Source organism: Streptomyces atroolivaceus, from assembly GCF_000717025.1.
Taxonomy (GTDB): domain Bacteria; phylum Actinomycetota; class Actinomycetes; order Streptomycetales; family Streptomycetaceae; genus Streptomyces; species Streptomyces atroolivaceus.
This window is the reverse complement of record NZ_JNXG01000008.1, coordinates 56,737-169,430: the sequence shown is the minus strand read 5'-3', so window position 1 is coordinate 169,430 and position 112,694 is coordinate 56,737. Positions and strand designations below refer to the sequence as shown.

Below are 112,694 nucleotides of genomic sequence, written 5' to 3'. Positions count from 1 at the left end.
CCGAAGAGGTGGCCCTGCCAGCTGATCCCGGAGTCGGTGGGCAGCACACCCCAGAGCAGGGAGCCGTAGACCGCGGCGATGATCACGCCGACGACGATGTCCAGCGGGCGCCGGTCCACGAACCCGCGCACCAGCAGGTAGCCGAAGAGGCCGAAGACCACACCGGACGCGCCGAGCGTCACCGTGTCGGGCGGCGCCGTGAGCCAGACGCCGAGGCCGGCGGTCACGATCACCACGAGGACCACCGCGGCGAACCTGCGTATCCCGCCGAGCGCGGCGATGAAGCCGAGGACGAGCAGCGGGACGGTGTTGGACGCCACGTGCTCCCAGCCGCTGTGCAGGAACGCGGACGGTACGACGTCGGCCAGCTCGGCGGGCTCGCGCGGGCTGACGCCGTAGGTGTCGAGGGCGTGGCCCGTCGCCACGTCGATGCCCTCCAGCAGCCAGAGCAGCGCTGTCCAGGCGAGCATGACCGCCCCGGCCGTGACGGCCCGTGCGGTGACACTCATGCGTGTGCCGGTCATGGTCACCCCCTGTCCATGGCTGTTGCCTCATCCGTTGCAACGTCCGGAGCCCCTGGCTCAGTTCCTGGGGGAGGGTGCCGGATAGGCTCGGCGGTGTGAGAGCCGGGACTTCGATGAGTCAGAAGCAGCGCAGGCCTTGGATTGTCGGGGTGTCGGGCGCATCGGGCACACCCTTCGCGGCCTCGGTGCTGCGCGGGCTGCTGGCCGCGGGGGAGAGCGTCGACCTGGTGGTCAGCCGCGCCTCGCGGCTGACGCTCCTCGACGAGACGGGGATCGCCTTCCGCGACGCCCACTGGCAGGAGGACCTGCGCGGCTGGCTGGCGCGGGGCGCGGACGGCAGGCCGGACACCTTCCGGCCGGACATCGAGGGCGTACGCCACTGGGCGGCCGGCGATCTGGCGGCCGGGCCGTCCTCGGGGTCGTACCCGGCGAAGGGGATGCTGATCGTCCCGGCGTCGACGGCGTGCGTGGCCGGAGTGGCGCTCGGACTCTCGAAGGACCTGCTGCAGCGGGCCGCGAGTGTGACGCTCAAGGAGCGGCGGAAGCTGGTCGTGGCCGTGCGGGAGACGCCGCTGAGCGGCCAGACGCTGAAGCAGATGGTCGCGCTCGACGAGGCGGGCGCCGTGGTGCTGCCCGCCTCTCCGGCGTTCTATGCGGGGGCGACGCACATCCAGGACCTCGTGGACTTCGTCGCCGGGCGGGTGCTGGACGCGGCGGGAGTGCCGCACCAGCTGTACCGCCGGTGGGAGGGGGAGCTCGGTGGCGCCTCCCGGGGCTGAACCGGTGGGGTCAGCGCTTCTTCCTGTTCACGCGCGGGGTGCGCGTGCGGTCGACCCGGTGGGCGGCGGCGGGCTGGTGGGCACGCGAGCGGTTGGCCAGGTCCTGCAGCTCGCGCATCCGGGCGTAGGCCATCTCGATCGAGTACACGGTGAAAGTCACTCCTGAAGATTCGAAAGCTTTTCTTGGACGATGAGGAAGATTTACAGGGCTTGACCCTGTTGTGCCTTGGATTCTACACGTAAACTCGCGGTACTGCTGAACAATGGAAGGTTTCAGTCATATGGACGCGGTGGACAGACAGCTCATCCAGGCCCTCAGAGAGAACGGCAGGGCCTCGTACGCCGAGCTAGGACGGCTCGTCGGGCTCTCCGGGCCCAGCGTCACCGACCGCATCAACCGGCTGGAAACCGCCGGGGTCATCACCGGCTACCGTGCGACCGTCGACGCCGCCTCGCTGGGGCTCGGGGTCACCGCGCTGATCGGCATCTCCCTCTCCGACGCGGCCGACCACGAGGACGTCGCGCACCGGCTGAAGGATCTCGCCGAGATCGAGGACTGCTGGTTCATCGCGGGTGACGACTCGTTCATGCTCAAGGTGCGGGTGGGCGACGTGGACGGCCTGGAGAAGACGATCCGCAGGCTCAGCGGCACGAAGGGCGTCTCCCGGACGCGTACGACGGTCGTGCTCTCCACCAAGTGGGAGAACCGGGTGGGGGAGCTCCCCGAGGAGGAGTGACGCGGAGCGGTGACGGGGGTCCCCCCGCCCGGCAGGCGGGGGAGTACCGTGGGCTGCCGGATCTGTCACATGGAGATATGGAGGCGCCCTGGTGGACGCGGGACTCAAGCGCGAGCTGGAGGAGAAGGTCCGGGCCGGCGAGCGGCTGACCCGCGAGGACGGGATCGCGCTCTACGAGTCCGACGACCTCGCCTGGCTCGGCGGACTGGCCCACGAGGTGCGTACGAGGAAGAACGGCGACGTCGTCCACTTCAACGTCAACCGTCACCTCAACATGACGAACGTGTGCACCGCGTCCTGCGCGTACTGCTCGTTCCAGCGCAAGCCGGGCGAGAAGGACGCGTACACGATGCGCATCGAGGAGGCCGTCCGCCTCGCGAAGGCGATGCAGGGCGAGAACCTCACCGAGCTGCACATCGTCAACGGGCTGCACCCGACCCTGCCGTGGCGCTACTACCCGCGCTCGCTCAGCGCGCTCAAGGAAGCGCTGCCGGAGGTGGCGCTCAAGGCGTTCACGGCGACGGAGATCCACCACTTCGAGACGATCTCCGGCCTCTCGGCCTCCGAGATCCTCGACGAGCTGATCGAGGCCGGTCTGGAGTCGCTGACCGGCGGCGGTGCGGAGATCTTCGACTGGGAGGTCCGCCAGCACATCGTCGACCACAACACCCACTGGGAGGACTGGTCGCGCATCCACCGTCTCGCGCACGAGAAGGGTCTCAAGACCCCCGCGACGATGCTGTACGGGCACATCGAGGAGCCCCGTCACCGCGTCGACCACGTGCTGCGGCTGCGGGAGATGCAGGACGAGACCGGCGGCTTCCAGGTCTTCATCCCGCTGCGTTACCAGCACGACTTCGTGGACATGAAGGACGGCAAGGTCCGCAACACCCTCCAGGCCCGGACGTCGATGGCGACGGGCGCGGAGGCGCTCAAGACCTTCGCGGTCTCGCGGCTGCTCTTCGACAACGTCCCGCACGTCAAGGTGTTCTGGGTGATGCACGGCGTGCAGACCGCCCAGCTCGCCCTCCAGCACGGTGCGGACGACATGGACGGCTCGGTCGTCGAGTACAAGATCACGCACGACGCCGACGACTACGGCACCCCGAACAAGCTCGGCCGTGAGGACTTGCTGGACCTCATCCGCGACGCGGGCTTCCGGCCCGTGGAGCGCAACACCCGGTACGAGATCCTCCGCGAGTACCCGGGCCCGGACGCGGACCGGCGTGAGTCGCCGCAGCCGATGCGCGTCTGAGGCCGTACGCACGCCCCGGCGACCCGCTCCCTGCGCGGGCCCCGGGCGTCCCGCCCTACGGAAGCCCCGGCCCGCCCGCCGGGGCTTTCTCGCGTGGTGGACCAGGTTGAAGGGTCTCGCTCGTAATGGTTAACCTGCTCTTATGGCGCTTACATTTGAAGTGGATCCCGCGTTCGACCGAGCTCTGCGGGACGGCATCACCGCGCTCTGGGTCGACGTCAGCAACGCCGGCGGAGCCGTCGGCTTCGTGCCGCCCGTCACCGACGAGGAGGTCCGGCCGGAGCTGGTCAAGCACCTCGCCGGCATGGCCGAGGGCCGCACCCACCTGGTCGTCGGGCGGGACGAGGACGGCACGGTGGCCGCCACCGCCTTCCTCACCCACAACACCCACCGGCTCATGCGGCACTGGATCGGCGCCTACACGGTGATGGTGCACCCGCGCCACCAGGGCAAGGGCTTCGGGCGCGCGCTCATGATGGCCACGGCCGACGCCGCCCAGGAGATCGAGGGCATCGACGCCATCAGGCTCACCTGCCGCGGGGGCACCGGGGCCGACCGCTTCTACGCCTCCTGCGGGTACAAGGAGGTGGGCCGGATCCCGAACGCCATCCGGGTCGCCGAGGACGACTACCGCGACGACATCATCATGCTGCTCCCGCTCTTCCGGTAGGAGCGCCATGGGCAACCCTGCGAACTGATCGAATTCGGGGCATGCTTCACTGGGCGGGCAGGATTCCACACTGCACGACCGCAGGAACGTCGGACGTAGAGAGAAGGCCAGCCGTGTCCGCTGCCAGGACGAGCGCAACGATCCGGTACACCGCCATGCGCCTGCTGATCTTCGTCGGCTGCTTCTTCGTCGCCGGTGTGGCGGTCCACTTCGGCGTGCTCCCCGCAGGCGTCGGCGGCTCCAACGTCGTCTGGGTCATCCTCCTCGGCCTGCTGCTCTCCGCGCCCCTCAGCTTCATCCTGCTGCGCAAGCAGCGCGACGAGATGTCCGAGCAGATCATCTCGTCGGTCGACCGGACCAAGGCCAGGCTCGAGGCGAACCGCACCCGCGAGGACAGTGCCGCCCGGTAGGTGCCGCGTAAGGTTCCTCACACCCGCACCCCCGACTGACGCAACCCCGGTACCGGAGCAACCGCTCCCGTGCCGGGGTTTCGGCGTGTCCGGCACGGCGCCGACAAAAATGATCAAGAAGTAGACCTTTGAGGTTCTCAAAGTTGCAGTGTTAACGTATTCGACATGATGACAGCAGCGCGTACCCGCCACGCCTTGGGCGTCCCGCTCGTGGTGCGCCTGCACGTCGATCTCTGCCGCTGTATGTCCGCGGTCTGTTGCCGCAACGTCTGAACCGGCATCATGCAGCGGCGCCGCCCCTGACGCGGGCGCCGCACCCCCGTCCCCCTGTTCGACCGCACGACCGTACGTCTGTCCTCGTACGTCCCGATGCGTCCCATCTGGAGTGTGTCCGTGTCCGCGAATACCGCGCCCACCGCCGAGACCGAAGCCGGTAAGCCGTCCGGTTCCGGCTTCCGCCTGCCCAGCATCCCGTTCTGGATGCAGATAGTCGCCGGTCTCGTCCTCGGCGTCCTGCTCGGCTGGCTCGCCCGCAGCCAGGACGTCAGCTGGCTCGTCACCACCCTCGACAAGGTCGGCGGCATCTTCGTCCAGCTGCTGAAGCTGGCCGTCGCGCCGCTCGTCTTCTTCGCGATCCTGGTGTCGATCACCAACCTGCGCAAGGTCAACAACGCCGCCAGGCTGGCCACCCGCACGCTGCTCTGGTTCATGATCACCTCGCTGATCGCCGTCGCCATCGGCCTCGCGATCGGCCTCCTCACCAACCCTGGTGCGGGCACCGGTCTCACGCCGAAGGACGGCGCCAAGCCCGAGAACTCCGGCTCGTGGATCGACTTCCTCACCGGCATCGTCCCCACCGACGTCATCACGCCGTTCACCGAGCTGAACGTCCTGCAGATCGTCTTCATGGCGGCCGTCGCCGGCATCGCCGCGCTCAAGCTCGGCGAGAGGGCCAAGCCGATCCTCGCCCTCAGCGAGTCGATCCTGGAACTCCTCCAGAAGGCCCTGTGGTGGGTCATCCGCCTCGCCCCCATCGGCACCGTCGGCCTCATCGGCTACGCGATCGCGACGTACGGCTGGGACCTGATCGGCAAGTACGCCACGTTCACCGCCGACGTCTACATCGGCTGCGCCATCGTGATGTTCGGCGTCTACCCGCTGCTGCTCGCCACGGTCGCCAAGGTCAGCCCGCTGCAGTTCTTCAAGGGCGCCTGGCCCGCGATCCAGCTGGCCTTCGTCTCCCGCTCCTCGGTCGGCACGATGCCGGTCACCCAGCAGGTCACCGAGCGCCTCGGCGTCCCGAAGAACTACGCGAGCTTCGCCGTGCCGTTCGGCGCCACGACGAAGATGGACGGCTGCGCCGCGATCTACCCGGCGCTGGCGGCGATCTTCATCGCGCAGATCTTCGACGTGCAGCTGGGCATCGGTGACTACATCCTGATCGCGTTCGTCTCGGTGATCGGCTCGGCGGCCACCGCCGGCCTCACCGGCGCCACGGTCATGCTGACCCTCACCCTGTCGACCCTGGGTCTCCCGCTGGAGGGCGTGGGCCTGCTGCTGGCCATCGACCCGATCCTGGACATGATGCGCACCGCCACGAACGTGGCGGGCCAGGCCCTGGTGCCCGTGATCGTCTCCGCGCGCGAGAAGATCCTCGACCACGACGCCTACAACTCGGCGTCGGCCTCCCCGGTCGAGGAGCGCGAGGCCGGGACCGAGGCGCGTGACGTGGAGACGAAGGGCGTTCCCGTCTCGGCGTGACCCTGCTGTGCACAGGCGCCCCCGGACTCCGTGTCCGGGGGCGCCGCCGTGTGTCCGGGGTGTCAGGGCCGCTGGAAGACGACCTCGGGGTTGCCCGGTGTGGGGCCGTCCAGCAGGGGCTGGTGCCGGCCGCGCAGGTGCTGGTCGAGGAAGGCGCCGACGTAGTCGCGGGTGATCGTGACCTGCCGGTCGGTGGTGAGCGTGACCGTGGGGTCCAGCGTCACTCCCATCCGGTCCTCCAGGACGGGCACGTCCGTGAAGCTGGAGTGGCCGGAGCCCTCGACGCCGATCCAGCGCTTCCAGCCGTCGAGCCGCTGCCAGCCCTGGTCCCAGGATTCGTCCTCGCCGCCTGGGGAGTGGAACGTGGTGCCCAGCATCATGAAGGGGCGCTCGTCCAGGCCGGACCGGGGGATCTGCTCGAAGAAGGTGCCGTCCATGTTCACCCCGGCGTCGACGCGGGCATCGGCGAGCATCGCGGAGGCCGCGCCGCTGCCGCCGATGGAGTGGCCGACGGCGGCGACCCGGCGGCGGTCGATCATGCGGGCGTCGTCCCAGGAGGGCCGGGGGCCGGTCAGCCGGTCGAGTACGAAGGAGAGGTCGGCGGCCCGTCCGGTGGAGACGGTGTTCAGCACTTTCCGTTCGGCCGCCTCGTCGGGCGCGGCGTCGACCGCGTCACAGGCCGCGCAGGGGAGAACCTGCCCGCCGGGGAAGGCCGCCCCGTGGGATTCGTAGGCGTGGTCGACGCTCGCCACGACGTAGCCGCGGCTCGCCAGGTCCTCCGCGAGGGAGGTCAGGAACGCCCGGGGGTGACCGAAGCCGGGGGAGAGCAGCACCAGGGGGAACCGGCCCCGGGCGGTGTCCGCACCGGTGCGTGCATGGGTACCGAGGGAACTGAGCGCGGCCGGGGCGTCGTCCCCCAGTCCGCGGCCGGCAAGGACGGCCTCGGCTTCCTCGATGCCCATGTACGGCGTGTGGCTCCCGCTGTCGGCCCTGGCCGGGTGGTGGACCGACACCATCAGTTCGCGGTCCCCGGATCCGGGGACCCAGGGGTCGGTGCGGTCGTGGTCGGTGAGGTGGAGGACGTCGACGCCCACGGCGTACGGGCCGGTCGGACGGGGCAGTTCGAGCGTGGTGGCGGCGGCCGGGGCGGGCGCGGGGCCGGATAAGGCCTGGGCTGTGACGGCGGGCGTGGCGAGCAGGGCCATGGCGGCGAGGGCGGCGACTGCCGTCCGTCTGCGGAGTCTGTTCGTCATGTCAGGGACACTAGGCGGCGGCCCGGGGTGAACGAATCGGCCCCAGGGTGTGATCCGGTGTGCGACCTGGGTTGTACGCGGTCCACCCAGGGGCTGGTGGGTGACTACCGGCCATCGTGGCCGGGCAGCCTCCCTTCCGTACGACGGCTGACAGGGCCGCGCCGTACTCTTACCGGGGAGTAGCGCAGCGGGGGCGGGAGGGATGTCTGACGTGAGTGCAGTGAAGAGCAAACGGATGCCGCGCGCGGTGCGTGAGCAGCAGATGATGGACGCGGCCGTGCGGACGTTCGCTCAGCGGGGTTACCGGGCCGCCTCGATGGACGAGATCGCGGAACTGGCCGGTGTGTCCAAGCCCCTGGTCTACCTGTACCTGAACTCCAAGGAGGAGCTCTTCACCGCGTGCATCCGCCGTGAGGCGAAAGCGCTGGTGGAGGCCGTGCAGGCAGGGGTGGAGCCAGGGATTCCGGCCGACGGGCAACTGTGGTCGGGGCTGCGGGCGTTCTTCACGCACACCGCGGACAACCCGGACGGCTGGGCGGTGCTGCACCAGCAGGCGAGCTCGCACGGGGAGCCGTTCGTCAGCGAGGTGGGGGCGCTGCGCAAGGAGATCGTTGCGTTCGTGACCGGTCTGATCGGCGCGGCGGCGCGTGAGGCGCACAGTGATCCCGCGCTGCCCGACCGGGATGTGGCGGGGCTCGCGCAGGCGCTGGTGGGGGCGGCGGAGGCGCTCGCCGGGTGGGCGAACGTCACTCCCGGCGTCTCGGCCAAGGAGGCCGCCACCACCCTGATGAACTTCTCGTGGGCGGGCCTGGAGAACCTCATGCACGGGCGCGGCTGGCAGTCCCGGGGGGACTGAGCGGCTCAGCCTTCCCGGGACACGCTGCCGGTGAGGTGGACCCGGCCGCCGCCGCGCACCTGGAAGGCGGCGCCGGCGGCGGCGTACGTGACGGTGGAGGGAAGCAGGACCGGCGCCCTGAAGTCCGCACGGACGGTCCGGATCCGGCCCGGTTCGCCCACTCCGCTCCCGGTCCCGGCCTCCGCCAGGCAGCGGGCGACGGTCCACATGCCGTGCGCGATGGGCCGGGGGAAGCCGAAGAGGCGTGCCGTCACGGGGTGGAGGTGGATGGGATTCCGGTCGCCCGAAGCGGCTCCGTACCGCCGTCCCAGGCCGGCGGGCAACCGCCACTCCGCCACGGCGGGCAGCTCCGGGGGTGCCTCGGGGGACGGGTCGGACGGCGCCGCCGCCCCGGTCGCGTGCCGTGACAGGTAACCGCTGCGTGACTCCCAGACGAGTTCGCCCCCGAGCCGCGCCTCGGTGACCATCGTGACCTCGGTGCCTCGCCGGTGAGGCGTCAGCGAGTGTGCGTACACAGTGAGTTCGAGCTCGTCGGTCGGGTGCAGCGCCCGGTGCCCGGTGATCTCGATCCAGGTGTGGACCAGTCCGAGTACCGGCAGCGGGAAGTCGCGGCCCGTCATCAGCCGCATGGCCGGCGGGAAGCCCAGCACATGCGGGTAGGTGAGCGGCACCGGGCCCGATTCGGCGAAGCCGCAGATCCTGCTGTAGGCGGCGAGGGGGCCGGGAGGGATGCGGCCGGGCGGGACCACCGCGCGGCGGGCGGGCAGCGTGGCGCCGGGGCGTCCGGCGCGCTTGAACGGTGAGGTGACGGCTCCGCGGACGAGGGAGAGGCTCAGGGCGGTCATGGATCACGCTCCCAGCAGGCTCTGGCCGCAGACCCGCACGACCTGGCCGTTGACCGCGCCGGAGGCGGGCTGGGCGAACCAGGCGGTCGTCTCGGCGACGTCGACGGGGAGGCCGCCCTGGGACAGGGAGTTCATCCGCCGCCCGGCCTCACGGATGAGGAGGGGCACCGCGGCCGTCATCCTCGTCTCGATGAAACCGGGCGCGACGGCGTTGACCGTGATGCCGTGCTCGGCGGCCGCCCGCGGGGCCAGGGAGCGGACCAGGCCGATGATGCCCGCCTTGCTGGCCGCGTAGTTGGTCTGGCCGTTGTTGCCCGCGATGCCGGCGATGGAGGCGGTGGCCACGATCCGGCCGCCACGGCGCACGGTGCCCGACTCGATGAGGGCGTCCGTGGTGCGCAGGACGCTGTCGAGGTTGACGTCGATGACCGAGGCCCAGCGGTCGGCCGGCATGTTGGCGAGCCGGCGGTCCCGGGTGATGCCCGCGTTGTGGACGAGGACGTCCAGGCCGTCGGGGACGGCCGCGGCGATCAGGTCGGCGGCGTCGGGCGCGGTGATGTCCAGCGGCAGGGCCTCCGCGCCGAGGCGGTCGGCGGTACGGACGAGCTCCTCCCGGGCCTGTGGCACGTCCAGGCAGATCACCCGGGCGCCGTCCCTGGCGAGCACCGAGGCGACGGAGGCGCCGATGCCGCGTGCGGCGCCGGTGACCACAGCGGTGCGCCCGTACAGCGGCGCCGCCCAGTCGGCCACCTCGCCGGGTGCGTCGGCGGTGAGTTCGACGACCTGGCCGCTGACGTACGCGGAGCGGGGGGAGAGCAGGAAGCGGAGCGTGGACTCGGCGGAGGCCGCGGTCGCCCCGGGGGCGAGCCGCAGCAACTGCGCGGTGGTGCCCCGGCCGATCTCCTTGCCGAGTGAGCGTACGAACCCTTCGAGTGCCTGCTGGGCAGCCGCCTGGTGATGGTCGTCGGGGGACGGCGTGGTGCCGAGGACGACGACGCGGCCGCCGCCGGCCAGGGACCGTACGACGGGGTGGAGAGCGGCGTGTACGCCGGCGAGTCCGGCGGCCGTGGTGACTCCGGTGGCGTCCAGGACGACGGCGGCCGGGCGTTCGGCGCTGTCGGTGACCTTCAGGCCGGATGTGGCGAGTACCGGGCCGAGCGTGCCGGAGTGTGCGGAGCTGCCTGCGGTGAGGTGGAGCAACGGCCCGTCGAGGGAGGGGGTTTCCAGCGTCCAGCGGCGCAGGGGGGCGGGCTGCGGCAGGCCGAGTCCGCGGGTCAGGAATCGGCCGGGGGCGGTGCCGGTGAAGTGCAGATAGCGGTCGGCCATTGTCTGGACTCCTGCTCGGTCGTAGATTTACTCCGGAGTAAGGTTACTCAAGGGTCAGGAGTTGTCGAGATGAGTTGGTCGAGTTGATTCCCCTCGCACTTCCGCAGCCGCGCCGGGTCGCGGTCATCGGTGGCAGTCGTATTCCCTTCGCCCGCTCCGACGGCCCGTACGCACGGGCGTCGAACCAGGACATGCTGACCGCCGCGCTGGACGGGCTCGTCGAGCGATTCGGCCTGCGAGGCCGGCAGGTCGGCGAGTTCGTCGCCGGCGCGGTCCTCAAGCACAGCCGGGACTTCAACCTGGCCCGCGAGACCGTCCTGGGCTCGGCCCTGGACCCGCGCACTCCCGCGTACGACATCCAGCAGGCCTGCGGCACCGGTCTGCAGGCCGTGATCGCAGCTGCCAACAAGATCGCGCTCGGTGCGGTCGACTCGGCGATCGCGGGCGGGGCGGACACCACGAGCGACGCGCCCCTCGGGGTCAACGACCGGTTGCGCAGAATCCTGCTGGAGGCGCGCCGCGCCAGGTCGGCGGGGGCCCGGATCAAGGCGCTGGCCGCCGTCCGTCCCGGCCATCTCGTCCCGGACATCCCGCGCAACGCCGAGCCCCGCACCGGCCTCTCGATGGGCGAGCACGCGGCGGTCACCGCCCGGAAGTGGGGGGTGACCCGCGAGGACCAGGACCTGCTGGCGGCCACCAGCCACCAGCGGCTCGCCGCGGCGTACGAACGCGGCCTGCTGGACGACCTCGTCGTCCCGTACCTCGGACTGGACCGCGACCAGAACCTGCGCCCCGGATCCACGGTGGAGAAACTCGCCACGCTCAAGCCGGTGTTCGGCGCGGACCACCCCGACGCGACGATGACCGCGGGCAACTCGACCCCGCTCACCGACGGTGCGGCCACCGTACTGCTGGCGAGCGAGGAGTGGGCCGAGGCGCACGGCCTGGAACCGCTGGCGTACCTGTCGCTGTACGAGACGGCCGCCGTGGACTACGTGAACGGGGAGGACGGGCTGCTGATGGCGCCCGCCTACGCCGTTCCGCGCCTGCTGGAACGTGCGGGGCTCACCGTCGGGGACTTCGACCTCTTCGAGATCCACGAGGCCTTCGCCTCCCAGGTGCTCGCCACCCTGGCGTCCTGGGAGAAGCAGGGGCTCGCCCCCGTCGACAGGGACAAGCTGAACGTGGCCGGATCGTCCCTCGCCACCGGTCACCCCTTCGCCGCGACGGGCGCCCGGATCGTGGCGACCCTCGCCGAGCTCCTCGCGGAGCGGGGCGGGCCCGGCCGGGGCCTGATCTCGGTCTGCGCCGCGGGCGGGCAGGGGGTGACCGCGATCCTGGAACGCCCCTGAGCCGGGCCGGTGACCTGGAGCGGGCCCCACACACCGGGCCGGCGACCGGGATCCCCGACCCTCACAGGATGTGCATGCCGGAGCGCCCCGGCCTCCACAGGTCCCCTGCATCCTGGAACGTCCCCGGCCCGCACCGGAAACCGCCCTGAGCCGCACCGCCGCCACCTGCACGTGAACGACCCCGCGCACCCAGCAGCCGCCACGGCGCCACGCCCCCGGACGGGCCCGGCGCCGGGCCCCCGAGTCGAGGAGCCGCCCGTGTCCACGCCCGCCACCGCCACGCCCACCGTCCCCGTCCTGGTCGAACCGACCGTGGTCAGGGCGGCCGACGGCACCGTACGGGAAGTCTCCGTGCCACCGCTCGCGCCGACCGTGCGAAGCGGCTCACTCGCCGACATCCCCTTCGACAACGCGCGGGAGGCCCCGTCCGAAGCGGTCCTCAGCCGCAAGCAGGCCGACGGCAGCTGGCAGGACGTGACCGCGGCGGAGTTCGCCGCGGAGGTCCTGGCCGTCGCCAAGGGCCTGATCGCGGAGGGACTCCAGAGCGGTGACCGGGTCGCGATCATGGCCCGTACGACCTACGAGTGGACGCTGCTCGACTTCGCGTCCTGGGCCGCCGGTCTGGTCACCGTGCCCGTCTACCCCACCTCGTCCGCCTTCCAGACGCGCTGGATCCTCCAGGACTCCGGAGCCGTCGCCTGTGCGGTGGAGACGACGGAGCAGGGCCGGCTGATCAGCCAGGAGCGGCAGCAGCTCGGGGACCTCACCCATCTCTGGCAGTTCGACACGGGTGCGACAGACCGGCTGAAGACGCTCGGCAAGGACGTGCCCGACGCGGCCGTCGCCGCACGTCGCGCCGCTCTGGAACCGGACAGCCCCGCCACGCTCATCTACACCTCGGGCACCACGGGCCGCCCCAAGGGCTGCGTCCTGACCCACGGCAACTTCTTCGCCGAGGTGGACAACGCCATCGAACTGCTCCACCCGGTCTTCAAGTCGGTTTCCAAGTACCCCGCCTCCACCCTGCTGTTCCTGCCCCTCTCCCATGTCTTCGGCCGGATGGTGGCGATCGGCTGCCTGCGCGCCCGGGTCCGGCTCGGGCACGCGCCGTCCATCCAGACCGACGACCTGCTCGCGGACCTGGCCGGCTTCAAGCCGTCGTTCCTCCTGGCCATCCCCTACGTCCTGGAGAAGGTCTACAACACCGGCCGGGCCACCGCCGAGAAGATGGGCCGCGCCTCCTCCTTCGACCGTGCGGCCCGAATCGCGCGGCGTTACGGCGAGGCGGTCGAGGCGGCGGAACACGGCACGGGTCCCGGCCCCGGCCTCGGGCTCCGCGCCGCGCGTGCCCTCTACGACCCGCTGGTCTACCGGCGCATCCGAGCCGCGCTGGGCGGCCACGTCCGGTACGCGATCTGCGGCGGCTCGCCCCTGGGGCGCAGGCTCGCCTCTTTCTACGCGGGGGCGGGCATGCAGATATTCGAGGGCTACGGCCTGACCGAGACCACCGCCGCCGCCACGGTCACCCCACCCCTCAAGCCCCGCCTGGGCACGGTCGGCTGGCCCATGCCGGGCACGGCCGTGCGGATCGCGGACGACGGAGAGGTCCTGCTCAGCGGTGGCCAGGTCTTCCGGGGCTACTGGGACGCCGAGCGCGGCGGGGCGACGCCGTACACGGAGGACGACTGGTTCCCCACGGGTGACCTCGGGGCTCTGGACGAGGACGGCTACCTCACGATCACCGGACGCAAGAAGGACATCATCATCACGTCCGGCGGCAAGAACGTCACCCCGGCTCCGCTGGAGGACTGGCTGCGCGCCCATCCGCTGGTCAGCCAGTGCATGGTGGTGGGGGACAACCGGTCGTTCATCAGCGCCCTGATCACCCTGGAGGCGGACGGTCTCGCCCACTGGCGCCGGATGCGGAAGAAGGAAGGCGTCCCCCTGCGCGAGCTCGTCAAGGACGAGGAACTGCTCAGCGCGCTGCAGCGTGCGGTCGACGAGGCCAACCGGCTCGTGTCGCGCGCCGAGTCCATCCGCAAGTTCACGGTGCTCCCGACGGACTTCACCGAGGAGAACGGCCACCTCACCCCGTCGCTGAAGCTGAAGCGGGACGCGATCCTGCGGGACTTCGACGCGGAGATCGAGGAGCTGTACCGCAAGCAGTAGCCGAGGGCCGCTTCGCGGACGGGGTTGCGGCTCCCGCCGGCGGGTGGGGCCGTCCTGCCCGTACGGCCCGGGCAGGACAGCCGTGCCCACGGCGGAGTCCTCCGGCGGATGTCCGGCAGGCGCGCGACGGACAAATTTTGAATCAGACCAAAACGGACAGGGGTGCGATTCCCGCACGAGAGTGTGTCCTCGTCCAGGGCATTGAATGAAAGGACACGCTCGCACGAAGCCTTGGATACGTTGCTTCAAGTGCCGTTCGGGTGCGATGAGTCAAGGGTGAGACATCGGAGTCTCGCTCTCCGGATATGGAAATCGCAGCGCATAGCGTCCTCTCCATGACTGAGCTGGACGCGCGGCCCCAGGCCGGAGACACGGTACGGGGAAGCGCCCCGGCCGACGGTGGCGTACGCGAGAAGGGTCTCGGCGGCAACTCCGTAGGTCTGACGGGAAGCGCCGTCCTCGGCATCTCCACCGTCGCCCCGGTGTACTGCCTGACCTCCACCCTCGGCTCCACCGCCGGCGAGGTCGGCGTGCAGATGCCCGCAGTGTTCCTGGCCGGGTTCCTGCCGATGCTGCTGGTCGCCTTCGCCTACCGGGAGCTCAACAAGGCCGTGCCGGACTGCGGCACCTCGTTCACCTGGACGGTCAAGGCCTTCGGGCCCCGCCTGGGGTGGATGTGCGGCTGGGGGCTCGTGATCGCCACGATCATCGTCCTGTCGAACCTGGCGGGTGTGGCCACCTCCTACTTCTGGCTGCTGGCCGGGGAGGTCTCCGGCAGCGAATCGGTCGCCGCCCTCGACGACAGCAAGCCGGTCCACATCCTCACGTGCCTCCTCCTGATCGCCGTGGCGACGGCGATCAGCTACCGGGGGATGACGGCCACCAAAGGCCTCCAGTACACCCTCGTCGCCCTCCAGCTCGTGGTCCTCGCGTTGTTCGTGGCGATGGCCCTGCGGAAGGCGGGCAGCGGTGACTTCGCCGTGACCTCGGCGGACTTCTCCTGGTCCTGGCTGAACCCGTTCGCCGTCCAGTCCTTCGCCGCCTTCACGGCGGGGCTCTCCCTCTCGATCTTCATGTTCTGGGGCTGGGACACCTGTCTCACAGCCAACGAGGAGACCACCGGGGCCGCGAAGACGCCCGGGCGCGCCGCCCTCATCGCGATGGTCGTCCTGGTCGGCTCCTACCTCGCCACCGGCATCGCCGCCCAGATGGCCGTCGGTACGGGCGCCTCGGGGCTCGGCCTCGCGAACCCGGACACCTCGGACAACGTCTTCGCCGCCCTGGCCGGCCCGGTCATGGGCCCCGGCCTCGGTGTCCTGCTCTTCCTGGCGGTGCTGGCGTCGGCCGCCGCGAGCCTGCAGACCACCTTCATCCCGGTGGCGCGCACGGTCCTGGCGATGGCGTCGTACGAGGCGCTTCCCGCCTCCTACGCCAAGGTCCACCCGCGCTTCAGGACCCCGGGGCGGGCCACGGTCGTGGCGGGCGTCGCGACCGGTGTGTTCTACACGGTGATGACCCTGGTCAGCGAACACGTCCTGGTCGACACGATCTACGCGCTCGGCCTGATGATCTGCTTCTACTACGCGCTGACGGCCTTCGCCTGCGCCTGGTACTTCCGCGCCGACCTCACCCGGTCCTCCCGCGACCTCGTCTTCAAGGGGCTGTTCCCCGTCGTCGGCGGCATCCTGCTCACGGCGGTCTTCGGCAAGACCCTGTACGACATGTGGGACCCGGCGTACGGCTCCGGGTCGTCCGTCCTCGGCGTCGGTTCCGTCTTCGTCATCGGTGTCGGGCTGCTGCTGCTCGGCGTGGTGCTGATGGAGACCGTGCGGCGCCGCAGCCCGGCGTTCTTCCGGGGCGAGGTGCTGACGAAGGAGACCCCGGCGTTCGTGGTGAACGACTGAGGGCGGACGACTGAGCGGCGGACGGCTGAGGGCGGACGGCCGAGCGGTGGACGGCCGAGCGGCGGACGGCTGACGGTCAGTCGGCGCGCCAGTAACCCAGCGCTTCGACCCGGTCCTTTGGGACGGCCAGCTCCTTGCGGACGTAGGAGGCCAGGGCGCGGGTCGTCACCGTGTCGCAGGCGATCCACACGTACGCGTCCGAGGGGTCGTCGCCGAGCAGGCCGGGCAGGGCCGCCTTCACCTCGGAGACCAGGTGCGCCCCCGCGTCGCGGCGCGGGACGGTGTGCAGGGTGTGGTGGGCCGCGTCCAGGCGGAACGGCAGCTTCTCGTCCGAGGCGTGGACGGTCTCGCACCAGATCGTCGCGGGGGTGCCGGGTAGCGCGTCCAGCAGCGAGTTGACGGCGGGGAGCGACGCGGCGTCCCCGACCAGGAAGAGCCGTTCCGGCCGTGGATCAGGCAGTGTGAAACGGGTGCCCTGGAGTGTCGCGTCCATCGTGTCGCCGGGCCGCGCGGCACGGGCCCAGTCGCTCGCGGTCCCGTCGTGGAGGGCGAATTCCAGGGTGAACGTCCCGGTGGCGGGGTCGGGGTCGACGAGGGTGTAGCCGCGCTGGTGCGGCTTGCCGTCCCGCTCGAACCAGAGTCTGACCCACATGGTCGGGTGCGCGCCGCCCGTCGCCGCGAGCAGTCCGCCGTCGGTCACCGTCACCCGCCGGAAGTCCTCGGTGACCTGTTCCGCTCCGGTGACGGTGAACGTGAAGTCCCGCCCACGGAGGAGCTTGAGGACGACGCCCTCCCAGCCATGGCCCATGACAACCCTCCCGCGACGACCGGCGACAAGTGACTTAGGCTAGCCTAAGTTTCCCGTTCCGGGGGTGGCGAGGCGGGAGTTGCCGCCGCGACGGAACGACGGGCGCCGCCCCGGTGGGTCCCCCGGCGCACTCCACCGCATACCTTGGAGCCGTCACGGACGACGACGGAGGTGCCTCGTATGCGGATCGCCACAACGATCTTCCTCACCGACGGGACGATCACCCCTGTCCGGCTCGCGCGCGAGCTGGAGCAGCGGGGGTTCGCCGGGCTGTACCTGCCCGAGCACACCCACATCCCGGTGAGCCGGGAGACGCCGTACCCGGCGGGCGGCGAGCTGCCGGCCGAGTACGGGCGCACCCTCGACCCCTTCGTGGCCCTGGGGCAGGCCGCCGCCGTCACCGAGCGGCTGTCCCTCGGTACCGGCATCACGCTGATCGCCCAGCACGACCCCATCGACCTGGCCAAGCAGGCCGCCACGCTCGACCACCTCTCCGGCGGCCGCCTCACGCTCGGCATCGGCTTCGGCTGGAACGTGGAGGAGGCCGCCGACCACGGGGTGGAGTGGTCGACCCGGCGTGCGCTCGGAAGCGACCGGCTGGCCCTGATGCGGGCCCTGTGGGCGGACGAACCGACGTCGTACGAGGGAGAGTTCGGCTCGGTCCGGGCGAGCCATGCCTATCCGAAGCCCGTGCAGAAGGCGCGTGGTCCGGTGAGCGGCCCGCGCACCCTGATCGGCGGGGCGGCCGGACCGAAGCTGTTCGCGCAGATCGCCAGGGACGCGGACGGATGGCTGCCGATCGGCGGTCGGGGCCTGTCGGAGTCCGTGCCGAAGCTGCGGGCGGCCTGGGAGGAGGCGGGGCGCGACCCGAAGCAGCTCCAGGTGGTCCCCTACGCCGTCCGGCCCTCTCCGGGAAAGCTGGCGCACTACGCGGACCTCGGCGTCGACGAGGTCGTCCTGCAGCTGCCCCCGGCCGGTGAGGCCGAGGTGCTGCGCGCACTGGACGCCTACGCGGCGTACCTGTGAGAAGCCTGTGGCCGTGAATCCGCCGGTGCGATCCGGCGGCGGAACCATGAACGCTAAAATCGCATCTATCACCTCCGGACATCGATGGTGCGGCCCGTGTGCGTGTGTGCCCGGCTGCCTGGGAGCAGGAGCACGATGAACAGGCCGTTGCGGCACATAGCGATCTTCTGTGGGCTGCTGATGCTGGCCCTGCTGATACGGGCCAACTGGCTCCAGTACGCCACGAGCCAGGAGCTCGCCACCCACGAGCACAACCGCCGGGTGAAGATCACCCAGTTCGCGACCCCGCGTGGCGACATCATCGTGGGCGGCAAGGCGATCACGGGGTCGAAGGAGGTCGAGGGGACCGACTTCAAGTACCAGCGCACGTTCAAGCAGGGCGCCATGTACGCCCCCGTCACCGGCTACGCCTCCCAGGCGCAGGGCATGTCCCTCCTGGAGAACACGTACGACACCATCCTCAGCGGCGAGGACGAGCGGTTCGCCTTCCGGCACGCCAAGGACATCCTCACCGGTGAGCCCCGGCGCGGCGGCGACGTGGTCACGACCATCGACCCCAAGGCCCAGGAAGCGGCCTACAAGGGCCTGACCGACCTCGACGCCCGGGGTGCGGTCGTCGCACTCGACCCGGCCACCGGCAAGGTCCTCGCCCTGGTCTCGACGCCCTCGTACGACCCCTCGGTCTTCGCCGGCAACTCCTTCAAGGAGGGCGACAAGTTCCAGGCGCTGGTCGACGACAAGGGCAAGCCGCTCGCCAACCGTCCGCTGCGCGAGACCTTCCCGCCCGGCTCCACCTTCAAGATCCTGACGGCCGCCGCAGCCCTGGAGCACGGCGTCGTCACGGACGTCAACGCCCCGACCGACGCCGTGTCGCCGTATCCGCTGCCCCTGTCGTCGAGCAAGATCAGCAGTGAGGCCGGCGACGCGACGTGCAACAAGGCGTCGATGAAGACGGCCATGCAGTACTCCTGCAACAACGTCTTCCTGGACGCCGCCCTCAAGGTGGGCGAGGAGGGGATGCGCGAGACGGCCGAGAAGTTCGGCTTCAACAAGGACGTCTACTCAGAGGAGTTCGGCGACATGCTCGCCACGAAGAGCCTCTACCCCTCGGAGCTCGACAAGCCGGGCACCGCCCTCACCGGCATGGGCCAGGGCAGCCTCACGAGCACCCCGATGCAGATGGCCATGGTGACGGCGGCCCTCGCCAACAACGGCAAGGTGATGCAGCCGTACATCGTCGAGAAGCTGCTGGGGCCGGATCTGTCCGTCCTGGAGGAGAACAGCCCGCAGGTGAAGAGCGAGGCGGTCTCCGAGGAGACGGCGAAGAAGGTCCAGGAGATGATGGAGTTCACCGCCAAGGAGGGCAGCGCCCAGCGCGCCCTGATCGACGGGGTGACCGTGGGCGGCAAGACGGGTACGGCACAGCGGGGTGACGACGTCAGCAAGGAGGTGCCGTACGGCTGGTTCGTCTCGTACGGCAAGAACCCCGACGGCCGTGCGGTCGCGGTGGCGGTCTTCATCGACCCGACGGCGATGGACATCTCCCGCTCCGACATCTCGGGTGGCCGCCTGGGCGCCCCGATCGCCCGCAGTGTGATGAAGGCGGCGCTGGGGAAGTAGACCTCCCTCTTCCGTCTTCCGTGAACGCCCGCCCGGCGACCGCCGGGCGGGCGTTCACGTCGTACGGCGGTGGGGTGTTCCGGCGCGGTGGCCGGTGGTCCGCCGGTCGTCGTGGCCGGCGGGAGCGCTGACCGCGCGGGCGGTCACGCGAAGAGCCGGGCCCTCCACCCCTGATGGAGGGCCCGGCCCGTTTCGCGGGAGTACCGAGCGGTGTACCGGTGGTCAGGACCGGGTCAGCGCCTGATCTCCTTGATCTTGAGCATCCGTGTGATGACCTTGTCGAGCTCGTCGTCCTCGAAGACGTTCTTCCAGTCGTCGCGGACGATCGACTCGCGCCCGTAGTCCATCGCGATCAGGCACGCGTCGGAGAACGGGTTCGAGCCCTTGAGGGTGTTGGCCAGCGCGACCTGCGTGTGGCCGAGCAGCATGGCGCGCGCCGCCTTCTCCGGGACGCCCACGGTGTGGACGGTCTCGTGGAGGGCCTCGGTCAGCAGGGCGCCCACCATGCAGGCGATCGTCTCGACGAGGGTCGGCTCCAGGACCGCGAGCTGCTTGACCGTGACCCAGTGGACGTCGATCACGGGCGCGTACATCACGCGGATGACCGACTCGGCCAGCTCCTGCTTGGCGGCGTCGCCGCCCTCGTACGCCGCGACGACCTCCTGCGGAGCGGCGATGCCGCCGAAGGTGTCCTGCCACTCCTCCTTGGTGGTGCGCTCCAGGAAGACGGACGGGTGGCAGGGGTGGGCGCAGGTGTAGTGGATGTCGTCCCGGGAGAAGAGCAGGCCGGCGTAGGCGGCGGCGGGGTCGAGGGTGAGGACGACGGTGCCCGGCCTCATCAGCGGCACCAGCTCCTCGGAGACCTTGCCGAGGACGACGTCGGGGACGGCGAGGATGACCACGTCGGCCCGGGCGGCGGCGTCGGCGGACTCGGTCAGCTCGCGGCCGAGGCCGCGGATCAGCTCCTGTCCCTTGGGGGACGCCTCGCTGAAGAGCACCCGGAAGTCGCTCTTGACCAGGTTGTCGGAGACGCGCCGACCCATCTTGCCTGCTGCCCCGATGACGGCGACGGTCTTGGATCCGGTGGCCATTACTTGCTCCTCAGAAGGGTGTTGATGCTGTGCCGGGTCCACTGGTCCTCCAGGCGGGCGGTTTCCCCGAAATCGCCCTGCCAGGGGAGCCAGTGCTCCACGATCTGGTTGATGCCACGCTCGTCGGGACCGACCTTGCGGATCATGTCGTCGTAGTCGAGGAGGCCTTCGCCGAGAAGGCAGCCGGCGAAGGTGAAGCCGACCCAGCCGTCACGGCGGGAGAACGAGAAGTCCTTGACGTGGATGTTCACCACGTAGGGGGCGGTGGCCTCGACGACGTCGGCCGGGCGCTCCAGCCGGGCGACGCTGTTGCCCGGGTCGAGGACGACGCCGAGGTGCGGGCTGTCCACACCGCGTACGACGGACAACAGGTCGTCGGTGGAGACCTGTTCGTAGGTCTCCAGACCGAGCGTGACGCCTGCCGCCGCGTATGCGGGGACGGTTTCGCGCAGGAGGGCGGTGGCCTCCGCGACGGCCGGCCGGTGGCCGGCGGTGTTCAGCATCGAGCGGACCAGGGTGACGCCCAGCCGCCGTGCGATGCGGAGGTAGGTGGCGAGGTGCTCCGTCCCCACGCCCCTGGTGCCCAGCTCCAGCGTGATGCCGTGGTCGGCCGCGGTCGCGCGCAGGGCGTCGAGCTGCCCGTCGTCGTACGTCTCGATCAGCGGGTAGTCGCAGATCTGGAAGACGTCGCCGCCCGTCTCCCGGGTGTGGGCGAGCATCTCGTCGAGGGTGAGGGGGCGCGGGGCCCTGGCCGAGATGCGCCAGAAGAAGGCGTAGGTGCTCAGGCCGTAGGACACGGTCGGGCTCCTTCCAGGGTCTCGTCGAGGATGCGTTCCACCGCTGCCGGGTCGTGGGCGAAGCGGCCGAGGAACAGTCCGTCGACGCCTGTGCCCAGCTCGGTCAGGAGCCCGGGGCCCGCGCTGCCGCCGTAGATCACGCGGCTGCCGGCCAGGGGCGGCTGCGTGGTGAGCCAGGCCGTGAGGGCCTCGCAGACCGTACGGATGTGCTCCGGGGAGGCGGGCCGGGGGGCGCCGATGGCCCACTGCGGTTCGTACGCGAGGACGACCGGGCCGAGGGGGCCCTCATGGGCCGCCGTGGCCAGGACGCGTTCCGCCTCGGCGACCGTGCGGGCGGCCGCCTCGGCGGGGGCCACCTGGCCGAGCTCGCCGACGCAGAGCACCGGGGTCAGTCCGTTGCGCAGGGCGGCGGCCGTCTTGGCGGCGACGACCGTGTCGCCCTCGCCGAAGAGCCGGCGGCGCTCGGCGTGGCCGACCTCGGCGTAGCGGGCGCCGATCTCGTGCAGGTGGGCGCCGCTGACCTCGCCGGTGTACGGACCGGAGTCCTCGGCCGCCAGGTCCTGCGCGCCGGTCCGCACCTCCGTACCGGCGAGGATGCCGGTGACCGGGACGAGCGCGGGGAAGGCGGGCAGCACGAACAGCTCGGCCGTGCCGCCGGTGACGGCCGGGTGCCGGGCTGCCAGGGAGGCGATGCTGCGGGCCCAGTTGAGGGTCTCGTGGTGGCCGAAGTACATCTTCAGGCTCACCCCGATCGTGACCTGGGGCCCCCGGGGGTTCTGCGCGGACATCAGGCTGCGGCTTCCTGCTGGGTCTCGTCGTCCTTGTTCTCGTAGTCGTCCATCAGCGCGACCTTGGCGGCGGACGCCGACGCCTCGTCGAAGCGGTACGTCAGCCACTCGGCGGCGAGCCGGCGTGCCAGCTCGATGCCCACGACGCGCTGGCCGAAGGTGAGGACCTGGGCGTTGTTGGAGAGGACGGCGCGCTCCACGGAGAAGGAGTCGTGGGCGGTGACGGCCCTGATCCCCTTGACCTTGTTGGCCGCGATCGCCACCCCGAGACCCGTGCCGCAGACCAGCAGGGCACGGTCGGCCTCGCCGCGGGCGACCATCTCGGCGGCGGCGATGGCGACCTTCGGGTAGGCGGTGTGCCCGTCCGCGTCGACCCCCACGTCGGTGACGGTGGCGACGAGGCCGCTGGCCTCCAGGTCCTTCCTGAGGGCTTCCTTGTAGGTGTGGCCGGCGTCGTCGGAGCCGACGACGATGCGGAGCTTCTCGGACATCAGTGGTTCTCCAGGGTGGGTACGAACACTCCGTGCACGGCACGGACGATCAGGGCGAGCGAGTGGGCTCCGGCGTCCGGGGTGCCGAGGCTCTTCTCGGCGTGCGGGCGGGCGCGGCCCATCCGGGGCAGCAGGTCCGCCGTGGCCTCGGCTGCGGCGGACGCGGAGTGCGCGGCCGTGTCCCAGGCGGTGGCCAGGGGCTGTCCCGCGTCGGTGGCGGCCGTGAGCGCGTAGGAGAAGGGGACGAGGACGTCGACCATGGTCTTGTCGCCGACCTCCGCCTTCCCCAGCTCCATCACGCCCGCCGCGGCCCGGGCGACTCCGGTGGCGACCACGGGGGCCGTGGGCCGCTCGGTGTCGCCGAGCGCGGTGCCGACGGCCCGGAGCATGACGCCCCACAGGGCACCGGAGGTGCCGCCGGCCCGGTCCGCCCAGGCGTCGGCGGCCCGGTGCAGAAGCGTTTCTGCACCGGCGCCGAGCGCTTCGGCGCGGGCTGCCGCCTCGTACGCCCCGGTGGAGCCGCGCTGCATGCCGATGCCGTGGTCGCCGTCACCGGCGACCGCGTCGATCCGGCCGAGCTCCCCGGCGTGGACGTCGACGGTGTCCTTGAGGACGCGCAGCGCGGCGAGGACCGTGCGGGCGGCCTCGCGGGAGACGTCGGTGGCGGGCGGGACGGTGTCCTCGGCCGCCTCCGCCGACGGGTCCGGGACGAACAGGTCCGCGGCCTCGACGGTGCCCTTGCGGTAGGCGGGTGCGTCCGCCGGGGCCGTCCACAGCGGCTCCAGCTCGTCGGTGAGCCAGCACAGGGTGAGCGAGACGCCGGCCATGTCGAAGCTGGTGACGAGTTCGCCGACCTCGGGGTCCACGGCTTCGACGCCGGCTTCGGCGAGGAGCTGGGCGACGCGGCGGTAGACGACGAACAACTCCTCGTACTTCACCGAGCCGAGGCCGTTGAGGATGACCGCGGCCCGCTGCCCGCGCGGCGAGTCCACCCCTTCGGGCAGCTCGCCGAGGACCGTGGAGACCAGGAGCTCGGCCGCCTCGTCGGCGGTCGGCACGGGCCGCTCGCCCATACCGGGCTCGCCGTGGATCCCGAGGCCCACGGCCATGCGGCCCTCGGGGACGGTGAAGAGCGGGTGGTCGGCGCCCGGCAGCGTGCAGCCGGAGAACGCGACACCGAAGGAGCGGGTACGGGCGTTCGCCAGCTCGGCGATCCTGGTCACCTCGTCCAGCGGCTGCCCGGCCTCGGCCGCCGCCGCTGCCGTCTTGAAGACGACCAGGTCCCCGGCCACCCCGCGGCGCTTGTGGGCCTCGTCGGGCGAGGCGCTGGACATGTCGTCCGTGACGCCGAGCGTGCGGGCGGGGATGCCCTCGGCGGTCAGCCGTTCGGCCGCCTGGCCGAAGTGCAGGACGTCGCCCGCGTAGTTGCCGTAGGCGAGGAGGACACCGCCGCCGGTCTCGGCGGCCCGCGCGACCTGGCGCACCTGGTGGGCGGAGGGGGAGGCGAAGACGTTGCCGACCGCCGCGCCGTGGGCAAGGCCCTGGCCGACCAGCCCGGAGAAGGCCGGGTAGTGGCCGGAGCCGCCGCCGACCACCACGGCGACCTGGCCGGGGGCGGTACGGGTGGCCCGGACCACTCCGCCGGGTACCTGGCGGACCCTGCGGGGGTGGGCGGCGGCGAAGCCTTCGAGCGCCTCGTCGGCGAAGGCGGCGGGGTCGTTGGACAGGCGGGTCATCAGCGAACCTCTGCGAGAGGCCGGCCGTGGTGCGCGTCCCGGCCCCTGGACCGGTTGGCGAGCCACAGCATCAGCGCGGCGGACATGAGCATGAAGGCCCCGACGAGAAACAGCGGCAGGTAGTAGGCACCGCTGAAGTCCTTCAGCCAGCCGGTCACGTAGCCCGCGGCGAAGCCGGCCACGTTGCCCGCGGTGTTGATCAGGGCGATACCGGCCGCGGCTGCCGCGCCGGTCAGGAACTGCGAGGGGATGGACCAGAAGACCGGCAGCGCGGCGAAGATCGCACAGGCGGTGATGGTGATGACGGCGACCGTGGCGGCCGGCGAGCCCATGTAGAGGGCGACGGGGATGGAGATCCCTCCGACGACGGCCGGGCCGGCGATGTGCCAGGTGCGGACGCCGTGCCGGGTGGCGTGGCGCGACCAGAAGTAGAGGACGATCGCGGCCGGGAGATACGGGATGGCCGTGATGAGGGCCTTGTCCATCACGCTGAACGTCGTGCCGAACTGTTCCTGGAAGCCGTTGATGATCGTCGGCAGGAAGAAGGCGAGGGCGTACAGGCCGTAGATAAAGCCGAAGTAGATGAGGGCGAGCGTCCAGACACGGCTGTTGGTGAAGGCGGCCTTCAGGGCCTCCTTGCCGTGGCCGGTCTTCTCGTCCGCACCGGTCTTGCCGGTGTTCTCGGCGGCGAGCTCCCTGGTCAGCCAGTCCCGTTCCTCGGGGGTCAGCCACTTCGCGTCGGCCGGCTTGTCGATCAGGTAGAACCAGGCGACGACACCCAGCAGGATCGCCGGGACGGCCACACCGAGGAACATCACGCGCCAGCCCTCGAGGCCGAAGAGCCCGTGCTGGTTGATGAACCAGCCGGCCAGCGGGGCGCCTATGACGGTGGTCAGCGGCTGAGCCAGGTAGAAGAGGCCGAGGACCTTCGTACGGTGCCGGGAGGGCACCCACTGGCTGAGGAAGAGGATGGCTCCGGGGAAGAAGCCGGCCTCGGCGACCCCGAGCAGGAAGCGGAGCGTGTAGAGCTGCTCGCTGTTCTGCACCCAGGTGAAGAGGAGGGCGACGACGCCCCAGGTCACCATGATCCTGGCCAGCCAGCGCCGGGCGCCGAACTTGTGCAGTGCCATGTTGCTGGGCACTTCGAGAATGATGTAGCCGATGAAGAAGACGCCGGAGGCGAAGCCGAACTGCGCCGCGGTGAGCGCGAGGTCCTGCCCCATGCCGTTGGGCTCCGCGAAGGAGACGGCCGTCCGGTCCAGGTAGTTCACGAAGAACATCAGGGCCACGAAGGGGACGAGCCGGACCGAGACCTTCTTGATCGCTGATCTCTCGATCGCTGAATGCGCAGTGGCGCCCATGGAGACTCCTCGCTTGCGGACCGCTTTGTCCGGTTCTGTGTCTACTCCGGCAGGCGAAGGCGAACCGTGGAAGGTTGTGTTTCCGGCCGGTGAACAACTCCAAGCTAGCTTCGGATCCTAAATTGGTCACCAATTTACCAAAGTGACGTAGGTCGCTCCCCTGAGCTCTTCTCCTGGACCGATGAGCGCGTTATCGTCCGCCCGCTCCGGGGTTCCGCACCCTCGTCTGATGTACTGGTCAGCGTGTCCACGCAGCCCGAAGCGCCCGATTTCACGTCACTTCTGCGCCCCGTCGTACGGGAGTCCTCGGTCAGTGAGGTGGCCAAGCGGCTCCTTGATCATCTGTCCGAGGGAAACCTGAAGCCGGGCACGCGCCTGCCCGCCGAGCGCCAGCTCGCCGACGCCCTCGGTGTCGCGCGCTCCAGCGTGCGCGGGGCGCTCTCCGCACTGGACGTCCTGGGCATCATCGAGATCAGGCCGGGCTCGGGCTCGTACGTCCGGGAGGGGACCTCGGAGTTCCTGCCGCGTGCCATCAACTGGGGCCTGATGCTCGGTCAGCGCCGCACCCAGGACCTGGTGGAGGTGCGCACCTTCATGGAGGGCATGTCGGCGCGGCTGGCCGCGGACCGGGCGTCGGAGGCGGACGTCGAGCGGCTGGAGAAGCACCTGGAGCGGATGCGGGAGGCGGGGACGGACGTCAAGGCGTTCATCGACGCCGATATCGCCTTCCATCTGGAGACCGCGAACATCGCCCGCAACACGGTGCTCAGCGACATCCTGCACTCCATCAGGGCGCTGCTCCAGGTGTGGATGGAGCGGGCGGGAGACATCGAGGGCACCGTCAGCGGGACGCTGCACGAGCACGGGGCCGTGCTCGACGCGATCCGGGCGGGGGACCCGGAGGGGGCCGACGCGGCGATGGCCGAGCACATGCGGCTGGCGAGCGACCGGCTGCGTCTCTCGCTGCGAGGGGACGACGAGTAGCGGCTCAGGCCCGCGACCGATCGGAAGGGGCGGACCGCTCGGACCCCTCGGACCGCTCGGGCAGGGTGGGCCGCTCGGACCGCTCGGACCCCTCGGGCAGGGTGGGCCGCTCGGGCAGGGTGGACTGCGCGGGGAGGGTGGACTGCGCGGGGAGGGTGGACTGTTCGCGTGGGGAGTGCTGCTCGCGAGAGGCATGCTGCTCGCGTGGGGCCGCGGGCGTCTTCCCCCGCCCGGCTCCGCCGAGCAGCGCCGGAAGTTCGGTCAGGGTGCTGACGCGCCAGTCCGCCGTCTCGATGACGTCCGGGTGGTCCGCCCACCAATGCCCGTACGGGCCGCGGCGGATGTGGGCCGCCCGGAGTCCGGAGGACTTCGCCGGGAAGAGGTCGTCGGCGGGGTGGTCGCCCACGTACAGGGTGGCCTCCGGTGAGGCGCCCGACACCTCCAGTACGCGGGTGAAGAAATCCCGGTCCGGTTTGGTGACGCCCCACTCCTCCGAGGTGACGACCAGGTCGGCCGGCAGGTCCATGGCCCGCAGCAGCTCTCCGGCCCGTGCCGTCCGGTCGCCCGCGACGACGACCCGAAAGCCGAGCGAGCGCAGTCCGGCCAGGGCGGGGCGGACGTCGGGGTAGAGGTCGGTCTCGTCCAGGTGCTCGCCCCGTCCGGCCGCCGCACGGGCGTGGTACGCCTCGCCGGGGTCCATGCCGGGCCGCAGGATGCGCAGGGCGTCGGCGCAGTCGCGGCCCTGCGTGACGGCGGCGCCGACCAGCGCGCTGACGGTGTGCGGCGGGACTCCGAGCCAGTCGGCCCACGAGGCCCAGTGGCGGTCGTCGCGGACGAGGGTTTCTCCGATGTCGAAGACGATCGTTTCCATCACCCGTCCGAGCCTATGGGGCAAGCGGGACATAACGGCCAAGGCGCCAGTGGTGGAGGGCTGGTTACGCCGGACAGAGTCCCTGGTCCGGCCCGGGTGGGGCGCTCGTATGCTCGGACCATGACCGATCCTCAGCGCCCCACGACCAACGCCATGCGGCGCGCCCTCCGGCGGGCCCGCGACGGCGTCGCCCTCGACGTGGCCGAGGCCGCCGTCCTGCTCCAGGCGCGGGGGGACGACCTGACCGATCTCACCGCCTCCGCCGCCCGGGTCAGGGACGCCGGACTCGATGCCGCCGGTCGGCCGGGAGTGATCACGTACTCCCGCAAGGTCTTCATCCCGCTGACCCGGCTCTGCCGCGACACCTGCCACTACTGCACCTTCGTCACCGTGCCCGGCAAGCTTCGCAAGGCGGGGCACGGGATGTTCCTGTCGCCGGACGAGGTCCTCGACATCGCCCGCAAGGGTGCCGAAATGGGCTGCAAGGAGGCCCTGTTCACGCTGGGCGACCGGCCCGAGGACCGCTGGCCCGAGGCCCGGGAGTGGCTGGAGGCGGAGGGCTACGACGACACCCTGGCCTATGTGCGGGCCATGGCGATCAGGGTGCTGGAGGAGACGGGGCTGCTGCCGCACCTGAACCCCGGGGTGATGACGTGGACGGACCTGCAGAGGCTGAAGCCCGTCGCCCCGTCCATGGGCATGATGCTGGAGACGACGGCGACCCGGCTGTGGTCCGAGAAGGGCGGCCCGCACCACGGGTCCCCGGACAAGGAGCCGGCCGTCCGGCTGCGGGTGCTGGAGGACGCGGGCCGGTCCAACGTGCCGTTCACCACCGGCATCCTGATCGGGATCGGCGAGTCCTACGAGGAGCGGGCCGACTCCCTCTTCGAGCTGCGCAGGACGGCCCGCGCCTACCACGGCATCCAGGAGGTCATCGTCCAGAACTTCCGCGCCAAGCCGGACACCGCGATGCGCGGGATGCCGGACGCGGAACTGGAGGAGCTGGCCGCCGCGATCGCCGTGGCCCGCCACATCCTCGGCCCCTCGGCCCGCATCCAGGCCCCGCCGAATCTCGTCGACGCCGAGTACGCCCTGCTGATCGGTGCGGGCATCGACGACTGGGGCGGTGTCTCGCCCCTCACCCCGGACCATGTGAACCCCGAGCGCCCTTGGCCGCACATCGACGAACTGGCCGCCCGTACGGCGGAGTCGGGCTTCCAGCTGCGCGAACGCCTCACCATCTACCCGGAGTTCATCCAGCGCGGCGAGCCGTGGCTCGACCCCCGGCTGCTGCCGCACGTGCGGGCGCTGGCGGACCCGGAGACGGGCCTCGCGAAGGAGGGGGCGATCCCGGCCGGACTGCCCTGGCAGGAACCCGACGCGGGCTTCGACGCCACCGGCCGCACCGACCTGCACCGGACCATCGACACCGAGGGCCGCACCGGTGACCGGCGCGACGACTTCGACGAGGTGTACGGCGACTGGGAGGCCCTGCGCGAGGCAGCCGCACCCGGGATGGTCCCCTCCCGGATCGACGCCGACGTGCGCCAGGCGCTGAGCCAGGCCGCCGACGACCCCACGAAACTCACCGACGACCAGGCCCTCGCCCTGCTCCACGCGGACGGACCGGCCCTGGACGAGCTGTGCCGGATCGCGGACACCCTGCGTCGCGACGTGGTCGGTGACGACGTCACCTACATCGTCACCAGGAACATCAACTTCACCAACGTCTGCTACACAGGCTGCCGTTTCTGCGCCTTCGCCCAGCGTCGTACGGACGCGGACGCCTACACCCTCTCCCTGGACCAGGTCGCCGACCGCGCGGCACAGGCCTGGGACGTCGGCGCCGTCGAGGTCTGCATGCAGGGCGGCATCCACCCGGACCTGCCCGGAACCGCGTACTTCGACATCGCCCGTGCGGTGAAGGAACGCGTCCCCGGCATGCACGTCCACGCCTTCTCGCCCATGGAGGTCGTCAACGGGGCCACCCGGACAGGCATGTCCATCCGGGACTGGCTGACCGCGGCCAAGGACGCGGGGCTCGACTCGATCCCCGGCACCGCGGCGGAGATCCTCGACGACGAGGTGCGCTGGATCCTCACCAAGGGGAAGCTGCCGACCGCCACCTGGCTGGAGGTCGTCAGGACGGCGCACGAGACGGGGCTGCGCTCCTCGTCCACGATGATGTACGGCCATGTCGACCAGCCCCGCCACTGGCTCGGCCACTTCAGGACGCTGGCCCGGCTCCAGCAGGAGACCGGCGGCTTCACGGAGTTCGTCACCCTGCCCTTCATCCACACCAACGCCCCGGTCTACCTGGCGGGCATCGCGCGCCCCGGCCCCACGGACCGCGACAACCGTGCCGTCACCGCGATGGCCCGCCTCCTGCTCCACCCGCACATCACCAACATCCAGACCAGCTGGGTGAAGCTCGGCGCGGAAGGTGCGGCCGAGATGCTCCGCTCGGGCGCCAACGACCTCGGCGGGACCCTGATGGAGGAGACCATCTCCCGTATGGCGGGCTCCAGTTACGGTTCGTACCGCTCGATCCAGGACCTCGTCGCCATCGCCGACCTCGCGGGCCGGCCGGCGAAGCCGCGCACGACGCTGTACGGCGAGGTGCCCGAGGAGCGCGTCACGTCCGCGGCGGCGTCGGACGGTCACCTGCCGGAGCTGCTGCCGGTGCTGGAGGGCTGAGGGGGCAGGGCGAGCGGCCCGGGCGGCCGGCGGATCCCGGGGACGGTACGACGTCGGCCGAGCGGAATCCGCTCGACCCGGGCGGCCCGGTGGAGGGATCCTGTGGGCATGGAGTTCCTCTGCTTCCACCGTGACCGGCCCGGCTCCCTGGCTCTGCGCGACGAGCTGATCGAAGACCACTGGTCCTACATGGACCGGTACGGGAAGGAGATGATCGCCCGGGGCCCGACCATGGCCGACGACGGTGAGACCCCCACCGGCAGTGTGCACATCCTCGGCCTGCCCGATCCCGCCGCGGCCCGGGCGTTCGCCTTCGACGAGCCGAACTACCAGGCCGGTGTGTACCGGGACGTGCTGCTGCGCCGGTGGCGCAACCTGCTGGGACGCACCATGTGGGACTTCCCCGGCGGGCCGGTCGAGGGCAGCCGGTACCTGGTGCTCGGCCTCGGCGCCGGGCATGCCGCCGACCTCACCCTGCCGCCGGCCCGGGACGAGCTGATCGCCTACGGGCCGCTGCTGTCCGACGACGGCGCCACCTGGCTGGGAACGGCGGCGCTGGTCCGGGCGCCGGACGCGGCCACGGCACGCGCCGTGCTGACACCGGACCGGTACGCCGGCATCGAGGTGCACAACTGGCAGTTCGGCGGGCGCTCCTGACCGGACGGCGTCCGGCCCCAGCCGGGGCCGGGCTCAGTCCCCGCTCGCGGTCTCTCCCGCAGCCGTGGCGATCACGTCGTCCAGTACCTCCCTGGAGCGGCGCAACTCGTCGATCTTCCGGTCGATGCGGTCGCGCTCCACGGACAGGTCGCCGACCAGGCGCGGGGTGGCGATCGCGGAGGGGCCGCCGTCCGCGTCCCGCACGCAGGGAAGCAGCTCGGCGATCTTCGCGCTGCACAGCCCGGCCGCGTAGAACTCCTGGATGCGGATCACGCGGTCGACCGCGCCCTCGGCGTAGTCGCGGTGGCCGCCGGGGGTACGGTCGGCTGTCAGCAGTCCCTGGGTCTCGTAGTAGCGCAGGGAGCGCTCGCTCACGCCCGTACGCCGGGCCAGCTCGCCGATCCGCATGAGATTCCGCCTCCTGGACTTGAACCTGACACCGGTGTCAATTCTTACCTTGCAGGCATGACGAACGCAGCCTCTTCCTCCCCGAAGCTCTTCGAGACCGTCGCACTCGGCCCCCTCACCCTTCCCCACCGCCTCGTGATGGCACCGCTGACCCGGAACCGGGCCACGCCCGAGGGCGTACCCACCCCGCTCATGGCCACCTACTACGCCCAGCGCGCCTCGGCCGGGCTGATCATCGCCGAGGCGTCCACGCCGAACGCCGTGGGGCAGACGTACCCGAACATCACGGCCATCCACAGCCCGGCCCACGTCGCCGGATGGCGCCGGGTCACCGACGCGGTCCGCGCGGAGGGCGGGCGGATGTTCCTCCAGATCCAGCACGGCGGGCGCGCCGGGCACCCCGACACCAGCGGGCTGACACCCGTCGCCCCTTCGCCTGTCGCGCTGCCCGAGACGATCCACACCCCGGCCGGGCGGGTGCCCTCGGTCGTCCCCCGTGAGATGACCACGGAGGACATCGCGTCCACCGTCGCGGACTTCGCCTCCGCCGCCCGCAACGCGATCGAGGCGGGCTTCGAGGGGGTCGAGGTGCACAGCGCGAACGGCCATCTGCTCCACCAGTTCCTGGCCCAGGGGACGAACCGGCGGACCGACGCCTACGGCGGTCCCGTGGACCACCGCATCCGCTTCGTCGTCGAGGTGACCGAGGCCGTGGCGGCGGCGATCGGCCCCGAGCGGGTCGGCCTGCGCGTCTCGCCGTGGAGCACGGTCAACGGCGTCGAGGAGGGCGACACCGAGGAGATCTATCCGGCGCTCCTCGGGGCCCTGGCGGAAAGTGGTCTGGCCTATCTGCACGTGGGGTACGCCGACCCGGAGGACCCCGTCTTCCAGCGCATCCGGAAGGACTGGCCCGGAACCCTGATCGCCAACCCGGTGCTGCCCAAGGACCGCATCCCGGACGACGGCGGCCTCGCCCACGCCGAGCGGCTGCTGACCGCCGGAGCCGACGTGATCGCGCTCGGCCGCCCCTTCCTGGCCAACCCCGACCTGATCCGCCGCATGCGCACGGGCACTCCCGTGAACCAGGTCCGGGACGCGTACCTGATGTACGTCGGCGGGGAGGCGGGCTACACGGACTACCCGGCCCTGCCGCCCGGCGCGTGAGAACCGGGGCGGGCCCGTCCTGCCCGCGGAAGCGCGGAGGGCGGGGTGAGGCCGGCACCGGCGGCGGAGTCCACGAGACGTGGATCACACCCGCCCGTGTCACATCCCGTCCCGCCCGTTCCGTCGAAGGGGTGTAACCGCACAACAGCAACGGCATGGGAGTACACGATGGATGCTCGTCTGAACATGTTCGCCAGCCCCTTCGCGGCCAAGTTCCTGAAGCACATCAACTCGGCGGGCAAGGTGGTCACGGACTCGGGACTGCCGGCCACGACCCAGGAACTGGTGAAGATCCGGGCCAGCCAGATCAACGGCTGCGGATTCTGCCTCGACATGCACACCAAGGAGGCCGCTGCGGCCGGTGAGACGGGGCTCCGGCTGAACCTGATCGCGGCCTGGCGGGAGGCCACCGTCTTCACCGACGCCGAGCGCGCCGCACTGGAGCTGGCGGAGCAGGGAACGCGCATCGCGGACGCCGCCGGGGGCGTCTCGGACGAGGCGTGGGCGAACGCTGCGAAGCACTACGACGAGGACCAGCTCGCCGCCCTGGTGGGTCTGATCGCCGTGATCAACGCCTACAACCGGATGAACGTCATGGTCCAGCAGCCTGCCGGTGACTACCAGCCGGGCATGTTCGGCTGAACGGGGCTGCCGCTGCCGGGCCAGGGGCGACGGCCTCGGCAGCGGCCCCTGCTGCCTGCCGCCGGGGGGTCAGCCCCGGCTCCTCGCGCGGCAGGCAGTTCACCGGATATGGGTCGGTCACGTGCCAGGAGGCGAAACTCCGTACATTCCGTTCCGTCCCTGAACCGCTGCTTCCCGTTCGATTACAGTGCTTGCGCAGTCGCACACGGAGGGTCGGGCGGAAGGGGCACGGTGAGCACAGGGACCACAGCTGTCTGGGGCCGTGTCCAGCAGCAGGACTTCCGGGGCCGGGTGCGCGGGGCCCTGCTCGGCGGTGCCATCGGGGACGCGCTCGGGGCGGGTGTCTCGGGGCTCACCCTGGAGGCCATACGCGCCGCCCACGGCGTGGACGGGGTGGCCGACTTCGTCCCCGTGCACGGAAGACGGGGGGCCGTCACCGCCGTCACCCAGCTCACCCTTTTCACCGTCGACGGGCTGATCCGCGCCCAGGTCCGTCGTGACACCGGCGCCTGGCACCCGCCCACGGACGTGCACCGCGCCCATCTGCGCTGGGCGGCCACCCAGAGCGCCTGGGGGCCCGACGAACGCCGCAAGGACAACGGCTGGCTGGCCAGGGAGGAGTGGCTGTACACCCGCCGCGCCCCCACCCGGGAGTGCCTCGTCGGCTTCGGCGACGCCACGATGGGCACGCTCGCCGTGCCCAAGAACCCCGCCGCGCGGGACTCGGCCGCGCTCACCCGCTCCACGCCCTTCGGGCTGCTCGTCGGCTGGGAGCCACAGCTCGTCCTCCAGCTGGCCGTCGAGTGCGCCGCCCACACCCACGGCCACGCCACCGCCCAGCTCGCGGCCGGAGCCCTCGCCGTCATGGTGCACGGACTGGCCCGCGGGGAGACCCTGGACGGTTCGGTGCAGCACGCGCTCGCCCTGCTCGCCGGGCGTCCGGGCAACGAGCAGGTCACCGAGGCGCTCCGGCAGGCCCTCGGCTCCGTACGGCAGGGGATCCCCGGGCCCGCCCTCATCGAGGCGCTCGGTGACACCGACTCCGCGGAGGAGGTGCTCGCTGTGGCGCTCTACTGCGCGCTGGTGGGCGAGGACGTACGTCACGGGCTGCGGCTCGCCGTGAACCACTCCGGGCCGTCCGCGGCCACAGGGGCCGTCTGCGGGGCCCTTCTCGGGGCGCTGCACGGCGAGACGGCGCTGCCGCCGGCCTGGCTGGCGGAACTGGAGGGGCGCTCGACGCTCCTCGAACTCTCCGACGACTTCGCGATGGAGATGACCCAGGGTCCCGCTCTGCACAGTCCGACCGCGGTGGCCCCGGGCTGGCTGGCCCGCTACCCGAGGGACTGAGCGGGAGCGTCCGGGAGGACAGGGATGGGCGGGCGCCGCCGCGCCCGCCCACCGTCCGAGTGCCCCGCGTGCGGGGCCGGTCAGTCCTTCACGCCCTCCGGGACGCCCGTGCTCTCCGGGCCGGGCTTCTGCAGGGGAACGGCCGCCGCCGCTCCGCCGGCCGGGCCCCCGTCGTCCGTGTTGATCGTCTCGATGAGGGCGTCGCGCTCCGGGGTGTCCTCGGGCTTGATGAAGCCGATGACGATGTAGAGCACGAGGGAGATCGCCAGCGGCAGGGCCACCTGGTACTGCAGCGCGACGTCCGTCTTCACCGAGCCGTCGAGGTTGTAGTTGGTGAAGAAGAAGGCGAGCAGTCCCGCCGCCCAGCTGGTGAGCGCCGCCGTCGGACCGGAGCGGCGGAACCTGCGCAGCAGGCCCAGCATGAACGGGATCGCGATCGGGCCCATCAGCCCTGCGACCCACTTGATGACGACCGAGATGATGTCCTTGAACGTCGGCGAGTTGATCTGGGTCGCCAGCGCCATGGACAGGCCGAGGAAGGCGAGCGTGGACAGCCGCGCGGCCATGAGTCCGCTGCGGTTGCTCCAGGTGCGGGCCGCCTTGGAGAAGACCGGCGCGATGTCCCGGGTGAAGACGGCCGCGATGGCGTTGGCGTCGGAGGAACACATGGCCATCGTGTGCGAGAAGAACCCGACGACGACCAGACCCAGCAGACCGTGCGGCATCAGCTGCTCGGTCATCAGGGCGTAACTGTCCGAGGCGTCGGGCTTCTGGGCCTCGACGAGCAGCGGGGCCACCCACATCGGGAAGAAGAGCACGACCGGCCAGACCAGCCACAGGACGGCGGACAGGTAGGCCGAACGGGTCGCGGAACGTGCGGAGTCCGTGGCCATGTAGCGCTGGGCCTGGTTCCACATGCCGCCGTTGTACTCGAAGGTCTTGATGAAGAGGTATGCCAGCAGGAAGGTCACCGTGTAGGGGCCGGCCGTCGGCTCCGTGTGGCCCTCGGGGAGCTTGTCCCAGACCGTCCACAGTGAGCTGAAGCCGCCGAGCTTGCTCATGACGATCACGAGCATGGCCACACCGGCGAAGAGCTGGATGATGAACTGCCCCAGCTCCGTGAGCGCGTCGGCCCACAGTCCGCCGACCGTGCAGTACACGGCCGTGACGATGCCGGTGATGAAGATGCCCTGGGTGAGGGTGGCCCCCGTGAAGACGGAGAGCAGAGTGGCGATGGCGGCCCACTTGGCACCGACGTCGACGATCTTCAGCAGCAGTCCGGACCAGGCGAGGGCCTGCTGGGTCGGGACGTTGTAGCGGTTCTTCAGGTACTCCAGCGGCGAGGCGACATGCAGCCGCGAGCGCAGCCGGTTGAGCCGGGGTGCGAAGAGCTTCGCGCCGATGCCGATGCCGATCGCGATCGGCAGCGACCAGGTCACGAAGGACGTGACGCCGTACTGATAGGCGATGCCCGCGTAGCCGGTGAACATCACCGCGCTGTAACCGGACATGTGGTGCGAGATGCCCGACAGCCACCACGGCATCTTGCCGCCGGCCGTGAAGAAGTCGCTGACGTTGTCCACGCGCTTGTGCGACCAGAGTCCGATCGCGACCATCACACCGAAGTAGCCGATGAGCACGGCCCAGTCGAGACTGTTCATGTGCCCCCTCCAGGGGTCCGCCTTGTGAACGGGAACGCACTTCGTCAGTACGGCCGTTCAGCGGGGCCCCGTGCGGGAACGGGGACTTCAGGGATTGAACCGCCTGTTCGGGTTCTCGGTCAAGGATTTCTCGGTCAGAGATGTGAACGCGAATCAGCAAGGCGAACGATTTTACAGTTTCTTGACCTTGCCAGGCGTTGTCGTGAACGTGACCACGGCCTCACCATGAGCGAGCACTTCGTCAGGCTGTGCAGAGATCGGCGTAACGCAGGGGCGTGAGAGCGCCCGAGAACGCCCGAGAACGCAGAACGACCGCACGGGATGCGGGTCCCGTGCGGCCGGAGAAAGGGGAAAGCTGCACGACGTGAGGCTTACGCACGGCGCCGGGCGCGCTGCCGGAGCCGACCGCTGAGGTCGTGATGGTGCGGTAGGTGGGCCGGCGGCGCGGAGTCCGGTGACGGGCCGAGCCCCCTCGGCCAGGACGGCGGACCAGTCGAGAGGGCTCTTCTGTGTTCGTGCGCGCGTGACCGGACTCGGTACGACGGGTGCGGACCGGCCTGTCGGTCAGGCGTTGATCGAACCCGACGCGACGTCGCGGACGAAGGTGTTCCACGCTCCGGGGACGAAGGAGAGCGAGGGACCTTCGGGGGCCTTCGAGTCACGCACGGCGATGGCCTGTGTGACGGGCGACTTCACTTCGACGCACGCCCCGTTGCCGCCGGAGTACGACGACTTCGTCCAGTTTTCCGTAGCACCCTGAAGAATAGCCATGTTCACTCCGGTTCAGAGAGTTGATGTGAGTGGCACCAACTTCGTTCCTGTTGGCGTGATCGACGCTACTCGCCAACATCGCTTGGTGGTGCAGCCGTTCACTCGACCGGATGGCATATTCCATGCGGGTCTTCCGCTTGCGGTGGGGGCGGTGTATCTTCCCGCCCCCACCGCAAGCGGAGGCTTTCAGCGTGTGTAGCTCTTGGCGATGTCGCTGATGAACTGGCGGGTCTGGTCCACGTTCAACGCCTGCGCCCGCAGGTGCTCGTACATGACGCTGTAGCGCTGCACGTCGTTCGCCTTCTCCAGGTACAGGTCGCTGGTGACCCCTTCGATGTACACGACGCTGGAGTCCGCGGCGTCGGGGAACTCCAGGATGGCGTACTGCCCGTTGATGCCGGGGTGCGCTCCCATGTCGAAGGGCAGTACCTGCACGGTCACATGGGGCAGCTGGGACTGCTCGACGAGGTGCTCCAGCTGTTCGAGCATGACCTGCTTGCCGCCGACGAGCCGGCGCAGGGCGGACTCGTCGATGACGGCCCAGAGGCGCAGGGGGTGCTCCGGGGCGTTGACGCGGTCCTGGCGGCGGGCCCGGACGTTCACCCGCTTCTCGATGTCGGACGGCGGCGCCTCGGGCAGTGCGCCGTTGATCAGGGCCTCCGCGTAACTCCGGGTCTGCAGCAGCCCCGGGACGACCTGGGGCTCGTACACCCGGAGGGACTCGGCATCGGTTTCCAGCCCGATGTACACGCTGTACGGGATGTCGCCGAACGCGTGCCACCAGCCCTGCTGGCGGGAGTCCTTCGCCATCTGCATCAGGGAGTCCACGACGCGGTGGTCCTCGACCTCGTACACCCCGCAGAGATCGCGTACGTCGCGCTGGCTGATGGAGCGGCGGCCGTTCTCCAGGCGGCTGATCTTCGACTGCGAGACCAGCAGCCGCTCGGCCACCTCCTCGGCCGTCATGCCCTTGATCTCACGGAGGCGGCGCAATTCCTGGCCCAACCGGCGTCGCCTGACGGTGGGATTGACGTTGGTCGGCACGGAAACGGCACCTCCGGCTATGCAGCTTTGTAGCTGTGCGTGTCTGCTGTTCAGCAGATTGCCACCCGGGCCCCCGGGCGCGCTGGGAAATGGCGACACGCAATGACCGCACGCAACAGCGCGGGGCAGCCGGTGGATCCGGCTGCCCCGCGCCTGGTGCGGCTCCCGAACCGGGTCATGGGGACGTCGGTGCGGCGGTATTCGGTGCTCCGCGCAACTGTCCGCGCGGTCGTGCTGTCAGTGGACGGAGGTGTGCGCCATGCTGCCGCGACGCGCTTGTGCTTGCGGCTGCAACGGCACGCCCGCCGTCTGCTGATTACGGCGTGGCTGGACCGCCACGCCGTTCTGGACGTCCATCACGGCATGCGCCACGAGGCCGCCCATCGGGTCGTGTCTGATCAGGTCCCGGAGCCGGGAGCGCGACGAGCGCCCCTCGTTCCCGGGGTACAGGTGCTTGCCGAGTCCGACCGCGTGGGCCAGCGCGGCGAGCGCCGCGGTCCGCGGGTCCGGCGGTACGCCGGTGCGGATCGCACTGTCCAGCCGGGCTCTGATGTCCCGGCTGATTGCCGTGTCCGTCGCCTGGTAGCGAGTCGTCGGCAGCACCCCGCACATCTGGCCCGCCACGGCATGAACCATGCCGCACCGCTCCAGATGAGCGAGATAGATCTGGCGAAGTCCCAGCCGGGGCCCGCCGATCCAGTGGACCGCCCGAACCGGGCTGCCACGACGGCGCAGCAGCTCCAGTGCGGAGTCCAGAGTCGGATCTCCTGTCGGCCGTGGCATCACCACGGCGATACGATCCCCGTCAGGGGCTATCCGTCCTGCCAGAGCCAGCTCTACTAGCTGTGCCCCGGCCAGGCCGAGGTCGAGCGACTGCGGCTGCGCTGTGGTACCCGTGGTCGGGTCCAGAGCGAGCAGCAGAAGCTCCTCCGGAATTGTTCTGCGGCTCCTGCCCATCCATGCCTCCCCGCGTGGATGAGTGACAGGGTGACCCCTCTCACATTGGTCTGTCGAGGGTGCCTGGGTGCTTTGTGAGGGAACCGTTAGGTATGTCGTTCTCGTCTAGCGGCTCGGTCAAGGGTTCACACAGGACACTGGTAGATGGTTCGGACAGTGCGGGCATGACCCCGCGGCTCATCAAGGAGGTATCGGTGGCGGGCGAGTCCCCCGACATGTCGGAGCAGCGGAAGTCGTCGGGGACGGCTGAGGGACGCGATCCGCGTCTCGCAGTGTTCCGGGAACCGGGCGCTGCGCCGGGCGCGAACACGGCGGGCGGGACGACGGGCGCCGCGACGGACAGCGAGACGGCGGTCTTCCGCCTGCCGCACTCCGGGAAGGCCGGCGCCCCGGCGGGCGGATCCGCGTCCTCGGAGGCCCCGGAGGGCCCTGAAGGCACCTCCGGGCCCCGCGGGGGCGCCGAGGGGGCCGGTGACGCGGAGGAGACGGCCGGGACGGCCACAGGGGCGTCTGAGGCGCCTTCGGGGGCGGAGGAGCCCGCCCCGGCCGCGACGGAGACGGAGACGGAAACGGATGCGGATGCGGATGCGGCCTCCGAGGCCGAGGCCGGGTCCGCTGCTGCGGCTGACGCGGATTCCGGCCGGCCCGAGGCCGGGGAGCAGCCCGAAGCCGGTGCCGGGGACGCCGAGGCCGCTCCGGAGGTGTCCGGATCCCGCTCCGACGCCGACGCGGATGCCGACGCGGATGCCGATGCCGAGGCGAACGCGGAAGCGACGCCGGCCGACACCCGGCTGCGTGCCGCCGTAGCGGCGTGGGTGGCGACCGACGAGGAAGCCGCAGTTCAGGGCGGCGCTGACGAGGGTGTGGGCAGGCCGTCCGATGGCGACGACGTGTCCGACGGCGACACCGACGACGCGGCGGCAGCCGCTGCCGACAGGAAGCCAGGCGACAGCGACCCTCCGAACGACGACAGCGACAGCGACGATCCCGTCGCCGACAGCGACGGCTCCGAGGCCGACAGCGACGATCCCGACGCTGGCAGCGATGCCGAGGCGCCGGCCGGCAGCGAGGCCGATGAGGCCGCCGACAGCGAGGTCGAGACGGTCGCCGGTACCGACGACGTACCCGCCGTCAGCGCCCCCGGCGGCGCTCCCCGCGTTCCGAAGACCCGCGAGGAGGCCGCCCCGGCCAAGGAGCCGGAGCCCGCACGCGACGGGCGGGGAATCGATCACCCGACGGCCGTCTTCAAGGCGCCCCGCGTCGGCCAGGTCGACCAGCCGACGACCGCGCTGAAGATCCCGCCGAAGGAGCGGGAGGCCGCGCGGAAGCCCGCCTCCTGGGCTGCCGGGGAAGCCTCCGGGGCCCCCGAGACGCCCGCCGAGCGGACCAGCAAGTTCGTCCCGCTGCGCTCGGACGACGTACGTCCCGCTGCCGTGGTCGGTCCCACGGTCACCCCGGACGTCGCGGCGAAGCCCGGCACCCCCGGGGCCCCAGGGGCGGGGCTCACCGAGGCCGAGCGGACCAGGCAGCAGCCCATGCCGCCCAAGCCGCCGCTCGACCTGCTGGCCGAGCTGACGAACACCCCGCCGCCCCCGGAGACCCCGGTCCGCACGGCGGTCCGGCGGGTCAAGATCTGGACGCCGCTGGTGCTCCTCCTCCTGGTCGCCTTTGCGATCGCACAGGCGGTGCGCCCGCTTCCCGAACCCGTCCTCGAGCTGACGGCGAAGCAGACGTACGACTTCGCGGGGAGCAAGCCCTCGCTGCCCTGGCCGGACGAGGGCCAGGGCTTCATGGCGGCCACGGGGCTCGGCACGGTCGACTCGTTCGGCGAACAGAAGGCGGTGCCGATCGGCAGCGTGGCCAAGGCGATGACCGCCTACGTCGTGCTCAAGGACCACCCGCTGAAGAGGGGCGAGGACGGGCCGGCCGTCAAGATCGACGCCAAGGCCGAGGAGGAGGGCAAGCTCGACTCGGTGGGCGAGTCGACCCTCAACACGGTCAAGGCCGGAGAGACGATCACGCAGCAGGACGCCCTGGCGGCCATCATGGTCCCTTCGGCGAACAACATCGCCAGGCTGCTCGCCCGCTGGGACGCCGGTTCCGAGGAGGCGTTCGTCAAGAAGATGAACGACACCGCCAAGGAACTCGGCATGGAGAACACCACCTACACCGACCCGTCCGGGCTGAACGCGACCACGGTGAGCTCCGCCGAGGACCAGGTGAAGCTGGGCGAGAAGCTGGTCGAGATCCCGGCGCTGATGGACATCACCAAGCTGCCGTCCTGGACGGACCCGTCGGGGCAGAGCCACCGGAACTACAACACCCTGGTTCCGTACGACGGCGCGCTCGGCATCAAGACGGGCTCCACCACCAAGGCCGGAGGCAACCTGCTCTTCGCGGCGCACAAGAAGGTCGGGGACACCGACCAGCTCATCGTCGGCGCGATCCTGGGGCAGCACAAGCCGCCGATCATCGACACGGTCAACGCGGTGAGCAAGGAGGCGATGACCGCCACGCAGGACCTCCTGGAGAGCCGGACCGTCGTGAAGAAGGGACAGGTCGTCGGCGTCGTCGACGACGGCTTCGGCCGCACGACCGACGTGGTCGTGGCCGAGGACGTCAAGGCGGTCGGCTGGCCGGGCCTCACGGTCAAGCTGGAACTGACCGACGACGGCAAGACGATTCCGAACGCGGCGGCGGCGGGCACGAGGGTCGGCACGATGACCGTCGGAGAAGGCGCGAGCCAGGTGGAGGTCGCGGTCACGCTGGGCACCGCACTGGCCGAGCCGTCCTTCGGCGACAAGCTCACCCGCATCACCTGACCGGCCCGGTACGGCCCCCTGCTCCGCAGCCGCGGGCAGGGGGCCGTCCGGTGACGGGGCAGCGGGCGGAAAATGCCGCGTGCTAGCGTCCCGAAAGGCAACGAGGGGGCGCCGGTACGCGTCCCTCCGAGTACGGATGAGGCCCGTGCAGCACATGGACGGTTCGGCAGGCCCGGGCAGGGACGGGGAGAGTCGCAGTGACCACCGCTGAGCCGACCAGGGCGGAGACCGGCCCGCCGCCCACCGAGAACCTCTCCATCCGGATCCCGGCCCAGGCCGGCGGAGGCAGCGACGGCGCCGACGACTCGATACGGAGCCGGATCCGGCGCCACCCGGTCCTGCTGACGACAGCGGTCGCCGCGGCCGTGCACCTGCTCTGGTTCTTCTTCTTCGCCAACAGCGGCGGCGACATCGCCGCCCAGGACGCCTGGGCCGAGTTCGTCGGCCGCCACCCCGGTACCGCGTACAACCTCTCCTGGTACGGCGGGATGCACCCGGTCTCGTACAGCGTGGTCTCGCCCTACCTGATGTCCGTGCTCGGTGTCCGTACGACGATGATGATCGCCGGCACGGTGTCCTCGGCGCTCACCGCCCTGATCCTGGTGCGGGTGCCCGCCGTCCGTAACCCCCTCGCGTGTGCGCTCGCCGGGGTCTTCGCGTACCTGTGCAACGCGCTCTCCGGCCGGGTGACGTTCGGGCTCGGCATGATGTTCGCGGTCGGTGCCGTGGCGGCCGTGTTCTGCTGGCCGCACCGCTGGCGTCGCAAGCGGTGGGCGAAGGCGGTGGTCGCGGCTCCCCTGGCGGGGCTCGCAACGGCGGGCAGCCCGGTCGCCGGTCTCTTCCTCGGCGTCGTCGCGGCGGCGCTGTTCCTGAACAAGCGGCGCCCCGGGGCGTACGCGATCGGCCTGCCGCCCGTCGTGGTGGTGGCCCTGTCCTCGTGGTGGTTCCCCTTCTCCGGTACGCAGCCGATGTCGTTGGGGACCCTGTCGCTGCCGTTCGTCTTCGCCGTCCTGGTGTTCTTCCTCGTGCCCCGGGACTGGCACACCGTCCGCACGGCCGCCGCCGTGTACGGGGCGGGGACGCTCCTCACGTACTTCATCGACTCGCAGATCGGGTCGAACGTGTCACGTATGGCGATGCTGTTCGCCGGGGTCGCGCTGCTGGCCGCACTGCCCTACACGACGCCGCGCACCCGCCGCTGGTACGCCCTGGTCGTCGCCTTCGCAGGACTGAACTTCTGGATCGGCTTCAAGGGCGTGGACGACATCGTGCGCACCGCCCCCACCGCCTCGTGGGCCCGTGAACTGGCTCCCCTGGTCAACCAGCTCCAGAAGGTGGGGGCGGAGCGGGGCCGGGTCGAGGTGGTGCCCGCCAGCAGCCACCGGGAGGCCTCGGCGCTCGATTCGTACGTCAACCTGGCCCGCGGCTGGAACCGGCAGGCCGACATGAAGCGCAACCCCCTCTTCTACGACGACACCCTCGACGCCGTGAACTACCACGAGTGGCTGAACCGTTGGGCCGTGCACTACGTGGTGCTGCCGGCCGGGAAGCTGGACGGCAGCGGAGCGGAGCAGGAAGCCGCGCTGATCGCGAAGGGCCAGCCGTACCTGCAGCCGGTCTGGAGCGACGCCAACTGGAAGCTGTTCAGGGTCCTGGACCCGGTGCCCCTCGCCGACCCGCCCGCGACGGTGGAGCGGGCCGACGACGACAAACTGACGATCCACGTGCGGACGGCGGGCCGCGTCCTGATCCGGATCCCGTACTCCCGGTGGCTCGCCGTCGTGGACGACGAGGGCAGGAGCGTGGAGCGGCCGCAGGAGACGGAAGCCTCCAAGAAGCGCTCGGAGGAGGACGGGAACGCCCCGAAGGACTTCACCAACGCCCACGGCTGCCTGATCAAGGTGGAGGAGGACGGGGACGGCGACGAGTGGACCGAACTCCTCGCCCCGCGCCCGGGTGTCTACCGCCTGGCGGCGCCCTACCAGCTGCAGCCCGGCACGCCGTGTCCCGAGGAACTGCGCCAATAGTGCGGGAACTCTCCCACCGGGCGGGCGGCACTGGCAAGGTGTGCTGCCATGAGGTGCCAACATTGCGGCGGCGAACACACAGGTCCGCTGCCGGGCATGGTCTGTCCCCGGTGCGGTTCCGTCGAACGCCCGCCCCGTGGGAGTGGTTCCTGGATCGCCCGGGAGACGTTGTCGGGCCGGGTCTCCACGCTGCCCCGGCGCCGGAAGGCCCTGCTGGCGGCGGGAGTCGTGGTGGCCGCGGGCAGCCTGGCCACCGCCGTGTCGCTGCTCGCCGCGGGGGCGGGCGGCGAGCGCCCGGAGTCCGCGGGCCGGGCCGGTGCCGTACCGGCACCGATCGGTGGCGGGGCCCCCACCCGGATCGGATCCGAGGACACCGAGCCGTCCGGTGACGGACCGCCGGGTCCGCCTGCCGACGCGGGCCGCTACCGCTTCACGGCGTGGGCCGGGCCCGGCTGCACCACGGGCGGCTATGTGGAGAACGGGCGCTTCGAGAACGGCGACGCGGGCTGGTACACCGTCGAGTCGGGCGGTTTCGTGGGGAGTTCGTGCGACGGCCGGTTCAGCGCCGTACCGATGTCGGGGAGTCCGGGCCAGGACCGGGGGAGCAGCGCCGTCTGGTCCTGGCGCCTGGGGGACGGCTTCCGCGAGTGCGCACTGACGGTGTTCGTGCCCAGCAGCGTCCGCGCGAGGGACGTGGCCGGTGACCCGTCCGTCTACCGGGTCCTCTCCGACCCGCACGACGCGGACTCGGCCTACACGGGTTTCACCGTGCGGCAGCCGGAGCACCGTGGCACCGCCGTGGACGTACGGACCTACCCGGTCAAGGGGGACACCTTCGCCGTGCAGCTGCTCGACCGCGGCCGGGACTGGGGCGACGCGGCTCTGGTGGGCGCGCACCACGCGGCGGCGCAGCTGAAGGCCTCCTGCCGCTGACCCGCCGGGGCCGGCTCCACGCCTCGCGCCGGGGCCGTCCGGCGGTGAAGGGTCACCGGACGAACGGGCTGTCCCGTTCCGCCAGGTGGGCGGCAGGACCGGCGGCCCTCAGCACCACATCCAGTGCCCGGTCCGGGTCGGAGGCGTAACAGCCGCTGGCCCAGGCGGCGTTGGCTTCGACGACCACCCACTGCCCCGCATCGGTGACTCCGACGTCGACGACGATCGCGGACGGCAGCGTGTGCCCGCAGGCGGCGAGCAGCTCGGCGCCGAACGCGCGCGCCGCGCCGGACAGCGGAGCCAGGTGCAGCCGTCCACGCGTCGCGTACCGGCTGCCGGTGCGGACCTGCCCGTCGAGCAGGTAGAGCCGGTACTCCGCCTCGAGGACCAGGACGTCGCTCACCAGCACCGTCGTCCTCGGATCGACCGCGTCCGGCCCCGGCAGCCGGGACCCGTCGGCGTAGATCAGAGCCGGAATGCTCTTGTCGTTGGGTGATTTGACGAAGGCCGGGCGGCGCAGCCCGTAGGCCTCACCGATGGGCACGGCGCGGATCTCGCGCCGGACGAACGCGTCGGGCAGCCGGGCCAGCCAGTCGGCGGGAGCTTCGAGGGGTGCGACGCCCAGCGCCGGGGCGACCGCATCGGCGAAGGAAGGGCCGGCGTGCAGATACGCGCCCCCGCCGCGCAGCCCCGCCGGAACCTCATGGTCCGGCAGCTGGACGGTCCGCATCCCCCGCTGCCGGGCGGTGTCGCGGAGGGTCCGGGCGGAAGCGGTGAGACGGGGCGGGAGTACGAGGGCCATGGGCACGGATCCTGCCGCAGCGAGGGGTGCGGGCCCACCGGATTTCGGTCGGCGGCCCTGCCGGCTCCGGCTCGCACGGCCCGGGCGCACGCCCACGAGAAGGCCGTCGCACCGGCGGGTCCGGCCGGCGGACCGCACCGTCCTCCCCCGCAGGGATCCGTACGCCGCCGTCCCGTCGCCGGTGAGCGCATACTGGCCTCATGGACGCGTCCACATGTGCCGCACCCCGCCTGCGGGAACGGCTCGGCAGCGCCGTCTTCGCCCGGGTGGCCGGTCCCGCAGGACCGGAGAACCGCGCCCGCATCCACGGGACACCCGGCCCGCGCTGGTTCGGCCCCGACCGGCCCATCCGTACCGTGCACGGCGATGCGTCCATGTTCATCGGCGGACTCCGGGCACTCCTGCTCCAGTCCCTGCACCCCCTCGCCATGGCTGCCGTGGAGGCCCATTCCGGTTACCGCGGCGACCCCTGGGGGCGGCTGCAGCGCACCAGTACCTTCCTCGCGGTGACGACGTACGGGACAGCGGAGCACGCACAGCAGGCGGTCGACCGGGTGCGGTCCGTGCACGGCCAGGTGCGCGGAACGACTCCGTCCGGAGAGCACTACGCCGCCGACGACCCGCACCTCCTCGGCTGGGTGCACGTGGCCGAGGTCGACAGCTTCCTGCTCGCCCACCGGCGCTTCGGAGCCGAACCGCTCGACGCCGCCGGGTACGACGGTTACGTCGCCGACGCGGCGCGTGTGGCGGAGGCACTCGGGGTCACCGATCCCCCGCGCAGCCGCAAGGAGCTCACCGCCCGCCTGGGGGCCTACCGCGGTGAACTGCGCCCGACGGAGGAAGCCCGTCAGGCGGCACGCTTCATCCTGCTGCACCCGCCGTTGCCCTGGGCCGCCCGCGTGCCCTACGCGGTCCTCGCCACGAACGCCGTCGCCGCCCTCCCCCGGTGGGCCCGTACGTCGCTGGAGCTGCCCCGGCTGCCGGGCGTGACCGAAGCCTGCGTGGCCCCGACCGGGCGCGCACTGACCGCCGCGATCCGCTGGGCGATGGCTCCGCCGCGCGACTCGCCGTGATCACAGGCGCCACGCCTTTTCCGGTGTACCCGGATCAGCGTCGGGAGACCGCGCCGTGCACGCCCCCGGCCGGGGCACCGAGCTGGTGCGTGCACGGGTCCGCCGTGCTGTACTGGCGACGTGGAGCGAAAGCACGCACTGTCATCGGTCACCCACCTGAGGCGACCCGGCGGGGTGGCTTCGGACGGTCCGGGTGACCGGCGGGCCGAGCAGGCGCGCACCCGGGTCAGGCTCATGATCGAGATCACGGCGCGGGCAGGGGCCTACCGCAAAGGACTGGTCGCGGCCGCCCGCCGCCTCAGCCCGGAGGAAGCGGCGATCCTCTCGGATCTGGAGCGCCACGGGCTGCAGGTGCCCCAGTTGCACGACGTGCTGTGCGGCGGCCATGTGCTGGTGGACGAACCGCGGCTGTACGAGGACTGGCGGTTCGCCGAGGTGAGTCACGAGCGCCTGTCGAGCCACCACCGTGACATCGACAAGGCGCTGTATCCCGACATCGGGATGCGCGGGTACGTGGTGCGGGAGAAGCTGCACGGGCGCACCGCACAGGGCACCTGGGTGCAGTTGGAGAAGACCCCGGCCGCTTTCGGCGGGCGGAAGCTGCCCAGTGTGAGCGACCTCCGCCACCTCATGGACTACGTCGTCTACCGGATCACGCGCAGCAATGTCGGGCCCTGGGGGCTGTCCCGGATGACCGAGCGGCGCCCGCTGTACCTGTCACCGTCCCTTGCCGTGCCGACGTCCCTGACGCCTCCGGTCGCGCGGGTGCTGACCCAGGCACTGCGCCGGATCGAGGAGAGCGACGACGCCACCGCCGTTTCCGCGGACCTGGCGGCCCGGTTCCCGCCCCCGGACCGGGAGGACCTGACGGGGGAGCTGGGACAGTCGCTGTCCGGCAGGGCGGGCCGAGGGCTGTTCGGCAACTCCGAGGTCTGGGTGACCGAGACCCTCTCACGAAGCGCCGCCGCGGTGCTCCGCGAGAGCCGCGTGCCGCCTGCGGTACCACTCCTGCAGCCGGGAGGGCGGTCATGAGCGACGACGATCAGCGCGACGTCCCCCCTGCGCCGCCGTCGGACGCGGGTGCGGCGACCGCCCCTCCGGGGCTGGTGTCGGCGGTGGTGAACCTGGTCGGCACAGGACCGGTGCTGCTCGGCGCGTACACCATCGCGGAGCTCACCGCCGTGGACGCGATCGTGGACTTCCTGGAGGCCAGGCCGTCGGACGACGTGATCGCCGAGGCCGTCCGCTCGCTGGCGGCCCGACAGTTGCTGCTGGCGGGTGACACGGGCGAGCAGGTTCAGGTGCAGGGAGACCTGGGTATCGCCGTGGCCTTCCAGCAAAGGGCCCGCACGGTGCTCGATGCCCGTACGACCGGGTCGGGTCCGGGTGAGCCGTGGCGGATCCTGTTGCTCCCCCAGCCCGAGCGGATCTGCCTCATGGTCCGCATCGACGCGCTCGGCGTCCACCAGTTGGGGCTGCACAAGCTCGACGAAGCGCTGACCACGCTCACCGAGTGGCTGCCGCGGGGCTCGCCGGCGGACCCTGACGAGTCAGTGGACACCGACGCCGTGCTCGCCGCCTCGGAGCGCTCCGCGCTGATCACCGTCACCGACTACACGGCGCGTGCATCGGCCGAGACGGCCGGCAGCAGCAGGGATCTGGTGCTGGCCCGCAGCGGCGAACGGCTGTACGTCCTCACCCGCGACCCGGGCGACCGGGAGAAGCTGGTGCCGGACCCCCAGGCGGGCAAGGGCAACGTCCGCGAACGGCTCGTCGGTCTGCTGACGCCACATGGACCGGGTGCTCAGGAGGCGGCCTGGCCGTGAGTGGCCGCCGGCGTCGATGTCAGCCGCAGATGTCAAAGGCCACACCTGAACGTTCAGGTGTGGCCTCTGTCCTTGTGCCCCCGGCAGGATTCGAACCTGCGACACCCGCTTTAGGAGAGCGGTGCTCTATCCCCTGAGCTACGAAGGCGGGGATCTGTCGGAATGTGTGGTGATGTTCCCGAAGGTGGACGAATCCATCCAGCTGGAATCCCGACAGTCTACCGGTGGTGCTGCTGATCAAGGCTGCGCCACCGCTGACAGTGTAGCGGGTGGCGTCGAGCCTCCTGCGGCGAGCGGGGTGAGCCTCGTACGGCGTGCGGGGAGGGCCGGGTTCCGGGGCGCCGGGCCGGGCCGGTTGACGAGGGCAGGGGGCGGGCATAGCGTCGCCGCGTTGCTGAGCCAGTACGTGGAGAGGCCTTTCGTGCCGCACACCGACCCCAGCCGTGCACCCGACCCGGAAGCCCTCGCCCGGATCGAGGCCGTGTTGACCGGCCCGGGGGCTCCGTTCGCCGTGGTGCGGGCGGAGCACGGGCCTCTCGTCTACGCGAACGGGCCGCGCACGCTGAGGGAGTTCGTGGAGACCACCTGGGCGTTCGGCGACCAGCCGTTCCTGATCTCGGGTGAACGCGTGGTCTCGTACGGGGAGTTCTTCGCGGCCGCCTCCTCGCTGGCCCGGCGGCTCACCGAGTCGTACGGGCTCCGCCCCGGTGAGCGGGCCGCGCTGGCGATGCGCAACCACCCCGAATGGCAGATCGCCTTCTGGGCGGTGCAGCTGGCCGGACTCGTCGCCGTGCCGCTCAACACCTGGTGGACCGAAGGCGAGTTCGGCTACGCCCTCGACGACTGCGAACCGACGGTGCTGCTGGTCGATGCGGAGCAGTTGCCGAAGGTGGCGGACCGTGGCCGGAAGGCGGGGGCGCGCTTCGTCGTCTTCCACGGCGAAGGTGCCTTGCCGGCCGGGGCCGAGTGGTACGCGGATCTGCCGGAGCCCGATCCGGCGGCGGCGCCGCCCGAGGTGGAGATCCGGCCCGAGGACGATGCCACGATCATCTACACCTCCGGCACCACCGGGCGGCCCAAGGGCGCCGTGGCCACCCATCTCGCGCAGGCGGGTGCGGCCCTCAACCCGCGTTACCAGGCGGCGGCCTCGGCGCTGGGCCGCGGGGTCGTCCCGGGTCAGGGGCCGGCGCCGGTCACCCTGATGACGTTCCCGTTCTTCCACGTCGCCGCGTTCACCAGCCTGTACGCGGCCATGGCGTCGGGCGGCACCCTCGTCCTGATGCCGAAGTGGGACGCAGGCGAGGCCCTGCGGCTGATCGGCAGGCACGGGGTCACCCACTACGCGGGTGTTCCGGCGACCGCGCTCCAGCTGCTCGCGGCGGCGGAGCGCGCGGGCGACGGTCTGGAGGGCCTGAAAGGGCTGAACACCGGCGGGGCGGCGGCCCCGCCGGACCTGGTCGCCCGGCTCACCGCACAGCACGGCGAGCGGATCGAACCGCGCAACGGCTACGGCCTGACGGAGACCAGCGGCGGTGTGCTCGCCAACTTCGGCGCCGCGTACCGGGCGTACCCGGACTCCGCCGGTACCCCGACACCGGTCACCGAGGTCCGGATCGCCGGTCCCGCGGGAGAGGCCCTCCCCGACGGCGAGACCGGAGAGCTGTGGCTGCGCGGCCAGTCCCTGGTCCGTGGCTACTGGCGCGACGAGGCGGCGACGGCCGAGGCGTTCACCGGGGGCTGGTTCCGTACGGGGGATCTCGCCGTCGTCCGGGACGGCCGGGTGGCCGTCGTCGACCGGATCAAGGACATGGTGATCCGGGGCGGCGAGAACGTGTACTGCGTGGAGGTCGAGGCCGCTCTGCACGACCATCCCGAGGTGGAGGACGCGGCGGTTCTCGGCGTCCCGCACCCGGTACTGGGCGAGGAGGTCGCGGCGGTCGTCCGGGTGCGCCCGGGTTCCGTCGTCACGGCGGAGGCGCTCCGCGCGCATGTGGGCCGGAACCTGGCCGCGTTCAAGGTCCCCGCCCACGTGCTGGTGACGCGGAAGCCGCTGCCCCGGAACGCGACGGGGAAGATCCTCAAGCGGGAGCTGCGCGGCGCGCTCCAGGAGTACGGACGCGAGGGCGAGGGCGAGGTCGAGGGCAAGGGCGAGGGCGAGGGCGAGGGCCTCAGGGCCGGGTGATCCGTACCCGGTGGTGCCCGTCGTCGTCCTTCTCCAGCACGGATATTCGTATGCCGTGGGTCCGGTCGGTGAACGTTTCGCCCGGCTGGAAGGCGGCGTCGGAGAGCTCGGCGTGGACGTTCGGCCGCCGCGTGCAGCCTCCGCTGTCCTCGGTGCTGTCCTCGACCGAGACCGGGCCCTGGCCGGTGTCCACGTCGGAGCTCACCTTGTAGATGAGGACCCCGGGCCGGCAGACCGCTTCGTCGTTCCCCTCCGCGGTCCGCACCTCGACCGCGTAGCCGGACTGCGCGCTCACCGGCACGAAGGCCAGCTTCGGGCCGCCTGGCGTGGCCAGTGGTTCGAGGACGTGTTCGCTGGTACCGGGCGTGGCGGCGCAGCTGATCTGTTCGCCGTCCAGCCAGCCGAGCTTCCACTTGTGCCAGCCCAGGAGGTCGTTGTTGGCCCCCCAGTCCTCGGACATGATGTCCCAGTGGCCCACTGAGCCGCCGCCCTCCATCGTGTAGAGATCGGGCAGCCCGAAGACGTGGCCGTTCTCGTGGGGGAGGACCCGGTAGCCGGTCTCCTCGTACGAGCCCGAGCCGTCGTCCTGGCGGCTGTAGACGAAGGACGTGTTGGCGAGCGGGACGCCGTCGGCGTGCGGGGCGTCGTCGTTGCCGGAGAAGGTCACCGAGAGGACCGTGTCCAGCGCGGAGGGGCCGGCGTTCGGGGTGACGAGCACGTTGACCAGGTCGTACTCCGAGAAGTCGACCTTCGGGTCTGCGACGGTCACCAGGTCTTCGACCATCTTGCGGTAGCCCGGTTCGTACGGGGCGCCGCGCTCTATCCCGTACTCGGAGAACGGCAGCGGCATCCGCAGCCAGTCGTCCACGGGTGCTTCGGGCCGGTAGGTGAGACGGCCGTAGGAGCTGGTGCGGAACCAGTCGGAGGTCTGCGGGAAGAATTCCGCGAGCCGGTCCGCCGCCGGTTCCGCCGCCCGCGCGTCGGGGAAGTCGATCATCAGGTTGAGGGCCCGGATCCGGCCGGTGGAGCGCGCGTAGCCGGGTGGTGTCGGCAGGCCCTCCGACATCTGTACGCCCATGGCCGTGGATATGCGGCACGGTGCGAGGCCGGTCCCGCGGGGCGCGGCCGCCGGTCCGGCCGAGGCGCGGCCGGCGGTGGGGAGGGTGGAGCTGGCCGACGCCGTCGTCGCGATGATCAGGGCTGTCGCTCCGGCGAGGGCGAGGAGCCGGGGGTGCCCGCGTATCCGGTGGCGGGGCTGCTGCATAGGGCGTCGCCTTCGGGTCCGCGGCAGCCGGCCGGCTCCGACTGCGCTCTGGCGATCAGCCTCTGCCGGGTCGTGGGGGACCGCTCGCTGGGTGCGCCGATGGAGGGGTTTTCGGCCGCATGCGGCATGTGTTCCAGGTCACAGGGGTGCGGGAAATAACCGGGGATCCTCTCCCCGTTTGTACTTGTGTTCCCACGAAACGGGGACACGTTCCCCGGTTCGCCGGAGAGCCGCCCGAACACCAGAGGAGAGGGTCGTAGCCGTGGAGTCCGTCGCCGGAACCGCCACCTGCGCGGCACAGCGCCGTGCGTCCCGTCCGCGGGCCGACGCGCTGCGCAACCGGGAGCGGATCGTGACGGCCGCGCGTGAGATGTTCGTCGAGTTCGGGCCGGATGTGCCGCTCGACGAGGTCGCGCGCAGGGCCGGAGTCGGCAACGCCACGCTCTACCGGAACTTCCCCGACCGGGCGGCTCTGGTCCATGAGGTCGTCCTCGCCGTCACCTCCCGCACCACCGACCGGCTGGAGGAGGCGGTCGCGGCCGAGTCCGACCCCTTCGCCGCGCTCAGCCGCTTCGTCCACGCGGCGGCCGACGAACGGATCGGGGCCCTGTGCCCGATGCTGTCCGGCGGCTTCGACAGCGACCATCCCGAACTGCTCACCGAGCGCCGGCGCCTCGAAGAGGCCGTCGAAGGGCTCGTGGAGCGTGCCATGTCCGCGGGGAGGCTGCGCACCGACATCGCCGTCGGTGACGTACTCGTCGCCCTCTCCCAGCTCACCCGGCCCCTGCCCGGCATCGCCTGCCTGGAGATAGACCGGTTCACCCACCGCCATCTGCAGCTCTTCCTGGACGGGCTGCAATCCCCGGCCCGGTCGGAACTGCCCGGATCGGCGGCGACCTTGGAGGACCTGCGCGGCGGACGCTGACGCCCGCGCACCGGAGAACCGACCCACAGACTTCCGCCCAGCACCAGCCCTGAAGCAGGGCCGGACCTGAAGCCAGGCCCGGCCCTCGGTACCGCCCGCCCTTTTCCGATGTCGTACGCGCGCCCGTTCGCGGCCCGTTCACGTCGTGATCCTTCATGTCCTTAGGTGGCTACTCCCATGTCGAAAACAGCCGGCACCCTTCCGGATCCCAGCCGCTGGAAAGCGCTGAGCTTCATCGCCCTCGCCCAGCTGATGGTCGTGCTCGACGCGACCATCGTGAACATCGCCCTGCCCTCCGCCCAGACCGACCTGGGCATTTCCGAGGGCAACAAGCAGTGGGTCATCACCGCCTACGCCCTGGCGTTCGGCGGGCTCCTGCTCTTCGGCGGACGCATCTCCGACCTCTGGGGCCGCAAGCGCACCTTCGTCGTGGGTCTGCTCGGCTTCGCCGCGGCCTCCGCGCTCGGCGGTGCGGCGCAGAACGAAGCGATGATGTTCGGCTCCCGTGCCCTGCAGGGTGTCTTCGGAGCACTGCTCGCGCCGGCGGCCCTTTCCCTGCTCGCGGTGATGTTCACGGACGCGAAGGAGCGAGCCAAGGCCTTCGGCATCTACGGAGCGATCGCCGGTGGCGGTGGCGCCGTCGGCCTCATTCTGGGCGGGTTCCTCACCGAGTACCTGAACTGGCGCTGGACCTTCTTCGTCAACATCCCGTTCGCGATCGTCGCCGCCGCCGGTGCCTACTTCGTCATCCGTGAGCCGGCCGGCGGCCGCAACCGCTCGCCGCTCGACATCCCCGGCGTCGTCCTGTCCACGCTGGGCCTGGTCGCGCTTGTCTACGGCTTCACCCGCGCGGAGTCGGCCGGATGGTCGGACGCGCTGACCATCGGCATGTTCTTCGCGGCCGCGGTGCTGCTCCTGGCCTTCGTGGTCACCGAGTCGCGCGTGAGGTCGCCGCTGCTTCCGCTGCGCGTCCTGATGGAGCGCAACCGTGGGGGCGTCTACCTCTCGCTGGGTCTCGCCATCATCGCGATGTTCGGGCTCTTCCTCTTCCTGACGTACTACCTGCAGGTGGTCAAGGGCTACACACCGGTCAAGACCGGCTTCGCCTTCATGCCGATGATCGTGGGCATGATCGTCGGATCCACGCAGATCGGGACCCGGCTGATGACCCGCGTCCCGCCGCGGCTGCTGATGGGCCCGGGCTTCCTGGTGGCGGCGGTCGGCATGCTGCTGCTGACCCAGCTGGACATCAACACGTCCTACGCGGCCGTCATCCTGCCGGGCCAGCTGCTGCTCGGCCTGGGTATGGGTACGGCGTTCATGCCGGCCATGTCGCTGGCCACGCACGGCATCGAGCCGCGTGACGCGGGTGTGGCCTCCGCGATGGTGAACACCTCGCAGCAGGTCGGCGGCGCCATCGGTACGGCGCTGCTCAACACGATCGCCGCGGGCGCCACCACCGCGTACATCGCCGATCACGCCGCCGGTGCGAGCGACCCGAAGCTGCTCGAGCTCCAGGCCATGGTCGCCGGATTCGCCGCCGCCATCTGGTGGGCGGTCGGCATCCTGGTCGCCGCTTCGGCGATCGCGGTGGTCCTGATCAACACCGGACGTCCGGGTTCCGGTGCGGTCGACGGCTCGGGGGAGCCGGCGGACGGCGTCGAGGACGAGTTCAGGATCCCGGTCGTCGCGCACTGACCGGGCGGGGCGCCGGACCGGGCAGCCGGTCCGGCGCCGAGCCGCCCGGCGTGACGCCTGACGGCTTTCGGTGCCGGCCCGGCATGTCTGCCCTGGCTCCGCTCAGCGGAGCCAGGGCAGATCCGCGTCCGCTCAGCGGAGCCAGGGCAGATCCGCGTCCGTGCCCTCCGGCTGCAGGCCGGTGGCGATGACGTGCATGATCTCGCCGAGGCTCTCCACCTGCTGGGGGCTGAGCCGGTCGAACATCGCCTGGCGCACGGCTTCGACGTGTCCCGGCGCTGACCGCGCCAGCATGTCGTAACCCTCGTCGGTGAGGACCGCGTTCTGGCCGCGCTTGTCGGAGGCGCAGTCCTCGCGGCGCACCCAGCCGTTCTTCTCCAGCCGGGCGACGGCGTGGGAGAGGCGGGAGCGGGTGATCTTGGCGTCCTTGGCCAGCTCCGTCATGCGCTTACGTCGCCGGGGGGCCTGGGAGAGGTGGACGAGCAGTCCGTAGTAGATGTGCGGCATGCCGGCATCGCGCTGCAACTGGCGGTCGAGGTGGTCCTCCATGAGCGTGGTGGCGTGGAGGTAGGCGCGCCACACGCCCTGTTCTTCGTCCGTGAGCCACCGGGGCCCGCCGGGGGATGCCGTGGTCATGTACTCCACTGTACGACCTTTTCTTGAAAGTTGAACTAGATAGAGCTAAGGTCTCTGGTAGTTGGAACTTGAAGATTCAAAGACTTGGTCCCGTAGAGCCGATCTGCCGAATCCCCGGTGCTTGCGCAGTTGCCCGTTCCCGGTACCTGTAGAGAACACACATACCTTGATCGGCAGAGGAATGGGAGTGTCATGACAACCACCGCGGAACGCATGCCCGCCCTCTACCTGTCCCACGGTGCCCCACCGCTCGCCGACGATCCGGTCTGGCCCGGGGAGCTCGCCGCCTGGTCGGCGGGGCTGCCGCGCCCCAAGGCGATCCTGATGGTCTCCGCGCACTGGGAGGAGGCCCCGCTCGCCCTCGGTGCCACCGAGCCCGTGCCGCTGGTCTACGACTTCTGGGGCTTTCCCCCGCACTACTACCAGGTGCGGTACGCCGCCCCGGGGGCCCCGAAGCTCGCGGACGACGTCCGCAAGCTGCTGCGCGGCGCCGGTACCCCGGTCCAGGACATCCCCACGCGCGGTCTCGACCACGGGGCGTACGTGCCGCTGGTCGAGATGTTCCCGGCCGCCGACATCCCTGTCCTCCAGATCTCCATGCCGACGCTCGACCCGCAGAGGCTGATGGCCATCGGGCGCAAGCTGGCCCCGCTGCGTGACGAGGGGGTGCTCATCGTCGGGAGCGGCTTCTTCACGCACAACCTGGCGGCGCTGCGGCACGCCGGCGGCGGCACCCCCGGATGGTCGGCGGAGTTCGACGACTGGGGGCACCGCGCGCTCCAGGAGCAGGACGTCGACTCCCTGCTGGACTTCGAGCACGCCTCACCGGCGGGCAGGCTGGCCCATCCCCGCACCGAGCACTTCGCGCCGCTGTTCGTCACGCTCGGGGCGGCCGAGGGGGAGCTCGGTCAGGGGCGCAGCGTCATCGACGGCTTCTGGATGGGTCTGGCGAAGCGCTCGGTGCAGTTCGGCTGAGCAGCGGCCTCTCGTACCAGGACACGTCCCAGTACCGGCTGAACTTCCGGCCCACCTCGGTGTAGGTGCCGACATGGCGGAAGCCGAAGGCCTCGTGCAGCCGGACCGACGGCTCGTTCGGCTGTGCGATCGCGGCGTAGGCGCGGTGCACGTCCTCGTCCGCCAGGGCCTCGAACAGCGCTCTGTAGAGCTGGGTGCCGACCCCGCGCCCCGTGGCGCCGGGGTCGAGGTACACGCTCACCTCGACCGAGGTGCCGTACGCCGCCTTCGGGCGGTACGGGCTGCTGGTGGCATAACCGAGGACATGCGGCGCGTTGTGCCGGGTATCCGGATCCAGAGCAACCAGCAGTCTGTGGGGACCGTCTTCCGGGTGGGAGCGCAACCAGGGCAGACGCTCCTCCGGAGTGAAGGCGGCCGTGTCGAATGTGAGCGCGGTCTCACGGACGTAATGGTTGTAGATGTCCGTGAGGGCCTGCAGGTCGGCTTCCACGCCCGGCTTGACCTGCACGTCTGTGGGTATCTGCGGCATCTGTCCTCCCCTGGGGGCCGACAGGGTACTGCATGATCTCGAAAGTGAATGGACGTCGTGGGAATTCTGTCCGGATTCCAGTCGTTGTTTCCATCGGATGCAGGGCACCCGGGAGGGTGTCGCGACCTACTCAGCAAGGGAGCACGCATGGCAACCCGTGCCGTCGCCCGTCGTTCGTCCGCCAGCACCGGCGGGACCGACCGGGCAAGCAGTGTTCGCGCCGTGGGCGGGGAGATCGCCGATCGCGACCTGGTCGGCATGTACCTGGACGAGATCGCTCGCACACCGCTGCTCGACGCCGCCAAGGAGGTCGAGCTCTCCCAGACGATCGAGGCGGGCGTCTTCGCCCAGCAGATCCTCGACGGCGTGGTGGAGAGCGAGGCCGGCGGAGCGAAGCGCGAGGAGCTCGAGGCGCTGGTCGCCGAGAGCGAGCGCGCCAAGGACGTGTTTATCCGCTCCAACCTCCGGCTCGTCGTTGCCGTGGCCAGGCGCTACCCGCGGGCGGGCCTGCCCCTGCTCGACCTGATCCAGGAGGGGAACGCGGGCCTGGTGCGCGCCGTCGAGAAGTTCGACTACGCCAAGGGCTTCAAGTTCTCGACGTACGCGACGTGGTGGATCCGGCAGGCCATCACCCGCTCCATCGCCGACCAGTCCCGCACGATCCGCCTCCCCGTGCACCTCGTCGAAGAGCTCGGCAGGATCCGGCGCGTGCAGCGCGAGTTCAACCGTGAGCACGGGCGTGATCCCGACCACGCGGAGATCGCCGCCGAGCTCGACTCCAACAGCGAGCGCGTCGGCAACGTCCTGGACTGGGCCCGTGACCCGGTCAGCCTGAACATGTCCGTGGACGACGACGGCGACACGCAGTTCGGGGACCTGCTGGAGGACACCTCCGCCGTGTCGCCCGAGCAGTCCGTGATGACGCTGCTGCGCAGCGAGGAGCTCGAGGACCTGATCGGCAAGCTCGACAACCGCACCGCCTCCATCATCAAGATGCGTTACGGGATCGAGGACGGCCGCGAGCGGACCCTCACCGAGGTGGGCAAGCAGCACGGTCTGACACGCGAGCGGATCCGCCAGATCGAGAAGCACGCGTTGCTCGAATTGAAGCGAATGGCTCACGACACGGGCTTTGACGCTGCGGCGTGAGCCATTAACCCGTAATCTCCCCATCAAGCCGGTTCGCACCGGCCCGACGACCGGTCTCCTTGCCGGTCCCCTGAGCTGAGTCCCGGCGCCCACCCCCCCCGGCGCCGGGGCTCATCCATGTCCGGCCCGCCGCGGCCCGACCGATGCCGCCCGGGAAAGGCGCGCGCCCAGGACTCCGAGGCGCTCCACCAGCTCCGGCGGGCCGTGCGCCTCGAACGCGCACTCCACCAGCGCGAGCCGCAGGGCCACCCATTCCAGCGAACTGTGGGAGCTCGTGCGGAGTCGGCAGCTGTGTGCGCCGCCCGGCTCCAGCGCGCCGAGCTCCGCGGGCAGCCGGGAGGCCACGAAGTCGGCCGACGCCTCGAACGTCACATCGATGTGCAGCTCCGGCTGGGCGCGGGACCTCGACCTGGAGAGGAGTTCCGCGCCGCTCTCGCTCCCGGCAGGCAGCTCGCGCGGGGTGAAGCGGGCGCCGGTGGCGAAGGGCTCACTCACCCGGTCCACCCGGAAGGTGCGCCAGTCCTCGCGGCCCAGGTCGTACGCGACGAGATACCAGCGGCTGCCCGTGCTCACCAGCCGGTACGGCTCGGCCTGCCGCTTCGACGCGGCACCGTCCCCCGCCCGGTAGCCGAAGCGCAGCCGTTCGCGCGCGGTGACCGCCGACGCGATCACCGTGAGCGTCCGCGGATCGATGGTCGCACCGTCGCCGCGGGTGAGGGGCACCGTGGCGTTCTGCAGGGACGAGACCCTGTGCCGCAGCCGTGACGGGAGGACCTGCTCCAGCTTCGCCAGGGCCCGTACGGACGCCTCGTCGACGCCCTCGATGGCATGCCCGGCTCCGGCCCGCAGCCCCACCGCGATGGCCACCGCCTCCTCGTCGTCCAGCAGGAGCGGCGGCATCGCGGCGCCCGCGACCAGACGGTAGCCGCCGACCGAACCGCGCGACGCCTCGACCGGATACCCGAGGTCGCGGAGCCGGTCGATGTCGCGGCGGATGGTGCGCGGGCTGACCTCCAGCCGGCCGGCGAGTTCGCTGCCCGGCCACTCACGCGGTGTCTGGAGGAGCGACAGCAGTTTCAGCAGTCGTGCCGGGGTGTCGGTCATGGGGACAGGATGCCCGTCCATCAGGTCATAACCTGACCTGATGGGCCCCTAGCTTTCTTCCATGACTTCTTCCGAATCTCTGCCGGCCACGGCAGCCGCCCGCACGGCGCCGACGGGGCCGGCTGCGTCGCAGGACCCGGCGGACCGGCGCCGCTGGTTCGCCCTCGCGATCGTGATGACCGCGGCCTTCATGGACCTGGTCGATGTCACGATCGTCAACATCGCCATCCCGAGCATCACGCGGGACATGCACGCCTCGTTCACCTCGATCCAGTGGATCACCGCCGGATACGCACTGGCCTTCGCGGCCGGTCTGATCACGGGCGGCCGGCTCGGTGACATCCACGGCCGCAAGCGGATCTTCCTCATAGGCATCGGCGGCTTCACGATCGCCTCCGCCCTCTGCGGCTTCGCCGTGAATCCGGAGATGCTGGTTGCCTCGCGCATCCTGCAGGGCGGCATGGCCGCACTGATGGTGCCGCAGGTGCTTTCGATCGTGCATGCCACCTTCCCGGCGCACGAACGAGGCAAGGTCTTCGGGCTGTTCGGCGCGATCGTGGGGCTCGGAGCGGTGTCCGGGCCCCTGCTGGGTGCCCTGCTCACCGAATGGAACCTCTTCGGTCTCGAGTGGCGGCCCATCTTCCTGATCAACCTGCCGGTCGGCATCGCGGGACTGGTGCTCGGCAGGAAGTTCATCAGCGAGTCCAAGGCACCGAAGGCACTCCGCCTGGACCTGACAGGTGTGGCCCTGGTGACTCTCGGCCTCCTCATGCTGCTCTACCCGCTGACCCGGGGACGCGAGCTGGGCTGGCCGCTGTGGGGGCACGTGTCGATGGCCGCCAGTCTCCTGGTCTTCGCGGCACTCGTCGCCTTCGAGCGACGGAAGGCGGACCGGGACGGCTCGCCGCTCATCGAGCTGTCGCTGTTCCGCTCGAAGAGCTTCGCCGCGGGCACCGCCGTGCAGCTGACCTTCGGTATCGCTCTCGGCATCTTCTTCCTGGTCTGGACGCTCTACATGCAGATGGGGCTGGGCTGGAGCGCCCTGAAGGCCGGCTCGACGGGCATCCCGTTCTCGATCGCCGTATCGGGCGCCGCAGGTGTCTCCGTGCAGAAACTCGTGCCTCGCTTCGGCCGCAAGGTGCTGCAGGCGGGCGCGCTGTTGATGATCACCGGACTGCTGCTCTACATCTGGGAGGCCGGACAGTACGGGCTCGCCATCACCCCCTGGCAGATGGCGCTTCCGCTGGTGGTCATGGGCGTGGGCATGGGGCTGATCGTCGCTCCGCTGACGGACGCGGTGCTCTCGGGCGTGCCGAGGGAGCACTCCGGATCGGCGTCCGGGCTCATCAACACCGTGCAGCAGATGGGCACGGCGCTGGGGCTCGGCCTCGTCTCGGTCGTCTTCTTCGGCTCGATCGGTGACCGGCTGCCGCCGGAAGCGGTGGGTGCGGCGTTCGCGGACGCCTTCCAGCAGTCGCTGTGGTGGGTGGCCGGGGTGCTCGCGGTGATCTTCCTCGTGATGTTCGCCCTGCCGGCCAGGCCCAAGGTGCATCTGGAGGCCGGCGGGGACGACATGGACCCCGCGCGCGCCCAGGGCGATGCGCTCCCGCAGGAACCCGCGCTGACGAGCTGAGGGCCGACGAGCTGGCGCCCGGCGAGCTGGCGCCCGACGAGCTGGCGCCCGGCGAGCTGGCGGCCGGGCGGTCCCCGTACGGCGGCCAGGCCGGTCAGCAGATCCGGGTGCGGTTCTCCATGGCCAGGCGCGCGGCCTGCTCGTCGTCGTACACCTCGCACATGTGGCGGCCGTCGGGTGTGGCCGTGTGCTCGACCTCCCAGAGGCTGGTCTCGCTGCCGTCCAGGAGGAGGAAGGCGTGCTCGTAGAGCGTGAAACCGGCATCCCGTCCGTCGACGCGGTACTGGCGGCCGAAGACCTGGGTGATGTGGTGGGCGAAGGCAGCCCGGAGCAGTCCGGCCGTCCCGATGCCGGGACGGTCGCCGTTCTCCGCGCGGCGCAGGACGCGGCGGGCGTGGTCCGCGGAATTGTCCGGGGCGTACATGCGGGGCAGGGGAGCCGGGGGGACGCTCATGAGCAGGGTGAACGCCTCCACGTCCTCCCGGAGGCCCTCGTCACCGAGGGCTGGGGTGTCCCAGAAGCTGCCGGCCAGGCGCGCGGCGGCGACCTGCGCGTCGCCCTCGTCGTCGTACAGCTCGTGGCGGCGCGGGGCGGGGATGTCCCTGCCGCCGCCGTGCACCAGCTCCCACAGGGTGACCGTGGTGCCGTCGGAGAGCAGGTAGGTGTGCCGATAGGTCTCGCGGTGCAGGACGGCGCTGTGGTGGGACGAATGCAGGGCGCTGCTGTGCGCCAGCGCCGTCCCGAGCCGGTCGACCGTGGTGTCGGACAGTTCGAAGGAGTTGAGGGCGCATCGCAGGAGTCGCTCGAGGTGCTGCTCGGTTGTCTCGTACGGATCGCTCAAGGTGCTGTCTCCAGGCCGTCGCCGCGTGTTACCCGATGCGTGCATAACGTAGTCCCTGGGTCTGACATCGTGACCGGGGTTCGCGAAAAACGTACCGCGCACGTGGAAAGTTCCCGGCCTGTTCGGGATGGCACGCAAGAGGTTCCCGGCCTGTTCACGATGTGCCGTAGAGCTCGCTGTACGAGGGGAACGTGCCTCCGGGACCGTCGGCACCCCGGGCCGCCCTGACGGCCTTCACGATGGCCCGGGTCAGGGCGTCCGCCGCCGCCGCCAGGATGTCGTTGAGTGCTGCGGTGGGCTCCGGGGGCAGCGGCAGCCGGCCGGTGGAGAGGGCGAAGACGGTGTCCCCGTCGGTCAGCAGGTGGACCGGCCGGACGGCGCGCGCCAGCCCGTCGTGCGCCGTGCCTGCGAGCTTCTGCGCCTGGGCACGGGAGAGGGCGGCGTCGGTGGCCACGACGGCGATCGTGGTGTTGAAGACGCCGCTCCCCCGGGGGCCGTTCGCACGGGAGCGGTCCGGCGGTGAGCCGTCCGCCGGTCCGCCGTCCCCCTCCGCGCCGTCTCCCCGGGCCGCGTCCCGGATCTCCGCCAGCCGCCGGCGCGCGGCTTCGTGCACCGAGGGTGCCGGGTGCACGGGCGGCTCCCCCGAGCCGTACTCCCCGTACAGCACCCCGGTCCGCGGATCGACGACGGAACCCGCCGCGTTGACGACAGCCAGCGCGGCGACCGTGGTCCCGGAGGCCAGCCGCACACTGGCCGTGCCGACGCCGCCCTTGACCTGTCCGGCCACGGCTCCCGTACCGGCGCCCACCGAGCCTTCGGGGACCCGCGCGCCCGGCCCGGAAGCGGCGGCGGCCTCCACGGCGGCACGCCCGGTCGAGGCGTCGGGGCGGGCCCTCCACCCCCCGCCGCGGCCCAGATCGAAGAGGCAGGCCGCAGGCACCACCGGGACCACCTGGGAGGGGTCCGGGCCGACACGGACACCCCGCCCCTGCTCCTCGAGCCAGGCCATCACGCCGGAAGCGGCGTCGAGCCCGTACGCGCTGCCGCCGGTCAGCACGACGGCGTCGATCCGCTGCACCAGATTGCGCGGATCGAGGGCGTCGGTCTCCCTGGTGCCGGGGCCGCCCCCGCGTACGTCGACGGCCGCCGTCGCCCCGCCCTCGGGGGCGAGGACGACGGTGGTCCCGCTCAACGCGTCGTCACCCGGCACCCGGGCATGCCCGACGCGGATCCCGGCCACGTCCGTCAGCGCGTCCAGCGGGCCCGGGCCGGGCAGTTCCTCGGTCATGACGAGCTCCTCGTGGGTGCGGTGCCGTGTACCGGCGAACGTACAGGTGACGGCCGGGGGAGCGGAGGCGTGCGCGCACCCGCCGGTGCGCGGGCCACCTGGGCGACGCGACCACACCATCGGGGTACATAACGGGACCGAACGCCTGTTGCGGACCTACGGTGGCCCGGTGACCGAGCCACCAGAACCCGCCGCAGCCGAGCAGTCAGATTCCGGTGCCCGCACAGGCACGTCCGGCGGGAAGGACGGCCGGCGACACGGCCCGGGGCCCGGTTCCGGAACCGGGCCCTCCGGAACCGGGGTCTCCGCCTTCGCGAGGGCCGCCCGGCGCCTCCCCCGATCCGTCTCCGGCCGCGCGACCCTGGCCGGCGCCGTCGTCTCCGGCCTGCTCGTCCTCGCGATCGTCTTCGGCAGCCGCCTGCTGCACGACTTCGACTCGGCGCTGCTCCCCTATGCCGTCGCCACCGTCTTCCTCGCGTTCGGCGTCGCCTACCGCTACACGGTCTGGGTCTCGGCCCCCGGCGCCCTACGGCTCTTCAAGAACGGCTGGCGGAGCCTGTTCTCGAAGGAGAACTTCCGCAAGGCGCCCACGGCCCTGCCGAAGATGACCGCGACGTATCTGGGCTTCCAGAAATTCCTCGGCGCCCGTTCCCACGCCCGCTGGGCCGCCCACCAGCTGATCTTCTGGGGCTGCATCCTCGCCGCGCTGATCACCTTCCCGCTGACCTGGGGCTGGTTCACCTTCACCTCCGGCAGCGGCTCGGGCCCCGGCTACGAGATGCGCATCTGGGGCCTCAAGATCATCGGTTTCGACTCGCTGAACTTCCTCGGCTGGCTGATGTTCCACGGCCTGGACATCGCCGCGGTGCTGGTCATTCCCGGCGCGTCGTACTTCCTCTGGCGCCGGATGAAGGACCGCGGGGCCATCACCGGACAGCGGTTCGCCTACGACATGGTGCCGCTGCTCGCCCTGATCGTCATCTCCGTGACCGGCCTCCTGCTCACGTTCTCGTCGATCTTCCTGCACGGCGGAGGCTACGAGTTCCTGGCCATCCTCCACATGGTGTCGGTGGTCTTCACCCTCATCTACATCCCGTTCGGGAAGTTCTTCCACATCGTGCAGCGCCCGGCGGCGGTCGGCATGCAGCTCTTCAAGTACACCGGGCGACAGGACGACCAGGTGTTCCCGTGCCGCCGCTGCGGCGAAGCCATCGACACCGGCCCGTACGTCGAGAACCTGCGCGGCACCATGCGCGACCTCGAACTCGGCTTCGACGAATGGACCGAGTACTGCCCGCGCTGCAAGCGGGTCCTGCGGGGCAACGCCTATCTCACCCAGGTCAAGAAGGGTTTCAAGTGACCGCGGATCCAAGCGCAGCAGACGGCCGTACGGCCGTCCCCCTCGATCCCTCCCTCGCCCCGCCGGGCACCCGTGGCTTCCGCGACGCGGGCGGCATCCCGGCCGACAAGTGGCACGCCGACCAGAACGGCGAGACGCTCGTCCCCACCCACTGCTGCTTCTGCGGGGTCCAGTGCGGGATGTACCTGCGCGTGGACCGCGGGGGCAAGGTCTTCGGAGTGGAGCCCCGCAACCACGACATCAACCGCATGCGACTCTGCCCCAAGGGCATCAACGCCTACCAGCAGGTCAACCACCCGGACCGGCTCACCGCCCCCCTCATGCGCCGCTCCCGCGACGAGGAACTGCGGGAGGTCTCCTGGGACGAGGCGCTCGACTACACCGTCTCCGAGATCAAGCGCATCCAGCGGGACCACGGCCGCGACGCCTTCGGAGTGCTGGGCGGGGCCAGCCTCTTCTCCGAGAAGACGTACCTGGTCGGCAAGTTCGCCCGGGTGGCGCTGAAGACCAGGCACGTCGACTACAACGGCCGGCTCTGCATGGTCAGCGCCGCCGGAGCCAACAAGCTCGCGTTCAACATCGACCGGGCGGGCAACCCCTTCTCCGACATCCTGCTCACCGACTGCCTCCTGCTGGCCGGAGCCAACGTCGGCGAGTGCTTCCCCGTGCTCACGCAGTACGTCTGGGGGGCCAGGGACCGTGGCGCCACCCTGATCGTGATCGACCCGCGCGAGACGGCGGTCGCACGCACGGCCGACATCCACGTAGCGCTCAAGTCGGGCACCGACTCGGCCTTCTTCAACGCCGTGCTGCACGTGATCATCGAGGAGGGCCTCACCGACGAGGCCTACCTCGCGGCCCACACCACAGGCTGGGAGGAGGTCAAGGCCAACGTCGCCCAGTACCCCCCGTCCCGCGCGGCCGAGATCTGCGGCATCCCCGCGGACCAGGTCGTCCAGGTCGCCCGCGCCTTCGCCCGGGCGCCGAAGGCCATGGCCTTCCACGCCCGGGGCATCGAACACCACACGCAGGGCGTGGAGAACTGCCTCACCGTGATCAACCTCTGCGCCGCCACCGGCCACATCGGCAAACCCGGCGCCGGCTACGGCACCCTCACCGGGCAGGGGAACGGGCAGGGAGGCCGTGAACACGGCCAGAAGGCCGACCTCCTCCCCGGAGGCCGCTCGATCCTCAACGAGGAGCACCGCCGGCAGATCTGCGAGATCTGGGGCATCGAGGAGTCCGAACTCCCGGCCGCCGGTACGTCGATGATGGAAATGGTCTGGCAGATGCAGCGCCAGGAGATCCGCGGCCTGATCGGCATCTGCAACAACCCCTTCGTCTCCCTCCCCAACTACGCCGTGGTCAAGGAGGGGTACGACACCACCGAATTCCACGCGCAGTTCGACTTCTTCCTCTCCGAGACCGCTGCCAACGCGCACGTCGTCTTCCCCGTCACCATCTGGGCGGAGGACGAAGGGGTGATGGCCAACGCCGAGGCCCGTGTGGTCAAGCACAACAAGGCGCAGGAACCACCGTCCGGGGTACGGACCGACACCTGGGTGATGTGTGAGATCGCCCGCCGTCTCGGAGCCGGGGACAAATTCGCCTTCGCCAGCTCCCGCGACGTCTTCGACGAGCTGCGCAGGGCTTCCGCGGGCACGATCATCGACTACTCCGGGATCACCTACGAACGGCTCGAGGAGACCGGCGGGATCGCCTGGCCCTGCCCGTCCACCGACCATCCCGGCACACCCCGGCTGTTCGAGGACGGTACGACCTACCACGCCGACGGCAAGATCCACATGCAGGTCGTCGAGTGGCATCCGCCGGCGGACCCGTACGACGACGAGCACCCGATGACGCTGACCACCGGCCGCACCGTCGCCCACTTCCTTTCCGGTAACCAGACCCGCCGGCTGGGGGCCCTCGTCGAGCAGACTCCGCGGCCCTGGGCGGAGGTCCACCCCTCCCACGGATTCCGCAACGGCGAACCCGTCCGTGTCGTCACCCGCCGCGGCAGAGAGGTCTTCCCCGCGCTGGTGACCGAGGCGATCCGGCCCGACACGGTGTTCATCCCCTACCACTGGCCCGTTCCGACAGCGGCCAACGCCCTCACCATCGACGCCCTCGATCCCCGCTCCAAGATCCCCGAGTACAAGGTCTGCGCCTGCCGCATCGAGCACGCCGGAGCGATCGACGAGGTCCCCGCGCCCCCGGTCGCCCCCGGCCATGTCGCCTACCCCGAGACCCAGGTCTCCCGCACCGACCCGCTGCCACCCTCGGCCCCGCAGGGCCGTGGCACCTCGGAAAGGAGCTGATGCCCGGATGATGGGCAGAACGATGTTCATCGACCCGGGGCGCTGCATCGGCTGTCAGGCCTGTGTCTCCGCCTGCCGGGAGTGCGACTCCCACCGCGGAAAGTCGATGATCCACCTCGACTACACCGACGAGGGGTCCTCCGTCGCCTCCCTTCCCACCGTCTGCATGCACTGCGAGGACCCGGTGGCCCCCTGCGCCGAGGTCTGTCCGGCCGACGCGATCCTGGTCACCGCCGACGGCGTCGTGCAACAGGCCGACACCACCCGCTGCATCGGGTGCGCGAACTGCGTCAACGCCTGCCCCTTCGGTGTTCCGAAGATCGACCTCCAGGCGAAGCTGCAGCTGAAGTGCAACCTCTGCTACGACCGCACCGCCTACGGGCTCGCCCCCATGTGCGCCACCGTCTGCCCGACCGGTGCCCTCTACTACGGCACCGTCGAGGAGCTCCAGGCGGAACGCCCCGGGGTACAGGTCGCCGACACCTTCGTCTTCGGCGAGAGCGAGGTCCGCACCGGAGTGGCCATGGTCGTCCCCGCGGAGCGGGTCCGGTGGCCGGTACCCGGCGGACTTCCCGTCGTCGAGATCAACGGGAAGGACGTCCGTCGATGAGCGTCACCGAACAGCAGCAGCCGGGCCCCGACCACGGCTCCGGAAGCGACCCCCGTGAGGCGCTGCACGACAGGATCGCCGCCGACTCGCTGACCACCCGCCGCGACTACCTCCGCATCGTGGCCACCGTCTCGGGTGGCCTCGCCGTGGGCGGTCTGGCGGTGGCGGGCGGCATTCTCCACCGGCACGGTGAGACCGAGGACGGGAAGTCGCCGGCCCCGAAGCGGATCGCCGCACAGCTGCTGCCCGGCGAGTCCCTGGCCTTCCGCTACCCGGGCGACGAGGACCGGGCGGTCGCCGTGAGGATGGACGACGGCACCCTCGTCGGTTACTCCGCCGTCTGCACCCACCTGGCCTGCGCCGTGCTCTGGCGCAAGGACCGGGGTGCGGAGGGCGAGCTGTACTGCCCCTGCCACGAAGGGGTCTTCGACGCCCGCACCGGCGAGGTGACGGCCGGCCCGCCACCCCGCGGACTGCCCAAGGTGGCCCTGACCGAGCTGGAGGACGGCAGCATCTGGGCCGTGGGCACCACCCGCTCCGGCGAGAGCCTCGAGGAGGGTCTGTGCCGTCAGCTCGGCGAGGACCGCCCGGACCTCGCCGAGCGGATCGGCTGCCCCGGCACCGGAGGCGGCGCCGAGGCGCCGTCCGCGCCGGCCCCGTCCGGCGCCACGACGACGGGGGTTCGGTCATGACCGAGCCCCTGGACCCGGTCGAGCCGCCGCGGCCGCCCCGCTCCTCCGGATCGGCGTATCCCGAATACCACCCGGGCAGCGCGCGCGCCGAGCTGAACCGGCCCGTCCACGAGCGCTATCCACAGATCCGGCCCACCAGCGGCTACGCCGATCCTCGGGTGCGGCACACCGGTCCGGGTCCCGGGGCGGGCTCGGAGCAGGAGCCCGAGCGCTCCGCGAAGCTGACGGCCCGACTGGTGCTCGCGATGAGCGTCGTCATCGGCCAGCTGTGGGCTCTGACGGAGGTCGTCAACGTGTGGATGGAGGGTGACACGGGCACCGCCTGGTGGGGCGCCGGCTTTCTGTGCCTGTCGTTCCTCGTCGTCCTGGGGCTGTGGCTGCTCGACCCGAAGGACCGCTGAGCACGGCCGTACCCTGGAGGCATGAGTACCGCCCCCGCCCCCGGACCGCGAGAGTCGAAGCCGACGCAGCCGCAGCAGCGGCCGCCGCGGGAGCCCAGGCCCGAGCCGCCGGCTCTGATCTTCGACGATCCGCTGGACCAGCAGTCCTCGGACGATACGGACCGGGGGTGGGGCGAGCGGGCTCCGGCCGGTGGCGGCGCGGCCGATCTGGCGCGCTTCCTCGACGAGAAGCCGCCCCACCACGGCTGACGTCGTCGAGCGGTGGCGATTCCGGCCGGCTGCGCCTGTCCCTGCCGGGCGGCCGGAGTGTCCCGGGTCTCCTCGAGAACATCCGGTCCGCTGACTTCCAGCCCGTTCGTCTTCGGCGTCTCCGCACGCTCTCCTGCAGCGCGGCTTCGCTCTGGCTCACATGTGAGCCTTTCCCCGTGCGTGCCGTGGGGGGAGCGACCTGCCCCGCCGCATGCGGCGGCAGAGACCCACTCTGTCCGGTCGGGTACTTCCGACGGGTGAGTTGACGCGGTGCCAGTCCTATTCGGCATGGGACACCGCCACCGCGAGCCGACCCGAGGCACCGGCACCCGCCAGAGCAGCCGCGGTGTCCCGCTCCACGGACAGGACCACCAGGGCGCCACTCCCCGGGCCCGGCCCGCCGTCCGCCCCCGGGAGCGAAGCCTCCCCGCCGCCCGCACCGCGCGGGATCTCCGCCACCCGTACATCGCGTGCCACCACTCTCGCCTCCGCGTCACCGTCGACTGCGGCGATCACATCCACGCGGTCGCCGGGTCGCAGCAGCCCGACCGTCGCCGCGTCGGCGATCCGCACCGGGGCGGACACCAGCCGTACGGCCCGCCGCTCAGGCCCCGGTGGCGCGTCCCCGGCGGCGGCGGCCCCTCTCCCACCGCCCGGCCCCGAAACGGCCAGCACGGCGGAGGCCAGTGCGAACCCCGCTGCCAGCGCCCTGCGACGGCAGCGCAGCGCCCGCCGTAGTCGCTGACCACCGCCGCCCCGCACGCGCAGGGGCCCGAAGGACGGGACCCCGCGAGGTGCGGGAGGCGCGGGATGTGTATCGGGCACCGAGGGGGACATGGCCAACACCACCTGCCGTGAGGGCGGTCCGCAGATCGGCGCCCGCGTCCCCGCGCACCCCGGTGAGGGGACGCACGGACAGGCAGGGCAGTGCCTGAGGACGCGAGGCGAAGAGCTGGGGAACGCGCGAGGGGAGTCCCGCGGGATGCCCCGCCGGACTCCCCTCACGATCCACCCTCCGCCGAGATCCCGTCCGGCCCTGTGGACAGCCCACACGATGTGGACAACCCGGCCACCCGTACGAGCGGTAGCCGGAAACCGGCAGAGCGCCAGCGGACCTCGGCAACGGGTCCCGTCGGCGCTACGGCGCGGGAGCGCGGCATCAGGCCCTGCTGGCGCTCAGGCGGCGGGACCGCGACACAAGCAGCGAGACCGGGGGATCAATCATGCCCTGTCGGCGCTACGGCAGCGGGACCGGGGGATCAGGCCCTGTCGGCGCTACGGCAGCCCGATCCCCGTGTCGATTCCGTCCAGCGCGTGCGCGCAGACGCAGTCACGGTCGTCGCCCGGAGGCAGGGCGGCCACCGCGTCGAAGAGCACCGACCGCAGCCGGTCCACATTGGCGGCGAACACCTCGAGCACCTCCGTGTGGTTGACGCCCTCGCCGGCCTCGGCCCCCGCGTCGAGGTCCGTCACCAGCGTCAGTGTCGTGTAGCAGAGGTTCAGTTCACGGGCGAGTACCGCTTCCGGGTGTCCCGTCATGCCGACGACCGACCAGCCCATCGCGGCGTGCCACCGCGACTCCGCACGGGTCGAGAAGCGAGGGCCCTCGACCACGACCAGGGTTCCGCCGTCCACCGGTTCCCAGCCGCGTCCGCGCGCCGCCGCCAGGGCAGCCTTGCGGCCCCGCGGGCAGTACGGGTCGGCGAAGCCGAGGTGCACCACGTTGGGCTCGGTTCCGTCGGCCCGGGTCTCACCGTCGTAGAAGGTCTGCGTGCGGGCCTTGGTGCGGTCCACCAGCTGGTCCGGTACGAGCAGGGTTCCCGGCCCGTACTCCGGCCGGAGACCGCCGACCGCGCACGGGCCGAGCACCTGGCGTACGCCGACGGAACGCAGGGCCCAGAGGTTGGCGCGGTAGTTGATCCGGTGCGGCGGGAGATGGTGGCCGCGGCCGTGGCGCGGGAGGAAGGCCACCCGGCGTCCCGCGAGATCACCCAGGAAGAGGGAGTCGCTCGGAGCCCCGTACGGGGTGTCGACCTGGACCTCGGTCACGTCCTCCAGGAAGGAGTAGAACCCCGACCCGCCGATGACACCGATTTCCGCTGTAGCCGTTTCTGCGTTCGCCATGCGGTCAGATTAACCGGGCGCGCACGACCGGGACCCCGCCGAGTCGGTCAGCGGGGTCCGGGTGAGACGTGTGGTGTGGGCGGCCGGCCTCAGGCGGCCGACGTACCGCTCGACGACGTGGAAGAAGCCGAGGCGGAGGCCGAGGACGACGCCGAGGCGGCCGGCTTGGCCTCCGGCTTCGCGTCCGGCTTCGACGAGGACGACCCGGCGGACGAGTCGGACGCCTTGGGGGACGACGTGGCCGGCGTGCTGCTCGACGAGGAGCCGCGGCTGTCGTTCCGGTAGAAACCGGATCCCTTGAAGACGATGCCGACAGCCGAGAACACCTTCTTGAGGCGTCCCTCGCAGTTCGGGCACACGGTCAGGGCATCATCGGTGAACTTCTGCACCGCTTCGAGGCCCTCGCCGCATTCGGTGCACTGGTACTGATAAGTCGGCACTTGCTCCTCCTGGCACTCTCACTCAATGAGTGCTAACGACGCTTCATACTGACGTATTCCGAGCCATCAGTCCACTGTGACCGGCTCGCGGTGACCCATCCCACGCGCCACCGTCCGTCCTCCGGGCGGCGGCGTCAGCCGTGAGCGCAGGGTCAGGAGGGTCGCCAGGGCGAGTGCCGTGCCGGCCAGCGGCACCACGAAACCGGTGCTCGCGCCATGGGCGTCCGCGAGCTGTCCGGCCACCGTGACGGCCGCCGCCTGGCCGAGCGCCACCGCGCCCGTCAGCCAGGTGAACGCCTCCGTCCTGGCCGATGCGGGCACGAGCGCGTCGACCAGGGTGTAGCCGCTGATCAGCGCGGGAGCGATGCACAGTCCGACCAGCAGTCCGAGGCCCGCCAGCAGCGGGACGGAGTGCACGGCCCAGAGCCCGGACGCGGTCAGTGTCAGGGCCACGTAGCCGATCGTCAGCCGGCGGCGCGGGCTGCTCTTCCAGGCGATGGCGCCGCAGGCGATCCCGGCCAGCATGTTGCCGGCCGCGAACACCCCGTACAGCAGCCCGTTCACGCCGGGCCGGCCGATCTCCTCGGAGAAGGCCGTCAGGGAGACCTGCATGCCGCCGAAGACGGAGCCGATGCCCAGGAAGGTGATCGCGAGGACGCGTACCCCGGGTACGGAGAGTGCCGAGCGGTGCGGCGCGTCCGCCGTGGCGGCGCTCCGGGGAGCGGGCTGGGTGGAGCGCTGGGCCGCGAACAGGAGGCCGCCCAGCAGCGTCAGTGCCGCCTCGGCGATCAGACCGGCCGCCGGGTGCACGCCGGTGCACAGCGCCGTCGCGAGCACAGGGCCGACGACGAACGTGAATTCGTCCGTCACGGACTCGAACGCGGCGGCCGTGGTCATCAGCGGGGAGGCCGGGCGCCCCGGGGCGGCGCCGAGCCGGGCCGCCCAGCGGGCCCGCACCATCGGCCCGACCTGTGGGATGGAGGCCCCTGTGGGGACCGCCGCCAGGAACAGCGCCCACAGGGGGGCGTCCGCCAGGGCGAGTGCCGTGAGGGCGCCGACGGACGCGGCGTGCATCAGGACGCCGGGCAGGAGCACGGCGCGCTGGCCGAAGCGGTCGGCGAGCCTGCCGCTCTGCGGCGCGAACAGGGCCATGGAGACGCCTGAGACGGCGGCCACGGCGCCCGCGCTGCCGTACGAGCCGGTGGTGTGCTGGACGAGGAGCACGATGCCGATGGTCAGCATCGCGAAGGGCTGCCGGGCGGCGAAGCCCGGGAGGAGGAAGGTCCACGCACTCGGGGTGCGCAGCAACTGCCCGTAACCGGGGCGGTCGGAGACCGTGGACGCCACGGTCCATGCCTTTCTGCCGCCTGGTGGCCATGCTCCCGGCGCTCCCCGCACCGGGGTGCGGGGGCGTGCGGGCGCTGCCGAGAGCTGTCCTCTTCGCGCGGGACTGCGGTAGATGCCGGGCGCTCGCTCGAGAGGCGAAAGGACGCCACGACCGCCATACGGTCGCGCCAGCTCTGCATCAGACAGAGTTGGTCGATCAGGTTCGAATCGTGTGGATCACGAGATCCAGTCCTTCATCTTACAGGCCACTTCACCCACACGCCTGCGATTGCGTGAAGGCTGCGGACCTCCCTCTCCCGGCTTCCTTCGCTTCCCGGCTCCCGGGCGCCGCTTCCGGTCAGTGGTGGGCACGCCTGCCGCCCGCCTTGCTGCCAGGGCCGGCCTCGCCGCCCTTGCCGAGCCTTCTGGCCAGTTTCGCGAGGTGGGGCACGTCCGCCGTGCCGTTCTCCTGCCGGCCCGTACCGCCCGTGCCGCCCGTACCGCCCGTGCCCAGCCAGCCGGCCAGCTTGCCGCCCTCGCCGACCGCCCGCAGCCGCGCCTCGGTGGCGTCGCGCACCGGGTCGGTCGCGACGACCAGCAGCTCGTCCCCGTGGCGCAGCACGGTGGAGGGTGCGGGCACGAAGCTGTTCCCGTCCCGTACGACGAGGGTGACCGCGGCCCCGGCGGGCAGCCGGAGTTCCGCGACCTCCACGCCGTGCATCCTGGACCTGCCGGGCACCGCGACGGACAGCAGATGGCCGCGCAGCCGCTCCAGGGGAGCGGACTCGATGCCGAGGTCCGAGGTCTCGGACGGGTCCTCGGAGATCTTCAGGGCCTTCGCCAGCCAGGGGAGCGTCGGTCCCTGGATCAGCGTGTAGACGACGACGAGCACGAAGACGATGTTGAAGACCCGGGTGCTGCCCTCGATCCCGGACACCATGGGAATGGTCGCCAGGATGATGGGGACGGCGCCGCGCAGCCCGGCCCAGGACATCAGAGCCTTCTCGCGCTTCGGCAGGCGGAACGGCGCGAGGCTGATGAAGACCGACAAGGGCCGGGCGACGGCGGTGAGGACCAGCCCCACGATCACGGCGGGCCAGAAGTCCTGGAGCAGGTCGTGCGGGGTGACCAGCAGGCCGAGCAGGACGAACATGCCGATCTGCGCCAGCCAGCCGAGCCCGTCGGCGAAGCCCCGGGTGGCCGGCCAGTGCGGAAGCTTGGAGTTGCCGAGGACCATCGCGGCCAGATAGACGGCCAGGAAGCCACTGCCGTGGGCCATGGCGCCGGCGGCGTACGCGGACACCGCGATGGCCATCACGGCGATCGGGTAGAGGCCGGAGGCGGGCAGCGCCACATGGCGGATCCCGAAGGATCCGAGCCAGCCCACCGCGAGGCCGATGGCCGCGCCGATGGCCAGTTCCAGGGCTATCTCGCCGACGAGCACGTACCAGTGCTCCACGGGGCCGGCGGCGGAGAAGGCCACCACCAGGATGACCACGGGGGCGTCGTTGAAGCCGGATTCGGCTTCGAGGACACCGGTGATCCGGGAGGGGAGGGGGACCTTGCGCAGGACGGAGAAGACGGCCGCGGCGTCGGTGGAGGAGACGACGGCGCCGATGATCAGGGCCTGCCGCCAGTCGAGGCCGACGAGGTAGTGCGCCGCGCTCGCGGTGATGCCGACGCTGATGCCCACGCCGACGATCGACAGTGCGGCCGCCGCGGGCAGCGCGGGTTTCACTTCTTTCCACTTCGTGCCCAGGCCGCCCTCGGCCAGGATGACGACCAGGGCGGCGTAGCCGATCACCTGGGTCAGCTCGGCGTTGTCGAACTTGACGTCGAAGATGCCGTCCTGCCCCATGGCGATGCCGATGCCGAGGTACAGGAGCAGGCTGGGGAGCCCGCTGCGTGACGAGATGCGGACGGCCGCCACCGCGACCAGCAGGACGACGGAGCAGACGAGCAGAAGTTCGTTGAGCGCGTGGACAGTCAGGGTCCGTTCCTTCCCTGCGTACGCCTTCCGGATCGTCCTCCGGCGGCCAGTACTTCGTTACCTTACCTAATCTTTAACGTTTTCTTGACGCCTTCGAGTGTTCGTGCGAACCGGTGCGCAAATGGATGCATCCCCATACCGCGTCCGAGTGGCTTCGGCGGGGCGCCTATGGTTGCTCCAGCACTCCCAGGACCACCCTGCCCCTCGAAGGACAGCGATGCCCGCCAACACAACCGCCCCTTCCGGGTCTTCCGATGCGAAGAAGACCGGCAGGAAGAAGGGGCGACGCGCCCGCCTGTTCGTGATCGTCCTGGTGCTGGCGCTTGTCGCGGGTGTCGGATACGGCGCGTTCTGGTCCGTTTCCACGGTCCGGGCCTCTTACCCGCAGACCACCGGCTCGATAGACCTCAAGGGCCTTTCCGGCGACGTCGACGTCAAGCGCGACGACTACGGGATCCCGCAGATCTACGCGGACACCGACAGCGACCTCTTCCGCGCCCAGGGCTACGTACAGGCCCAGGACCGCTTCTGGGAGATGGACGTACGCCGTCACATGACGTCCGGCCGCCTCTCCGAGATGTTCGGCGCCGGCCAGGTCGAGACCGACGCCTTCCTGCGCACGCTGGGCTGGCGCAAGGTCGCGCAGAAGGAGTACGACGAGGTCCTGGACGAGGACACCAAGAAGAACCTCCAGGCGTACGCGGAGGGGGTGAACGCGTATCTGGACGGCAAGGACGGCAAGGACATCTCCGTCGAGTACGCGGCTCTCGGCCTGACCAACGACTACAAGCCCACCGAGTGGACCCCGGTCGACTCGGTCGCCTGGCTGAAGGCGATGGCCTGGGACCTGCGCGGCAACATGCAGGACGAGATCGACCGCTCGCTGATGACCAGCAGGCTCAGCGAGAAGCAGATCAAGGACCTGTACCCGGACTACCCGTACGAGAAGAACAAGCCGATCGTCGAGCAGGGCGGGGTCTCCCCGGTCACCGGCGAGTACGACCCCGAGGCCGAGCCGTCGGACGACATCGGCTCGGGGACCGTCGAGGGCGCCACCGAGGGCCTGAACACCCAGCTCTCCGCGCTCTCCGACACCCTGGACGAGATCCCGGCGCTCCTCGGGCCCAACGGCAACGGCATCGGATCGAACTCCTGGGTCGTCTCCGGTAAGCACACGACGACCGGCAACGCGCTGCTCGCCAACGACCCGCACCTGGCGCCGCAGCTCCCCTCGCTCTGGTACCAGATGGGGCTGCACTGCCGTCAGCTCTCGGAGTCCTGCCAGTACGACACGGCCGGCTACACGTTCTCCGGGATGCCCGGTGTGATCATCGGTCACAACCCGGACATCGCCTGGGGCTTCACGAATCTCGGAGCGGACGTCACCGACCTCTTCCTGCAGAAGGTCTCCGCCGACGGATACAGGTACGACGGCAAGACCGTTCCCTTCGTCACCCGCGAGGAGACCATCAAGGTCGCCGGCGGGAAGAGCAGGAAGATCACCGTCCGCGAGACCAACAACGGTCCGCTGGTCTCCGACCGCAGTGGTGAGCTGACGAAGGTCGGCAAGAAGGCTCCCGTCACCACCTCCGCGCCCGACCGCGGCGACGGCTACGGGGTCTCCCTGAAGTGGACGGCGCTGGAACCCGGCAAGTCCATGGACGCGGTCTTCGAGCTCAACCGGGCCAAGGACTTCGCGAGCTTCCGGAAGGCGGCCGAGCACTTCGAGGTGCCGTCCCAGAACCTCATCTACGCGGACACCGACGGGCACATCGGCTACCAGGCGCCCGGCAAGATCCCGGTCCGTCTCAAGGGCGACGGCACGACGCCGAGCCCCGGCTGGTCCGCGGACTACGGCTGGGAGAAGGAACCCGTCCCGTTCGACGAGCTGCCGTACGAGTACGACCCGGCCCGCGGCTACATCGTCACCGCCAACCAGGCGGTCATCGGTGACGGTTACGAGCACATGCTCACCAAGGACTGGGGCTACGGCGCCCGCAGCCAGCGGATCAACGACCTGATCCAGCCGAAGATCGACGGCGGCGAGAAGATCTCGACCGACGACATGCAGACGATGCAGATGGACAACCAGAGCGCGATCGCCGCGAAGCTGGTGCCCGAGCTGAAGAAGATCAGCATCTCGGACAAGTACGTCCGTGAGACGCAGAAGCTGCTGGAGGGCTGGGACTACACCCAGGAGCCCGACTCGGCCGCCGCCGCGTACTTCAACGGCGTCTGGCGCAACATCCTCAAGCTGGCCTTCGGCAACAAGCTCCCCAAGGAGATGCGGGCCAAGGGCGACTGCATCTACGTGGAGCCGGTCGCCGGCACCGGACCGGTGGACGAGCAGAGCAAGCTCGTACGGGAATGCGGTCAGCGCGCCCCGGACGCGGCGCAGCCGGACGGGGGCGACCGCTGGTACGAGGTGGTCGAGAGCATCCTGGACGACCAGGACAACGAGTGGTGGAAGGTCCCGGCCAAGGGGCGCGAAGAGGCCATCGACAGCCGGGACGAGCTCTTCGCCCGTGCCATGGAGGACGCGCGCTGGGAGCTGACCGCCGAGCTCGGAAAGGACGTCACCACCTGGAGCTGGGGCAGGCTGCACCAGCTGACCCTGCGCAACCAGACGCTCGGCACCGAGGGCCCCGGCCTTCTGCAGCGGGCCCTCAACCGGGGTCCCTGGGACCTCGGCGGCGGCGAGGCGGCGGTCAACGCCACCGGGTGGAACGCGGCGGGTGGCTACGAGGTCGTCTGGGTCCCGTCGATGCGGATGGTCGTCAACGTGGGGGACTGGGACAAGTCCCGCTGGATCAACCTCACCGGTGCCTCCGGACACGCGTTCAGCGCGCACTACACCGATCAGACGGACAAGTGGGTCGAGGGTGAACTGCTCGACTGGTCCTTCGGGGAGAACGCGGTGAAGCGGTCCACCGTCGACACCTTGACGCTCAAGAAACCCTAGGTCCGGTCGCGCGGCGTGAAACGCCGCGCTCCGGCAGGCGTGACCACGGCGTCCACGGGGTGGTCGTGCGGTTCCTCCGGAACCCGCGCGACCACCTCGTCGTCGTAGAGCAGGACGACCAGAGCGGGGTGGGCACCGGCCGACGAGAGCCGGGCCAGCACCCGGTCGTAGCTGCCCCCGCCGCGCCCGAGCCGCATCCCGCGTTCGTCCACGGCGAGCCCCGGCAGCAGGACCGCGTCCGCGTCCAGGACCGCCCGCGGCCCGAGGCGTACGCCGTCCGGCTCCAGCAGGCCCCGCCCGGCGGGCACGAGGTGCTCCGCGCCCTCGAACACCGCCCAGTCCAGATCGTTGTCCGCCATCAGTACCGGCAGCAGCACGCGTACGCCCCGCGCGCGAAGGGCGTCCAGGAGCGCATGGGTTCCTGGTTCACGCCCCACGGACACATAGGCCGCCACGGTCCGGGCGCCGGTCAGCTCGGGAAGATCCGCAGCGGCCAGGGAGAGAACCGCGGCGGCCTTTTGGACGTCCTCCGAGGTGAGGAGCCGTCGTGCGGCGAGCAGTTCGCGTCGCAGTGCTGCTTTTCTGGACATGTCACGGTTCAACGGGTGCTCGCATAACTCGTTTATGTGGATGTATGAGAACGAAGTTAACCGGACGCTCATCTTCCACCCATAGGCACCGGTTAAAGTTCTGCGCATGACTCAGTCGCACCCCAGGATCAGCAAAGCTGTCATCCCAGCTGCAGGTCTCGGCACCCGGTTCCTGCCGGCCACCAAGGCCACTCCCAAAGAGATGCTGCCTGTCGTCGACAAGCCCGCCATCCAGTATGTCGTCGAGGAAGCCGTCGCCGCGGGCCTCTCCGACGTACTGATGATCACCGGTCGCAACAAGCGTCCCCTGGAGGACCACTTCGACCGGAACTACGAGCTGGAGTCCGCCCTGACCCGCAAGGGAGACGCCGAGCGGCTCTCCAAGGTCCAGGAGTCCAGCGACCTGGCCACCATGCACTACGTCCGCCAGGGAGACCCCCGCGGCCTCGGCCACGCCGTCCTCTGCGCCGCGCCGCACGTCGGCGACCAGCCGTTCGCGGTCCTTCTCGGTGACGACCTCATCGACCCCCGTGACCCTCTTCTCGCCCGGATGGTCGAGATCCAGGAGCGCGAGGGCGGCAGTGTCGTCGCCCTCATGGAGGTCGACCCCGAGCAGATCCACATGTACGGCTGTGCGGCCACCGAGGGGACCACCGACGGCGACGTCGTCCGGGTCACCGGGCTCGTGGAGAAGCCCGACCCCGCCGAGGCGCCCAGCAACCTCGCCGTCATCGGCCGATACGTCCTGGACCCGGCCGTCTTCGGCATACTGCGACGGACCGAGCCCGGCCGCGGCGGCGAGATCCAGCTCACCGACGCCCTTCAACTGCTGGCCGAGGACGAGAAGATCGGCGGCCCGGTGCACGGCGTCGTCTTCAAGGGCCGCCGTTACGACACCGGTGACCGCGGTGACTATCTGCGTGCCATTGTCAGACTCGCGTGCGAACGTGAGGACCTGGGCCCGGACTTCCGGACCTGGCTGCGCAGTTACGTCACCGAGGAGTTGTAACAGCTTGAGCAGCACGATCTGGTCGGTGGACGAGCACCTGGACGACATCCTCGCCGCGGTGAAGCCGCTCGAGCCCATCGAGCTGCAACTGCCCGACGCCCAGGGCTGTGTCCTGGTCGAGGACGTCGTGGTGGAGGTCGCCCTGCCGCCCTTCGACAACAGCTCGATGGACGGGTACGCAGTCCGGATCTCCGATGTCGAGGGAGCCAGCGAGGAGTTCCCCGCCGTCCTCACCGTCGTCGGAGATGTCGCGGCCGGCGACGGGGGCCTGGCGGACGGCCGGTCCGTCGGTCCCGGCGAGGCCGCCCGCATCATGACCGGTGCTCCGCTCCCTGCGGGCGCCGAGGCGGTCGTCCCGGTCGAGTGGACCGACGGAGGGACGGGCGGCGGCCCCGCCGCCGCCATGAGGGCCCACAGCGCCGCCCCTGAGGGGGCGAGCGGCGAGGTCCGCGTCCACCGCCCGGTCAAGCCCCGCGCCCATGTCCGGGCCAAGGGCAGCGATGTGCGGCCGGGCGACCTGGCGCTGCGCGCGGGTTCGGTCGTCGGGCCGCCGCAGATCGGTCTGCTCGCCGCGATCGGCCGTTCGACCGTGCGGGTGCGGCCCCGCCCGCGTGTCGTCGTGCTGTCCACCGGGAGCGAGCTGGTGCAGCCGGGCGAGGAGCTGACCGGTGGCCGGATCTACGACTCCAACAGCTTCGCCCTGACCGCCGCCGCCCGGGACGCCGGGGCCATCGCCTACCGTGTGCCGGCGGTCGCCGACGACGCCGAGACGCTGCGGGCCACGATCGAGGACCAGCTGATCCGCGCCGACATCGTCGTCACCACGGGCGGTGTGAGCGTCGGAGCGTACGACGTGGTCAAGGAGGCCCTGTCCTCCGTGGGCGACGAGGACGAGGCCGGCAGCGGCATCGACTTCCGCAAGCTCGCCATGCAGCCGGGCAAGCCGCAGGGGTTCGGTTCGATCGGCCCCGACCACACACCCCTGATGGCGCTGCCGGGCAATCCGGTCTCCTCGTACGTCTCCTTCGAACTCTTCGTGCGGCCGGCGATCCTGACGCTGATGGGGCTCCAGGACGTCCACCGCCCGAAGGTGCGGGCCACGCTCGACACCGCGGAGGCGCTCGCCTCGCCGTCCGGCAAGCGCCAGTTCCTGCGCGGGAGATACGACGCCGAGGCGGGGACCGTGACTCCCGTCGGAGGGGCCGGGTCGCATCTGATCGCCGCCCTCGCCCAGGCCGACGCGCTGATCGTGCTGCCCGAGGACGTCACGTCCGCCGAACCCGGCACGGAGGCCGAGGTGATCCTCCTCCGCTGACTTCGGCGCGAGGGCGGTACGGTATCTGGCGCTGTGCCTTACCGGGGGAAGCCCCCGGGCCCCTCGATCCGCGCCCTGCGCGGTGCGGGCGGGCAACCGGCGCCCTACCGCTAGGCGGAGTGAGTTGAGTACGCAGAACAGGCTGACGCACATCGACGAGGCTGGTGCCGCCCGCATGGTCGACGTGTCCGAGAAGGACGTCACGACACGTGTCGCCCGGGCGAGCGGCCGGGTCCTCGTATCACCGCGTGTGGTCGAACTCCTCAGGGGCGAGGGTGTCCCCAAGGGCGACGCACTCGCCACCGCGCGCATCGCCGGGATCATGGGCGCCAAGCGGACCCCGGACCTGATCCCGCTCTGCCATCCGCTCGCCGTATCCGGCGTGAAGGTCGAGCTGAGCGTGGCCGACGACGCGGTGGAGATCCTGGCCACCGTGAAGACCACGGACCGTACGGGCGTCGAGATGGAGGCCCTGACCGCCGTGTCGGTCGCCGCGCTCACCGTGATCGACATGATCAAGGCGGTCGACAAGAGCGCGGTGATCACGGACGTCCGGGTCGAGGCGAAGTCGGGCGGCAAGTCCGGTGACTACAGGCGCCCCGCACCGGAGGGGGCGGACGCATGACCGCCTCCGGCAGTTCCCCCGCCGGCGGCGGACACCGCGCCCTCGTCGTGACCGCCTCCAACCGCGCTTCCGCCGGTGTGTACGCCGACAAGGGCGGCCCTCTCATCGCCGAGGCCCTCGCCGGCCTCGGCTTCGCCGTCGACGGCCCGCAGGTGGTACCCGACGGAGACCCGGTGGAAGCCGCCCTCCGGGCCGGAGCGGCAGCCGGCTACGACCTGATCGTCACCACCGGAGGCACGGGCATCTCGCCCACCGACCGGACCCCCGAGGCCACCCGCCGCGTCATCGACCGTGAGGTCCCCGGCATCGCCGAGGCGATCCGCGCCGAGGGCCGGGACAAGGTACCCACCGCCGCACTCTCCCGCGGCCTCGCGGGCATCGCGGACCGCACCCTCGTCGTGAACCTGCCCGGCTCGACCGGTGGAGTGCGCGACGGGCTCGCGGTTCTGAGCAGGCTTCTGGTGCACGCCGTCGACCAGTTGCGCGGCGGCGATCACCCCCGGCCGGGGAGCCCGAGCTGAACGTCCGGACCTGGCCGGTGATCCTGACCGACGGCGCCGTCACCCTCCGGCCGATGAAGCTGCGCGACCAGAGTGCGTGGCGCGAGGTCAACCGGCGTAACCGGGACTGGCTGCGCCCCTGGGAGGCGACCGTCCCGCCGCCCGCCCCCGGCGGGCCGGTGGCCCAGCGCCCCACGTACCGCCAGATGATCCGCCACCTGCGCGCCGAGGCGAACGCCGGCCGGATGCTGCCCTTCGCCATCGAGTACGAGGGCCGTCTCGTGGGGCAGCTGACGGTGGCGGGCATCACCTGGGGCTCGATGTGCTCGGGTCATGTCGGCTACTGGGTCGACCGGAGTGTGGCGGGCCGCGGCGTGATGCCGACCGCGGTGGCGCTGGCCGTCGACCACTGTTTCCGCACGGTCGGACTGCACCGGATCGAGGTGTGCATTCGGCCCGAGAACGGCCCCAGCAGGAGGGTCGTGGAGAAACTCGGATTCCGCGCGGAAGGCCTGCGGCCACGCTATCTGCACATCGACGGCGCGTGGCGGGACCACCTGATCTTCGCCCTCACGGCGGAGGAAGTCCCCGACGGGCTGCTGAGGCGTTGGCGCAGGGTGCGGCCGGGTACGCCGGGAACGCCGCACACACCCGGGGAAATGAAATAGGTGTTCGAATTTGATCGTCGGATGACGGTAATCCGCATCACTTTCGTCGGCTGTTGACCCGAACAACCACAAAAAAAGTCCGTCATATCAGCCGGATCGTGCGACACACCGGGCCAATTGGCGGATGCTGCCGTGCAAACCCCTCTACGGTGTGAGCGTGAGCAGCAGCGGCCTCATCTACGCAGTCATCGTCGGTGCCTGGGCCGCCTACTTGGTGCCGATGTGGCTCCGAAGGCAGGACGAGCTCAATGAAGCCCGTCCGACGGAACGCTTCAGCACCGCCATCCGGCTGCTGTCCGGACGGGCGGCCATGGAGCGCCGTTATGCCAAGGAGCTGCGGGAGCGGGATGCCGAGGAGGCGCCTGGCGACGTGGACCCGGATGCCGTCACGGACCGAATGGAGTCCGTCGACGTCCGGGCCTTCTCCGCGCCCCCGGCACATACGGAAGCGCGGTTGCGCGACCCGGTGTCCGACCGGCCGGACCAGGAGCGCCCGCACGACCGACCGGCCCGTCCGGCGCCCGTGCGGCGGTCTCGCCCTTCCGGCGCGGAGTCCGAGCGTGAGCGCCGACGGCGCTCGCAGGTCCTGGCGCGCCGACGGCGTACCACCACCGTCCTGTTCATGGCGTTCACGCTCGGCGCGGTCGTCGCGGCGGTGGGCGGTCTCCGCTTCCTGTGGGCGCCGGCTGTTCCGGCCGTGATGCTGAGCTCGTACATCGTGCATCTGCGCGCCCAGGAGCGCCGTCGTTTCGTCTTCACCATGGACCGGCGCCGGGCCGAGGTGGCCGCGCAGCGGCTGCGCGAGAACCGTCCCCGCAGGCACCAGCCCGCGTCCTCGGCTCCGGCCGAGCCGGACGAGGAGCCCGAAGCGCCGGCGCCCGCTCCCACGGTCTCCCCCCAGGAGGCGGGCCGCCGCGCCCTCGTCGAGCAGACGGACCACGCGGAGTGGGTCGACCAGCAGCGCGAGCGCGGTCCGGCCCAGGGCGACAGCTGGGAGCCGGTCCCGGTCCCGCTGCCGACCTACGTCACCGCCCCCGTCGCTCCGCGCGCCACGGGCGGGGTGGAGGTCGGCGACCCGGAGACCTGGAGCGCGGCCCGGTCCAGCCCGGCCGAACCCACCCGGACGGGCAGCCACGACACCACCGCGGCCGACGCCGACCCGGCCCCGCGCCGCCGCGGCAACGCGCCCAAGCGCACCCGTGACCGCGGCCGGACGCCCCTCTTCGACCAGTACGACGACGAGGACCGGCCGCGCGCGGCCAACGAGTGAGACCTGCGGTGGACCCGACTCGGTGACCTGCCGGGATACGGATTTCCGAGCACCCCGATGAGGGTGCTAGAGTTTCACTCGTTGCAAGGGCCTGTGGCGCAGTCTGGTAGCGCACCTCGTTCGCATCGAGGGGGTCTGGGGTTCAAATCCCCACAGGTCCACCGCACACACGAGATCCCGGTCAGACGGTCACCGTCTGACCGGGATCTCGTCGTTTCAGCCCCTGCGTGTGTGAGACTCCGACCACCCTGCCCGCCCCTATCGGATCCAGGAGATCTCCCGGTGACGCCAGCCGAGGGGCCCGTCCGCCCCGCAGCCCGGTCCTCCTCCGCGCCTTGAGCACTGGTACCAGCCGCGCCGCTCGGGATTCCGGTGGGAGCAGGAAGGGCTTGGCCATGTGCGGCAGTTGATGCCTCAGGCCGAGCCGTACCGGGCGTGGGCGACGTTCCAGTTCACCGGTGACTCCGGCCGGGTCAACGAGAGCGACCTGCTGATCGCCGTGCCGGGTGGTCTGTATCTGCTGGAGCTGAAGGGTCACCCGGGGCGGGTGGTGAATCACGGGGACACCTGGCAGTTCCACGCCGACCGGGTGCGGACCCTGAAGAACCCGCTGCACCTCACCGATCTCAAGGCCAAGAAGCTCAAGAGCAGGCTGGAGCGCGCCGCCCGGGCCATGAAGGAGGACCCGAGGCGGATCCCCTACATCAAGCCGGCGGTCTTCCTGCACGATCCGGACCTGGCCTGAGCACGTCCCCTACCTCGGCGTCCTGCGCTACAAGGAGACCGGCCTCCGCAAGCGCGAGCAGTGGGAGCAGGTCTGGGAGCCACGGCGCGAGGAGGACCGCACCGGGCAGCGGTTCGACAGCGGAGAGGGGCGGCTGGCCGAAGGACGACGCTCGCTTCGTCCCGCTCCTGGCAGGGCTCCAGGAGGCCGTGCCGTGGGTGCACCAGTGGTACGACGAGTTCGACGAGGAGTGGGACGGCAACCCGGCCGAGGAGTTCCAGAGCGCGCTCAACCTCGGCCGCACCGAGCGTCACCTCTCGGAGTCCGACCCGCGCGCCTGGCGCCCCGGCCCGCCCTGCCCCGCCGGGCATCAACCGGCAGTCGCGACGGGACAACGGGGCTTCCCCCCCAGTGGGTGCACTCCAATAGCCCTCATCCTGGCTCTCTGCTGAGCGCGTCGCCATCACTGGCATTAGCGTTCCGCATGACGGATGGCCCGTATGAATGGGTACGGGTGCATTCGTCACCCCGGAATCCGCTCTCGCCCACGGCCCCCGACCTGCTCGGGTGCCGCGCCTTCCTGTGAAGCGACCCGAGGCTGGGCGGCCCTGGCTCTGTTCATCCCCCCCCACACACGGAGGCGACCATGGGCTTCGCTGGCCGGCCCTTCATATTCCTCGCTGTTGCGGTTCTCGGCGGCTCTGCCGGGCTCGCTACCCTCGGATCCGCGTCGGCCGACGTGGTCCCGCAGAAGGCGGCAGACGTGGTCCCGCAGAAGGCGGCCGCGACTGCGGCAGCCCACCCTGCCGACGGCTCCTCGGCGAAAAGCCGCACCATCCGCGTGGAGGCCCGGCTGCAGGTCGGCGAAGAGCTGGATCTGGGGGCAACGGGCCGCAGCGTCGGCGACCAGTTCGTCTTCAGCGGGAACCTGGCGTCGACCGGGGGAGCGGAAGAACGCCCCGTCGGACGCTTCGGCGGGTTCTGTGTCATCACCGACCTCGAACGCAACGCGGGACAGTGCTCGTCAACCGCGGTGCTGCCGGGCGGGCAGATCACCGTCCAGGGCGAGCAAGCCGGGATTCCGGTACCGAAAACGGTCGTCAACGCGATCACCGGAGGCACCGGCGAGTTCCGTAAGGCGCACGGCCAGGTGACCCAGCGGGTGTTGACGCCGGCGACCTGGCAACTCACCTTCGAAATTCTCGACGTGCAGCCTCCTCGGACCCGGGACGGTCACATGCCCTCCGAGGCGCCGATGCCTCCGTCCTTCCCCGGCAAGTAGCTGCGTCAGGCGGTCTCGATGCCGCCCGGGATGCGCAGTGGCGAGAGCAGCGCTTCCGCCCGCGATGAATGTCGGGCAGCCCCCGTCACAGGCCCGTCCCGGACATCGACGCGCCTCCGCGACCCGACCCGCACCGATCACCGCACATGGAGACGTCGTGATCAAGAACTTCCGTACGTTCATGAGCTGGGGCATCGCCCTGGTCACCGCCACGGCCGTCACCGTCACGGTCGGCGCAACCGCCGGTGGCCCGCCGAACCCGCGGCCGACCGACCCGCAGGCCCGCCCGACGGCCGGTCAGGGGAAGGAACCGCAGACCGCGCCTCGGGCGACAGAGCGCCGAAGGATCGCCACATCAGTCCTGGGCAGGGACCTCAAGTTCACACTCACCGCTCTGAGGTCGCAGACCGATCCGCTCGCGGCATCCGTGCGCCTCCAGGTGTTCACCTTCAAAAACGGTGCGTGGAGAGAATCGGACCGTGCTCCGGTCGGCGAGGCAGACGCCTGGTTCTGGTTCCCGCTGACCGGCCGCCACGCGGTGTGCAAGTTCTCCACCGCCGGCACCGAGCCCGCACCGGTTGCCGTCAGCCTGCTGATCACGCCGTCGATCGGCTGCTCACCGGCCGAGGACCTCCAGATCAAGAACGGTCAGATCATCCCCGGCTGACGGCTGACGGCTGACGGCGGCTGGTGGCTGCGGCTGGTGGCTGCGGTGCCTGCCGCCGCTCGCCATCGGCAGATTGGTTCGTCCCCTGCTCCGTCGGGCGAGGGTGGGGCCGGAACCCGGCTCCACCCGCACCCGATACGCGGTCCTCGGTACGTCAGCCGCGCGCGGCCATCCGCACGAACGTCGTCCACTGGACGGCTCCGACGCGCAGGGTCGGGCCTCCGGACTGCTTCGAGTCGCGAATGTGGACGGCCGTGTCTGCGGCTGCCACCTCCACGCAATCCCCGCCGTTGCCCGCGCTGTAGCTGCTCTTGTACCAAGCCAGCTCGCTTGCGCGCGAAACGGGTCCTTGTGTGCTCATTGCTCTCCCAAAAGCCTCTCGATGAAGGCCAGCGACTCCCTCGGGGTGAGTGCTTGGGCCCGGAGCACACCGTAGGTCGATTCGAAGGCGCCGACCTTCTTCGGTTCCGAGTGCAGTGCGCTTTCGTCCTGCACCTCCCGCGCGTACTGCCGGAAGAACGACGGATACCGCGCCCGCTCCACCTCCCCCTTCATCGCAACGAGCACACCCCGCCCGCCCACGACCCGGTCCACCGCGTCCACCATCTCGGGCTTGGGGATGCGCCGCCCTTGTTCCACCGAGGCGATGTGCGCCTCGCCGTATCCGACGCTCGACCCCAGCTCCGCCTGGGTGAGCCCCGCGGCCTCGCGCAGCAGCTTCACCTGGCGGCCGAAGCAGCGCAGGAACCCGCCTCCCGGATCTGCGGAATCCTCGACGGCACCGGCCACCGCAACGTTCATGCTCCCTCGCTCCCTCGGTCGGCAAGCAGTGGCAGCAGGCCAGGACGGTCCGGCCCGGAAGGACGCGCTTCCGCATGAATGCCCGTCACGTGAGTGACGCCGAGCAGTCGCTCAGGAGTTACGAGGACGCCGCACCCACCAGGCTGTCCGGCCATCCCGTGATGCGCCCCTGGTCGCGCAGGCGGTACAGGTCGCCCGCCAGGGCCGACTTGGCGCCGGGCGTGCCCGCGGTCCAGCCGAAGAAGCGGACGGCGTCCGCCACGACCTCGCCGTAGGGGCGGCCGGGCTCGTCGTGGATCAGGCCGGCGAGGGCCGTCCGGCGTTCCGCCGGTGCCACGCGTTCCACGGTGCGCTTCGTCAGGCCCGGGAAGGGGCGGCGGGCGTAGCGGCAGGGGCGGTCCGGCAGGTCGAAGAACTCACCGTCGACCGCGACCCGGCCGTCCTCGGCCAGCTGCTCCACCGCCGCCCGGATCAGCTTCTTCTTCGGTGTCGTGAACGACTTCGGGTGCAGCACCTCCCGCGTGTGCAGGAAGAACACCTCTTCGTGGATCGGCCCCTCGGCGGCGATCAGTCGATGGACGAACTCCACCAGTGCGGGGCCGGTGACTTGCCGGTCAACGGTATGGGCGCATGGTCGAGGCCGAGGAAGTCCGCCGGCTGGTAGGGAACGTCCCAGTCCTTGTCGACCTCGGGAAGTCCGATGGGGTCCTTGGTCATGGGTAAGTGCCTTTCCTCGCAGGCGAACACCCATGGAAAGGTGCACGGACTTCCACGTATGTTCGCAGAGCGCACTGTTCGCGGAGAGTCGGCCACGGACTGTCGAGGCGGGACGGCTATCCGCCCGTCGCCCGAATAACGCCTCTGCCACGGAACGGACGTCGCCTCCGGGCCCGGGTCTGCGAGACGGGACCTACGGGGCTCGAAGAGAGGCCGAGCACGTGCGCGACGGGATGTGCACCCGGCGTCCTCCAGCCGATTGTCCTGCGTGGCCCGCTGTTGAGCGAGGCTGTGACCGCCTCAAGCTCCCTCTCGCTCCAGCGGGAGAGACCGGTGCCTGCGGGAAGGTACTGCCGCGGCAGGCTGTTCGACTATTTCCCGGCGCTCGGCCCATCTCGTCAACGCCCCCAGTCCGCATTGCACCGGACTCGGGTTGCGGAACGCGGTGCTGGGGAGAAAAGTTGGTCGGGTAAGCCCGTTTCACCGTTGAGCCAGCGAGCTCCGGTCACCCCGGGCCGCCTTTGGGGCCGGCCTCCGCAGGGTAAGGCAGCACACCACCAAGCGCACCTGGAACCGCAATGGCCAAAACTGCCCGGCGACACGTTTCCCGCACGGTCGGCGCCTCCTGCCTGGCCGCAGCGGTCACGCTCTCGGCAGGGGGGATCGCAGCTGCGGCGGCGCCCGATGTCGCGCAAGCAGCAGTCTCGTCGCCTGCTGAGCCCACCCCGCCGCCCCCGCCCGAGCCGCCCGAGCCGCCTCCGGGAAATACGACACCGGAGCCGCCTCCGGGAGATTCGACACCGGAGCCGCCTCCGGGAGATTCGACACCGGAGCCGCCTCCGGGAGATACGACACCGGAGCCGCCCGGGTCGGATCCCGACGGGTCGCAGCCGCCGGAGTCCCGGACGCCGGAGCAGAAGGTCCAGCGGCTCACAGCGGCAGAGGAGAAGGAGCTGCAGAATGAGCTGGAGAAGCTGAAAGTGCCGAAAGAGCTGAAGGAAAGACTCAAGAAGACGCTGGACGCGACGATGGCCGCAGCGAAGAGTCCGAGAACGTCCGCGGCGGACAAAATCACCTACAACAAGATCCTGAAGGAGATCACCAGTGCGCTGAAGGTCATACAGAACGCGGGGACGTCAGCGTCGGACAAGGCCGCGCTCACGAGGGGTGTCGAGGGGATCAGCGAGGCGCTCCGAATCGTCCACGACCCGAAGACATCGAAGGCGGACAAGAAAAAGCACAAGGAACTCGCGCTCGCGATGTCGTCGATCGTTCCGCGTGTCACGGACCCGGCTCTGCCTGTTGATGTCCGGGAGTTCAACAAGAAGGTGCTGCTCGCGCTGAGCAACGCGATCATCCCGGACCCGACCGTTGGTCCGACGAAGCCGCCGGACCAGAAAAAGATCAAGCAGATCCGGCAGCAGAACCTGGACGCGCTGAAGACGTACGCGGACCCGGACGCCACCCAGCAACAGCGGAGCGAGGCCAAGGCCGAGCTGGAACAGCTGGTGGAAGCGCCGCAGAATCCCGAATTCCTCGCATTCGTCGAGGAGCTGAAGCGCCTGAAGGCACCCCAGGCGTGCCTCGACTCGGTGCAGAACCGGACGAGTGAGGCGGGCTGGCCGGAGGGCAGCCTCTGGGGTGTTTCTGACCAGTCCTGCGCCGAAACGGTGTCCGCTGGTGCTGCCGACACCAGCAGTGAGTGGAGCGGACTGTTCCAGTGTGTGCAGCGGGAGCCGTTCTCCCAGTGCGTGGGCAGCATCCCCAGGAACTGACAGCTGGATCCAACTGCAAGGGCTCGGGCTGCTCGTCCAGGCCGTGCCCTTGCGGGCGTTCGCAGCCGCCGAGGCACCGGTTCTCCAGCAGTGTTGAGGGGCAGGTCGAGCCCGACGCGCCCGTACAGCCCCGTCAGCCGCCTCCCCGACCCCGACAGGACCAGGCCGTACGGCCGTTGCCCCTGGTGAGAGGGGTACGCGACCAGTGGGTCAGGCTGCGCGACGACCTCATGCCTCAGCTGTGGCCCCGCACGGATGCCGCGGCGGGGCTGTGCCTGCCTGAGGTCAGCAGTCGGGCGGTTCGGGGCCTCAAGTTCGGAGAAGCTCTCCCACCCCGCCTGGCCGAGGCCACCCTCGCCGCGCGCCTGACGGACGAGAAGAGTGACGGCACGGTCCTCGCCGAACCGGCACGTTTCCTCAGGCTCGGCTACGAGTAGGTGCACATCGGTGCCGACCGTGGAGCCTGACTCCTGCGGGCTTGCTGCTGCCCGACGCGGGCGAGCGCCGGAAGGCCGCCGACCGCCGGAGTGCCGCCTGAGGGGTGCCTCCCACGGTATGCGGCGAGGGCGCGAAGGTTCTCAGGCCAGCGGTTTGGCCATGCAGATGCTGCTGTCGTACGTGCGGTAGTGGCCGAACTTCTCGCAGCGGGTGTAGCCGCTCGACGTGTACAGCGCGATCGCCTCGGGCTGCTGGTCGCCGGTCTCCAGGACCATGCGGGTGCGGCCCGCCGCACGCGCGTCGGCCTCCAGGGCGGCGAGGATGCGGCGCGCGAGGCCACGGCCGCGGCCCTCGGCGATCACGAACATCCGCTTGATCTCGGCATCGCCGTCGGAGTAGCCCTCGTCGTTCTGCTCCTGGCTGCGCCAGCCGCCGGTGGCCAGGGGACGGTCCTGTTCGTCGTAGGCGAGCAGGTACAGTCCGCGAGGCGGATCGAACATGGTGGCGTCGAGCGGTGTGACGTCGCCCTCGTCGCCGTAGCGCTCGGCGTATTCGAGCTGCACCAGGTCGTTGAGTTTGACGGCATCGGGGTGGTCGAAGGGCCGAGGGCGGACATTCATGCGACATATGGTACAGGTATGCACTGCCCGCCTGTAGGTACTGTACCTGGATGCTGACTGTTACCACCGTGAACGTGAACGGGCTCCGTGCCGCCGCGAAGAAGGGCTTCGCCGAGTGGCTGGGGCAGACCGAGGCCGATGTGATCTGCCTCCAGGAAGTCCGCGCCGAAGCGCAGCAGCTTCCCGAAGAGCTGCGTGAGCCGGAGGGTTGGCACGTCGTGTACGCCCCGGCCGCGGCCAAGGGCCGCGCGGGAGTCGCCGTCTACTCGCGGCACGCGCCGGAGCGTGTCCAGGTCGGGTTCGGTGGGTTCGACGTCCCGGGAAGTGATGAATTCGACACCGCCGGCCGTTACGTCGAGGTGGATCTCCCGGGCGTGACCGTCGCCAGCCTCTATCTGCCGTCAGGCGAGGTGGGCACGGAGAAGCAGGAGGAGAAGGAGCGCTTCATGTCGGCCTTCCTTCCCTATCTCCAGGGACTGAAGGGGCGGGCGGCGGCCGAGGGGCGCGAGGTCGTCGTGTGCGGCGACTGGAACATCGCGCACCGTGAGGCCGACCTCAAGAACTGGAAGGCCAACAAGAAGAACTCCGGCTTCCTCCCCGAGGAGCGGGAGTGGCTGACCAGGGTCTTCGACGAGGCGGCGTACGTGGACGTGGTGCGCGCGCTCCATCCGGAGGAGGAGGGGCCGTACTCCTGGTGGTCCTACCGTGGCCGGGCCTTCGACAACGACGCGGGCTGGCGGATCGACTACCAGGTGGCCACCCCCGGCCTCGCCGGCCGTGCCGTGAAGGCCTGGGTCGAGCGTGCCGCCACGCACGGCGAGCGGTGGAGCGACCACGCGCCGGTGACGGTCACCTACGAGCGCTGATCGTCCTCGCGTAGCCGGCGGTGGGCTGCGCGTGCTGATGGTCCTCGCGCGGCCGGCGGTGGGCTGCGCGTGCTGATGGTCCTCGCGCGGCCGGCGGTCGGCTACGCCTGCTGATCGTCCTCGCGTAGCCGGCGGTCCAGGGCCATCGACAGTTCGGCGTCCACCACCGCCTGGGCGAGCGTGCGCAGTTGCTCCGGCTCGGTCTGCGCGGTGTGGGCGCGCAGGACGCGTACGAAGAGGTCGGCGAGGGCGTCGGCGTGCTCGCGGACCTGGCGGCCCGAGGAGAGCACGGCGTCGAGCGGGACCCCGGCACGCACCAGTTCGGACGACGCGTCCAGCAGGCGCCTGCTGATGTGGACGATCTCGTCGCCGTCTGTGCCGAGGTAGCCCAGCTCCATGGCGGCGGCGAGGTTCTCCGCCGTGGCCTGGTCCTGGAAGTAGTCGGCGAGCTGCTCGGGCGTGAGCCGGACCGGGGTCTCCTCGGTCGGTTCGCCCAGGCCCAGTACCTCGGCGACATCGCGGCCGCTGTCGAAGGTGGTGGCGAGGTCGGCGATGCCGTTGAGGGTGTGACCCCGCTCCAGCAGGCCCGTGATGGTGCGCAGCCGGGCCAGGTGATGGTCGTCGTACCAGGCGATGCGCCCCTCGCGGCGGGGCGGCTGGATGAGGCCGCGCTCGCGGTAGAAGCGCAGGGTGCGCACGGTGATGCCGGCCTCCTCGGCCAGCTCCTCCATGCGGTACTCACGGTGCTCGCGTCCTTCAGCCACACCCGCACCCTATGTTGTACCGCCGGTAACTTTCCTCGCCCCGACCCCTACCCATCAGTACGGAGCTGTTCTACCCTCCCAACAATGCCAGTGATTGCTGGCAGAGTCGTGTCACGTACCGCGGGGAGGCGGCAGCATGGCCCAGCACGAACACGTACGAGTGGCGGTGATCGGATCCGGATTCGGGGGCCTCGGAGCCGCGGTCCGGCTCCGCCGTGAAGGCATCACCGACTTCCTGGTCCTCGAACGCGCCGACGCCGTGGGCGGCACGTGGCGGGACAACAGCTACCCGGGCTGCGCCTGCGACGTACCGTCCCACCTGTACTCCTTCTCGTTCGCGCCCAACCCCGACTGGCCGCGCACCTTCTCCGGACAGGAGCACATACGGGCCTACCTGGAGCACGTGGCCGACACCTTCGGGCTGCGTCCGCACATCAGGCTCAACCACGAAGTCACGGTCATGCGCTGGGACAACGACGAGCTGCACTGGGTGATCGAGACGGCGAACGGCTCCACGATCACCGCCGACACGGTCGTGTCCGCCACCGGTCCGCTCTCCGACCCGAAGCTGCCGGACATACCGGGGCTCGCCGACTTCCCCGGCAAGGTCTTCCACTCCGCCCGGTGGGATCACGACTACGACCTGAGCGGCAAGCGCGTCGCCGTGATCGGCACCGGAGCCTCCGCGATCCAGATCGTCCCGGAGATCCAGCCGAAGGCCGGCCGGCTCACCCTCTTCCAGCGGACCCCGCCCTGGGTGATGCCGCGCATGGACCGTGCCATCAGCGGCGCCGAGAAGTGGCTGCACCGCGCGCTTCCCTTCACGGCCACCGCGCGTCGCGGACTCCTGTGGGGCATCCGGGAGTTGCAGGTGGGCGCCTTCACGAAGCACCCCAACCAGCTCGGCCTCGTCGAGACGATAGCCAAGTCGAACATGGCACGGGCGATCAAGGACCCCGCGCTGCGGGCCAAGCTGACCCCCTCGTACCGCATCGGCTGCAAGCGCATCCTGCTCTCCAACGCCTACTACCCGGCGCTCGCGCAGCCCAACGTGGACGTGATCACCTCCGGCCTCTCCGAGGTGCGGGGTTCCACCCTGGTCGGGTCGGACGGTACGGAGACCGAGGCCGACGTGATCATCCTCGGCACCGGCTTCCACGTGACGGACATGCCGATCGCCACCCGCGTCGTCGGCGCCGACGGCATCACCCTCGCCGAGTCCTGGAAGGACGAGATGCAGGCGCTGCGGGGTGCGACCGCGGCCGGCTTCCCCAACTTCATGACGATCATCGGCCCCAACACGGGGCTCGGGAACTCCTCCATGATCCTCATGATCGAGTCCCAGCTGAACTACCTGGCCGACTACATGCGCCAGCTGGACGTCCTGGGCGGGCGCGCCGCACTCGACGCGCGGCCCGCCGCCGTCGGCGCCTGGAACCGGCGGGTCCAGGACCGGATGAGGCGGACCGTCTGGAACACCGGCGGCTGCACCAGCTGGTACCTCGACGACAACGGGCGCAACACCACGGTCTGGCCGGGCACCACGGCCGAATTCCGGAGGGCCACACGCTCGGTCGACCTGGGTGAGTACGACGTCGTCCGGCCCTCCGTCACCCGGTCCGCGGCGCAGGCCGTGGCCGAGGAGGCCGCACGATGAGCCGGCTGACGCACCTCGCGAACACCCCGCCCGTGCCCGTGCCCGTGCGTGAGCTGAGCGTCGTCTCCGCCGACGGCTCGCGCCTCCATGTCGAACTGCACGGCCCCGAGGGCGCGCCGGCCGTGGTCCTGGCCCACGGCTGGACCTGCAACACCCGCTTCTGGGACGCGCAGGTGCGGGACCTGGCCGTGGACCACCGGGTCGTCGTCTACGACCAGCGGGGTCACGGCCGTACGCCCGAGGCCGGACCTGACGGATACAGCACGCGTGCGCTGGCCGACGACCTCGAAGCGGTACTGAAGGCCACACTCGCGCCGGGGCAGAAGGCGGTGCTCGGCGGGCACTCGATGGGCGGGATGACGCTGATGGCGGCGGCCGGCCGCGACGCCGTGCGGGAGCACGGGGCGGCCGTGCTGCTGTGCAGCACAGGCAGCTCGCGTCTGACGGCGGAGTCGCTGGTGCTGCCGCTGAGGGCCGGCGCCTTCCGCACGCGGATGACCGCGGCGGTCCTCGGCGCGCGTGCGCCGCTCGGTCCCGTCAACGCGGTGTCGAGGGCCATCCTCAAGTACGCCACGATGGGGCGCGGTTCCGCCCCGGACCGGGTGGATGCCTGTGCCAGGATCGTCCATGCGTGTCCGCGCGGCGCACGTGTCGCCTGGGGGCACGTGCTGGCGGAGCTCGACCTCGAGGCGCGTCTACGGGAGCTGCGGCTGCCGACCGCGGTGATCGCGGGTACGGAGGACCGGCTGACGCCGCCCGTGCACGCGAGGGCCGTCGAGGCGGCGCTGCCGAACAGTCTCGGGCTCACCGAGCTGGCGGGTATGGGTCACATGACCCCGGTCGAGGCGCCCGAGGTGGTCACGGCGAAGCTCCGCGAGCTGGTGGCCTTGTACGTCACTGTGGATGGTGCGGGCAGCACGGCGGCAGCCGTGCGCGAGGAGGAGATCGCATGAGCGGCAGGCGGAGTCTCGAAGGACAGGTTGTCGTCGTCACGGGCGCGGCGCGCGGAGTGGGCGAGCTGCTGGCCCGGAAGCTCTCGGCGCGGGGCGCCACACTGGCGCTGGTCGGCCTGGAGCCGGACGAGCTGAAGAAGGTCTCGGAACGGCTGCATTCGGACAGCGACCACTGGCACGCGGACGTCACCGACCACGAGGCGATGAGCCGGGTCGCCCAGGAGGTCAAGGCGCGCTTCGGCAAGATCGACGTCGTCGTGGCGAACGCGGGCGTCGCCACCGGCGGCCCGCTCGTGGACTCCGACCCGGAGGCGTGGCGGCGGGTCATCGAGGTGAACCTGATAGGCGGCGCGGTGACGGCGCGGGCGTTCCTGCCGGTGCTGATGGAGAGCCGCGGTTACTTCCTCCAGATAGCGTCGCTGGCCGCGATCACGCCCGCGCCGATGATGAGCGCGTACTGCGCGTCCAAGTCGGGTGTGGAGGCGTTCGCGCACTGCCTGCGCGGCGAGGTGGGTTACCGGGGCGTGAAGGTCGGCGTCGGTTACCTGTCCTGGACCGACACGGACATGGTGCGCGGTGCCGACGAGGACGACGTCATGCGGGAGTTGAGGCAGCGGCTGCCGTGGCCGACGAACCGCACCTACCCTCTGGGTCCGGCGGTCGACCGGATCGTGGCGGGGATCGAACGGCGCTCCCCGCACGTGTACGCCCAGTGGTGGCTGCGCGGGATGCAGTCGATCCGGGGGTACCTGCCGGCGGTGATAGGGACCGTCGGGCAGCGCGAGATGAAGCGGTTCGGGTCTCGGCTCGACGGCGTGAGCAAGGGGCTGGTGGGGGCCGGCGGCGAGGCTGACCAGCAGGCGCGAGTCCGGCGCGGATGATCGAAATGCGATGAATGTCCGGGTGTGTAAGTCTGATCGAGGTCCCACCGGGGCCAACCCCACGCACCCACATAGGAGTGAACAGCATGGGTATCGCAGACCAGTTCAAGGACAAGGCGCAGGAGCTCGCCGACCAGGCCAAGCAGCAGAAGGCCGGCGGCAAGCGCGACGAGGCGCGTGAGCGTTCCTCCGACCGCTCGGACCGCGCCTCGGACCAGACGCAGGGCCGTCGGCCCGGCGCGCGGGACCGGGCGCAGGACGCGGCGGACCAGACGCGTGAGCGTTTCGAGCGCTGACGGCCGACGCGCCAGCGTCTGCGGTCTGTTGGGGCGTACCCGGACTTCCGGGTACGCCCCTTCTCGTGCGTGGTGTGCGGGTGCGTGGTGTGCGGGTGGGGGGTGTGGTGCGGTCCCGCGCCGGGGCACTGCCCGGACCACCGCTCATGGCGAGCGGTGGATCACCTCGGGGGGAGTGGGGGCCTGCGCAGGTCCGGGGCCGTGTCGTAGGTCGGGGGTGTGGCCGCGGGGTGGGCGGCGAGGAGGTCCAGGGCCACCCTGACCGCGTCGTCCAGCACCGCGTGGCGGCCCTCCGCCCAGTCCAGCGGTGTGCGCAGTGCCTCCAGGTCGGGCTCGACGCCGTGGTTCTCGACGGACCAGCCGTACGTGTCGAACCAGGCCGCGTTCATCGGCACCGTGATCACCGTGCCGTCGCCGAGCCGGTGGCGCCCGGTCATCCCGACGACGCCGCCCCACGTGCGCTGGCCCACCACCGGCCCCAGTCCCAGCAGCCGGAACGCGGCCGTGATCATGTCCCCGTCGGAGGACGTGGCCTCGTCGGCGAGGGCCACGACCGGCCCCCGGGGCGCGTTGGACGCGTAGGAGACCGCCTGGGCGTTGCGGGTGAGGTCCCAGCCGAGGATCGTGCGGGTGAGCTTCTCGACGACCAGTTCGCTGATGTGGCCGCCCGCGTTGCCCCGTACGTCCACGATCAGCGCGGGGCGCGACACCTCCAGCCGCAGGTCACGGTTGAACTGTGCCCAGCCGGAGCCGCCCATGTCGGGGATGTGCAGATACCCGCATTTGCCGTGGCTCAACTCCCGTACGACCTCGCGGCGTTTGGCCACCCAGTCCTGGTAGCGCAGCGGACGTTCGTCGATCAGGGGGACGATCGCGATGCGCCGGGACCGGCCGCCGCACTCACCCCCGGCCGGGCGGAACGTCAGCTCCACCGTGGTGCCGCCCGCCGCCGTCAGCAGCGGGTACGGCCCTGCCACCGGGTCGACCGGCCGGCCGTCCACGTGGGTGAGGACGGCTCCCTCCCGGATGCCCGTACCTGCGAGCGGCGAGCGGGCCTTGGAGTCGGATGACTCGCCGGGCAGGATGCGCTGGACCGTCCAGTCGCCGTCCCGGCAGACGAGGTTGGCGCCCAGCAGCCCGATGGCCCGCTGGTAGTGCGGCGGGCCCTCGTTGCGGCGGGCGGGCGAGACGTACGCGTGGGAGGTGCCCAGCTCGCCGAGGACCTCGCGCAGGAGATCGGCGAACTCGTCGGGGGACGCGACGCGTTCGACCAGCGGACGGTACTGCTCCAGTACGCCGTCCCAGTCGATGCCGCACATGTCCGGTTCCCAGAAGTAGGACCGGATGATGCGCCCCGCCTCCCCGTACGCCTGCCGCCACTCGGCTGCCGGGTCGACGTCGTGCAGGATGCGGCGCAGGTCGAGGAAGACGGTCGTGTCGTTGTCGCCGGGCTCGTTGGACGGTACGGCGCGCAGCTCGCCGTCGTCCATGACGACCAGCCGGGTCGCGTCACCGCTGACCGCGAACCAGTCGAGGTGGCCGACCAGTTCGGTCCTGCGGGCCTTGGCGATGTTGAAGTGCTCCAGGGTGGGGCGGCCCGACATGTCCGCCGGATTCGCGAACGTCTCCCCCAGTGCGCCGGAGATCGGCCAGCGCAGCCAGACGAGGCCACCGCCGCTGACGGGCTGGAGTCCCGAGTACTTCGACGCGGAGACCGGGAACGGGGTCACCCTGTTCTCCAGCCCCTCGAACTCCACCATGACCGTCGACCCCTCGACGGGGCCCTCGGGGATGTCGACCGGGTCGAGGCCGCCCGCCGCGGGCCTGCCGTCCGGGAGCAGGGCGAAGGGGGAGGGCGTGGCCGAGGAGAGGGGGACCAGGTACGGGCGGCAGCCCAGCGGGAAGGAGAGGTCGCCGGTGTGGACGTCGTACACCGGGTCGAACCCTCGCCAGGAGAGGAAGGCGAGATAGCGGCCGTCGCCCGTGAAGACGGGGTTCTCGTCCTCGAAGCGGCCGTTGGTGACATCGACTGTCACCGGGGCGCCGGGGCCGGTGATCCGGGCCAGCTTGATCTGCCGCAGCGCCCGGCCGACACCGGGGTGCGACCAGGTCAGCCAGTGACCGTCCGGGGAGAAGGCCAGATCGCGCACCGGGCCGTTCAGCGAGCGGATGAGTTCGGTGAGGCCCGTTCCGGTGGCCTCGGCCCCGGAGCTCCCGGCCCCGACGCCGGGGGTTTCCGGCGGGGCGAGGACGTCCAGCGGGGCGACGGTCCTCGGCGGGGCCACGGCCTCGGCGGGCTCCGTGCCGTCCTCCTCGAGGGAGCCCTCGCCCAGGTCCACCGGCTCCTCCCTCGTGTCCAGCAGCAGCAGCCGGCCGTCGTTCGACGCGATGGCCAGCCGCTCGCCCTCCGGGTCGGAGATGAGCTCGTGGACCCTGCCCAGCTGTCCGGCGGCCAGCCTGCGGGGCGGTCGGTCGCCGCTGGCCCTGGGGAGGTGGGCGATCTCGACGGCGTCCTCACCCTCCGCGTCCGTGACGTACGCGACCTGACCGCTGCTGCCGAGCATCAACGGCAGCCGGACCCGCACCCCCGGGGTGTCGGCGATCGTGCGGGCGGGGCCGTCGCGGTGGGTGAGCCAGTACAGGCTGCCGCGTACGGAGACGGCGCTCGCCCGGCCCGTCTCGTCGACGGACAGCGAGTCGACATGGCTGGACGCCGGTACCTGGTACGTACGCCGGCCCGTCCGTGGTCCTCCGAGCCGCACCTCCAGCTTCCGGGGCAGCGCGTCCGGCGACTCCAGATCCTCGACCAGCCACAGGTCGCCGCCGCACTGGTAGACGACCCTGCTGCCGTCGCTGGAGGCGTGCCGTGCGTAGAACGCGTCGTGGTCCGTGTGCCGCCGCAGGTCGCTGCCGTCCATCAGGCAGGAGTAGAGATTGCCGACGCCCTCGTGGTCGGAGAGGAAGGCGATCCGGCGCCCGACGAACATCGGCGCCTCCAGGTGCCCGCCGATGTCCGGCAGCAGCCGTTCGCCGTGCAGCCACAGCCGGCCCGTGGCGCCGCCCCGGTACCGCTTCCAGGCCGCCGGCTCGTGCGGCGGCTTTCCGGTGAGGAGCAGGGTGCGCCGGGTGCCGTCGATGTCGGCGACCGCGATGTCGGACACCGGCCCCCAGGGAAGCTTGCCGCCGGGGCTGCCGTCGGTGGGGACGCTGTACGCCCAGGAGAAGTACGAGAACGGCTGGTTGTGGGAGGACACGGCGAGGATCTGGGACGAGTCCCCGGGGTCGGGACTCCAGCCGCAGACCCGGGCGTCGGTCGAACCCCAGTAGGTGAGTCTGCGGGCGGGCCCGCCGTCGACGGGGGCGAGGTGGATCTCCGGGTCGAGCGTGCGCCAGGTCGTGTAGGCGATACGGCGTCCGTCGGGCGAGAAGCGCGGATGACCGACCCTGGTCCGGTCGACAGTCAGCCGCCACGCCCGGCCGGGCCGCTGCCCCTCCGGGGCGAGAGGGGCGACCCAGAGGTCGTCCTCCGCCGCGAAGCAGAGCAAGTCCTTGTGGAGGTGCGGGAAACGGAGATACGCGACGTCGTCACTCACCCTCCAATGCTTTCCGCGCGAAGGGCCCGCGGCAACTTGTGGTGCAGGACACAAGCGAAACTGTTTCGTTTCGCTGAGGGCGGGGAGTATCTTCGAAGTGTACGAAACAGTTTCGTTCCGCTAGTGGATCTTCGGCTGGCGTACGATCCAGCAGGCGCAAGGAAGAGGAGGTCGACCCATGGCACGCAGCCGGCTCACGCCCGAACGCGAGAGCGAGCTGTACGCCGCTGTGCTCGATCTGCTCGGCGAGGTCGGCTACGAAGCCCTGACCATGGACGCCGTTGCCGCCCGCACCCGTTCCAGCAAGGCCACCCTCTACCGCCAGTGGGGGAGCAAGGCCGAGCTCGTCGTCAAGGCGCTCCGGAGCAACAAGCCGGTGCACCTTGCCGAAGTCGACACCGGATCGCTCCGCGGTGACTTCCTCGCCGTGATGGCGCGCACCGACGACTGCGAGATGGAGAAGAACTCCGCGCTGATGCGGGGTCTGAGCCATGCCGTCCACGACAACCCCGATCTCTTCCAGGCGCTGCGGGAACTGCTGATCGAGCCGGAGATCACCGGCCTCGGAAGCATGCTCCAGCGGGCCGTGGACAGAGGAGAAGTGCGTCCGGGCAACCCGGCGCTCCCCTATGTCCCGCACATGATGATCGGCGCCTTCGCCGCTCGCGAGCTGGTGGACAGCCGGCCCGTCGACCAGGCGTTCCTCACCGACTACGTCGAATCCGTGGTGTTCCCCGCCCTCGGCGTCTGACGTCCCCCGGTGCGGGTCGCACGCCCCGTACCGACCACCTGCAGCACCCGTATCCGTCTCCGACGCTCCACCTGACACGCCGCTCTCGTCGTCGGGCTGGTTCCTCACGCCCTTTTCCACTCCACGACCTGACCGGGAGTAACCCCTCCGTGGCTACATTCCTGTACAAACTGGGACGGCTCGCCTTCCGGCGGCGCCGTTACGTCGCTCTCATCTGGGTGGCGCTGCTGGCGCTGGCGGGCTTCGGTGCCGCCTCCGCGTCCACCGCCACGTCCAGTTCCTTCTCGATCCCGGGCACGGAGGCCCAGCGGGCCTTCGACCTGCTGGACGAGCGTTTCCCGGGAGGCAGTGCCGACGGCGCCACCGCCCGGGTCGTCTTCAAGGCACCCGAGAGCGAGAAGGTCACCACAGCGGCCAACAAGGCCGACATCCAGAAGATCGTCGGCGAGCTGAAGTCCGGCTCGGACCAGATCGCCTCGGTCGCCGACCCGTACGCGGCGAACGCCGTCAGCAAGGACGGCTCGACCGCCTACATCTCCGTCTCCTACAAGGTGAGCTCCATGGAGCTCACCGACGGGACGCGCGAGGCGCTGGAGGACGCGGGCGAGGCCGCGCGGAGCGGCGGGATGTCCGTCGAGATCGGCGGTGACGCGCTTCAGGTCATGCCGCACACCGGCGTTACGGAGGTCATCGGCGTCGCCGTCGCGGCCGTCGTGCTGGTCATCACCTTCGGGTCGCTGATCGCCGCGGGGCTGCCCCTGCTGACCGCCCTCATCGGCGTCGGTATCGGTGTCTCCCTGATCACGGCCCTGGCGAACGTGCTCGACCTGGGATCCACCACCTCGACGCTCGCGATGATGATCGGTCTCGCGGTCGGCATCGACTACGCGCTGTTCATCGTCTCCCGCTACCGCGCCGAACTGGCCGAGGGCCGGGAGCGGGAGGAAGCGGCGGGACGGGCCGCCGGTACTGCCGGGTCCGCCGTGGTCTTCGCGGGCCTGACCGTCGTCATCGCGCTGGCCGGCCTCGCCGTCGTCGACATCCCGATGCTGACGAAGATGGGCTTCGCCGCCGCCGGGACCGTCGTGATCGCCGTCCTCATCGCGCTCACCCTGGTCCCCGCGATGCTCGGCTTCGCCGGGAAGCGGATCATGGGCCGCAAGGCCCGCAAGGCCGCCGAGGCGGAGAACGCGCCGGACGCCAAGCCGAACATGGGTGTCCGCTGGGCGCGCTTCGTGCTGCGGAAGCCCGTGTGGGTGCTGCTGGTCGGTGTCGTGGGCCTCGGAGCCATCGCCGTTCCGGCCGCCTCGCTGGAGATGGGCCTGCCGGACGACGGCTCGCAGCCGAAGAGCACCACGCAGCGCCAGGCCTACGACCTGCTCTCCGACGGATTCGGTCCCGGCTTCAACGGTCCGCTGCTCGTGGTCGTGGACACCGAGGACAGCTCGGACGGCAAGGCCGCCGTCGACCAGGTCTCCCAGGAGATCGAGGGCATCGACCACGTCGCCGCCGTCACCCCGGCCACCTTCAACAAGGCCGGCGACGCCGCGACCATCCCCGTCATCCCGCAGGACCGGCCGAGCTCGACCGACACGGAGAACGTCGTCCACGCCATCCGTGACGCGGGCACGGACGTCAAGGGCGACACCGGCGCCGAGGTGCTGGTCACCGGTGCCACGGCGATGAACATCGACTTCTCGCAGAAGATGAACGACGCGCTTCTGCCCTACCTGGCACTCGTCGTCGGACTGGCCTTCCTGCTCCTGACGGTGGTCTTCCGTTCGCTGCTGGTACCGGTCAAGGCGGCCCTCGGCTTCCTGCTCTCGGTCGTCGCGGCCCTGGGCGCGGTCGTCGCGGTCTTCCAGTGGGGCTGGCTCGCCTCGCTCTTCGGGGTCGAGCAGACCGGCCCGATCATGAGCATGATGCCGATCTTCATGATCGGTGTGGTCTTCGGACTCGCCATGGACTACGAGGTCTTCCTGGTCACGCGGATGCGCGAGGCGTACGTCCACGGGGAGACGCCCGGCCAGGCGATCGTCACCGGCTTCAGGCACGGGGCCCGGGTGGTCGTGGCGGCCGCGGTGATCATGATGGCCGTCTTCGCCGGCTTCATCGGCTCCAGCGAGTCGATGATCAAGATGATCGGCTTCTCGCTGGCCATCGCCGTCTTCTTCGACGCCTTCGTGGTGCGGATGGCCATCGTGCCGGCGGTGCTCGCCCTGCTCGGCGAGCGCGCCTGGTGGCTGCCGCGCCGGCTGGACCGCCTCCTGCCCAACGTGGACGTGGAGGGCGAGGGCCTGCGCAAGGACCTCGCCGACGGCCCGGCCGAAGGCGGCGGGGAGCGGGAGCTGGTCCGCGTATGACCCACGGTGCGCGTCGTGGCGCGGGCCACGGCGCGCACCGTACAGGCCCCGGGGTCCGCGTCCGAGCGGAACGCGTCCCCGGAGCGCCGGTTACCTGTGGGGACGGGGGACCGGGGCGACAGGGAGCCCCCGTGCACGCGGCACGGGGGCTCCCGCCCGTTCAGGCGCGGGCGGCGGTGGACGTGGTGGCTGCCGGCCGCTTCACCGTCGCCGCGCGGGTCCGTGCCAGGAAGCGGATGAGGGGCGCCTTGTCGAACTGGAAGACGGCGACCCCGTCCGGCGCGTGCAGTTCCAGGACCAGCTGGGCCCGGCCGCACGGCCATACCCGTATGTCGTCCCGGGTGGCGGGGGAGCGCAGGCCGCGTTCCAGGAGGTCGAGGCCGAAGGCCCAGTCGACTCCGCCGGGGAGCCGGACGTGGAGGGTCTGCGGCTCCCCGGGCTCGAAGCGCAGCTCGACGGGGACCAGCCGGGGGTCGGGGCCGTCGGTGATGAGCCGGGCGCGGGCGTGTTCTTGAATCACGAGGGACATGGGCCGGCTCCTCCTGTGTGAAAATCTCTTCCCCTAATGTCCCATATTCTCCCATTTGGGCACGTCGGGGATGTGGTAGTTGTCATCCCTGTGCTCTTGCGAACTATTTGCAACAGGGCTCTATCATGGAGCGTTTTCCGACCCCGCCGGCAGTACCCCCGAAAGCGGAGCCACTCCATGCATGTACCCGACGGATTCATCAACGCACCCGTCTCCGCTGTCGCCGGTGTCGTCGCGGCGGGCGCGGTCGCTGTCAGCCTCCGCGGCGCGCGGCGGGAACTCGGGGGAGAACGGGCGGCCCCGCTGGCCGGACTCGTCGCCGCCTTCATCTTCGCCGTGCAGATGCTGAACTTCCCCGTCGCGGCGGGCACCAGCGGCCATCTCCTGGGCGGGGCGCTCGCGGCGATCCTGGTCGGGCCGTGGACCGGCGTGCTCTGTATAGCGGTCGTCCTGCTGATGCAGGGCATCCTCTTCGCCGACGGCGGCCTCACCGCGCTCGGCGTGAACATCACGGTGATGGGGGTCGTGACCACCGTCGTCGCCTACGTGGTCTTCCGCGGGCTGACCCGTGTGCTGCCCCGCACCCGCCGCTCGACGACCGTCGCGTCCTTCGTGGCCGCGCTGGTCTCGGTGCCGGCCGCCGCCGTCGCGTTCACCCTGGTCTACGCGGTCGGCGGGACCACCGACGTCCCCTTCGTCAAGGTCCTCACGGCGATGACCGGTGTCCATGTCCTCATCGGCATCGGGGAGGCGGCCATCACCGCGCTGACCGTCGGTGCCGTGATCGCGGTGCGCCCCGACCTCGTACACGGGGCTCGCGGACTCGCCGCTCCGCTCAAGCTCCGCGTCGACGGCGAACTCGTCGACGCCCCGGCCGCCCCCGCCGCCCCTCCCGCCCCCGCCGCGGCCCGCTCCACGCGCAAGGTCTGGGCGACCGGCCTGGCCGCCGCGCTCGTCCTCGCCGGCGTCGTCTCCTTCTACGCCTCCGCGAACCCCGACGGCCTGGAGAAGGTCGCCGCCGACAAGGGCATCGACGAGAAGGTCCAGGAACACGACGCCGCCGGCTCCCCGCTCGCCGACTACGGCGTCAAGGACGTCAGCGACGCCCGCGTCTCCGGAGGCCTCGCCGGGGTGATCGGCGTGGGCGTCACCGTCGCCGTCGGCAGCGGCGTGTTCTGGGCCGTGCGCCGGCGCCGTACGCCGGAGGCACCCCACTCCCGCACCACCGAGTCCGTCTGACATGGGCGCCGGCCACGCACACAAGCTCTACCGGCACGGGCACTCCCCCGTCCACGCTCTGCCCCCGCACTGCAAGCTCGCCGCCGTCCTCTGCTTCGTCGTGGCCGTCGTCTCCACCCCGCGCGAGGCCGTGTGGGCCTTCGCGGTCTACGCCGCGCTGCTCGCCGCAGCCGCCGCGGTGGCCCGGATCCCGCCCGGCTTCCTGCTGAAGCGGCTGGTCATCGAGGTGCCGTTCGTCGCCTTCGCGTTCCTCATGCCCTTCGTCGTGCCCGGCGAGCAGACCGAGCTGCTGGGTGTCTCCGTCAGCGTCCCCGGCCTCTGGGGCGCCTGGAACGTGCTCGCGAAGGGCACCCTCGGGGTGGCGGCCTCGGTGATCCTGGCCTCGACCACCGAACTGCGCTCGCTGCTCCTCGGCCTCCAGCGCCTCCGGCTGCCGCCCCTGCTCGTCCAGATCGCGTCCTTCATGATCCGCTACGGCGACGTCATCACCGACGAACTGCGCCGGATGTCGGTCGCCCGCCGCTCACGCGGCTTCGAAGCCAGGGGCGTACGGCACTGGGGCGTGCTCGCCAAGACGGCGGGCGCCCTCTTCATCCGGTCCTACGAGCGCGGCGAACGCGTCCACCTCGCGATGGTCAGCCGCGGCTACACCGGCACCATGCCGGTGATCGACGACGTGACCGCCTCCCGCACCGAGTGGGCGCACGCCGCGGCACTCCCCGCCCTCGCCCTCGTCGTTTGTCTGCTGGGATGGACCCTATGAGCCTGCCCACCGCCCCCGCCCCGTCCCTCGAGGTCAGCGGCCTCGCCTACGCCTATCCCGACGGCCACCAGGCCCTCTTCGGCGTCGACCTGACCGTGGCCCGGGGCGAACGCGTGGCACTGCTCGGCCCCAACGGCGCGGGCAAGACCACCCTCGTCCTGCACCTCAACGGCATCCTCGACGCGGGCGCCGGAACCGTCCGGGTCGCCGGGCTGCCCGTCGGGAAGCGGCACCTCGCCGAGATCCGCCGCCGCGTCGGCATCGTCTTCCAGGACCCCGACGACCAGCTCTTCATGCCGACCGTCCGTGAGGACGTCGCCTTCGGACCCGCCGCGGCGGGACTGCGCGGCCCCGAGCTGGAGGAGCGGGTCGTGACCGCGCTGCGGCGGGTCGGCATGGAGGAGTACGCGGCGCGGCCCCCGCACCACCTGTCCTTCGGACAGCGCCGCCGGGTCGCCGTCGCCACCGTCCTCGCCATGGAGCCGGAGATCCTCGTCCTGGACGAGCCCTCCTCCAACCTGGACCCGGCCTCCCGCCGCGAACTCGCCGACATCCTGCGCTCCCTGGACGTCACCGTGCTGATGGTCACCCACGACCTGCCGTACGCCCTTGAACTCTGCCCGCGTTCCGTCATCCTCAGCGACGGGGTGATCGCCGCCGACGACCGCACACAGGAACTGCTGTGCGACGACGAACTCATGCGCAGGCACCGGCTGGAGCTGCCCTTCGGCTTCGACCCGCGTTCCGTGTCCGTACCGCGTCCGTGAACAGATGGTGACCCGGCACCCGTTGCACCAGCCGCGCGATGCACCATGGGGAGATGAGCGGGAGCGCGGGAGTAGGCGTGGACGTACGGGGCACGGTGGCGCCGGGATTCGAGGCGGTACGGGACGCTTTCGTCCGTAACTTCGAACAGCGCGGGGAACGGGGAGCGGCCGTGGCCCTCTACCACCACGGCCGCAAGGTCGTGGACCTGTGGGCCGGGACGAGAGATGTCGACGGCACCGAACCCTGGGCCGTGGACACCGTGCAGATCGTCCGCTCCGCCGGGAAGGGCGTCGCCGCCGCCGTACCGCTGCTGCTGCACCAGCGCGGACAGGTGGACCTCGACGCCCCCGTCGGCACGTACTGGCCGGAGTTCAAGGCGAACGGCAAGGAGCGCGTCCTCGTGCGCCACCTCCTCGCCCACCGCGCGGGGCTGGCCGCCCTCGACGCGACGCTGACGCCCGGGGAGGCCGCGGACCAGGTGTCGGGGCCGCGGGCCGTGGCCGCCCAGCGGCCCCAGTGGGAGCCCGGCACCGATCACGGGTACCACGCCCAGACCTACAGCTGGCTCATCGGCGAGCTGGTGCGCAGGGTCACCGGGCGGACCATCGGACGCTGGGTCGCCGAGGAGATCGCGCGCCCGCTCGGACTGGACTTCTGGTTCGGCCTCCCGGCCGACGAGGCGCACCGGATCGGACGCATCGGCCCCGTCGAGGCCCCGGCGGTGGAGGGCGGCGGCGCTCTCCGCACCCGTCCCAAACGCTCCGTCGTCGAGGCCTACAGCGACCCGGCCTCGCTCACCCGCCTCGCCTTCGGGGCGATCGACCCCTTCCCCGACGAGAACGACCGGGCCTACCGTGCCGCGGAACTCCCCGCTTCCAACGGCGTCGCCACCGCACGCGGGCTCGCCCGCTGCTACGCCGCGATGATCGGCGCGGTCGACGGACAGCGCCTCTTCGCCCCCGCCACCCTCACCCTGGCCCGCACCGAGGAATCCACGGGCCCGGACCGCGTACTGGTCGTCAGTACCCGTTTCGGCCTCGGCTACATGCTCCACGGCCCGGCGGCGCCGCTGCTCGGCCCCGGGTCGTTCGGGCACCCCGGCCGCGGTGGTTCGCTGGGCTTCGCCGACCCCGAATCGGGCATCGCGCTCGGTTACGTGACGAACGGCCTGCAGAAGGGAGTTACCGCCGACCCCCGTGCCCAGGCCCTGGTCAGAGCAGTACGGTCGGCGCTATGACTCCTCCTCGCTTCCACGGGTACGCCGCGCTCCTCACCGGCGCGGGACAGGGCATCGGGGCGGCCACGGCCCGCCGGCTCGCCTCCGAGGGTGCGGCCGTCCTGGTCACCGACCTGGACGCCGGCCGCGCCGGGCGCACGGCGGCCGGGATCCGCGAAGCGGGCGGCACCGCCGAAGCCCTGGCCTGCGACGTGGGCGACGCGGCGGCGGTCGACGCGGCGGTGGCCCACGCGGTCACCGCCTTCGGGCGGCTCGACATCCTGGTCAACAACGCCTACGCCAACCACGACGACGCCGCGCTCTTCGAGGACGAGGCGGACGAACCCTGGGCCCGCACCCTCGACATCACGCTGACCGGCCCCTACCGCTGCTCCCGCGCCGCACTGCCGCACCTGGTGGCCTCCGGCCGGGGCGCCGTCGTCAACATCGGCTCGGTCAACGGCGAACAGGACTTCGGCGGCCACGCCTACAGCGCCGCGAAGGCGGGCCTGGCCAGCCTGACCCGCACGCTCGCCGGCCACGCGGGACCACGTGGCGTACGCGTCAACCTCGTCGCACCCGGCACGATCCGCACGGACGCCTGGGCGGGCCGCGACGCCGAACTGGAGCGGGCCGCCGCGCTCTACCCGCTCGGGCGGGTCGGCGAACCGGACGACATCGCGTCCGCCGTCGCCTTCCTCGCCTCCCGGGACGCGGCCTGGATCACCGGCATCACCCTGCGGGTGGACGGCGGCCTCCTCGCCGTCAACAGGGGCTTCCGCGCGGCGATGTCGGGTGGCCGGGACGAGCGCACGGGTGGCACCGGTGGGTGACTTCTTCGAGCGCGTGGTCGATCTGGAAGCGACGGCCGAGGAAGCCGGGCCGCTCGCCGGGCGGGTGGTCGACTGGCTGGCCGCCGAGGGGATCATCACGCGCGCGACGAGCGGGGACGGCGTGTACAGCCCGTCCACCGACCACGGATACGTGCCCGGGCCCGACTGGGCGAGGGCGGTGGCCGATGCCTCGGACCCCTCGTGGCTGCCCGGCCCGGTGGCCGTACTCGTCGGTCGCGCCCACCACGTCGGCGGCCAGGGCGAGGACGAGGCGGATTCGGTGACCTGCCCTCGGTGCGCGGCCCGCACCGTCGTCATCGACTATCCGGAGTCGTTCGAGGCGGACGAGGAGGTCTGGCAGCCGTTCCGGGAGGGCATCGAGGCGTGGAAGGCGACGGGGCGGGGCGAAGTACCGTGCCCCGCCTGCGGTGTTCCCGTACCCGTCACGGAGTGGGACTTCGGACCCGAATTCGACCTCGGTGCACTCGCCTTCGACTTCTGGGGGTGGCCGCCGCTCGGCGTCCGCTTCCTCACGGAGTTCCGCGCCAGGCTGGGGCACCGCACCGGAACGCAGTCCGGCAAGTTCTGATGCCTGCCGTTCAACTGGCGTGCAGCATCAGCCCGATGCCGAGCACCATCAGCCCGGCCGCGGCGATCCTCGGCCCCCCGAACCGTTCCTTGAAGAACAGCGTCCCTATCGCGGCACCCACGATGATCGAGGACTCGCGGAGGGCGGCGACCGGGGCGAGCGGGGCCTTCGTCTGCGCCCACAGGACGAGACCGTAGGCGCCGACCGAGAGGGCCGCGCCCAGGAGTCCGCGCGCCACGAACGGCCGCAGCCGGGCTGCCAGTCCGCCCCGCCTGCGCCAGTAGGCGTACGCGGGGATGGTTATGCCCTGCACGGTCATCAGCCAGGCGATGTAGCCGGCCGGTGTCCCCGAGGCGCGTACCCCGACCCCGTCGACCGTGGTGTATCCGGCGATGGCGAGGCCCGTCGCGAGGGCCGCCAGGATCGCCGGCCGGTGAGGGCGCCCGCCGGAGCCGCGGATGCCCCACAGGGCCAGCCCGACGAGCCCCGCCGACGCCACCGCGACACCCGCCGTCGCCCAGCCGTCCGGGCGCTCCCCGACGAAGACGGCGGCCAGCACCGTCACGACGAGCGGGGCCGTGCCCCGGGCGATCGGATACGTCTGGCCGAAGTCGCCCAGGCTGAACGACCGCATCAGCAGCAGCATGTACGCCACGTGAAGGCCCGCGGAGACGAGCAGATACGGCCAGGCACCGGCCGCCGGAAGCGGCGCGAAGCAGGCCAGCGCGACCCCGACCAGCGCCCCGCCGCCGGAGATCAGGGTGAAGGACAGCAGTTGGTCACGTATGGCGTGGGCGATGGCGTTCCAGCCCGCGTGCGTGATCGCGGCGGCCAGGACAGCCGCCACCACCAGCGGGGTCACACCGTCCGCTCGCGTACGTCCGTCACGGTTCCGCCGGCGTACGCGACCAGGCTCTGCGGGTCGAGCGGGAAGACCGTGTGCGGGGTGCCCGCCGCCGCCCAGACCACGGTGTGGCCGAGGAGCCCCCGGTCGGCCAGCACCCGGGTCTTCGTACGGTGGCCGAAGGGCGGCACCCCGCCGATCGCGATCCGGTGGTCTCCCGGACCAGGTCCGCCCGCGCCCGCTCGACCTTCCCGGCGCCCAGTTCGCTCCGCACGAGCTCCATGTCGACCCGCGAGGCGCCGTCCATCAGGACCAGGACGGGTACGCCGTCCGCCTGGAAGATCAGGGACTTGACGATCTGGCTGAGCTCGCAGCCGATCGCCGCGGCGGCCTCGACCGCGGTGCGCGTGGCGTCGGGGAAGCGGCGTACCTCGACGTCCAGGCCCAGCACACGCAGTGCTTCGGCGAACCGGGGATGGGCGTCGGACGAGGTCGTGGCGGGGGTGGCGTCGGAAGTGCTCATACCCGGCACGCTACTGAATCGTCGCGGGGACGGACCACAGCGTTTCCGACGGCCGGGCCGACCGTCACTCCGATCCCGGATCGCGGCCCGGACGCGCCCCCGCGCGGCGTCAGCCGCTCAGTTCGATCCGGGTGCCCGCTCCCCGCGCGACGGCCGCGTCGATCAGCAGCCGGGCCACGGCCAGGTCCTGGAGGCCGACGCCCACCGAGTCGAAGAGCGTGAGGTCGGTGTCCGCCGTCCGGCCGGGCCGGGTGCCCGCGAGTACGTCACCGAGTTCGCAGCGGAAGTCGTCCTCGCCGAGCGCACCCTCGGCGAGCGGGATCAGCACCTCGCCGGACTTCGCGCGGGCCGTCGTCCAGGCGTCCACGACGATCCGGCAGCGGACGACGCCCTCCGTGTCGATCTCCCGGTGGTCGGGGCGCGGCGGGGCGCCCACGGCGTTGATGTGCTGGCCGGGGGACAGCCAGGCGCCCCGGATCAGCGGTTCCCGGGACGGGGTCAGCGTGCACAGGACGTCCGAGGCCTCCGCGACGGCCTGCGGCCCGGCGAGCACGCCGGCCTCCACGCCCAGCTCCGTCCGGATCCAGGCGGCCAGCTCGACGCTCCTGCCGGGGTGGCGCCCCCACAGCACGATCCGGTCGTACGCGCGGCCCGGCAGCAGCGCGCGGGCATGGGCACGGGCCAGCGGGCCGGTGCCGACGAGACCCAGTACGCGCGCGTCCTTCCGGGCGAGGGCCCGGGTGGCGACGGCGGTGGCGGCGGCGGTCCTCGCCCGGGTGACCTCGGCCCCGTCGAGCAGCGCCTCGCACGCACCGGTGTCCGCGGACACGGCCAGGACGGCCGAGCGCTGCACGGGCAGGCCCCGTTCGCGGTTGGCGGGGAGGTCAGCCAGGAGTTTCACGGCGGCGAGGCCGGCCGGGGCGGAGGCCGACGCCATCGCGAGGAAGGTCCCGTCCGACCCCGGGAGAGGCATGGCCGGCGGGGGCGGCAGGACGGCCCTGCCCAGTGCCAGGTCCAGGTGGCAGCCCTCCACCGCTCTCTCGATGTCCTCCCGTACGTCCGCGAGCAGTGCGGTGATGTCGGAGCGGGTCAGGATCAGCGTCATGTCGTGTGTCCTCAGGGGTACGGGAGCGGGTGCCGACGGGTGGTCAGGCGCCGCGCAGGAAGGGGACGGTGAGTCCGGAAGGCGCCCGGCTGCGGCCGACCAGCCCGCTCACCGCCAGCAGCGCGATGACGTAGGGCAGCGTGGTCAGGAGAGGCGCGGACAGGTGCAGTCCCAGAGCGGGCGCTGCGAACTGCAGCGACTGCGCGACGCCGAAGAAGAGGCAGGCCACGAGCGTGGGCCAGGCGCGCCAGCGGCCCGCGATCACCGCGACGACCGCCAGGTATCCGATGCCGCCGGTGATGTTGTCGCTGAAGGCGTGCACCTCCGACAGGGCCAGCTGCGCGCCCGCCAGGCCGGAGACGGCCCCGGTCAGCAGCACGGCGGCGAACCGGACGGCACGCACCGGAAGACCGCAGCGGTCGGCGGTGGTCGCGTCCTCCCCGATGGCGTCGACCGCCAGGCCCCACGACGTGCGCCTGCTGAATCCCAGGGCCAGGACGGCGGCGACGGCGAAGGCGGCGTAGCCCAGGGCGGTCTGCTCGAAGAGGGCTGGTCCCAGCACGGGGACGCTGTGCAGGCCGGGCACGGGGATCGGGTCGAATCCCGGCACGGAGTCGGCCGCCCCGTCGCCGAAGAAGACGCGGGAGCCGTACGTCGTCGCACCGAGGGCGAGGACGTTCGCCGTGATGCCGGTGACGATCTGGTCGGCGCGCAGGACGACGCTGAGCAGCGCCTGGAGGGCGGCGAAGAGCAGCCCCGCGGCGAGCGCGGCCAGCACGCCCACACCCGCGTTTCCCGAGGCCAGGGCGCCTGTCGCGCCGGCGAAGGCGCCGGTAAGCATCATGCCCTCGACGGAGAGGTTGAGGACACCGGCGCGTTCGCTCAGCAGCTCTCCCGAGGAGGCCAGCAGGAGCGGCACGGCCAGGCGGACCCCACCGGAGACGAGTTCCTCCACGACCGCACTCATGAGGCCCTCCCGTTGCGTGTGGTTGTGAACATGGCCGCGGCGACGAACAGGACGAGCAGGCTCTGCACGATCTGTACGGAGGAGGCGGGCACCCCGGCCGCGAGCTGGAGGTTGATGCCGCCGTTGGTGAGGAAGCCGAAGAGGAGGGACACCGCCGCCACCGCGGTGAGCGAACCGCGGGCGAGCAGGCCCACGACCAGCCCGGAGAAGCCGTATCCGGAGGAGAAGTGCTCGGCCAGCACGTACGGCGCGATGGCGACGAGGGCCGCGCCCGCCAGCCCCGCCGCCGCGCCGGCGAAGGCCAGGCTGCCCGTTTCCAGGCGTACCACGGGAAGTCCGAGCCGGGCCGAGGCGGCGGGGGAGTGACCGACCGACCGCAGCCGCAGTCCGACAGCCGTGTGGCGCAGCACCACACCGGTGACCACGGCGGCGACGACGGCGATCACGACGATCGCGGTCGCGGGCGACTCGACGCCGCCGATCAGCGGCAGCCGGGCGCCCTCGGGCAGGGGCGCGGACTGCGGCAGCGTCTCGGACGAGGTCACGGGCTGGCGCAGCAGGGCCTCTTCGTGGACGGCCACCGAGACGAGCCCCACGCCGACGAAGTTGAGCAGCAGCGTGGTGATGACCTCGCTGGTGCCCCTCCTGGCCCGCAGCCGGCCGGCGATGCCCGCCCAGGCGCCGCCCGCCACGCATCCCGCGACGAGGACCAGCGGCACACCGAGCGCGGCAGGAACCCCTGCGGGCAGTGTCGTTCCCACGGCCGCCGCCGCGAGGCCTCCCGCACACAGCTGCCCCTCGCCGCCCACGTTCACCAGCCCCGCACGGTGGGCGACGGTGAACCCGGTGGCGATGAGGGCCAGTACGGCGGCCGAGTTCAGGGAACTCCCGACGGCGTACGACGATCCGAACATGCCCTCGACGAGGGCGTCCCAGGCGACCGCGGGTCCGGTTCCGGCTCCCTTCACGAGACCGAGCCCGACCGCGCCCGCGAGGACGACCGCCAGGACGCCGACGGTGACGGGGTGCCTCAGGACGGGGGCGATGCGGGTATGCGCCGTGCGGAGGGCCGGTGCGGGCGCGGACAGGGTGAGAGGTGGGGGCGACATGGCGGCTCCTTGAGGTCTGGGGTGCACGCGTCCGGGCCGAGGGCTGGCGACGGCCGGGACGCGGGTGCTGCGAGGCGCGGTTCAGCGCAGGGCTTCGGGGGTGTGGCCCGTGTTCTCCGGCCCGGGCCGCGAAGCGCGGG

At 71.1% G+C, this 112,694-nt stretch carries 105 protein-coding genes, 2 tRNA genes and 3 pseudogenes (2 of these 110 only partly in view); 64 read left to right on the top strand and 46 right to left on the bottom strand.

Annotated elements, in window-relative coordinates; all coding sequences use genetic code 11:
* On the bottom strand, nt 1–524 hold the 5' portion of the coding sequence (locus OO67_RS18230; protein ID WP_033301773.1) for a rhomboid family intramembrane serine protease. The gene continues 79 nt to the left of window position 1, outside the view; the window shows 524 of its 603 coding nt (coding positions 1–524); the start codon lies at nt 522–524; its stop codon lies off the left edge, out of view.
* A gap of 113 nt (nt 525–637) precedes the next feature.
* On the opposite strand from OO67_RS18230, the gene OO67_RS18225 reads away from it, so the two are divergent.
* Nucleotides 638–1,303 (top strand): UbiX family flavin prenyltransferase, encoded by a 666-nt coding sequence (locus OO67_RS18225; RefSeq protein ID WP_033301610.1) that lies wholly within the window; start codon nt 638–640, stop codon nt 1,301–1,303.
* Between the two features lie 10 nt (nt 1,304–1,313).
* On the opposite strand, the gene OO67_RS38640 is transcribed toward OO67_RS18225, so the two are convergent.
* Nucleotides 1,314–1,463, bottom strand: a complete 150-nt coding sequence (locus tag OO67_RS38640; protein WP_157841704.1) for a hypothetical protein — start codon at nt 1,461–1,463, stop codon at nt 1,314–1,316.
* Between the two features lie 121 nt (nt 1,464–1,584).
* Here OO67_RS38640 and OO67_RS18220 point away from each other — a divergent pair, with 121 nt between their 5' ends.
* The 5 genes from OO67_RS18220 (at nt 1,585) to OO67_RS18200 (ending at nt 6,136) form a co-directional block, all read left to right on the top strand.
* Complete coding sequence (locus tag OO67_RS18220; RefSeq protein WP_033301608.1) at nt 1,585–2,040, top strand: Lrp/AsnC family transcriptional regulator; 456 nt, start codon at nt 1,585–1,587, stop codon at nt 2,038–2,040.
* Between the two features lie 91 nt (nt 2,041–2,131).
* Nucleotides 2,132–3,295, top strand: a complete 1,164-nt coding sequence (gene mqnE / locus OO67_RS18215) for an aminofutalosine synthase MqnE (RefSeq protein WP_033301606.1) — start codon at nt 2,132–2,134, stop codon at nt 3,293–3,295.
* 142 nt (nt 3,296–3,437) lie between these two features.
* A complete protein-coding gene (locus OO67_RS18210) occupies nt 3,438–3,965 on the top strand; it encodes a GNAT family N-acetyltransferase (RefSeq protein ID WP_208861044.1) in 528 nt (175 codons plus the stop codon).
* A 113-nt stretch (nt 3,966–4,078) separates the two neighbouring features.
* On the top strand, nt 4,079–4,375 hold the full coding sequence (locus tag OO67_RS18205; RefSeq protein WP_033301601.1) for a DUF4229 domain-containing protein: 297 nt from the start codon (nt 4,079–4,081) through the stop codon (nt 4,373–4,375).
* Nucleotides 4,376–4,768: 393 nt separating this feature from the next.
* A complete protein-coding gene (locus OO67_RS18200; RefSeq protein ID WP_033301598.1) occupies nt 4,769–6,136 on the top strand; it encodes a dicarboxylate/amino acid:cation symporter in 1,368 nt (455 codons plus the stop codon).
* Between the two features lie 62 nt (nt 6,137–6,198).
* On the opposite strand, the gene OO67_RS18195 is transcribed toward OO67_RS18200, so the two are convergent.
* On the bottom strand, nt 6,199–7,389 hold the full coding sequence (locus OO67_RS18195; RefSeq protein ID WP_033301595.1) for an alpha/beta hydrolase family protein: 1,191 nt from the start codon (nt 7,387–7,389) through the stop codon (nt 6,199–6,201).
* A 211-nt stretch (nt 7,390–7,600) separates the two neighbouring features.
* Here OO67_RS18195 and OO67_RS18190 point away from each other — a divergent pair, with 211 nt between their 5' ends.
* The gene (locus OO67_RS18190) at nt 7,601–8,245 is read left to right on the top strand and encodes a TetR/AcrR family transcriptional regulator (protein WP_078598061.1); all 645 of its coding nucleotides are present in this window, start codon (nt 7,601–7,603) and stop codon (nt 8,243–8,245) included.
* Nucleotides 8,246–8,250: 5 nt separating this feature from the next.
* On the opposite strand, the gene OO67_RS18185 is transcribed toward OO67_RS18190, so the two are convergent.
* Entirely contained in the window at nt 8,251–9,090 is an 840-nt protein-coding gene (locus tag OO67_RS18185; protein ID WP_033301590.1) for a MaoC family dehydratase, read from the bottom strand.
* Nucleotides 9,091–9,093: 3 nt separating this feature from the next.
* Nucleotides 9,094–10,416: a 3-oxoacyl-ACP reductase gene (locus tag OO67_RS18180; RefSeq protein WP_033301588.1), complete on the bottom strand. Its 1,323-nt coding sequence runs from the start codon at nt 10,414–10,416 to the stop codon at nt 9,094–9,096.
* 74 nt (nt 10,417–10,490) lie between these two features.
* On the opposite strand from OO67_RS18180, the gene OO67_RS18175 reads away from it, so the two are divergent.
* The 3 genes from OO67_RS18175 to OO67_RS18165 all read left to right on the top strand — a co-directional run bounded on the left by OO67_RS18175 (nt 10,491) and on the right by OO67_RS18165 (nt 15,841).
* A complete protein-coding gene (locus OO67_RS18175) occupies nt 10,491–11,768 on the top strand; it encodes an acetyl-CoA C-acetyltransferase (protein WP_033301585.1) in 1,278 nt (425 codons plus the stop codon).
* A gap of 258 nt (nt 11,769–12,026) precedes the next feature.
* Nucleotides 12,027–13,937 (top strand): AMP-dependent synthetase/ligase, encoded by a 1,911-nt coding sequence (locus tag OO67_RS18170; protein WP_033301583.1) that lies wholly within the window; start codon nt 12,027–12,029, stop codon nt 13,935–13,937.
* Nucleotides 13,938–14,272: 335 nt separating this feature from the next.
* Complete coding sequence (locus OO67_RS18165) at nt 14,273–15,841, top strand: APC family permease (RefSeq protein WP_033301581.1); 1,569 nt, start codon at nt 14,273–14,275, stop codon at nt 15,839–15,841.
* Nucleotides 15,842–15,917: 76 nt separating this feature from the next.
* Here the strand turns inward: OO67_RS18165 and OO67_RS18160 are convergent, their stop codons facing one another.
* Complete coding sequence (locus OO67_RS18160; protein ID WP_033301580.1) at nt 15,918–16,649, bottom strand: siderophore-interacting protein; 732 nt, start codon at nt 16,647–16,649, stop codon at nt 15,918–15,920.
* Nucleotides 16,650–16,829: 180 nt separating this feature from the next.
* On the opposite strand from OO67_RS18160, the gene OO67_RS18155 reads away from it, so the two are divergent.
* Nucleotides 16,830–17,675, top strand: a complete 846-nt coding sequence (locus OO67_RS18155; protein ID WP_033301579.1) for an LLM class F420-dependent oxidoreductase — start codon at nt 16,830–16,832, stop codon at nt 17,673–17,675.
* 135 nt (nt 17,676–17,810) lie between these two features.
* Complete coding sequence (locus tag OO67_RS18150; RefSeq protein ID WP_033301578.1) at nt 17,811–19,295, top strand: peptidoglycan D,D-transpeptidase FtsI family protein; 1,485 nt, start codon at nt 17,811–17,813, stop codon at nt 19,293–19,295.
* 233 nt (nt 19,296–19,528) lie between these two features.
* Here the strand turns inward: OO67_RS18150 and OO67_RS18145 are convergent, their stop codons facing one another.
* Genes OO67_RS18145 through OO67_RS18120 form a run of 6 tightly spaced genes read right to left on the bottom strand, consistent with a single transcriptional unit; the run spans nt 19,529 to nt 25,559 of the window.
* The gene (locus OO67_RS18145) at nt 19,529–20,386 is read right to left on the bottom strand and encodes a phosphogluconate dehydrogenase C-terminal domain-containing protein (RefSeq protein WP_033301574.1); all 858 of its coding nucleotides are present in this window, start codon (nt 20,384–20,386) and stop codon (nt 19,529–19,531) included.
* Nucleotides 20,386–21,183 carry a sugar phosphate isomerase/epimerase family protein gene (locus tag OO67_RS18140; RefSeq protein ID WP_033301573.1) on the bottom strand — a complete coding sequence of 266 codons (798 nt, stop codon included), beginning with the start codon at nt 21,181–21,183 and terminating at the stop codon, nt 20,386–20,388. Before OO67_RS18140 ends, OO67_RS18145 begins: the two co-directional genes overlap by 1 nt.
* On the bottom strand, nt 21,168–21,971 hold the full coding sequence (locus tag OO67_RS18135) for a triose-phosphate isomerase family protein (protein WP_033301571.1): 804 nt from the start codon (nt 21,969–21,971) through the stop codon (nt 21,168–21,170). Before OO67_RS18135 ends, OO67_RS18140 begins: the two co-directional genes overlap by 16 nt.
* A complete protein-coding gene (locus OO67_RS18130; RefSeq protein ID WP_033301570.1) occupies nt 21,971–22,462 on the bottom strand; it encodes a ribose-5-phosphate isomerase in 492 nt (163 codons plus the stop codon). Before OO67_RS18130 ends, OO67_RS18135 begins: the two co-directional genes overlap by 1 nt.
* A complete protein-coding gene (locus tag OO67_RS18125) occupies nt 22,462–24,198 on the bottom strand; it encodes a dihydroxyacetone kinase family protein (protein WP_033301569.1) in 1,737 nt (578 codons plus the stop codon). The genes OO67_RS18130 and OO67_RS18125 overlap by 1 nt, the downstream gene beginning before the upstream one ends.
* The gene (locus OO67_RS18120) at nt 24,198–25,559 is read right to left on the bottom strand and encodes an MFS transporter (RefSeq protein ID WP_033301566.1); all 1,362 of its coding nucleotides are present in this window, start codon (nt 25,557–25,559) and stop codon (nt 24,198–24,200) included. Before OO67_RS18120 ends, OO67_RS18125 begins: the two co-directional genes overlap by 1 nt.
* A gap of 243 nt (nt 25,560–25,802) precedes the next feature.
* Between OO67_RS18120 and OO67_RS18115 the strand changes: the two genes are divergently transcribed.
* The gene (locus OO67_RS18115; protein ID WP_033301564.1) at nt 25,803–26,543 is read left to right on the top strand and encodes a FadR/GntR family transcriptional regulator; all 741 of its coding nucleotides are present in this window, start codon (nt 25,803–25,805) and stop codon (nt 26,541–26,543) included.
* Between the two features lie 4 nt (nt 26,544–26,547).
* Here OO67_RS18115 and OO67_RS18110 read toward each other — a convergent pair whose 3' ends face one another.
* Nucleotides 26,548–27,414: an HAD family hydrolase gene (locus OO67_RS18110; protein WP_244300259.1), complete on the bottom strand. Its 867-nt coding sequence runs from the start codon at nt 27,412–27,414 to the stop codon at nt 26,548–26,550.
* A gap of 120 nt (nt 27,415–27,534) precedes the next feature.
* Here OO67_RS18110 and OO67_RS18105 point away from each other — a divergent pair, with 120 nt between their 5' ends.
* Both OO67_RS18105 and OO67_RS18100 read left to right on the top strand, forming a co-directional pair.
* The gene (locus tag OO67_RS18105) at nt 27,535–30,111 is read left to right on the top strand and encodes a bifunctional FO biosynthesis protein CofGH (RefSeq protein ID WP_033301562.1); all 2,577 of its coding nucleotides are present in this window, start codon (nt 27,535–27,537) and stop codon (nt 30,109–30,111) included.
* Nucleotides 30,112–30,219: 108 nt separating this feature from the next.
* Nucleotides 30,220–30,768: a YciI family protein gene (locus OO67_RS18100; RefSeq protein ID WP_033301560.1), complete on the top strand. Its 549-nt coding sequence runs from the start codon at nt 30,220–30,222 to the stop codon at nt 30,766–30,768.
* Between the two features lie 33 nt (nt 30,769–30,801).
* Here the strand turns inward: OO67_RS18100 and OO67_RS18095 are convergent, their stop codons facing one another.
* Entirely contained in the window at nt 30,802–31,176 is a 375-nt protein-coding gene (locus OO67_RS18095; RefSeq protein WP_033301558.1) for a MerR family transcriptional regulator, read from the bottom strand.
* A 57-nt stretch (nt 31,177–31,233) separates the two neighbouring features.
* Here OO67_RS18095 and OO67_RS18090 point away from each other — a divergent pair, with 57 nt between their 5' ends.
* The 3 genes from OO67_RS18090 to OO67_RS18080 all read left to right on the top strand — a co-directional run bounded on the left by OO67_RS18090 (nt 31,234) and on the right by OO67_RS18080 (nt 34,329).
* Nucleotides 31,234–32,340 carry an alkene reductase gene (locus tag OO67_RS18090; protein WP_033301557.1) on the top strand — a complete coding sequence of 369 codons (1,107 nt, stop codon included), beginning with the start codon at nt 31,234–31,236 and terminating at the stop codon, nt 32,338–32,340.
* 168 nt (nt 32,341–32,508) lie between these two features.
* Nucleotides 32,509–32,982: a carboxymuconolactone decarboxylase family protein gene (locus tag OO67_RS18085; protein WP_033301556.1), complete on the top strand. Its 474-nt coding sequence runs from the start codon at nt 32,509–32,511 to the stop codon at nt 32,980–32,982.
* Nucleotides 32,983–33,213: 231 nt separating this feature from the next.
* Nucleotides 33,214–34,329, top strand: coding sequence for an ADP-ribosylglycohydrolase family protein (locus OO67_RS18080; RefSeq protein ID WP_033301555.1), 1,116 nt, complete (start codon nt 33,214–33,216; stop codon nt 34,327–34,329).
* A gap of 80 nt (nt 34,330–34,409) precedes the next feature.
* On the opposite strand, the gene OO67_RS18075 is transcribed toward OO67_RS18080, so the two are convergent.
* The 4 genes from OO67_RS18075 to OO67_RS18060 all read right to left on the bottom strand — a co-directional run bounded on the left by OO67_RS18075 (nt 34,410) and on the right by OO67_RS18060 (nt 38,762).
* On the bottom strand, nt 34,410–35,990 hold the full coding sequence (locus tag OO67_RS18075) for a sodium:solute symporter family protein (RefSeq protein ID WP_033301553.1): 1,581 nt from the start codon (nt 35,988–35,990) through the stop codon (nt 34,410–34,412).
* A 564-nt stretch (nt 35,991–36,554) separates the two neighbouring features.
* Nucleotides 36,555–36,761, bottom strand: coding sequence for a DUF397 domain-containing protein (locus OO67_RS18070; RefSeq protein WP_033301551.1), 207 nt, complete (start codon nt 36,759–36,761; stop codon nt 36,555–36,557).
* 186 nt (nt 36,762–36,947) lie between these two features.
* A complete protein-coding gene (locus tag OO67_RS18065; RefSeq protein WP_033301548.1) occupies nt 36,948–37,805 on the bottom strand; it encodes a helix-turn-helix domain-containing protein in 858 nt (285 codons plus the stop codon).
* 237 nt (nt 37,806–38,042) lie between these two features.
* Nucleotides 38,043–38,762: a GOLPH3/VPS74 family protein gene (locus tag OO67_RS18060; protein ID WP_033301546.1), complete on the bottom strand. Its 720-nt coding sequence runs from the start codon at nt 38,760–38,762 to the stop codon at nt 38,043–38,045.
* A 164-nt stretch (nt 38,763–38,926) separates the two neighbouring features.
* On the opposite strand from OO67_RS18060, the gene OO67_RS18055 reads away from it, so the two are divergent.
* The 3 genes from OO67_RS18055 to OO67_RS18045 all read left to right on the top strand — a co-directional run bounded on the left by OO67_RS18055 (nt 38,927) and on the right by OO67_RS18045 (nt 44,544).
* A complete protein-coding gene (locus tag OO67_RS18055; RefSeq protein ID WP_033301543.1) occupies nt 38,927–41,584 on the top strand; it encodes a hypothetical protein in 2,658 nt (885 codons plus the stop codon).
* A 197-nt stretch (nt 41,585–41,781) separates the two neighbouring features.
* Nucleotides 41,782–43,611, top strand: coding sequence for a DUF2339 domain-containing protein (locus OO67_RS18050; protein WP_033301540.1), 1,830 nt, complete (start codon nt 41,782–41,784; stop codon nt 43,609–43,611).
* A 48-nt stretch (nt 43,612–43,659) separates the two neighbouring features.
* Nucleotides 43,660–44,544 carry a hypothetical protein gene (locus tag OO67_RS18045; RefSeq protein WP_033301538.1) on the top strand — a complete coding sequence of 295 codons (885 nt, stop codon included), beginning with the start codon at nt 43,660–43,662 and terminating at the stop codon, nt 44,542–44,544.
* Nucleotides 44,545–44,596: 52 nt separating this feature from the next.
* Here OO67_RS18045 and OO67_RS18040 read toward each other — a convergent pair whose 3' ends face one another.
* Nucleotides 44,597–45,346: an ATP-grasp domain-containing protein gene (locus OO67_RS18040; RefSeq protein WP_033301535.1), complete on the bottom strand. Its 750-nt coding sequence runs from the start codon at nt 45,344–45,346 to the stop codon at nt 44,597–44,599.
* Nucleotides 45,347–45,546: 200 nt separating this feature from the next.
* Between OO67_RS18040 and OO67_RS18035 the strand changes: the two genes are divergently transcribed.
* The 3 genes from OO67_RS18035 (at nt 45,547) to OO67_RS18025 (ending at nt 48,245) form a co-directional block, all read left to right on the top strand.
* Nucleotides 45,547–46,419, top strand: coding sequence for an oxygenase MpaB family protein (locus tag OO67_RS18035; protein WP_033301533.1), 873 nt, complete (start codon nt 45,547–45,549; stop codon nt 46,417–46,419).
* A 120-nt stretch (nt 46,420–46,539) separates the two neighbouring features.
* The gene (locus OO67_RS18030) at nt 46,540–47,451 is read left to right on the top strand and encodes a hypothetical protein (RefSeq protein ID WP_157841703.1); all 912 of its coding nucleotides are present in this window, start codon (nt 46,540–46,542) and stop codon (nt 47,449–47,451) included.
* Nucleotides 47,448–48,245: a hypothetical protein gene (locus OO67_RS18025; RefSeq protein WP_033301531.1), complete on the top strand. Its 798-nt coding sequence runs from the start codon at nt 47,448–47,450 to the stop codon at nt 48,243–48,245. The genes OO67_RS18030 and OO67_RS18025 overlap by 4 nt, the downstream gene beginning before the upstream one ends.
* A gap of 75 nt (nt 48,246–48,320) precedes the next feature.
* Here OO67_RS18025 and OO67_RS18020 read toward each other — a convergent pair.
* Nucleotides 48,321–48,393 (bottom strand) — tRNA-Arg (locus OO67_RS18020).
* A 243-nt stretch (nt 48,394–48,636) separates the two neighbouring features.
* On the opposite strand from OO67_RS18020, the gene OO67_RS18015 reads away from it, so the two are divergent.
* Nucleotides 48,637–50,427: a class I adenylate-forming enzyme family protein gene (locus OO67_RS18015; RefSeq protein WP_167748655.1), complete on the top strand. Its 1,791-nt coding sequence runs from the start codon at nt 48,637–48,639 to the stop codon at nt 50,425–50,427.
* On the opposite strand, the gene OO67_RS18010 is transcribed toward OO67_RS18015, so the two are convergent.
* Complete coding sequence (locus OO67_RS18010; RefSeq protein ID WP_033301529.1) at nt 50,414–51,691, bottom strand: M6 family metalloprotease domain-containing protein; 1,278 nt, start codon at nt 51,689–51,691, stop codon at nt 50,414–50,416. The genes OO67_RS18015 and OO67_RS18010 overlap by 14 nt on opposite strands.
* 262 nt (nt 51,692–51,953) lie before the next feature.
* Here OO67_RS18010 and OO67_RS18005 point away from each other — a divergent pair, with 262 nt between their 5' ends.
* Nucleotides 51,954–52,616, top strand: coding sequence for a TetR/AcrR family transcriptional regulator (locus OO67_RS18005; RefSeq protein ID WP_033301527.1), 663 nt, complete (start codon nt 51,954–51,956; stop codon nt 52,614–52,616).
* 177 nt (nt 52,617–52,793) lie between these two features.
* A complete protein-coding gene (locus OO67_RS18000; protein WP_033301526.1) occupies nt 52,794–54,314 on the top strand; it encodes an MFS transporter in 1,521 nt (506 codons plus the stop codon).
* 132 nt (nt 54,315–54,446) lie between these two features.
* On the opposite strand, the gene OO67_RS17995 is transcribed toward OO67_RS18000, so the two are convergent.
* Nucleotides 54,447–54,959, bottom strand: coding sequence for a MarR family winged helix-turn-helix transcriptional regulator (locus OO67_RS17995; RefSeq protein WP_208861043.1), 513 nt, complete (start codon nt 54,957–54,959; stop codon nt 54,447–54,449).
* 183 nt (nt 54,960–55,142) lie between these two features.
* On the opposite strand from OO67_RS17995, the gene OO67_RS17990 reads away from it, so the two are divergent.
* Nucleotides 55,143–55,925, top strand: coding sequence for a dioxygenase family protein (locus tag OO67_RS17990; protein WP_033301523.1), 783 nt, complete (start codon nt 55,143–55,145; stop codon nt 55,923–55,925).
* Here the strand turns inward: OO67_RS17990 and OO67_RS17985 are convergent.
* Complete coding sequence (locus OO67_RS17985; RefSeq protein WP_033301521.1) at nt 55,873–56,454, bottom strand: GNAT family N-acetyltransferase; 582 nt, start codon at nt 56,452–56,454, stop codon at nt 55,873–55,875. The two genes, OO67_RS17990 and OO67_RS17985, sit on opposite strands and share 53 nt — an antisense overlap.
* Before the next feature lie 147 nt (nt 56,455–56,601).
* Here OO67_RS17985 and OO67_RS17980 point away from each other — a divergent pair, with 147 nt between their 5' ends.
* Entirely contained in the window at nt 56,602–57,603 is a 1,002-nt protein-coding gene (locus tag OO67_RS17980; RefSeq protein WP_033301519.1) for a sigma-70 family RNA polymerase sigma factor, read from the top strand.
* Between the two features lie 111 nt (nt 57,604–57,714).
* Here OO67_RS17980 and OO67_RS17975 read toward each other — a convergent pair whose 3' ends face one another.
* Nucleotides 57,715–58,707, bottom strand: coding sequence for a helix-turn-helix transcriptional regulator (locus OO67_RS17975; RefSeq protein ID WP_033301761.1), 993 nt, complete (start codon nt 58,705–58,707; stop codon nt 57,715–57,717).
* Between the two features lie 61 nt (nt 58,708–58,768).
* Between OO67_RS17975 and OO67_RS17970 the strand changes: the two genes are divergently transcribed.
* Nucleotides 58,769–60,340 carry an MFS transporter gene (locus tag OO67_RS17970; RefSeq protein WP_033301517.1) on the top strand — a complete coding sequence of 524 codons (1,572 nt, stop codon included), beginning with the start codon at nt 58,769–58,771 and terminating at the stop codon, nt 60,338–60,340.
* A gap of 94 nt (nt 60,341–60,434) precedes the next feature.
* Here OO67_RS17970 and OO67_RS17965 read toward each other — a convergent pair whose 3' ends face one another.
* Together OO67_RS17965 and OO67_RS17960 are read right to left on the bottom strand one after the other, a co-directional pair.
* Nucleotides 60,435–61,181, bottom strand: coding sequence for a DUF6227 family protein (locus tag OO67_RS17965; protein WP_033301514.1), 747 nt, complete (start codon nt 61,179–61,181; stop codon nt 60,435–60,437).
* 154 nt (nt 61,182–61,335) lie between these two features.
* Nucleotides 61,336–62,469: a P1 family peptidase gene (locus OO67_RS17960; RefSeq protein ID WP_033301513.1), complete on the bottom strand. Its 1,134-nt coding sequence runs from the start codon at nt 62,467–62,469 to the stop codon at nt 61,336–61,338.
* Between the two features lie 169 nt (nt 62,470–62,638).
* Between OO67_RS17960 and OO67_RS17955 the strand changes: the two genes are divergently transcribed.
* From OO67_RS17955 to OO67_RS17930, 6 genes are read left to right on the top strand one after another with little or no spacing between them, the layout of a single operon-like run.
* Nucleotides 62,639–63,829: a hypothetical protein gene (locus OO67_RS17955; RefSeq protein WP_033301759.1), complete on the top strand. Its 1,191-nt coding sequence runs from the start codon at nt 62,639–62,641 to the stop codon at nt 63,827–63,829.
* The gene (locus tag OO67_RS17950; protein WP_033301512.1) at nt 63,826–66,150 is read left to right on the top strand and encodes a molybdopterin oxidoreductase family protein; all 2,325 of its coding nucleotides are present in this window, start codon (nt 63,826–63,828) and stop codon (nt 66,148–66,150) included. The genes OO67_RS17955 and OO67_RS17950 overlap by 4 nt, the downstream gene beginning before the upstream one ends.
* Nucleotides 66,151–66,157: 7 nt before the next feature.
* Nucleotides 66,158–66,760: a 4Fe-4S dicluster domain-containing protein gene (locus OO67_RS17945; protein ID WP_033301511.1), complete on the top strand. Its 603-nt coding sequence runs from the start codon at nt 66,158–66,160 to the stop codon at nt 66,758–66,760.
* Nucleotides 66,757–67,452: a QcrA and Rieske domain-containing protein gene (locus OO67_RS17940; RefSeq protein ID WP_033301509.1), complete on the top strand. Its 696-nt coding sequence runs from the start codon at nt 66,757–66,759 to the stop codon at nt 67,450–67,452. The genes OO67_RS17945 and OO67_RS17940 overlap by 4 nt, the downstream gene beginning before the upstream one ends.
* Nucleotides 67,449–67,853: a hypothetical protein gene (locus OO67_RS17935; RefSeq protein WP_033301508.1), complete on the top strand. Its 405-nt coding sequence runs from the start codon at nt 67,449–67,451 to the stop codon at nt 67,851–67,853. Before OO67_RS17940 ends, OO67_RS17935 begins: the two co-directional genes overlap by 4 nt.
* Before the next feature lie 21 nt (nt 67,854–67,874).
* Nucleotides 67,875–68,102, top strand: coding sequence for a hypothetical protein (locus tag OO67_RS17930; protein ID WP_033301506.1), 228 nt, complete (start codon nt 67,875–67,877; stop codon nt 68,100–68,102).
* Nucleotides 68,103–68,381: 279 nt separating this feature from the next.
* Here the strand turns inward: OO67_RS17930 and OO67_RS17925 are convergent, their stop codons facing one another.
* The 5 genes from OO67_RS17925 to OO67_RS17905 form a co-directional block, all read right to left on the bottom strand.
* Nucleotides 68,382–68,939 (bottom strand): RcpC/CpaB family pilus assembly protein, encoded by a 558-nt coding sequence (locus tag OO67_RS17925; protein WP_033301503.1) that lies wholly within the window; start codon nt 68,937–68,939, stop codon nt 68,382–68,384.
* Nucleotides 68,940–69,377: 438 nt separating this feature from the next.
* Nucleotides 69,378–70,226 carry an S-methyl-5'-thioadenosine phosphorylase gene (locus tag OO67_RS17920; RefSeq protein ID WP_033301501.1) on the bottom strand — a complete coding sequence of 283 codons (849 nt, stop codon included), beginning with the start codon at nt 70,224–70,226 and terminating at the stop codon, nt 69,378–69,380.
* 89 nt (nt 70,227–70,315) lie between these two features.
* A complete protein-coding gene (locus OO67_RS36820; RefSeq protein ID WP_033301498.1) occupies nt 70,316–70,666 on the bottom strand; it encodes an FmdB family zinc ribbon protein in 351 nt (116 codons plus the stop codon).
* A 66-nt stretch (nt 70,667–70,732) separates the two neighbouring features.
* On the bottom strand, nt 70,733–72,013 hold the full coding sequence (locus OO67_RS17910) for an MFS transporter (protein ID WP_033301496.1): 1,281 nt from the start codon (nt 72,011–72,013) through the stop codon (nt 70,733–70,735).
* Between the two features lie 337 nt (nt 72,014–72,350).
* Nucleotides 72,351–73,922 (bottom strand): potassium/proton antiporter, encoded by a 1,572-nt coding sequence (locus tag OO67_RS17905; RefSeq protein ID WP_033301493.1) that lies wholly within the window; start codon nt 73,920–73,922, stop codon nt 72,351–72,353.
* Between the two features lie 277 nt (nt 73,923–74,199).
* On the opposite strand from OO67_RS17905, the gene OO67_RS17900 reads away from it, so the two are divergent.
* Entirely contained in the window at nt 74,200–76,944 is a 2,745-nt protein-coding gene (locus OO67_RS17900; RefSeq protein WP_033301491.1) for a penicillin acylase family protein, read from the top strand.
* On the opposite strand, the gene OO67_RS17895 is transcribed toward OO67_RS17900, so the two are convergent.
* Nucleotides 76,941–77,534, bottom strand: coding sequence for a 5-formyltetrahydrofolate cyclo-ligase (locus tag OO67_RS17895; protein ID WP_033301490.1), 594 nt, complete (start codon nt 77,532–77,534; stop codon nt 76,941–76,943). The two genes, OO67_RS17900 and OO67_RS17895, sit on opposite strands and share 4 nt — an antisense overlap.
* A 106-nt stretch (nt 77,535–77,640) precedes the next feature.
* On the opposite strand from OO67_RS17895, the gene galU reads away from it, so the two are divergent.
* The 12 genes and pseudogenes from galU (at nt 77,641) to OO67_RS17840 (ending at nt 85,594) form a co-directional block, all read left to right on the top strand.
* The gene (gene galU, locus OO67_RS17890) at nt 77,641–78,543 is read left to right on the top strand and encodes a UTP--glucose-1-phosphate uridylyltransferase GalU (protein WP_033301489.1); all 903 of its coding nucleotides are present in this window, start codon (nt 77,641–77,643) and stop codon (nt 78,541–78,543) included.
* A gap of 4 nt (nt 78,544–78,547) precedes the next feature.
* A complete protein-coding gene (gene glp, locus OO67_RS17885) occupies nt 78,548–79,858 on the top strand; it encodes a molybdotransferase-like divisome protein Glp (RefSeq protein ID WP_033301487.1) in 1,311 nt (436 codons plus the stop codon).
* Nucleotides 79,859–79,982: 124 nt separating this feature from the next.
* Complete coding sequence (moaC, locus tag OO67_RS17880) at nt 79,983–80,483, top strand: cyclic pyranopterin monophosphate synthase MoaC (protein WP_033301486.1); 501 nt, start codon at nt 79,983–79,985, stop codon at nt 80,481–80,483.
* Complete coding sequence (locus tag OO67_RS17875; RefSeq protein ID WP_051709514.1) at nt 80,480–81,004, top strand: MogA/MoaB family molybdenum cofactor biosynthesis protein; 525 nt, start codon at nt 80,480–80,482, stop codon at nt 81,002–81,004. Before moaC ends, OO67_RS17875 begins: the two co-directional genes overlap by 4 nt.
* Before the next feature lie 17 nt (nt 81,005–81,021).
* Complete coding sequence (locus OO67_RS17870) at nt 81,022–81,651, top strand: GNAT family N-acetyltransferase (protein WP_033301485.1); 630 nt, start codon at nt 81,022–81,024, stop codon at nt 81,649–81,651.
* Between the two features lie 157 nt (nt 81,652–81,808).
* Nucleotides 81,809–82,921, top strand: coding sequence for a divisome protein SepX/GlpR (sepX, locus tag OO67_RS17865; protein WP_435840217.1), 1,113 nt, complete (start codon nt 81,809–81,811; stop codon nt 82,919–82,921).
* Between the two features lie 87 nt (nt 82,922–83,008).
* Nucleotides 83,009–83,082 (top strand) — tRNA-Ala (locus tag OO67_RS17860).
* 215 nt (nt 83,083–83,297) lie between these two features.
* Nucleotides 83,298–83,666 (top strand): annotated as a pseudogene (locus tag OO67_RS17855) (NERD domain-containing protein); the annotation flags it as partial.
* Nucleotides 83,650–83,727, top strand: a pseudogene (locus OO67_RS40850) (hypothetical protein); the annotation flags it as partial. The pseudogenes OO67_RS17855 and OO67_RS40850, both read left to right, overlap by 17 nt.
* A gap of 127 nt (nt 83,728–83,854) precedes the next feature.
* The gene (locus OO67_RS39330; protein WP_208861042.1) at nt 83,855–84,097 is read left to right on the top strand and encodes a hypothetical protein; all 243 of its coding nucleotides are present in this window, start codon (nt 83,855–83,857) and stop codon (nt 84,095–84,097) included.
* Between the two features lie 389 nt (nt 84,098–84,486).
* Nucleotides 84,487–84,927 carry a dirigent protein gene (locus tag OO67_RS17845; protein WP_244300254.1) on the top strand — a complete coding sequence of 147 codons (441 nt, stop codon included), beginning with the start codon at nt 84,487–84,489 and terminating at the stop codon, nt 84,925–84,927.
* 157 nt (nt 84,928–85,084) lie between these two features.
* Nucleotides 85,085–85,594, top strand: a complete 510-nt coding sequence (locus tag OO67_RS17840) for a hypothetical protein (RefSeq protein ID WP_033301477.1) — start codon at nt 85,085–85,087, stop codon at nt 85,592–85,594.
* Nucleotides 85,595–85,748: 154 nt separating this feature from the next.
* Here the strand turns inward: OO67_RS17840 and OO67_RS17835 are convergent, their stop codons facing one another.
* From OO67_RS17835 to OO67_RS38635, 4 genes are all read right to left on the bottom strand, one after another.
* Nucleotides 85,749–85,955, bottom strand: a complete 207-nt coding sequence (locus OO67_RS17835; protein WP_033301475.1) for a DUF397 domain-containing protein — start codon at nt 85,953–85,955, stop codon at nt 85,749–85,751.
* Nucleotides 85,952–86,395: a helix-turn-helix domain-containing protein gene (locus tag OO67_RS17830; RefSeq protein ID WP_078598055.1), complete on the bottom strand. Its 444-nt coding sequence runs from the start codon at nt 86,393–86,395 to the stop codon at nt 85,952–85,954. The genes OO67_RS17835 and OO67_RS17830 overlap by 4 nt, the downstream gene beginning before the upstream one ends.
* A 118-nt stretch (nt 86,396–86,513) precedes the next feature.
* Entirely contained in the window at nt 86,514–86,984 is a 471-nt protein-coding gene (locus OO67_RS38070) for a hypothetical protein (protein WP_033301473.1), read from the bottom strand.
* Nucleotides 86,963–87,112: a hypothetical protein gene (locus OO67_RS38635; protein WP_157841702.1), complete on the bottom strand. Its 150-nt coding sequence runs from the start codon at nt 87,110–87,112 to the stop codon at nt 86,963–86,965. Before OO67_RS38635 ends, OO67_RS38070 begins: the two co-directional genes overlap by 22 nt.
* 578 nt (nt 87,113–87,690) lie before the next feature.
* On the opposite strand from OO67_RS38635, the gene OO67_RS17815 reads away from it, so the two are divergent.
* Both OO67_RS17815 and OO67_RS17810 read left to right on the top strand, forming a co-directional pair.
* On the top strand, nt 87,691–88,887 hold the full coding sequence (locus OO67_RS17815) for a hypothetical protein (RefSeq protein WP_157841701.1): 1,197 nt from the start codon (nt 87,691–87,693) through the stop codon (nt 88,885–88,887).
* A gap of 176 nt (nt 88,888–89,063) precedes the next feature.
* Nucleotides 89,064–89,324, top strand: a complete 261-nt coding sequence (locus OO67_RS17810; protein WP_208861041.1) for a hypothetical protein — start codon at nt 89,064–89,066, stop codon at nt 89,322–89,324.
* A gap of 141 nt (nt 89,325–89,465) precedes the next feature.
* Here the strand turns inward: OO67_RS17810 and OO67_RS17805 are convergent, their stop codons facing one another.
* Nucleotides 89,466–89,945 carry a GNAT family N-acetyltransferase gene (locus OO67_RS17805; protein WP_033301465.1) on the bottom strand — a complete coding sequence of 160 codons (480 nt, stop codon included), beginning with the start codon at nt 89,943–89,945 and terminating at the stop codon, nt 89,466–89,468.
* A 50-nt stretch (nt 89,946–89,995) separates the two neighbouring features.
* Here OO67_RS17805 and OO67_RS17800 point away from each other — a divergent pair, with 50 nt between their 5' ends.
* Entirely contained in the window at nt 89,996–90,811 is an 816-nt protein-coding gene (locus tag OO67_RS17800) for an exodeoxyribonuclease III (protein WP_033301463.1), read from the top strand.
* 101 nt (nt 90,812–90,912) lie between these two features.
* Here OO67_RS17800 and OO67_RS17795 read toward each other — a convergent pair whose 3' ends face one another.
* A complete protein-coding gene (locus tag OO67_RS17795) occupies nt 90,913–91,542 on the bottom strand; it encodes a MerR family transcriptional regulator (protein ID WP_033301461.1) in 630 nt (209 codons plus the stop codon).
* Nucleotides 91,543–91,711: 169 nt separating this feature from the next.
* Here OO67_RS17795 and OO67_RS17790 point away from each other — a divergent pair, with 169 nt between their 5' ends.
* The 4 genes from OO67_RS17790 to OO67_RS17775 all read left to right on the top strand — a co-directional run bounded on the left by OO67_RS17790 (nt 91,712) and on the right by OO67_RS17775 (nt 95,362).
* Nucleotides 91,712–93,232 (top strand): flavin-containing monooxygenase, encoded by a 1,521-nt coding sequence (locus OO67_RS17790; protein ID WP_033301459.1) that lies wholly within the window; start codon nt 91,712–91,714, stop codon nt 93,230–93,232.
* Complete coding sequence (locus OO67_RS17785; protein ID WP_033301456.1) at nt 93,229–94,185, top strand: alpha/beta fold hydrolase; 957 nt, start codon at nt 93,229–93,231, stop codon at nt 94,183–94,185. The genes OO67_RS17790 and OO67_RS17785 overlap by 4 nt, the downstream gene beginning before the upstream one ends.
* Complete coding sequence (locus tag OO67_RS17780) at nt 94,182–95,066, top strand: SDR family oxidoreductase (protein ID WP_033301453.1); 885 nt, start codon at nt 94,182–94,184, stop codon at nt 95,064–95,066. Before OO67_RS17785 ends, OO67_RS17780 begins: the two co-directional genes overlap by 4 nt.
* Before the next feature lie 86 nt (nt 95,067–95,152).
* Nucleotides 95,153–95,362, top strand: a complete 210-nt coding sequence (locus tag OO67_RS17775; RefSeq protein WP_033301450.1) for a hypothetical protein — start codon at nt 95,153–95,155, stop codon at nt 95,360–95,362.
* A 161-nt stretch (nt 95,363–95,523) separates the two neighbouring features.
* On the opposite strand, the gene OO67_RS17770 is transcribed toward OO67_RS17775, so the two are convergent.
* Nucleotides 95,524–98,955 carry a S41 family peptidase gene (locus OO67_RS17770; protein ID WP_033301448.1) on the bottom strand — a complete coding sequence of 1,144 codons (3,432 nt, stop codon included), beginning with the start codon at nt 98,953–98,955 and terminating at the stop codon, nt 95,524–95,526.
* Nucleotides 98,956–99,133: 178 nt separating this feature from the next.
* On the opposite strand from OO67_RS17770, the gene OO67_RS17765 reads away from it, so the two are divergent.
* A complete protein-coding gene (locus tag OO67_RS17765) occupies nt 99,134–99,706 on the top strand; it encodes a TetR/AcrR family transcriptional regulator (RefSeq protein ID WP_033301445.1) in 573 nt (190 codons plus the stop codon).
* Between the two features lie 149 nt (nt 99,707–99,855).
* Nucleotides 99,856–102,069, top strand: coding sequence for an MMPL family transporter (locus tag OO67_RS17760; RefSeq protein ID WP_033301442.1), 2,214 nt, complete (start codon nt 99,856–99,858; stop codon nt 102,067–102,069).
* Nucleotides 102,070–102,229: 160 nt separating this feature from the next.
* Here the strand turns inward: OO67_RS17760 and OO67_RS17755 are convergent, their stop codons facing one another.
* Nucleotides 102,230–102,598 (bottom strand): SsgA family sporulation/cell division regulator, encoded by a 369-nt coding sequence (locus tag OO67_RS17755; RefSeq protein WP_033301441.1) that lies wholly within the window; start codon nt 102,596–102,598, stop codon nt 102,230–102,232.
* Between the two features lie 177 nt (nt 102,599–102,775).
* Here OO67_RS17755 and OO67_RS17750 point away from each other — a divergent pair, with 177 nt between their 5' ends.
* The 6 genes from OO67_RS17750 to OO67_RS17725 all read left to right on the top strand — a co-directional run bounded on the left by OO67_RS17750 (nt 102,776) and on the right by OO67_RS17725 (nt 108,006).
* Nucleotides 102,776–103,837: an energy-coupling factor ABC transporter permease gene (locus tag OO67_RS17750; protein WP_033301440.1), complete on the top strand. Its 1,062-nt coding sequence runs from the start codon at nt 102,776–102,778 to the stop codon at nt 103,835–103,837.
* Between the two features lies 1 nt (nt 103,838).
* Nucleotides 103,839–104,600, top strand: a complete 762-nt coding sequence (gene cbiQ, locus OO67_RS17745) for a cobalt ECF transporter T component CbiQ (RefSeq protein WP_033301438.1) — start codon at nt 103,839–103,841, stop codon at nt 104,598–104,600.
* Complete coding sequence (locus tag OO67_RS17740; protein ID WP_033301437.1) at nt 104,597–105,367, top strand: energy-coupling factor ABC transporter ATP-binding protein; 771 nt, start codon at nt 104,597–104,599, stop codon at nt 105,365–105,367. The genes cbiQ and OO67_RS17740 overlap by 4 nt, the downstream gene beginning before the upstream one ends.
* Before the next feature lie 77 nt (nt 105,368–105,444).
* Nucleotides 105,445–106,605: a serine hydrolase domain-containing protein gene (locus OO67_RS17735; RefSeq protein ID WP_033301436.1), complete on the top strand. Its 1,161-nt coding sequence runs from the start codon at nt 105,445–105,447 to the stop codon at nt 106,603–106,605.
* Entirely contained in the window at nt 106,602–107,417 is an 816-nt protein-coding gene (locus tag OO67_RS17730; protein WP_033301435.1) for an SDR family NAD(P)-dependent oxidoreductase, read from the top strand. The genes OO67_RS17735 and OO67_RS17730 overlap by 4 nt, the downstream gene beginning before the upstream one ends.
* On the top strand, nt 107,410–108,006 hold the full coding sequence (locus OO67_RS17725) for a hypothetical protein (protein WP_033301752.1): 597 nt from the start codon (nt 107,410–107,412) through the stop codon (nt 108,004–108,006). Before OO67_RS17730 ends, OO67_RS17725 begins: the two co-directional genes overlap by 8 nt.
* A gap of 10 nt (nt 108,007–108,016) precedes the next feature.
* Here the strand turns inward: OO67_RS17725 and OO67_RS17720 are convergent, their stop codons facing one another.
* The 6 genes and pseudogenes from OO67_RS17720 to OO67_RS17695 all read right to left on the bottom strand — a co-directional run.
* On the bottom strand, nt 108,017–108,868 hold the full coding sequence (locus tag OO67_RS17720) for an EamA family transporter (protein ID WP_033301433.1): 852 nt from the start codon (nt 108,866–108,868) through the stop codon (nt 108,017–108,019).
* Nucleotides 108,865–109,373, bottom strand: a pseudogene (locus OO67_RS17715) (YbaK/EbsC family protein). The gene OO67_RS17720 and the pseudogene OO67_RS17715 overlap by 4 nt, the downstream one beginning before the upstream one ends.
* 109 nt (nt 109,374–109,482) lie before the next feature.
* On the bottom strand, nt 109,483–110,478 hold the full coding sequence (locus OO67_RS17710) for an ornithine cyclodeaminase family protein (RefSeq protein ID WP_033301430.1): 996 nt from the start codon (nt 110,476–110,478) through the stop codon (nt 109,483–109,485).
* A gap of 43 nt (nt 110,479–110,521) precedes the next feature.
* Entirely contained in the window at nt 110,522–111,445 is a 924-nt protein-coding gene (locus OO67_RS17705; RefSeq protein WP_033301428.1) for an ABC transporter permease, read from the bottom strand.
* Nucleotides 111,442–112,554: an ABC transporter permease gene (locus tag OO67_RS17700; RefSeq protein ID WP_063746158.1), complete on the bottom strand. Its 1,113-nt coding sequence runs from the start codon at nt 112,552–112,554 to the stop codon at nt 111,442–111,444. Before OO67_RS17700 ends, OO67_RS17705 begins: the two co-directional genes overlap by 4 nt.
* Nucleotides 112,555–112,635: 81 nt before the next feature.
* On the bottom strand, nt 112,636–112,694 hold the final stretch of the coding sequence (locus OO67_RS17695; protein ID WP_051709508.1) for an ABC transporter ATP-binding protein. The gene runs 1,636 nt beyond the window's last position; 59 of the gene's 1,695 nt are visible here — the last part of the coding sequence; its start codon lies beyond the right edge, outside the window; its stop codon occupies nt 112,636–112,638.

Coding starts and splice junctions, on each gene's coding strand:
- OO67_RS18225 (WP_033301610.1), top strand. CDS start 638: ATGAGTCAGAAGCAGCGCAGGCCTTGGATTGTCGGGGTGTCGGGCGCA.
- OO67_RS18220 (WP_033301608.1), top strand. CDS start 1,585: ATGGACGCGGTGGACAGACAGCTCATCCAGGCCCTCAGAGAGAACGGC.
- OO67_RS18210 (WP_208861044.1), top strand. CDS start 3,438: ATGGCGCTTACATTTGAAGTGGATCCCGCGTTCGACCGAGCTCTGCGG.
- OO67_RS18195 (WP_033301595.1), bottom strand. CDS start 7,389: ATGACGAACAGACTCCGCAGACGGACGGCAGTCGCCGCCCTCGCCGCC.
- OO67_RS18185 (WP_033301590.1), bottom strand. CDS start 9,090: ATGACCGCCCTGAGCCTCTCCCTCGTCCGCGGAGCCGTCACCTCACCG.
- OO67_RS18180 (WP_033301588.1), bottom strand. CDS start 10,416: ATGGCCGACCGCTATCTGCACTTCACCGGCACCGCCCCCGGCCGATTC.
- OO67_RS18165 (WP_033301581.1), top strand. CDS start 14,273: ATGACTGAGCTGGACGCGCGGCCCCAGGCCGGAGACACGGTACGGGGA.
- OO67_RS18160 (WP_033301580.1), bottom strand. CDS start 16,649: ATGGGCCATGGCTGGGAGGGCGTCGTCCTCAAGCTCCTCCGTGGGCGG.
- OO67_RS18155 (WP_033301579.1), top strand. CDS start 16,830: ATGCGGATCGCCACAACGATCTTCCTCACCGACGGGACGATCACCCCT.
- OO67_RS18150 (WP_033301578.1), top strand. CDS start 17,811: ATGAACAGGCCGTTGCGGCACATAGCGATCTTCTGTGGGCTGCTGATG.
- OO67_RS18145 (WP_033301574.1), bottom strand. CDS start 20,386: ATGGCCACCGGATCCAAGACCGTCGCCGTCATCGGGGCAGCAGGCAAG.
- OO67_RS18135 (WP_033301571.1), bottom strand. CDS start 21,971: ATGTCCGCGCAGAACCCCCGGGGGCCCCAGGTCACGATCGGGGTGAGC.
- OO67_RS18130 (WP_033301570.1), bottom strand. CDS start 22,462: ATGTCCGAGAAGCTCCGCATCGTCGTCGGCTCCGACGACGCCGGCCAC.
- OO67_RS18125 (WP_033301569.1), bottom strand. CDS start 24,198: ATGACCCGCCTGTCCAACGACCCCGCCGCCTTCGCCGACGAGGCGCTC.
- OO67_RS18120 (WP_033301566.1), bottom strand. CDS start 25,559: ATGGGCGCCACTGCGCATTCAGCGATCGAGAGATCAGCGATCAAGAAG.
- OO67_RS18110 (WP_244300259.1), bottom strand. CDS start 27,414: ATGGAAACGATCGTCTTCGACATCGGAGAAACCCTCGTCCGCGACGAC.
- OO67_RS18105 (WP_033301562.1), top strand. CDS start 27,535: ATGACCGATCCTCAGCGCCCCACGACCAACGCCATGCGGCGCGCCCTC.
- OO67_RS18100 (WP_033301560.1), top strand. CDS start 30,220: ATGGAGTTCCTCTGCTTCCACCGTGACCGGCCCGGCTCCCTGGCTCTG.
- OO67_RS18095 (WP_033301558.1), bottom strand. CDS start 31,176: ATGCGGATCGGCGAGCTGGCCCGGCGTACGGGCGTGAGCGAGCGCTCC.
- OO67_RS18090 (WP_033301557.1), top strand. CDS start 31,234: ATGACGAACGCAGCCTCTTCCTCCCCGAAGCTCTTCGAGACCGTCGCA.
- OO67_RS18085 (WP_033301556.1), top strand. CDS start 32,509: ATGGATGCTCGTCTGAACATGTTCGCCAGCCCCTTCGCGGCCAAGTTC.
- OO67_RS18075 (WP_033301553.1), bottom strand. CDS start 35,990: ATGAACAGTCTCGACTGGGCCGTGCTCATCGGCTACTTCGGTGTGATG.
- OO67_RS18070 (WP_033301551.1), bottom strand. CDS start 36,761: ATGGCTATTCTTCAGGGTGCTACGGAAAACTGGACGAAGTCGTCGTAC.
- OO67_RS18060 (WP_033301546.1), bottom strand. CDS start 38,762: ATGGGCAGGAGCCGCAGAACAATTCCGGAGGAGCTTCTGCTGCTCGCT.
- OO67_RS18055 (WP_033301543.1), top strand. CDS start 38,927: ATGACCCCGCGGCTCATCAAGGAGGTATCGGTGGCGGGCGAGTCCCCC.
- OO67_RS18045 (WP_033301538.1), top strand. CDS start 43,660: ATGAGGTGCCAACATTGCGGCGGCGAACACACAGGTCCGCTGCCGGGC.
- OO67_RS18040 (WP_033301535.1), bottom strand. CDS start 45,346: ATGGCCCTCGTACTCCCGCCCCGTCTCACCGCTTCCGCCCGGACCCTC.
- OO67_RS18035 (WP_033301533.1), top strand. CDS start 45,547: ATGGACGCGTCCACATGTGCCGCACCCCGCCTGCGGGAACGGCTCGGC.
- OO67_RS18025 (WP_033301531.1), top strand. CDS start 47,448: ATGAGCGACGACGATCAGCGCGACGTCCCCCCTGCGCCGCCGTCGGAC.
- OO67_RS18010 (WP_033301529.1), bottom strand. CDS start 51,691: ATGCAGCAGCCCCGCCACCGGATACGCGGGCACCCCCGGCTCCTCGCC.
- OO67_RS18000 (WP_033301526.1), top strand. CDS start 52,794: ATGTCGAAAACAGCCGGCACCCTTCCGGATCCCAGCCGCTGGAAAGCG.
- OO67_RS17990 (WP_033301523.1), top strand. CDS start 55,143: ATGACAACCACCGCGGAACGCATGCCCGCCCTCTACCTGTCCCACGGT.
- OO67_RS17985 (WP_033301521.1), bottom strand. CDS start 56,454: ATGCCGCAGATACCCACAGACGTGCAGGTCAAGCCGGGCGTGGAAGCC.
- OO67_RS17980 (WP_033301519.1), top strand. CDS start 56,602: ATGGCAACCCGTGCCGTCGCCCGTCGTTCGTCCGCCAGCACCGGCGGG.
- OO67_RS17975 (WP_033301761.1), bottom strand. CDS start 58,707: ATGACCGACACCCCGGCACGACTGCTGAAACTGCTGTCGCTCCTCCAG.
- OO67_RS17970 (WP_033301517.1), top strand. CDS start 58,769: ATGACTTCTTCCGAATCTCTGCCGGCCACGGCAGCCGCCCGCACGGCG.
- OO67_RS17960 (WP_033301513.1), bottom strand. CDS start 62,469: ATGACCGAGGAACTGCCCGGCCCGGGCCCGCTGGACGCGCTGACGGAC.
- OO67_RS17945 (WP_033301511.1), top strand. CDS start 66,158: ATGATGGGCAGAACGATGTTCATCGACCCGGGGCGCTGCATCGGCTGT.
- OO67_RS17940 (WP_033301509.1), top strand. CDS start 66,757: ATGAGCGTCACCGAACAGCAGCAGCCGGGCCCCGACCACGGCTCCGGA.
- OO67_RS17935 (WP_033301508.1), top strand. CDS start 67,449: ATGACCGAGCCCCTGGACCCGGTCGAGCCGCCGCGGCCGCCCCGCTCC.
- OO67_RS17930 (WP_033301506.1), top strand. CDS start 67,875: ATGAGTACCGCCCCCGCCCCCGGACCGCGAGAGTCGAAGCCGACGCAG.
- OO67_RS17925 (WP_033301503.1), bottom strand. CDS start 68,939: ATGTCCCCCTCGGTGCCCGATACACATCCCGCGCCTCCCGCACCTCGC.
- OO67_RS17920 (WP_033301501.1), bottom strand. CDS start 70,226: ATGGCGAACGCAGAAACGGCTACAGCGGAAATCGGTGTCATCGGCGGG.
- OO67_RS17900 (WP_033301491.1), top strand. CDS start 74,200: ATGCCCGCCAACACAACCGCCCCTTCCGGGTCTTCCGATGCGAAGAAG.
- OO67_RS17895 (WP_033301490.1), bottom strand. CDS start 77,534: ATGTCCAGAAAAGCAGCACTGCGACGCGAACTGCTCGCCGCACGACGG.
- galU (WP_033301489.1), top strand. CDS start 77,641: ATGACTCAGTCGCACCCCAGGATCAGCAAAGCTGTCATCCCAGCTGCA.
- OO67_RS17875 (WP_051709514.1), top strand. CDS start 80,480: ATGACCGCCTCCGGCAGTTCCCCCGCCGGCGGCGGACACCGCGCCCTC.
- OO67_RS17835 (WP_033301475.1), bottom strand. CDS start 85,955: ATGAGCACACAAGGACCCGTTTCGCGCGCAAGCGAGCTGGCTTGGTAC.
- OO67_RS17830 (WP_078598055.1), bottom strand. CDS start 86,395: ATGAACGTTGCGGTGGCCGGTGCCGTCGAGGATTCCGCAGATCCGGGA.
- OO67_RS38635 (WP_157841702.1), bottom strand. CDS start 87,112: ATGACCAAGGACCCCATCGGACTTCCCGAGGTCGACAAGGACTGGGAC.
- OO67_RS17815 (WP_157841701.1), top strand. CDS start 87,691: ATGGCCAAAACTGCCCGGCGACACGTTTCCCGCACGGTCGGCGCCTCC.
- OO67_RS17805 (WP_033301465.1), bottom strand. CDS start 89,945: ATGAATGTCCGCCCTCGGCCCTTCGACCACCCCGATGCCGTCAAACTC.
- OO67_RS17800 (WP_033301463.1), top strand. CDS start 89,996: ATGCTGACTGTTACCACCGTGAACGTGAACGGGCTCCGTGCCGCCGCG.
- OO67_RS17795 (WP_033301461.1), bottom strand. CDS start 91,542: ATGGAGGAGCTGGCCGAGGAGGCCGGCATCACCGTGCGCACCCTGCGC.
- OO67_RS17790 (WP_033301459.1), top strand. CDS start 91,712: ATGGCCCAGCACGAACACGTACGAGTGGCGGTGATCGGATCCGGATTC.
- OO67_RS17785 (WP_033301456.1), top strand. CDS start 93,229: ATGAGCCGGCTGACGCACCTCGCGAACACCCCGCCCGTGCCCGTGCCC.
- OO67_RS17780 (WP_033301453.1), top strand. CDS start 94,182: ATGAGCGGCAGGCGGAGTCTCGAAGGACAGGTTGTCGTCGTCACGGGC.
- OO67_RS17775 (WP_033301450.1), top strand. CDS start 95,153: ATGGGTATCGCAGACCAGTTCAAGGACAAGGCGCAGGAGCTCGCCGAC.
- OO67_RS17765 (WP_033301445.1), top strand. CDS start 99,134: ATGGCACGCAGCCGGCTCACGCCCGAACGCGAGAGCGAGCTGTACGCC.
- OO67_RS17755 (WP_033301441.1), bottom strand. CDS start 102,598: ATGTCCCTCGTGATTCAAGAACACGCCCGCGCCCGGCTCATCACCGAC.
- OO67_RS17750 (WP_033301440.1), top strand. CDS start 102,776: ATGCATGTACCCGACGGATTCATCAACGCACCCGTCTCCGCTGTCGCC.
- cbiQ (WP_033301438.1), top strand. CDS start 103,839: ATGGGCGCCGGCCACGCACACAAGCTCTACCGGCACGGGCACTCCCCC.
- OO67_RS17740 (WP_033301437.1), top strand. CDS start 104,597: ATGAGCCTGCCCACCGCCCCCGCCCCGTCCCTCGAGGTCAGCGGCCTC.
- OO67_RS17730 (WP_033301435.1), top strand. CDS start 106,602: ATGACTCCTCCTCGCTTCCACGGGTACGCCGCGCTCCTCACCGGCGCG.
- OO67_RS17710 (WP_033301430.1), bottom strand. CDS start 110,478: ATGACGCTGATCCTGACCCGCTCCGACATCACCGCACTGCTCGCGGAC.
- OO67_RS17705 (WP_033301428.1), bottom strand. CDS start 111,445: ATGAGTGCGGTCGTGGAGGAACTCGTCTCCGGTGGGGTCCGCCTGGCC.
- OO67_RS17700 (WP_063746158.1), bottom strand. CDS start 112,554: ATGTCGCCCCCACCTCTCACCCTGTCCGCGCCCGCACCGGCCCTCCGC.